Origin of the sequence: Paenibacillus sp. Cedars (assembly GCF_003184205.1) — a bacterium.
Classification (GTDB): Bacteria; Bacillota; Bacilli; order Paenibacillales; family Paenibacillaceae; genus Paenibacillus_AQ; species Paenibacillus_AQ glucanolyticus.
Window position 1 is genome coordinate 3,290,902 of record NZ_CP020866.1, and the last position, 115,343, is coordinate 3,406,244.

The window sequence follows — 115,343 nt, forward strand, 5'->3', positions numbered from 1 at the left end:
CATCATCCCACTCTCACTGCTCTCTTTCATCATATCCCGAAGCTCCTCCTCGGTGTGAACGTTGCGCTCCACCACAGGTTTCATCCGGAATATTCGGAGAACGTTATTAGAAAGACCGTTGGCAAACCAGATAAATGGAAACATGATGGTATAAAATATTCTCAGCGGACCTGCCGACAGCAGCGTGATTTGTTCCGCTTTGCGAACAGCCACCGTCTTAGGTGCCATGGCACCAAATACGATGTGCATGAGTGCAATCAAGATAAATGCAATCACCAAGGAAACGGTATGAACTGCCGTATTGCTCCATCCTATGCCGTTGAACCAAGGCGTGATCATGGCGGATATGGTTCTTTCGCCGATCCATCCAAGTCCAATGGACACGATGGTGATACCAAACTGGCAAGCGGATATAAATCCGTCCAGATTCTTCAGTATGTTCTGTGCAAATTTTGCACGTCTATGTCCTTCTTCAACCAAAGCGTCAATCCGACTGCTTTTTACCTTAACAAAAGCTAATTCAGCTGATACAAAGAATCCATTTAACAGGACGAGAAACAATACCAAGGTTAAGCTTATCCAACTCGGTAAGGGGTCACTCAATCGATCTCCTACCCGCCATACAGCATGCTATGACGAATAGGAACACCTCCTTCGGTTATTAAAAATGTGTGGTGCCATCAAGCATAACAACGTGTTCGGACAACGCATCAACTTCCCAATGGTCTCATCTCCTTATCTTATTCCGTCGTAATCAAGCTATATAAGTAATTATATAGTACTACGATACACAGTCAAACGTTGTCTTATGACATTAATAAGCGTTGTTACAAGCTATAATTTGATTCTCAGCCATTAACCCTCATTTCCGGTGAATTCATATATTCTATGAATAAACATTCAAAATGTTAAAAGATTACTATGAATCCCCGCATCTCCCTAGGACAAAAATCGCATTTCGCTGAATATTAGCCTGGTGAGCCCAAATAAAATAACCCCCGTTTACATGGTGTAAACAAGGGTTATTCGTATTTCCGTTGGCTTATCTTGAAGTTGGCGGCGGGTTGCCTATAACACCCGGATATTGGTAATGAAGCGGCTCATCAAATACGACATAATCCAGGTTCACCATCAGCAGGATGATACGGCGTCCAGTCGAACGTTCGCTAATGACAATATGATCGCGTCCAGCAGCTTCGATTACGCCAGTGAACACTTTTGCATTCCATTGCGAGTTGTTTTCATATGTCATGTAAAAGGTAGCCTGTTTGCCCAAGTTCAAACGGAGAATATTCTCAACGTAAGACTGCTCGAATTGAGGGGCCGGCATTACAGTGCCTCCCGGAGTGATCGGGCTTCCGCTTGGAACCTCCGGTGGTATGTTGGCCGTATAACCTGCTGTTCCGCGACCAGGCACTCCCGGATAACGCACTCCATTCATGAAGTTCACAGGTGGCACACCTTGATTGTAGTACATAAGTAATTTCCTCCTTTAATGTATATCTTCCGCAATATGCGGATGTACAACGTGGATCAATAAACTGCCGGGCAATCGCCATATGTTGGACTGAAGAAGCAGTGTGCTTTAAAGCGGCCTGTGTTCTGCTGGTTGTACCAGGTAGGCGGGCAATCCCCTACCGGACGGAAAAACCATAATGCATTGGTTGCCGGCCAGGTGCGCTCTCCATTGATAACTCTTTGGGCTAGGCGCCGGTCGGCCTCCCTGGCTCTTTGATAAAAATAGCCTTTTTGTGTTGCTTCAAACCCTCCCGGGTTCTGGAACACCATATCATTCATGTTGCGGATGTTCATAAAGTCCAAGCAGTTGGACAGTATCCGGTTCACTCCGACATTCCCAACCATGAGCATGCCTTGCTCGCCTTCACCCTCTGCCTCTGCGCGGAGCAATCTTGCCAGAAGATCCACATCATTCGAATTTGCTTTGATGACTGCCACAGAGTTCCCCTCGCTTCCTTAAGATCACTTTGTATCGTATGTGCATTCGCCCATAAATGTGACAGTAGCAGCAGAAAAATATTCTGATGGTGCATTGGAGGGTGAACAACAGGTTGTCATAGGCTTATGCCTAATTTATTTGCATGCTTTTAAATACTATAATCATCGTATCGATTCTATGCGAAGAACGCCTCGAATGCTGCCTATTGGAGCTTGTTCGAGGCGTTCTTTTGTGAGCTTGCCCTATTTCCGAAGGAGGAGTACCATGACCGATTTTGAAGCGATTTATCAGAAGTATTTGAAAGAACAAAAAAATGAAGCAGGGCCTCGTAGGCTCGAGATGCTGGAACGTGAACTGATTGGAAGTAAACTAGAAAATACAAACCCGATCTTCCTTCTCCGAAAGACCGTCAGCTCATCGTCCTTCATATCGAAGATAGACTTCCCGTCAACGATAACTTGACCGCTAGTCCCCTATCCAGATCCCATCCTTTGTTAATATCATTATGGGTATCATACTTCCTAATCCTCTATCCTATGATTTATTCCTGAACAGAAAAAAGCTCTGTGCCGCAATCCAGCGCGGTACAGAGCTTTAGATTCATACTTTTATTCATCCCTAACTGGAATGACCGGTGAATTTATAACAGAAATGATAATGACCAGATCCTGCTTGAATCACAACGCCGGCTTTGCCATCGCAAGCGGAATGAACGCCCTTGGCTTCAAGCAGTGGCGTCCCATCGCCTTCCGTTACCCTCGTTCCGTCAAAAATACCAGGCAGACGGATTTCCGCTGTTGTATTGGGCGGAATGGTTATCTCCAGCCGGAAGTCCCCAGCATTGCCCAATCTCCAATACGACCGGACCCTTCCATACATCGTATCGATCGTTCCTGCTGCCCACGTCAATCCCTCGCCAGGCACGGGAGCAATCACGATTCGTTTATAACCCGGCGCTTCCTCCACCGTCTGGATTCCGGCAACCGTTCGATACAGCCAATCGCCGATCGCACCGTACGCATAATGATTAAACGAATTCATGTCGCGACTCCAGAAGCTGCCATCTTCCTTAATGCCGTCCCAATGCTCCCATATCGTTGTGGCGCCCTTGGTGACCGGATATAGCCATGAAGGATAGTCCTGCTGGAGCAGCAGCTTATAAGCTGCGTCATGCATGCCCTGCTGACTTAACACATGACTAATGTAAGGAGTGCCCACAAACCCTGTCGTCAAGTGAAACTTGCTCTCTTCCAGCAGAGTGTAAAGACGGGCTGCTGCCCGTTTCTCTGCCGCTTCATCCAGCAATCCGAACATAAGTGCAAGCACATGCGCGGTCTGTGTCGATGCCGCAAGGCGTCCGGATGGGGTCACGAATTCCCTGCGAAACGCGGCTACCACCTGCTCCTTCAGTTTGGAATACAGGGCCGCATCCTCTTTTTGGCCCAATACTACTGCGGTCCTCCGCAACAATTCAACCGAATAGGCATAAAACGCCGATGCGATCAAATCCCGCTCTGTGGCACCTACGTAGTCACCCGATTTCGCATCCAGTCCCAGCCAATCTCCAAAATGGAAGCCGGTATTCCACAGATATTCATTCTCCCCTTGGCCTTGAATGTAGGCAACCCAGCGCTTCATGCTCTCATATTGCCGTTCCAATATTCGCTGATCACCGTAACTCACATAGATCGTCCAGGGACATATAACCGCTGCATCCCCCCAAGCGGCCGAAGCGAAGTCTCCCTTGCCGAGCACATGAGGAACAACGAAGGGAACCGCCCCATCGTCACGCTGTTCTGCAGCCAAGTCGGATAACCATTTGGTAAAAAACGGGGCCACATTGGACAGATAGGATGCTGTCTGAATAAACATCTGTGCATCTCCTGTCCAGCCTAAACGCTCGTCACGCTGCGGGCAATCCGTGGGTACATCGAGGAAATTCCCCTTAAGCCCCCATCTGATGTTGCTCTGCAATTGATTCACCAAGGGTTCGGAGCACTCAAAGGTCCCCGTCTCTTCAAAATCCGAATGAACCACAACGGCTTCAAAAGCTTCATGATCCAACTGCTCCTCCGTGAATCCGGATAATCGAACATACCGAAAGCCCTGGAATGTAAAATGAGGTTCATAGGTTTCTTTGCCATCACCCTTTAATGTGTACCCGATGGTTTGTTTAGCCGTTCGGAGATTCTCGGTATAGAAATTCCCTTCGCTATCCAATATTTCGGCATGTTCCAGTGTCACCACAGCGCCTTCTGTCCCCATAAGACTGAAACGGACCCATCCAACCAGGTTTTGTCCAAAATCAATGACCATCTCGCCTTTAGGCGTAACCAGCCACTCAGCTGGCCGTACCGTTTGGATTGCTCTTACAGGTTCGTTAATCTGAGGCTTCAACATGTCATAACCATGCTCCAGCGATTCCACTCCATGCCAATCGCGAGACATATAATCCGGTGTGCTGAAATCCTCGAATTCCAGGCGGGCGTCATAGGTTTCGCCGTGATAGATCTCTGACATTACAATCGGACCTTTGGCTGACTGCCAGCTTGAATCTGTTGTGATCAGCTCCTCGCTCCCATCCGTGTATGTTATATGCAGTTCTAACAGCAAGGCTAGTCGATCTCCATAGATGGCACCCTTCTCCTGCCAGCCCAATTGCCCTTTGTACCACCCATTTCCGAGCCATGCTCCAATCGCATTCTGTTCCGTTCTTAACATGTCCGTTACATCATAGGTTTGCGTCTGAATCGTATGCTCATAACTGGTCCAGCCAGGCGTGAAATAACGATCTCCCACCCGCTGCCCGTTAAGCTCCAGCTCATATAGCCCTAATGCCGTTGCGTATATTCGTGCCTGCCTGACGGAGGAATTCAGCCGGAAGCTTTTGCGCAGGAGCGGCAGATGCGGGGAGTCGGTGGGCAGCAACGATAAGGGTGCAGATATCCATTTCCCTGCCCACTGCTCCCCTTCCAGCTTACCGGTCTCCCAATACGCGATATCTGACCATTCCGATAATTCCCCGTCTTGATTCCACAGGCGTACGCGATAGTTATAGCGCTTACAAGACTTTTTATCCAGTTCCTTCAATTCAACATGAACCGATTGTGATGAAGCCACTTTTCCCGATGTCCAGTAAGGCTCAGAGAAATTTGGAAGATTCGAAACCTCAATCTCATAAGCGGTTTGGCTGACCGCTCTTTCATCCGAATCCAGCCTCCAGCTTATACGAGGACATCTCTCTCCAATACCAATCGGGTTATGCTGATACTCACACCGCAAATCCGTCACCTTAAACATAATCAAGCCTCCGTTCACTTCATATTTATGGCACACACCTTGGTTATAGGACTTCTGCCGGGATGTAATATTCCACATTCGTGCCTATTTCAACTATTATTATAAGTGAACATCATCTCAATATTATGGGTATAACGGACAAGTGCATGCGGTATTACGGACTTTCTTCCGTTATGGTCCAGGAGGGGCATATATGATGAAAAGACCGATGGAAACCTACTATGGGGATCACTTTTTCCGGGATGACACCATGATGTACGTGAATCGAAATGCGGAGAATTTTTCAGGCTCATACCATAACCATGATTTTTTGGAAATCGCTTATATTGTGGAAGGTGAAGGCTTTCATCATCTGGAGAACACGGTGCAGCGAGTCCGCAAAGGCCATATTTTCTATATACCGCTCGGCGTGTCCCACGTATTCCGGCCTACTTCTACAAACGGGAAGCCGCTCATTGTGAACAACTGCATATTCTCTGTACAGCTGCTGTCCAAGCTGATTGCCTTTGCTTCAGATTCCGATACAGCATCCTTTCTGCAACGAATGCAGGACGGCTCTCTTGGGTATAAATCGATTATGGACCAGCATGACCGTTTCGAGAAGCTGTTCGACTCCCTCTATGAACAAAATGCCATGCCAATCCGTGGGTCAGCTGTTTATTTGCACACTCTGCTTCTACAGCTGATCATTGAATTCAGCCGTGCAATCGAGCATTTGCATTCAAAGCCTTCAGAACTTCAACATCATTCATTTCAAGATGTTCTTCAATACGTGGAGAGACATTACATGCACGAGCTTTCGCTAACGGTTCTTGCCCATATCAGCGGATTCAGCGAACGCCATCTGCAGCGCTTGTTCCGCCGATATACCGCTCAAAGCTGGCATCATTACTTACAGACCGTACGTGTTCGAATGAGCCGGGAGCTGCTGCGAACGACCTCGGATAAAGTCAGTGCAATCGCCGAGAAGGTTGGTTATAAGGACATTCACTCCTTTAACTCGGTATTCAAAAGGAATACCGGACTCACACCGGGTCAGTACCGCAGTGAAACCAGGATCGATTGAACAGAGGTCCATCTCCTAATAACGGAGTCCTCAAACTTTGAACAATTTTACATGCTCTTGCGCCCACTCGGCAAAGGTTCTGGCAGGTCGGCCCGTTACGATTTCAACTGTTGGATTGACGGTGTAGGCTTCGACCGGAGGGTTCATATGCCAGTTGATGACATAATCCATGATGTCCTCCCCTACTCCAAGTTCCGCCATGCGTTTACGCTCCTGCTCCTCTGTTAAGCGGATGAATTGAATGTCTCTGCCGATAAGATCGCTGAGGATTCGAACCTTATCTTGAACGGATAATGCTTCGGGACCGGTTAAGGTATAGATTTTACCGGCATGACCGTCTTCCGTCAGGGCTGCGGCAGCTACCCGTCCAATATCTCCTTCATGTATCAATGCACTGATCGAGTCTCCATAAAGATCACGGACGACCCCCTCCGTTCGTATCGACTCCCTCCAGCTCAGCACATTGGACATGTATTCAACCGGCTGCAGTTGTGTCCATTCCAGATTGCTTGATTCAACTGCATGCTCTACCGTGCCTTTCTTTCCGTCCCATAATACACTCACTCGCTGAACCCCTGCTGCTTCGGCAGCTGCAATGATCTCTTTCCCTGTCGTAAGCGGAACGTAGCCTGTTCCAGTGGTAATTAAATGCAGACCGCTCACCCCCTCTAATGCGGGTACCAGAGTGTCAGGATTACTTAAATCTCCGCCGACAACTTCAACAGCTGCAGGCAATTTAGCTGAAGCCGGATAGCGGCTAAGCGCCCTTACCTTATGACCGGCCTTAAGCAATTCTTCCACCACATGACGTCCTACATTTCCGGTTGCACCTGTGACCAAAATCGTCATTTTCATTCCCTCCCTATGGGTGATTGTTGTATTTCCATTAAACCGCAATTCGAAGTGGGTTACGTCCAGCGCTGGTCTTATGCCAGCATTATAAAAAGGCCTTATCCAAAGATAAGACCTCTCACTACGACCATAGTCTGATATTTACTTGCCGTACCAATGGTTCCTGATCGCATACAGCGCTGCCTGGGTTCGATCCTGCACCTCCATTTTTCCTAAAATATGAGTTATATGCGTCTTTACGGTTTTCTCGGTAATATGCAGCTCCACCGCAATCTCTTTATTGCTCCGCCCCATTGTAATTTGTTCGAGTACATGCTGTTCACGCTTGGTCAGAATATCAATTCCTTTGGCAGCTTCCCCGTCTGTTGCTACATGAGCGATTAACTGGTTTGTCACTTGGGGATGAAGCATTCGATTCCCGTTAACGGCAGCCACGATGGTCTCTACCAACACTTTGGGTTCAATATCCTTCAACTGATATCCAATGGCTCCCGCTTTGATGGCTGGTAGGACGGAATCACGGTCGGCAAAACTGGTAAGTATGATAACCTTGATATGAGGAAATTCGCTTGTGATCCGTTTTGTGGCTTCAACTCCATCCATCTCCGGCATCATCAAATCCATCAATACGACATCAGGCTGCAGCATTTCTGCCTTAGCCAGAGCTTCGCGCCCATTCAGCGCCTGATCCACAATTTCAATCATGGGCTGGGTCTGCAAGAAATAACGCAAGCCCCTTAATACAACGAGATGATCGTCAACGATGAGAACTTTAATCTTCATGCATCTACAACCTCTTTCTCAGTCCATAACGGAACCATGACTGTCAGCATTGTCCCTGTACCTTCTTCACTGCTAATGCTTAAGGTTCCTTGGATCTCGGCTGCCCTCTCCTTCATGCTGGTAAGTCCAAGCGAACGGTGATGCTGCTCTGAAGAACTGGGGGTAAACCCCCGCCCTTGATCCGAAATTTTCATATATAAATGGGGACCGACCTTCTCCATTCTGATCCATGCGCGATTCGTTCCCGCGTGTTTGCTGACATTGTTTAACGCCTCCTGGCCGATTCGATACAGCGTCCCTTCCACCTGCTTTGTAAGCTCCGGAATTTCCTTCATGAGAAACGTGAGCTGTATGCCAAGCTTCTCGGCATAATCCCTCAAAGAACCCAGTATCCCTTTCGCTTCCCCGGAAGGCCTCAGCTGCCAGATTAACGTCCGCATTTCGGTCAGCGTTTCCTGAGCCAACTGTCCAATATCACTCATGGCTTCTGCCGTATCCGAATTCTCATGCAGGGTCTGCTCGCGAACCCCTTGTGCAAGCAGTGATAGAGAGAATAGCTTTTGATTAACCGAATCATGCAAATCCCGCGCCAGGCGGTTCCGTTCTTCGACCAATAGCAGATCTTGCCATTCATAATATAAACAAATCTTTTCAATCGCAAGTGAGATATGCTCTGCCAGCACCTCCAGTATTTGGATCTCCAATTCACTAAAGGACGGGTTCTCCCTACCAATGAAGAGTACGCCCACCATCTCATAGGTTTGAAAAATACGCTCATGATGCTTTAAGGGCAGCGCTGCGGTATACATATAAGGCTGTACGCCCGGAAGTATCCGAACCGGACCTTCATGAACCACCACCTTCTGTTCCTCATACGCACGATGTACGCTTCCTGTTTTTTTGCTCGTTTTCTTAGAGCCCTTACGAACAAGCTCCTTAAGATTGTGTGTCACGCCATTCTGCCGAAAGGTGCGCAGATGCAAGTCATCATTTTCGTCAGACGTAATCATGGCTACACTTGGCCAGTCAAACGACTGAGCAAGCTGCTCCACAATGGCCGTATACATTTTGTTCATGTCATTAATTTTCCAGAGGTATCTTGTCACCTTGCTTGCCTTGGCATAATAATCCACGATAAAACGAGATATGCTATCCACTGCTTGCTTCTCCTTCTGCTCGGAGAGCCTCGTCCGCTCAACGGCAGTCCCAATCTGATAAGCAACAGATTGTAAAAGTGCCAGCTCACCCGCGCTGAAATGCTCTTTGCCCGGTGAGCCTACATTCAGCAGCCCCAACCGTTTTCCTTGAACGGTCAGGGGGATTGTAGCATGATGGGTCAAATTGCCGGTTTCTCCCCAGCTCTGTTCAATTGCGTTATATAAACGTTCGCATTCAATAATCGTAACAGGTTCATTTAAGCTTCCAGCCCAATGCATACGAAGACATAAGCAGTCCCCGCATCGCATCGGTTTTTTATCTTCCCTGGCTAGAGCTGGAGGGAGATTGAAATCCGCCATCTTATCATACTCCGGTTTATCACCAACCAGAAAAATCCAGCCTGTCTCAAGATGGGTTAACTCCAGCAGCCGTTCAAGCGTCGTCTGAAGCATTTGCTTCATGTCGTTGCTCTCATTCAGAGTTTCTGCAATGGTCTTTAGAATCATCAATTCTTCAACATACTGATCTTTATCACACAGTATCAGACTCACCTCCACTCCATTCCTAAAAATGAAATTACCCTAGATTCTTTAAAGCCGTTTCTCGAGCATAACCTCATCTTCCTGGATATAACCCGACTTGGCATAAGCTCCGATCGCCTGATCGTTGTCGTGACCTGTCAGCACCTTAACCGTCTTCACTCCACGCTCAACCAGCTGTTCCTCCAGGTGTGCGATAAGCATTCCTGCCAGCCCCTGTCTTCTCGCCCGCTCCTGAACATACATCTCCGTAATTTCGCCCATAAGCTCAGGGTAACAGAAGGACTGAAAGGACTGCGCACAGGCAAATCCCACAGGAACATCATTCAAATAAGCAATCGCCACAATCTCGTGCGCCTGTTTCAAGCTTCGCTCCACATCCTCCTGCGGCATTAGAGCTTCATTAAATTCCTCATTCAATTGAACTAGAACGGAAGCATCGGAATGAGATGCCATGCGAACCTGTTTGTGAATATCCATTCTATGTATCCTCCATTATCATCCTTTTAAAATATGGAAAAATATGCTATGTTGTTCCTCCAGTATACCACCTTCTCCAGCCTTTTATATACTTTGGGGTATCAAAAAAAGGGTCCTTGCTGCAAACACAGCAAGAACCTTTTTCAATTCCAAATCACTCGGCTTGTTCAGCCTGCATTAACCGAGAACATCAGACCGCAGTATATCAGCACAACAGCGCCTAACCCACTTAAGAGGCCGCCGGCAGCCGCGCGGTTCCTGCGAAATACATTCACGACATTCCACAAGAGGACAAGCCCGATACACAGGCTAAGAATCCCTATCCAGCTCCATGTAAATGCCAGTTCACCGATCGTAAACCCGGGATGGAACCAGACAAAGGTTGAAGCAGGACCGTAGGATGCCAGCGTATCTGTGACATCATGCGGGGCCGGCTGCTGGTTCATATACCCCGTTGCAATATATATCAACCAGATGAGAATGCTCTCGCTTCGCGCCCATGCCGTCGGTTGATAGCTTGCGTCACGGCGAAGCTTGCGCTTAACCAGATGACCGTTAACAAAGGCGAAGACCAGCAGCGGCAGGATCAGAATGTGCTTGACAAGCAAGGCCTGTCCGTAGGATAACGTCCAGCTGTTCACGGGATCCGGCGTCACCGCCGTCATCAGGAACAAACCTGATCCGATCACGATGACAACGCAGACGATTGCTGCTGGATGAAACCATCTCAGAAATGCACCCCAGCGCTCTGGATCCGTACTGAACCACCCTGTAATCAGCAAAGTTCCCGTCCAAATGGCCATCGCTGTAAAATGGCCAAAAAATGCAAGCTGCCCTGCGCTTTCGAATAAGGACGCTGCGTGGTTAAACGAGGACATGGCTGCTGCAATACCCAGCAAGGCAACCGGCATAAGCCAGCGTAATACCGTGCCTGAATTTCGGCGGACGATGATGGTCAAGACCGCCAGCAGTATCGAGAGGACCAGGATCCAGGCATAACGTTCGCCTTCACTGAACTTGAACATAATACTGTTAAAGGACTGCCAGAACCCAATATCATCCTTGAAGAACATCATAATCTGCAGCAGAGGGACGAAGCCGCACACCATAATGGCCACAGCTGAAACCGGACCCAGCCAGGCTGGCAAGGAAATTTCAGGTTTATATGCTTTTGGCACCAGGGACAGCACCGTGATACCTGCCAGAACGGCATAAGCTAAATATAAGAACGGTTCACTTAACCAGTAGTAAGACATTATTTTCTCTTCCGCGATGCTCGAATTCCAAAATATCCTGCGACAAATGCCACGATGACTATAATAGCGATCCAAATAGCAGATCCGCCACCTTCAGATGATTCGGCAGCCGGAGTGTTCTCAGCTTGCTGACCCTCAGTCGCGGTCTGATCGGTGTTGTCAACTGCCGTGTCATCAGCAGGTGTTCCTTCATCCTGCGCATCACCGGCATCCGCAGACGTGTCTTCGGTATCGGCAGGCGGTGTTTCCGGCGCAGTCTCCGCTTCCGGCACTTCTACCTCGAAGGCATACGTCCCGTCAACAGGATGTCCATCACCGCCAACAATCTTCCATTCTACCGTGTAAGAACCGGATGGAAGAGGTGCTGCCAGCGTACCCAGCAGCGTACTCTGGGTTACTTTTACCTCCGACACTTCTACCGACTCGCCTTGCGCATTTTTAATCTTGACCGTACTCAAGTTTTCATCGATATTTTCATTAAAGGTTAGACTGACTTCCTTGACGCTTTCCGTCAGCTTGGCATCCGCGGCAGGCGTACTGGTTTCCAGCTTGGAATGGGCCCATGTTGCTGTCGGGAACACCAGCACAAGCAGCAGACCCAAGGTCAGCAAAACTGAAGTTTTCACATGTTTCAACACGTATATCTCCTCCAAACCATTATCTCAAATTTGAATCTTCCTCATCATAACAAAGTCATTTCGACAATGCCAATGAGTATATTGTGAACAATGATTTTCAAATATTTTACACAAAAAGGGCATGCCGCATATGACGCGACATCCCCTCAATGTTCCATGTAGCTGATCTACCTATTCTCTCTCATACCAATAACCCGGTATCCTCTGGGTCAGCCGCAGCAGTGCTTCAAGATAATAATAGTCGCCCCAGATCATATAATCGTCCGGTCCCATTCCACCTCTGACATAATAGGAACCGTGCTTGATCAAGCCTTCTTCCCCTTCCTCTCCAAGAGTAGAATATCGGCTTGCCAGGGAGGTCATCGACCGTTCGACCGCATCTGTCAATAGCCCTTTATTGCCATCTTCATTCTCCAGATGCTCCAATATTTCCAGCATGCCGCATGCTGCAATCGCAGATGCGGAGCTGTCGCGAGGTGTATCCGCTTCAACCGGAACATCGAAATCCCAATAAGCAACGTTATCCTCCGGCAGATGGCTGATAAAAAAGCGTGCCGCTCGTATAGCCGTATCCAAGTACTTCGCATCACGGGTATAACGGTATGACAGTGCAAACCCGTAGATCGCCCAAGCCTGGCCGCGCGTCCAGGTGGAGCCGTCGTGATACCCCTGATGCGTCCCGCCTCCGATGGGAGTTCCATCCGACGGATTGAAGTAGAACGTATGATACGAGGAGTCGTCCCCTCGCATTAAATACCTGCGGCTCTTATCCGCATGCGCCACAGCCACAATCCGGTATCGCTCATCTCCGGTTTGGTTATAGGCCCAGTACAGCAGCGGAATATTCATCATGCAATCGATGATGATGCGTCCTCCGTTCTTCTCGTCCCCCTTCCGGCCCCATGCCTGAATATACTGTCCTTCCTCCCGCCAGCGCAGCATCAGATGGTCGGCAGCTTTCAGAGCGAGCTGTTTGCCCTCTTCATGCTCGTCCACGATCCACGCCGCTAATGCAGACGGCAGGTAGAGGAACCCGATGTCATGATGATCCAGATGCCGCTTCTCCTGTAAGCGCAGCTTATAATCCTCCAAGTGCGCTAGTGCCGTCTCCTTAAACAACGGTTCCTTTGTATATTCATAACTCAGCCAGATCATTCCGGTGTAGAACCCCTCGATCCAGTCATTGCTCTCTCCCCACTCGTAACGCTTCTCCGCCGTGATATGCGGAAATTTCTTCGGATATCGGCTCATATTGCTCTTGATCTTTTGGATCGCATCCTGAATGGCTTGTTCCCACATGATTTTACATTCCTCCTATTCTTTGATGGCTCCGATCATAACGCCCTTCACGAAATATTTCTGCAAAAAAGGGTACAGGAACAAAATCGGCAGCGTAGCCACCATAATTGTTGCGTATTTGATCGTTTCGCCCACCGGCATCCGGTCTCCTCCGCCTACTGAGGTCATCATGCTGTTGGTGTCGTTCTGAATCAGAATCTCGCGCAGAATCAGCTGCAGCGGGAACAAGTTCCGGTCCCTTAAATAGATGAGTGCATCAAACCATTTATTCCAGTGCCACACTCCGTAAAAGAGTACCATAACCGCAATGACCGGCAGCGACAGCGGAATGATGATCCGGAACAGAATCGTCCAGTCGTTGGCGCCGTCAATCCGCGCGGATTCCTCCAACGCATCGGGGACCCCTTGAAAAGCGGTTCGCATAATAATCAAGTTCCATGTTGTCATGGCGCTTGGAATAATCAGTGCCCAGTACGTATCCAGCAGGCCGATGTTTTTCATTAACAGGTATTTCGGAATAAGCCCTCCGTCGAAAAACATCGTCATGACAATCAGCATCATAATGGTGCTTTTCCACATGACGTTTTTTCTGGATAGACCATAGGCTCCAAGAGCCGTCATCAGAATGTTCAGCGTCGTTCCGACCGCTACATAAAAGATTGTGTTCAGATAACTGCGAATGATGTTCGGATTCTCAAATACCATCCGGTAGGAATCCAGCGAGAACCCCTTGGGCCACAGCAGGATTCCCCGATGCTGAACGAACTCGGCAGGCGTACTGATCGAAGCAAACAATACATATAGAAACGGGTACAGCGTTACGATTGACAGCAAACATAGAAGAATCACATTCGCCGCATCAAATATGACCTCACTGATTGATTTTGAAGTTCGCATAGATGGCCCCCTTTCCTACCACAGCTTCGTATCGGTAAAGCGTTTGCTGAGATAATTGGCTCCAATGAGCAGAATAAAGTTAATGAGGGAATTAAACATGCCGACGGCCGCACTGAAGCTGTAACTCGCCTCCAGAATCCCCTTGCGGTAGACGTAAGTGCCGATAACGTCCGCAGTCTCATAAATAACCGGATTATACATAATCAATATCTTCTCGTCCTGAAGCGCCATAAATGAACCAATCCGCAGGATCAGCAAAATGATAACCGTTGGCAGGATGCCTGGCAGTGTAATCTGCAGCATCTGCTTCCACTGTCCGGCACCGTCTACCTTCGCTGCTTCATACAAGGATGGATCGATGTTCGAGATGGCTGCAAGATAAATTATGGAGCCCCAGCCAATCCCCTGCCAGATGGCAGACGAGGTATAAATCGTTCGGAACCATTCAGGCAAACGCATGAAGGAAATCGGTTTTCCACCGAAATACGTCACTAATTGATTGATCAATCCGTCAACGGACAAAAAATCCACCAGCATGCCGACTACAACTACCACAGAAATAAAATGAGGGATATACGTAATGGACTGCACGGTCCGTTTAAATACCCGATGCCGCACCTCGTTCAGCAGCAACGCCAGCACAATCGAGGCGGGAAACACAAATATCAGGTCGTACGCGCCCAGGATAATCGTATTGGATACGACCCGTTCAAAGAAAAAACCGTTAAAGAAGTCGCTGAAATGCTGAAAGCCGACCCAAGGGCTGTGCCATATTCCAAGTCCTGCCGAGAAGTTTTTGAACGCAATCTGCAGCCCGTACAGCGGACCGTAATGAAACACGGCATAAAATGCCACAACCGGAAGCAGCATCAGGTAGATCATGGAATTCCGGCGAAAATCCTTTGCAACTCTTATTTTGAAGCTATCTGGTTTATTCCGTATAACAACGCGGTTGGTCTCTTCCTTCAGCTGCACCGAATGCCCTCCTCTGATACAAGATCGAACACGCCGGAAGGGAGAAATCTAACTTCTCCCTTGGCATGCTTCGTCAACTTAACGGCTGTTGAACCGGTCGAGCGCAGCTTGCTGAATCTGAAGCGCTTCTTCAATCCCCATTCCCTGAAGCGTCTGGACGAATTGATCAAACCCGCTGATTGGCTCCACGCCCATAATGAATTTATTGACCATCTCTTCGTAATAGGTATTAATATCATTCATGATGGAGGCATAACGAGTGCTCTCTTCAGCCGTTGGCGAAATAATCGGCATCAAGCGCTTATTATCCGCCTTCATCCATGTCTCGATGGCTGCTTTCTGCTGAGGAAGAGCGGAATACTGTTCAATATACCGGCGATCCTGGACAAAAGGTCCCGAGTAGCTGGCGAGGTTATATTTGGACAGCGCTTGGGTGATGGATAAACCATCCGGGTTCTTCATCACTTCGTCCGTATAGGCCGGGTACCCGTCCTTCATGCTGTAGCTGACGCCTTCTACGCCAAAATTAAACAGCATATGTCCTTCTTCGCCGTACTTATAATCAAGCCACTTTACGGTCTCCACCGGGAATTTGTTCGCTTTCGTAATCGCCGCCCCGAATCCATTAAATGGCGAATCCTTCTGCCCCAGGATCGGAGTGTCGCCCTTCTTCAGCACAACGTTAGGAGCACCCAACAGTTTCACATCCGGATTGGATTTCAGCATAAGCTCCGAATATCGGCCCAAGCTGCTTCCCATGTATCCGGAGAATGCGCCCAATTGATTGTTAGTCACCTTGGCATCCTTCAGTGTGGCATCTGTTGCGGCGTAATCCTGATCGATCAGCCCTTCGGCATACCATTTGCTCATCGTCTCCAAATACGATTTAAACTCCGGTTGAATAGGGCCGTAGCTTACCTTGCCATCCACCTGGTAAAACCCTGTCGTAATTCCCCAGGCTCCGATAAACGCATGATTCAATGCCGTCATATCCAAGTCAAGCAGGAGCGGAATTTCATCGGCCTGCCCGTTCCCGTTTGGATCCTTGGTTTTGAATGCGGTTAACACTTCGTGCCACTCATCCATCGTTTCCGGTACGGACAGCTTTAATTTCTCAAGCCAATCCTCGCGGAGAATGATGCCGTTATAGGTCAGCAAATACTCATCCCCGCGGATAAAAGGAAATACGTAAATGTTGCCGTCGTCTGTCGTTATGAGTTTTTTGTATTCCGGATGCTCGTTTAACAGCTTTGATATATTCGGTGCATGCTCTTCAATCAGCTCATTCAGTCGAATGATCGTTCCATCCGAAATGGCTTTGTCCGGTCCGCCGGATACATTAGCCCAGCCGTACTCGATGACATCTGGCAAATTGCCCGAGGATACCATAATATTGAAGGCATCTGCCTCCTGTCCGGCAGGGGGATGCTGAAACTTAAGCCGGGTCCCCGTCAATTTCTCCATTTCCTGATAAGCTGCAATCCCGTTCATATCCTGCATCGTTGCCGATGCGTTGGCGTTAAGAGATACCCAGTACGTCAGCTGTCCCGGATAACCCGGCTCACCCTTTGAAGAAACACCGGCTCCTTCCTGCCCTTTTTCGCCCGCAGGATTCTGAGCTCCCGAGCTTTTCCCGCTGCATCCAGCCAGCATGGCTACGATTAATATGAAAATTGCCAGCCTTGTCGCTCGTTTTTGGTTTGTTTTCAAATCACGACGCCTCCCTTTTTCCTGTTTGAATGATCATCCGATTTAACCAAGGACCGAAGTGAATCAGCCCTGTTTAAATTCTAGGGTCAAAGCGCCTTCATCGTATACCGTACACATTCATGATCTGTTAACAGAGATTAAGAATTGAGATGATCATTTCTTAAGGTGGATGGTAGAGAATGCAGAGTTTCCTTGTATTTTCCCGGGGTTATTCCTTCATATTTTTTGAATACCCGGATAAAACCCACATCGCTGGTATAACCGACGGAACGGGCAATATGTGAAATCGTGTTTTTGGCATCCTTCATCATTTCCTTGGCATGCTCGATCCGAATCTTGGCCAGATAATCCGTCAGGTTGGTGCCGCTGTTCTTCTTGAAGAAAGCCGACAGGTACGGGGGCGTAATGTTGAACTGCTCGGCGATGGAAGCCAGACTGATCATGGTATCGTTGTGATGATCTTCGATGTAGATTTTGATTTTTTCCAGCAGCAGTGAAGAGGAATCTCCTCTCTGCTCTCCCACGTACAAGCAGACCTTGCCGAACATCCACTTCACCTCCTGATATAACTCTTCCACTGTGCTGCCTTCGGTGATATCCTCGATTGTTTTGCCAGCTGTTCCGAAGATGTCCTCATACTTCAAATTTAAAGCATTGAGCAGTTTGAACATTGTGCTGAGCAGGTTCGCGAAGAGGAGTCTCCCCAGATCCGGTGAGATGGACTTGCCCATAAAATTGTTGCTGTACAGGCACTGAATAATGTCTTGAGCTTTATCGACATCCCCGCTCTTCATCGCGTTAATGAGCTTGACCTCCGTCTCAATGGGAAAATCATAATACACCTCCGTTTTTTGTTTCATTTCATCATAGAACAGGATCGGTTTATAGGCTGTAAATATGGAATATTCGAGTGCTTTCAGGCTCTCGGTATAACCGCTGGACAAACATCCGGGGCCTGTATGAATCCCGCTGATTCCGATCGTTGTCACGGTTTTGAAGCGTAGTTCGATGACCTGTTTCACCTGCTCCGCCCATTCAACCAATTCCTCTAGCCCGCACTGCTGAGAGTCGGGCACGTTTAATATGATAGCAACCAGATTTTTCTCCAGTTCCACCGAGTAAGCGGCAAAAGGATGGATTTCCTCCGCTACCTTGCCGGTAACGAACCGGATCAGTGCCCACTCGCTTTCACGCTCGTTATGAATAAATCCACTGGCATCCCTGAGCTCGATCAAGGCAACAGCAAACCCCCGCTCCGGAAACGAGATGCCCATGAACGTCATGGCATGATCGGACATATCACTTGCGTCCACATTACCCTTCAATAAACGCTGCAAAAAGTTGGAGCGGATGACCGGCGTTTGCCTGGACAGCTGCTCCCTCATCTCCGTCTGCCTGCCAAAGGAATCGGCCATCGTCGATTTGATGAAATCATATTCATTGCGAACGGCCCCCTCCCGTGCCGGGTGCGCCTGCCGAATAAAACGGATAATGTCACGCAGCGGATAATACGCCCGGTAAGTCATGAACGCGCAAGCGGCTACCCCGGCGGCCAGACAGATCACAAGAACGCCGGCGGCCATTCTTTTGACCATATTGACCTTCTCCATGAACACTTTCTCGGGCACGATGGATACGTATTCCCACCCGCTTCTCTTCGAGATTGCCGACACAGTCATCATCGGATGATCCTCCGGTGTCTTCCCGACTCGGCTGACCGAGGCTGCTCCGGCACTTAAAATAACTTGTCCGCTGGCATCCTTGATATATATCGTCCCATGATTTGTCTTCACGATCTCTTCCAGGAGCCCTGTAATCTGTCGTTCGTCAATCAGCATGATTAGCGCACCTTTCGGATGGTTCTTCTCTCCAAATGGAAGCGTTTGCATATATGTCAGCATCCGTTTCTGATTCAAACCTTTCCCGACCTCCGTCACGGGCAAGTAACGGTTAAAGTGAACGCCGTGCAGGATATCCGACCGATACTGTTCATAGGTTAGATTTTCATATCCATAAATATCGGAGAACAAAACGCTTGAGGTTGTCTTTAAGGTTGGACTCAGAACCGTGTTGCTCTCCCTTAAATAGACATAAAAATCAGTAATAAAGCTGCTGCTGTTGCGGTAACGCTGCATTTCCTGCATAAAGCTGAAGTAATTGTAATGCTCGATGCCATTCTGAGGCGAGCCTGCCTTGAGCAGCGCGTCCAGCCTTGGATTCGACGTGATATTCCGGGAAATCAAATGCATCTCATCCAATCGGCCGTCCACTACCTGCTTGGCTTGCTCAATCAGCGCCATGTTGCTGTTATTCGCGTTCTCGATCATAATCTTCTCAATACGAGCATACAATCCGCCGAATACAATGACCGGGATCAACAGCACGACAAGATAGGACATGAGCAATGTAACGAACACGGACACGCGATTGGAACGCTCCATTCTTGCACTGGTTGTCGTCGACTTCCCCATACCCTCATTCCTTCCGGTTTCAATGGTTATATATCTTCCGTACTTACATTAATTACATCATACTGTTTTTATTTAACATGAACAGGCCATCTTCAAAAATGTTAATCGATCACGAATTTGTATCATGCTCGAAGGCTTCAGCCTCCACTAAGGCCACAACGAAATTCCTCCACCATGCTGTGCTCATCAGAGGCGATAACGCCAATCCATGAGATGAATTAGCCTTATCGAAGTGTGGTGTGTCCTCTAATTGCTCAGTGGTTCAACATTCTCAGCGGCCGCAAGAACAACGCAAAAAAAAGGAACGCCTCCATAGAGACGCTCCTTTTTGGGGTTCAATCCGATTCAGCTTAAGGCTCATAGATCATTTTGCGGGTCATGCCCCCGTCAACGACAAGATGCGCACCTGTCACAAAGTCATTATCCGGATCGGTGAAATAGAAACAGGCTTTGGCAATATCAGCAGGAACTCCCATCCGCCCCGCTGGATGCTGCTTGTGGTCCTCCGAGCGAAGATTGTCATAGCTGCCGGTCTCAATCCATCCCGGACTAATGCAATTCACCCGAATCCGATCAGGTCCAAGACTAATTGCCATCGCATGACTCAATGCAACAATGGCTCCTTTGGAAGCCGCGTAGGCTTCTGAATTCGGCTCGGACATGATGGAGCGTGTGGAGGATATATTGACAACAGCTCCGCCTGCACCCGACTTTTTCATATATAATGCGGCTTCACGCGTCGCAAGAAAACAGCTTCTGGCATTGGTATTCATGACATCGTCCCAATCCTCAACAGACAGCTCATAGGGAGATTTCCAGCAGGATACTCCTGCATTGTTGATCAGGATGTCGATCGAACCGCCATGTTGAACGGCTTCTGCCATGAGGCGTTTAATATCTTCTTCCTTTCGTACGTCACAAGGGATGAAGACCGCCTTCAGTCCTTGTTCCGTCAAGGAGTGTGCCGCCAGGCTTCCCTGCTCCTCGTTAAAGTCGCTTAATATGACTCGCGCTCCGCTTGCAGCATAGGCTTCCGCCAATCCGCGGCCTATCCCATTGGCAGAGCCCGTAATCACGACTGTTTTATTCTCAAAATTCATTCGCAGCTCCTCCTTTTTCTCCTACATTATATACCACAGGAGGAAGCTGACTAAAATCAAGCCCGACATTTATTTAGGATGCTCATAACCCCTCACCACGCCGAGATGTGCCTTCGGGTGCCGTGCAAATCCGTAATACCGGGTACCTTGGAAACGCAGTAGCCCCTCGTCACCTTCCGCACACATGCCGAATTCTTCACCGTTTACAATAAACTCCATCCGATCTCCGCTCTCAACTTCAAAAGTAAGATAATAGGTGGTACGAGTACGGCTCGACATCGTATCATCTGTCTGCTGCGTGTGTTTCACTTCCGTTCGCTTGCTCACAATTTTGGAATCAACCGATAGCAAAGGCTGTCGGTTATTCTGACTCCACTGCAAGATTCCCTTACCGGCCGACAGCAAAATGATCCCGATGACGACGATGAAAAACACGGGCATTACGCTGCCGAAAAAATCGAACATCCAATCTGATCCCGATCCCATACGGCTCCCCCCTCCACCTTGTCTTGAAATATGTATATGCTTCTTCTTGGACAATTTAACTCATATGTCGTGGAAAGTTTGATTGAAATTTTAAAGAACTTGTCCCTTTCTGAAAACGCCAAAAAAGAAGCTGGTCTCTGCTCTTGGTCAGCTTTCAGCTTCTTCGTGGGACTCAAACACCCTGATCTATTCATTTTCCTTCTCATCGCCATTCACATTCAATCGTAAGCCAATCTCAGCCATTTTGTTGTCTCTTCTTGTCCTGTCATTTCTTGATCCTCAGGTGTCAGCTCCTGTTCATTCCAGCATGCCAGGCATTGTTCCTCCGTATCGCATAAACATGCATCATCACAATGGTAACACAAGCGGAGGAAATTTATCGTCACTTGATCGGTATGCATATGAATCGTTCCCTTCTCTAACATAATGGAGTATCTAATTACATCTTTATAGTAGCATAGATATTCACTTTTTATTGTGATTTATTTCACAATATAATGTCAATAAAAAAAGGCTGTACCGGATCTGACTCTCTCAACAAGGTACAGCCTTTATTCAGTAACTTATAATAGCAAATTCAGACTATAAACCCTGCCAGGTTTCACCACCGTCACTGCTTTTCATGAGTCGGGAGCGCTTCTTGTCGGTGGTTTCAATCAGCATCCAGCCTACATCAGAGGAGGTAAACTGCAATTTCACCACGTTAGGATACTTGGCTAGATTATCTGCTAGTAACTTGCTTCTCGGGAATGGCTTCCAGGTTTTTCCTAAATCATTCGAATGATACACAATGCCGTTAACCATACGCCAGCCGTCATGAAGCCGACGGAAGACAGGCTGGATAGTTCCCTTACCGGCATCTCCCGTCATCGGGAATGACACCAGATTCCACGATTTTCCGGTATCTCCCGTGAAGTATCCCATGTAGCTCGCCTGATTATCCTTTACGCAGGTAACCGGAATATATACTTCGCTACCGCTGCCGCCTCTTCCCAGTAACTTAGGCGCCCCGGCGTAAACCGAACCGCACGGGTCAAGAAGCTTGCTCTTGAACACTTGACCCGAAGATTTCCACTTCTGACCACCATCACGAGTAATATACAGCTTCGAGGACTGCATCTCCCGAATGGTAGCAAATCCGACCAGCGAATCCGTGAACGTTAAACCGATGACTGATCCTGTTCGCGGAATGACGCTACCTGGGACACGCGAAGTAGAATACTCCGTATTCTGCATGACTTCATCCCATAAACCGCCATTGTTGCTAGTGTGGAACAGGGATTTCTCCTCAGAGCCCCGGGATATGTCGCCTTTTGCCATGATCCATCCCTGCTGTGATGAAACGAAGGACAGTGCAGTGACAACGCCTGTCTCGGGCAGCGACGAGAGCTTCCAGCTGTCACCGCCATTGGTTGTATTCAGCAGAATGGTTTCCGCTGATCCCTGCTTATTTCGTATAATCCAGCCATGATCCTTATCCGCAAACACGATGTCTTTGCCATACTCCAGCTTGTCAATGAATTGAACATTGGAGGAGGGTGAAATATCCACCCACGTTTCACCATGATCTTTAGTTTGGTAAAGACGAAGTTCGGTGTTCGTTATTCCCCATGCAATTCCCGTTGACTCACTAAGGAGATGGAAGTCTGTCAACCGTGTATGTATCTGATATTTACTTTTTTCCTCAGGGGCCTTCATGGCCGTATCCGGCGTTACTAATGTGATGGTCTGACCTTCTTCTTCATCTTCAACCGATTCAGGAGGACCTTCCGGTGTAGAAGGTTGCTGTTGCTGCTGTTGTTTTATCGGTTCTGAGGTACAGGCTGCTAACATAACTGCCATCATTGCCAGCATACTGAGCCAGAATATAAAACGACTTGATCTCAAGAATTCTTCCTCCTCATATTTCGATGTGCATGTTGCAAATCCGCTTTTTCGACATTATAACATATTCCATCCAGCTGATAAGTAAAGAACTGACTTGCAAAATTTACAATACTGTAGCTTTTTAATAGATTCACTCTCATATTCGGGTAGGTTAATCCATAGATAGACATCAAAAAAACCCTAACGTGATTCATACGTTAAGGGAGTTTTAATTTACAAATATAATGCTCGCCCATTTCGAGGGTTCTTGATAATCACCAGGTTTATGAACCAAATCGTCCGGTTTGTTATGTATTCGCCTATGTGAAACGACTCGGGCTTTCTAGAGATACCTTCCTTTTTAACCGGAAGACATATTAGAAGAGAGGTGGTCATGAAGCATGACCTTAGAGGTGTCTAGATGCAGGATAGAATGTGGATCTTCTATTATGAATTTTTCACATGATGAAATAAAATAATATTGTTGATTGCTGTTGTTGTTTTCATTCTTTATTTTCACGCATAAAAAAGCAAGCTGATTTCGTATCGAAATCAGCTTGCTCGAGGATTTATATATTAAGATATATCCTGGGCTGATTAAACCTCGGATATGACCGTATAGCGTTCATTGAGATGCTTAGGCAACTCAATTTCATCCAATACCGCAATCGCGTAGTCCTCATAGCTGACATAACTTTGACCGCTGGAATTGACAATGACATGATCCTTACCTTCTTGATAGCTTCCTGTCCGCTGACCATTCGGATTAAAGAACGCTGCCGGACTGAGATATGTCCATTTCACATCTGAAGAATTCTCCAGGTCTTTCAGGTTCTCTCCTGCATGGAATGCTGTCGGATAGTATTCCTTAGGAAAATCAGGTGTTTCCATCAGTCGGGTGGTTTTGGCCTCATCAACAAACAGACTTCCGGCTCCTCCCACCACGATCAGTCGGGTATCGGCTCCTTTCAGAGCATTTATCAGCACGCGTCCAACTTCAATATATTGAGTTTCCTGCCCAGGCGCTGCGCCAAATGTATTCACTACCACGTCGAAGCCTTGAAGATCGGCATCGGTTAAATCCAGCACGTTCTTCTCCACGATGTTAACACTGGAATCGGTAATCCTGGAACCATCACGAACAATTGCCGTTACTTCATGTCCGCGTGCTTGCGCTTCCTTGAGAATCAAATTTCCTGCTTTACCTGTTGCACCGATAATACCAATCTGCATGATGAATCGCTCCTTTATCAATTGTATATACAAATGAGAAGGTGAAAAAGAGCTACAGTTTTCCCTTTTTCAACATTTCACTGGACTCATGGAGAAGTTTAGTTAGTTGTTCGCTATGTTCCTTCCCCAAAATGGAAGCATATTGTCCGTACAGCAGTTCAAAATATTGGTTCAGCTCCTTATATAGAGCTTTACCTTCCTCTGTTAAGAAAATATGCGTTTCCTTCCATTCGGACTTGCGTTCAACTAAATTCTTCTCTTCCAGCTTGTCAATGAATCGGGTGCTTGTGGATGGAGCAATCGATAACTTATCACATAACTCTTTCTGCGTGATTCCTGGGTACTGGTATACCACCACCAACACATAGGAGTACGTTGGCGATAAGTCGGCTTTTGCAAAAGCATCCTCCGCCATCTTTGTCATAGAACGTGCAAACCGATTCGATGTAAAAAACAAGCATGAGGTCAAAATAGAATCATCTATGTTCATCATCATCACCTTTCATTTGTATATACAAATTATCACATTGCTATCTTTATGTCAACATCTTTATTTTAGTAAGTTTATTGGTTCATGTTTACCTCATACACCAACTGAGATGCAAATTGAATGAAGTATGAGCATGCATGAAATATATACTATTTCACTCTTCTTTTATGAATTTTTCATATGTTGAAACAATCACCTGATCTATCGATTTCAAAAGAATCAGCATTAGCGAGTCTGTGGTATCGCTTCTTATCTTGGAGAGGATTACGATCGCGCCGCGGCATATGATATAACGCTGCTCGATATATTCTGGACTGCAATGACTGGTTACATACACGCTCTTGCTATAGCGCGTACCGAGAATATTGCCGCATCGGACCTTGCACGTTACGCTCACAATTTCATTCGCATCATGCCTGATATAATGACCTATAACGCGAGCGACGTGGATCGCGGGATCTATCCTGGCAACAGTTCCAGTCTTCGTTCTGACTCCGCGAGTATGGACCATATTATCCATGCAGCCGAATTTCACGGACTTGACAGCAGCATTCTTCATGAAGCAAATGTTTATTATTCAAAAAGCAGTTAACGCCGGGCATGGCAATGACGGTTTCTCACGCCTGATCGAGCTTCAATAAACCCTCTTCTTAAAGAACGATACGCAGACTAACAACGAATAGGCAAGTCAAACAGGTGACGAAAGGGTCCCCTCTTGACTTGCCTATTCGTTGAATTCGCTGCCTGCTTACCCTTTGACGGCTCCTTCTGTCAAACCTTTTTGAATATATTTAGAGATGAACAGGTACACAATCAATACCGGAATAACTGTCAGTGATACGGCTGTAGCCATAAGTCCAAAGTCGGTACCATATTGTGAACTGATTTCATTCAACAATGCCACGATCGGACGAACATTCTCTTTGTTAACAAAGATTAGCGCAGAGAACAAATCATTGTACGCCCACATAAATACAAATATACTTGCCGATGCAAAGACAGGCTGCGAGATCGGCACAAAGATTTTCACAAACATTTGCCATCGGTTGCATCCGTCCATAAACGCAGCTTCTTCCAGCTCTTTCGGAATGGTTGCCATATAACCGGCAATGACCAATGTCGCAAACGTCAGATTGCCTGCCGTCTGAGGAAAAATCAACCCCCAGTATGTGTTTACCAGGCTCGTTTTAATCAGAAGCTCATAGACCGGAACTACAGTAGCAAATGCTGGTATCAGCAGTGTTGCATACAGAATGGAGAAAATCGTTTTTTTGCCTCTGAAGTTAAATCTGGATAACACGTAGGCTGCTAATCCTCCAAGCAATAGCACCAAAAAAACGGTACTGAAGGACATCACTAAGCTATTAATATAACTTCTTCCAATATTGATGCGGTCAAATGCATTCTGATAGTTAATCAACACCGGATCCCATGCGATACCGAATGAATTGTTCATAACATCGCGAGATACTTTGAACGAGTTGTTCACAATCCAGAATAACGGATAGATTGTTGTTAAGGACCACGCTGTTAAAATCACGTACATCAACGTGGTGCCTAAGCTAAACCGACTCTTCCTAACTCGCTGAGTTTTGTGTTCAACGACGATGGTTGGCTCCATAACAGTACACCCCTATAATGCTTAGTATGTAATCTCGTCTCTTTTCAACAAACGGTTAGCAATTAACGCAAGCACTACGCCAAAGACCACCATGTAAATGGCAACGGCTGATCCGTAGCCAAAGTTCTGATCCACCATGGCTTTTTTGTACATATACGTCCCCAGTACTTCCGTTCCATTCTGGCCGCTTGTAATGACCCAGATGAACTCAAATATCTTCAACGTACCCGTAATAGCAAGGGTGATTACAACCTTGATATCACTCATGATAAGCGGGATGGTTAGCATCGTTGTTTTCTTAATGCCGGTTATCCCTTCCAGCTTTGCTGCTTCGTAATAATCGGCAGGTATTTTGGCCATTGCAGTCAGGAACAGAATGAAATAAAAGCCCACATAATGCCATACCGTTGGAATCGAAACTGCCTTGAGGGCGTTCTTCGCATCCAGCCACAGAATCTTCTCGATATTGAAATTAGCCAGCAAATTGTTCAATAGTCCAAAGTTATAGTTGTAGAACAGCACAAACAACAAGGAAATCGCCGTACCGGAGATGACAACCGGAAAGAAAAAGACGGTACGATAGAAACCTTTGAACTTGGCAATGTTATCGACCAGAACGGCAAGCACAAGGGCTATCCCAACCTGAAATACGATAACATACAGCATAATCTCTAGTGTGTGCAGGGTCGCAGCGCCCAGCAGCTTATCCGTAACGAGTCTCTCATAGTTAGCCCATCCCACAAACTTTTTGTCAAAAAAACCGCTTGTGCGATAAAAACTGAGATACAAACTCTTGAAGAACGGATAATATAGAAAGATTGTCATGATGGCAGCTGCAGGAAATAAAAACAGCACAATATACTTGCGATCACCCTTCATATTCATCACCCTTGATGTTTATTTTTCTTCATCCATGTCTAAATGACTACGCCGCCCTAATGAAAACAGAGGGCGGCGTGCATCACTTTTATTTCTACCGTTTCTGATGAAAACTATTTTTTGTTAGCATCCTCGGTTTTCTTGGCTTCCTCGATGGCTTGAGTTGGCGTTTTCTTGCCTTCAACTACAGGCTGAACGCTTGCACGAAGGTTGCCGAATGTTTCTTGTGAAACCTTACTGTCAACAGGTGCACTAATGGAATCAGCTTTAGCTGCCATTGCAAAACCATCAAGAGCCACCTGTGCCAAACCGGTTACTTCTACATCAGCAGCTGGCGTACCACCATTAGCTGAAGCGATTTTTTGGATGGTTGCCGGGGAAGTCAGGTGTTTCAGCAATTCAACGGCAGTATCTTTTTTGGCTGCATCGTCATAAGTGGATTTGGACAGGTAGAAACCGGAACCGAATCCGCCAACGATATCGTTACCGCTGCCAGCACCGTCAGGAACCGTCGGGAATGGAAGAACCGTGGAATTGTCACGGGTATCATCGCTCCAGCCACCTACTGCCCAAGATCCTTCGATTGTCATAGCAGCCAAGCCTTCGCTGTAATAGTTGCCGGACATGCTCAGATCAATGGTTGCAGCATCTTTAGGGAACGCGCCAAGATCATAGAGCTCTTTCATTGCAACATAAGCTTTTTCCCAGTTTGGATCGATGCCGTCGATCAGGCCTTTGCTTTGGCTTTCAGGACCCGCAGCAGACAGAATGGTATGCTCGATCAAATAGTGGGATTGGTCAAATGGTACGGACAAAGGAATGATACCTTTGGCAGACAGCGTTTTCACAGCTGTGGTCAGCTTCGCCCAGTCTGTTGGAAGCTCAAGGCCATTTTCTTCGAAGATTTTCTTGTTTACGAACAAACCTTCATAGAAACCAGTCAATGGTGCAGCATAAATGTTTCCGTCTTTTTGCTTGGCAAGCTCAAGCGCATCCGGAATAAATCCGTTCTTCCAGTCAGCGTTAGCATCAAGAATTTCGTTCAGCGGTACAACTTTGCCCGCATTTACAAATCCTTCTGCATCAGCACCAATGAAGTAGAACAACAGGTCAGGCTCGTTGCCGCTGTTCATGTCCGTGTTGACTTTGGTTCTGAAGCCATCGTCGTTTGCAGACATCGTGTCATTCTCAATCTTCACGTTCGGATGAGCTGCAGTAAATTCATCCAGTGCTGCTTGGAAAGCTTCGCGAGCAGCATCAGTTCCGCCGAAAGTCGAGAACACGCGGAGTGAAACCGGAGCGTTCTCTTCTGCTGGTGGAGTTTCCGTTTTCGGAGTCTCCCCTTCTGCTGCAGGAGTGTTCGTGCTGCCGCTGTTACCACATGCCGCAAGGAACATGGAGAGCAACAACATAACACTCATGAGTAACATGGAAGTCCTTTTCATTTGTAATCCCCCTAAGTATTTTTTTTTCAAAACCTTATGTAAATACTTGCTGTCTACCAGAATTTTATTCCAAGCCCCGAACGTTTCAAAGGGGGATATTCATCTTCTATAGGGGGAAATTTTTCCATGTCATATATATAGAAGCTCTATGAGCGTGTTTTGTTGGACCTTTATATGACCGTAAATCTTATAGATACAGGGAAAAGATAGCGCTCCTTGTTATTGCTGCTAGATTCAGGAGATCCGAATGTGTTTTTCTATTATGAAATTTTCATATGATGATATTGTATAATGATGTCTTCATCTGCTTATGCTATCTTCTTTCATTTGAATTTCACGCCAAAAAAAGAACCTGCTGAAATTCATCAACAGATTCTTTGAGATAAGCTTATCTCTTCTAATTTTAGCTCGTAACTGCTATTGCGACAGGTTTCAAACAATCCCCGGATGCTACACCTTGCCTACCCAATCGGCGCCCGCAACCTCTTTCCATCCGAGCCGAAAGCGCATTCTGCCATCATTCTAAAACCATTCGCATGATCCTAAGAATTAAAATATTGTGACGGATTGTCGCGCAGTGGATCTATAAATTCATCGTATCTGCCGCCAGTATACGACTCAATCACCCTCCGCCAAAAGGCTTGTGCGGGCAGATTGCTGCTTACCTGTGTTACCTTCCACCGCCCGGGGAATTCATCAAACAGCCATGTCGCTGCCCACGTTCCCAAACCGTGACGGCGATATTTTTGCATCACGAAAAATTCTGTCATATAGTAGTCGGCCTCCGTGGCATCATCCATTCGTTCAATTAGCGCAAATCCGGCGGGCCGCTGGTCAAACGTAATGAGGAACGGATACTTCCGATCGCGCTTTTTCCAGAATTCATCCAAATCGGGATAAGGTAAAAACAATCCTTGATCATTGACCGAGATATCCAGATACTTCGTAAAATCATATAGATACAACTGCATCAAGTTTACGATTACGGCTTGTTTTCTCTTCGGAACCAGCTCAATTCCCATACGCTCCGTTAGATCTGACCTCATGGTGCTGCCTCCCCGGGTATCTCATATAAATCTTTACTATGTAACATACATTCATCATATAATTTCAGCTAAACGAAACACAAGTACAGATCCTATGTGCAGGCAACGGCCTTACCGGACAACCACCCCTGATCGCAGGATTATTCGGTTTCCATATGTTACACTAATAGCTAGCAATACCGTGTCTTCTCCATATAGATAAACATAGATAAACATTGAGGTGGAACATGAATATACAAAAAGATATCGACCGTGCAAAGCTTGATGAGAAAACACCGGCCATGCCTTGGTTTGTACAGCAATTTATCGACTACAAACTTCCAGACCTCTCCCCCTCGACCCTGCTCGAATATGTGAGGGACTATCAAACGTTTTTCAACTGGCTCCGATCAGAAGGGCTGTCACAAGCATCCTCCAATCAAGAGATTACCTTGATGGAGCTTGAGAAGCTCCGCATGGAGAGCATCACCAGCTACCGCTTATATCTGACAACCCGCAGGGACGGGACCAACTCGAGAATTACGGTTTCCCGCAAGCTGTCATCTCTGCGCTCCCTGTTCCATTACCTGAGCCAGATTGCCGAGGACGAGGAATTTTACCCGCTGCTCAAACGCAATATCATGGCCAAAGTAGAAATTAAGCGAATTCATAAACCAAAGGATACAGCGGCCAAGCTAAAAGGAAAAATACTGGAAGAAGAAGAACTTCAGGATTTCATCACTTACATTCATGAAGGATACGGACAGGATGTCGAGAACAACAAACAGGCGCTCTACGCGCACGAGTTGAACAAGGTAAGGGACGCGTGCATAGCCAGCCTTATCTTAAACTCCGGCCTGCGCGTATCCGAGGTGGTAAATTTGAATCTCGCCGATATCGACCTGAACAATAAAATGCTGCATGTATTCCGTAAGGGTAATAACGACGAGACCTTCAAGACACCGGTCTACTTCCGCGCGCAAGCCAAGGATGATCTGGAATTTTATCTCCAGCTTAGACAGACACGCTATAAAGTGCCCAAGAAGGAAAAGGCACTGTTTGTCGCACTGCGCAACGGGCAACATGAAGGACAGCGCATGACCAAACGAGCGATTCAAGCGATGATCATCAAATATGCCAAGCGCTTTGGCAAGCCATCCCTGACCGTTCATAAGCTGCGGCACTCGTTTGCAACCGACTACTACCTTCAGAACGATATATATAAAACAAAGGAACAGCTTGGCCACGCTTCCACAGAAACTACAGAAGTATACGCACATTTAACGGATAAAACGATGTCTCAAGCGATTGAGCGCCGTGCCGATGAATAGCAGCATCTAAATTGACAAAAGCATCGATGTGATCTCCTCAATATCATTCCATGTAACCAAGGGAACCGCTAGCCGCTGCTGAATCTCATGCAACGCTGACGGTTCCTTTAACATTTCAGGACGTACCACGATCCCTCTAATCTCCTCAACCTGATCCAGCAGCATCATGTCTTCCGGCTCCCGCAGCAGCACCAGCTTGGGATAAGCCATCTTTTTATAGCCTTCTACAAGCACCATATCAAAATCCATATACAAGGGTATCAACGATTCCAGACCCAGCTCCGTTTCCCTCATGACAGCCGTTCGTCCAGGAGAAGCAATGGCAATTCCTTCTGCTCCCGCTTCACGGAATTTGTACGTATCCGTCCCTTCATGATCCATATCAAACCCGTGAGCGTCGTGCTTGATCACGGCAGTCCGAATGCCATGCTGCTTCAGCTGAGGTATCAAAGCCGTGATCAACGTTGTTTTGCCGCTATTTTTATATCCGCACAGCTGAACAATCTTCATCCGAAGGCTCCTGGAAGGACAAGAACCTGTACTGACTGCCCTTTGACCGCTCCTCTAAGCTCCGGTGGTATCACGATCAAACAGTCGCTGTCTTTGATTGTAATCATGACACTCGATTCATCGAGCGCTGCAGGTGTCGCCACAAGCCTGCCGTTAATCACGGCCAGTCTTCCCCTGACAAAACGGGTGAAGTTGTTCACTTTGGAATAGTCGGCCCCCAGTTCGGCCGTCCATTCAGTCAGATATAACTGCTCCATACCGAGCATTTTGCGAATCGAAGGTCTGACAAACAACAGAAATCCTACATAACAGGCACCAGGATTGCCAGATAGCGCAAATAACAGCTTCCCGTCCTTAACCGCAACCGTTGTTACGCTTCCCGGGCGCATCGTGACTTTATTAAACAGCATGTCCAGGCCACCGGAGGTCACAAGCTCCCCCATGATATCGTAATCGCCCACAGAGACACCGCCCGTTGTCACCACGATATCGTACTCGCCAAGTGCCTCTTCTACCTTCTGCCGGGCAAGCTCGATATCATCCGGAATCGCCTCCATAATCACCGGCACGCCTCCGGCTTCCCGAATTTGCGAAGCGAGCATGTAGGTGTTGCTGTTGCGTATCTTGCCTGGCTCAAGCGGCTCGGTGATGTCTAGCAACTCGGTTCCCGTCGAGAAAATTCCTACCACCGGCTGCCGGTACACCTTGACCTGATGAATACCGAACGTAGCCAGAACCGAAATCTCGCCCGGCCCAATGCAGGTTCCTTTACGCAGGAGCAAATCCCCTTCTTTCAATTCGAATCCCCGCGGAGTAATATTTTTCCCGGTATCAATCGAACGTTTTAACCCTACATAGGTTACACCTTCCTTCACTCGAAGCTCTGTCGCTTCAAGCATAACAACAGCATCAGCGCCTTCGGGCACCTGTGCGCCTGTCATGATACGGGAAGCCAGTCCCTGTTCGATCGGAATAGAAGATACATATCCGCATGGGATCTGATCAACAACCTTCAGCCAGACCATTTCCCCTTGATCACATGCCGCTAAATCGCTTGAACGAACAGCGTAGCCGTCCATACCCGAGCGTGCAAATGCCGGAAAAGGGTGCGGCGCAACCATGTCAGAAGCAAGCACGCGCCCATCGCTGTCCTGCAGCCGAATTTGTTCCTCCCCGCCAACATGGACATAAGACGTGGCAAGCGCTTGCGCTTCTGGCACCTGCATGGCGCGTCGATCGAATTTATCGTGTTTCTTAGTTAAATCAGCATAGGTATGATCCAAAATGATGTCCTCTCTTTCTGACTAAATGCTAACCCTTATTCTAACTGTACTACATTCTGTTCCAACTTCAAACCAGCTCTAATAGCAATGTCTGAGTTGACAATAACCAGAGACACATGCTCCCTCCCGTCTACAAAAACAAAAAAGGAACCGCAGTCCTGCGATTCCGTAAGCCATCCTCAATTCCTGCTACTCCTCTTCTTCCGTGACCTCGTAAAATACGATGTTTGAATCTACTTCAACCGTTACATTTGAGCCTTCGGGCTCGTAAGTGACACGTCCCTGATTCTCGGCCCTTTCATTAGCGGGGACCGCGTACTGCAAGACTTGAAATGAAACTCTGACCGTTTCACCCGGTGTCAATGATCCGATCCGAATTCCCTGAGCTGGATTGACATCAGCTGCCAGTTGGTTGTTAATGATCACACTATTTCCTTCAAACCTCGAGCCTGCGGGCAGATCATCAAACAGAGTCACGTTATTCAACATCGTGGGACCTACGTTGGTTATAAGCACAGTTCCGGTCATATTCGTTATCATGAATGAAAAGGTAAGGGTATTGCCGGTTTCCGTAACAAGCGGGAATACCGTCTTCTCTACATTCAACAGCGGTTGACTCGTCACGATGACCGAAGCCTGTGCACTTACAGGTCCTGTCTGTGCAGATACTGCCTGGGCCGTGTTGATAATGACAGTACCAATGCCGGTATCCGCCATCACGCCATATCGAGCTTGAATGGTAACCGATTCGTTCGGATTGAGCCGATCGAGGGTACGATCAATTCCCAGCAAAACATCCGTGATGCGTACCGACGTTAGGGCTGCCTCCCCGGTATTCGTTACCGTGATTCGGTAATGGATGGTATCACCGGCTCGAGTCTCCGCGCGATCTGCGATTTTGGTAATCGCAAGGTTGAATACCGGCGTTATCACAGGTGGAGGTGGCACCACAAGCGGAGGCGGCTCCACAGGTGGAGGTGGCACCACAGGTGACGGAAGTACGACCACCGATGTTTCATCATGAATTGGATCGGTTTGGTCAGAAACGGCTGTCGCTGAATTGACCAACACGGTACCCGCTGCACTACCGGCTGGAATTGTGAAGTCTCTGATAATGACCGTGCTCCCTCCAACCGGCAAACTGGATAGGACCTCATCCAATCCGAGAAGCGCATCGGTAATGTGAATGTTGGTTAGTTCAACTTCCCCTGTGTTTGTTAATTCCAGCCGATATTCCACAAGCTGTCCGGGAATTGCTTCCATTGGCGATACGCTTTTTTGCAAAACGAGTCCAGGGTTTAGAACAGGTGTCACCACTTCATTGGAAGGGATATCTCCTGTAAATATAGGCCCCCCGGTAACGCTCTGATAGTCAAAATTCACAACGGCTTCATTCACGATAAACCCATCCGGTGGAACAGACACTACCCTGACCTGATAGGTTACGTTGACCAAGCCTCCGGGAGGGACTGTACCCAGCGAGATCCCTGTTGTCGGGTTGGCATTCACATCGCTCACTGAATTAATCGTGACACTCCCCGGCACAAACTCCGTATTATTAGGCAAACCATCAAACAGCAGGGAAGCATCCGCCGGAACGGTACCCGTGTTTTCAATCACTACGGTATAAGTCAATAATTGACCGACCGTTGCGGAGGTAGCGTTAACACTCTTCTGCACCGTTATCCGCGGTGAGTTAATATCAATGTAAATTCCGACAGCAATGACGCTGTATCCATCGCCGCCCGTGCGCAGCTGAAAGACCGCCGTGGTCTGGTTATTTGTGAGCGTCTCGGAAATATCTACATTAGTGATATCCCAAGATTGTCTGCCGCCCACGATTTGACTGCCAGGCTGCCCGTTTATTTGGTTTCGATCCCCAAACGTCCCCGTGGTATCCAGATTGCCGCTATCATCGTTAATTTGGGACGCAAAGAAGTTATTCGGATAATTGTTAGGGCCTTCCAGTACGGTCAAACTGTCTTCGGCAGGTCCGAACAACACCTGGTCCCCTGTTTTATTGGCATCTCCATCCTGGGCGCATAGAGCCATTCTACCCGATATCGGTCCAGAGGTCGGTGTCGCAAAACCGGATAAAACCGTTGTCAGTTCAGGTATGCCGGCTGCAATCTCGACAATGCCGACGTTTAGACTCAGATTGCGAAACGGCATCGAGGGATCCTCATACACAACACAAAGCGTCCACCCGCAGCTGTTCGCTGTGCTGTTGCCCAGATCAATATTACCCACCACACCGCCGACAGTGTAAGTACCAGCACCCCCGGCTTGCACCAATGAGGTCACATTGGCGGAACGAAAGTAATTGTAAGTTGCATTGCGGTATGAGGTCTGTGCTGTCACAGGGTCAGGCGAAATGCTGGATGTCGTACCTTCCGGCGTCATTAAAGAAACGGTCTTATCTATGAATGCTATATAATTATTAGTCCCTCCCGAAACCCGGTAAGTCCCAGCCCAGACCAGTTCGGCATATAACACGTTACTATCGGGCGGGAGCCTCAGAATAGCACTCGCGCTATCCAGATTAAAATCCGATGTGGTCCCGGGCGGGTAGCTTCCGAACTGCATGGAAGTGTCCACCGTTACAAATGCGCCAATAAAATCCCGGGTGCCCGGCACTCCTGTTTGATTGGAGCGGCTTAACCCGAGTGTATTTCCGGTAAACGTAATCGCTCCAGTATCGTTGTTACTGTAGCGGAGAACAAACGGCACGTTGTATTCCTCCTTCAGTGGAAAGCCAATCCATTGTTTGGCTATGCGTATGCGAAGACACAGCTTTCTTGTGTATAGGCTTATATTCCAATATATGAAGGAGAGCATGCAGTGTATGCTGTCTGATGCAACAAAAAAAAGCGCATGGTTCTTAGACCATACGCTTATCACTTGCGGATTACCTTCGCCCTCTTCGGGATATTCCTCCTGAGCCTATTCGAGTCTTCGGTTTGGTGTAGGATTTCTTCGGCGAATCGAATAATCCCCCGCCGCTTTCGCCGCGCTTGATCGATCCGCGGTCTCCGCTTGAAGTCGGGTTCCGTTTAAAGAGGCTTCCTCCCGTACCGACGGCATCCTGACCCCGGCGTGTAATCTTTCCGCTTCGGTCAACCGTCAGGGGAGGAGCTATTTTCTTATCCTGACTTGTCGGCTTCTTATAGTTGCCCTGCTTCGGTTTATACACATCTTTGCTTGTATACCCGCGGTAACCGCCGCCTCCACCCATCGAATCGAATAAATTTCCGATCAGCACAGCGGTTAAATACCCCTGCAGGAAACTTGAGTCATAATTGCGCTGAACATATTCCTTGGAATCAATCTCAATCAACGTATCGGTTGGCTTCTGTGGATCCTGCTGCAAATGGTAATACTCATCACCGTATACCAGAAACATCCGCTCGGTATCCTCCGGAGACGATTGGTCCGGCGTATTGGCGGCCATCAGCTCACCGGCTACCTCGGGTACGCTTTTATCGGCTGCCCGGTATACGTAAGACGTTGCGTTCCCGTCCCGGTTGACGGATTCCAGCGGATAGGTATCTTTAATATTCGGTGCTCCGCATCCGGCTAATAAGGATACAAACAGACTCAGCACCAATATCATTTTTATGGATAAAAAAGAGCGTTCCTTCATGCCACCACTCCTAAGTCGCCCGGATAACTCGAACGTCCCCCGGTATCACTTTCTCGCCTTCATACAACATAAACCGCCCATTCTGCCATTCGATTCGCAGCAGCTTGTAATCATCCGATTGATATTGCCACACATGCTGCTCACCGCTCTGCGTAAATGCGGTACGGCCAGTTATCGAAACATGTCCGCCATATTCTTCCTCCAGATGAAACACATGATCGTCCAGATCGAGGATTGATGGCACCTCGTCCGGCGAGTCCAGTCGTCCATCGATAGGCGAATATAACGCATACTGAACCGTCTCACGTTCTTCAATATGAAGATAAGCTATGGTGCTGCCATCCTGAAGTGTCAAGACTACCGCATTGCGTCCGCGATTATGCACACGCCCCGTAACCTCATAGGTAACCAAGGACACTTCGCATATATCGCCCGGCGCCAACTGCAGCATGCTTTTCTCTGCTTTGGGTGGTTCTGGCTTCGCAAATAAATTGCCGATTCTTTTCCACATACTCATCTTTCCTGTCCCCTATCTTCTTTATGCGTTCTACAAGCAAGCGGTAATAATTAACGCACCAACCACATGCAGCGAGCCTGCAAACAGTCCGTAACCTGTCTTGCCCTCGCGTGTGCCTTTGTCCAGGTTCAGCTTGCCGAAATTCCGCAGCATAAGCTCTGTCAATGCTTCAAGTACAAACAGAATGATAAACGAAATGATGGATACCACAACGGCTTCCAACAGATGATATGACGTTCCGATCGACACGGATAAAATATACCCTTGTGCAATCAGTTTCAGAATCAGTCTTGTGGTTACTGCCATATTGCCCGCTTTCACTTCTTCAAGATCGTTATACTTGGTGAACAGAGAATCCACAAACATCAAAACAAACAGCAGCAGCCCGCCGACAGCTGTCCAGAGTAAAACACGCAAGATCATATCGAAATCCATCTCTAATCCTCCACATTCAACATACAAAAACTCTAATCGACCCTTCAGTGAGTCAAGCCGTCTTTAGAGGTTGTTTCCTTATATATCCTGTCAAACAAAAGCGAAGGAGAAGCACGGCTGTATTCAGCCCTGCTGTTTCTCCCTCGCCCCCTACACTATTTACATGTCTTACAGGATCCCATTACTTGTTCTCGTATTGTTTCATCAAAGCTGCAAGCTCATCCTCAACGACTTTGTCTTTGCCGAGGTTCTCAAACTCTTCGTCCAGAGATTTCTCACGGGTCGACATTTCATTGCTTGCTTCCGCACGGGCTTCCATGGCCAGCATCTTCTCTTCCATCCGTTTCAATCCGGCGGAAGCTGTGTCCGAGCCAAATCCGTTCATCGCTTTGTTAATCTCGGTTTGAGCTTTGGCAGCGTTATAACGGGCTACCAGCGTCTCACGTTTGTTCTTCATCGCGGTAAGCTGCTTACGCATCTCTTCCAGCTTGGCACGCAGATTGTCTGCCGCCAATTTGTTCTGATCATAACTTGCTTTGTACTCGTCACGTTTGGCTTCAGCAGCCTTCTTCTCTTCCAGCGCACGACGGGCAAGCTCAACGTTTTGAGCTTGTGCTGCCGTATGAGCCTGCTGCGTGCGTTTTTCCACGAGTGCAGCCTGTTCTTCATAAAGTGCTTTAAAGCGTTTCTCGATGGCAATTTGCGAAGCTACCGCTTTCTCGGCATCCTCAAGATCTTCCGTCATATCCCGAATGTACTGATCGGTCATCTTAATCGGATCTTCCGCCTTGTCGATAATGGCGTTAATATTGGACATGGTCAAATCGCGTAATCTCTTAAATATGGACATCGTTCTCTTCCTCTCGCTTTCACTTTAAAATGACTGGTATATGATTAATACTTACGTTGCATGATCCAAAACGTTTCAAAATATTTTTTAGTATCCGCGTTCATATGGTTTTGGCACCTTCTGTCCCCCATCAAGCGCCTTGGCTGCATGAACAGCCCAATATGGATCCCGAAGCATGCCTCTGCCGATCGCCACCAGATCCGCCTTGCCCGACAAAATCACTTCCTGCGCAGCATTGTAATCGTCAAGTAATCCTACGGCAATTACAGGCACTTTCAGCAGCTGCTTAAATTCAGCAGCCAAATCCACTTGATATCCAGGCTTCGCTTCCGGACCGCCATTTGAGCCGATAGGCCCTTCGCCCCCCGAAGAGATATGGAAGATGTCAACACCGGCATCCCGATAACGCTTGCAGATTTCGGCACAGTGCTGAACGTCGTAACCGCCGTCCACATACTCTTTGGCTGACACCCGCATGATAATGGGCATGCCTTCAGGAAGAACCTCCTTGACGGCTTCGACAACCCGCTCCCCAAACAGAGGAAGATCCTGGCCATACTCATCACTGCGCTGATTGGTGAGCGGCGAATGGAACTGATGAATCAAGTAACCGTGGGCGCCATGGATTTCAACGGTATCGAAACCTGCCTCGATAGCACGCCGAGCCCCTTCTCTAAAGGCTTGAATGAGCTCCTCCACTTCGGCGCCGGACAATGCCCTCGGCATTTTATAATGAGAACTGAACGGAATGGCGGATGGTGCCACGGATGGCTCAGCATCCTGTGCTTTTCTTCCGGCATGGCCCAGTTGAATTCCGATCTTGGTTCCATAGGAGTGCACCGTCTCCACAATCTTGCGATATGCTGGAATCTGATCATCACTCCATATCCCCGTGTCCTGATTGGTAATGCGGCCGTCAGGATGAACCCCTGTCATTTCCACGATAATTAAACCGGTACCGCCTACGGCACGGCTGACATAATGGACAAAATGCCAATCATTCGGAATCCCGTCCTCTGCTTTCACGGAATATTGACACATCGGTGGCATAACGATTCGGTTCTTGAGAGTCAGGTTCTTAAAATTGTAGGGTGTAAACAAGTCTGCCAAGCGATTATCTCCTTCCATATCCAAATGATCATGATGTAATTAAATCCGTTACGGGTTATTATACACCTTTTCGCAGGGAAAACTAAAAAACAGCGGTTTCCCATATTGAGGATAATTGTCTGTTCAGATGGGTATACCATACAAAAAAGCTAAAGGGGCCGATCGTGATGTTCAAACGAAACCGAGCAGGAAGCTTCCTGCTGTGGATGATGTTAATCTTTTTAATCCTGCCGATAAACCCGGCAAATGGGTCCGATTTACATAATCCTTCGCTTCACCACCAAGAGACTTCCGTCATGTCGGAGTCGGGTCAAACTGTGGATCACTCCAAGCGAACGAAGAACAAGAATGCCGGAGAACCCCTGACGCTGAGTCAATTGCTCAGGAAGTACCCGGATACCTTTCGCTCCAGCGGCCCCCGGATCAAACAGATCGCTCTGACCTTCGATGATGTGCCGGATCCGCGATTTACCGGGAAGGTACTCGATGTGCTGAAGGAATATGATGTGAAAGCCACCTTCTTTGCCGTGGGGGATCGAGCCAAGAAGCACCCCGACCTTGTAAAACGAATCCATGATGAAGGCCATTCCATTGGTAATCACTCCTACAATCATGCCCAGTTGAACAAACTGAGCCTGGATAAATTCAAGAGCCAAATTGAACGGACCAATACCATTTTGAAATCGTTGACCGGAGTAAATCCCCGGCTCATCCGTCCACCTTATGGTGATATTAATGAGGAACAGCTTCAATGGGCGCGCAAGAACGGATATAAAGTCGTGAACTGGAATGTCGATTCCCTCGACTGGAAGGGGCTTAACAAGGAAGAAGTCAAGAAAAACGTTCTGTCAGCAGTCGGGCCCGGTGCCATTGTGCTTCAGCATGCCGGCGGAGGCGTGGGGTCAGATCTGAACGGTACCGTAGAGGCCCTGCCGGATATCATTACAGAGCTGCGAAATCGAGGATACAGCTTCGTCACCTTACCCCAGATGTTGAGTGTATCTGAGTCCAAATAAAGATTACGTAGAAGCAAAAAGACGGCTGCCCGGGATAATTCCAGGAAAGCCGTCTTGTATATGCTATAAAGTCAAATACCATTATTCGATGATGAACAATTTGATGTCTTGAATTCCGAATTGCTTAACGGAGGATTGTGAGCCAGGGATGAAAATGTCGATTTTGTTCCCTTTAATGGCACCGCCGATATCACGGGCTTCTGCTACAAATGCTTTCTTCGGAAGGCCGGGATGTTCGTGTCCTGTTACAAGTACTTTGGTTCCCAGCGGGATGACCTTAGGGTCAACCGCGATGGTTCCCAGCTCGAGGGAATTCCCGAAATAATCGACCGCACCCCATTTGCCATTCTCGCTTGCAGCAGCAGAATACGCTGTAGCTTTCACGGACAACGTCTTGCTGTAATTAAACGTTTTACCCCATGCTTCAACTACTTTGCTCTCAGGCGAAACGTTCAAGCTGGGCGTAAACCCGGTTGTTCCGGGAGCGATGGGTGCAGCAGAAGCCGTCGAGTTCATCGATACCGAACCGGGGATGGTGATTTTGAGACCCGGATATATATTCTTCGCTTCAATTTTTGGATTGGCATTCATCAGCTTGTCCATATTCACGCCGTACTGTTTGGACAAGAAGTAGAAGGTATCACCGCTCTTCGCAACGTGCACGGAGCTGGCATGTGCCTGCATTCCGCCTCCGCCAAAAGTCAGGCCAAGTGCAACGGCTGTAATAGTAAACCATTTTGCTGTTTTTCCAGCGATCTTGTTATGGTTGAGTCCTCGATTGATTTTCCATGATTTCATTTGTTGTAACATCTAAGATGCCTCCCTTTATGTAGCTTGTTCATTCGGATGAAGTATGTCAACGAACATGAATATATCACAAATTTGTAACCTATACTGCAAGAAATTGTTACCAATAAACAAACAAAAACAGCGTCAATGCCTGAAAAAATCAGGTTTGACGCTGTTTTCGTCTGTTACGATTCAGATATAAAAGTTACAAAACCTTGCTTAAAAACTCTTTTGTACGCGGATGTGTCGGGCTGCCGAACAGCTGGTCCGGCGTACCTTCCTCAACAATTTTGCCGCCATCCATGAACAGGATTCGGTCACCCACTTCGCGTGCAAAGCCCATCTCATGCGTAACGATGATCATTGTCATGCCACCCAGTGCGAGTTTCTTCATAACCTCCAGCACCTCACCGACCATCTCGGGATCGAGAGCCGAGGTAGGCTCGTCAAACAGCATCACATGCGGCTGCATCGCAAGCGCTCGCGCAATCGCGATTCTCTGCTTCTGTCCGCCGGACAGCTGTGAAGGATAAGCGTCTTTCTTATCCTGCAGACCAACAGACTTTAGCAGCTCGTCTGCAGTAGCTTCCGCCTCCTTGGCAGAGACTCCTCTTACTTGAACAGGAGCCAATGTGATGTTATCGATCACTTTTTTGTGGGGAAACAGATTAAACTGCTGGAATACCATCCCCATTTTCTCACGGGTAGCGTTAATATTGTGATTCTTGGCAGTGATGAGTTCGCCCTCGAACGAAATTTCTCCGCTAGTCGGCACCTCAAGCAGATTAAGACAGCGCAAGAACGTACTTTTGCCGGAGCCGCTGGGTCCGATGACAACCACGACTTCTCCCTTTGCAATTTCGATGTCGATGCCCTTCAATATCTCCAGCTTGCCAAACGATTTATGAAGTTCCTTAACGGTTATCACTTGCACTCAACTTCCTTTCCCAGACACCCAGAAGCTTCGAAAGAACGAATGTCAATATAAAGTAGATCATGGCGGCCACAAGCAGCGGATTCAGCGGGGCAAAGGTTGAACCGCGCAAAATCTGAGCTTGGTACATAATATCGTATACCCCGATGAACGATACGATGGAAGATTCCTTAATAATAACAACAAATTCATTACCGATCGCAGGCAGGACACCCTTCAGTGCCTGAGGCAAAATAATGTGACGCATCGCTTTGCCCCTCGTCATCCCGAGCGAGCGTGCAGCCTCCAATTGACCGCGGTCCACGCCTTGAATGCCGGCACGAAATATTTCAGCCAAATACGCGGCGCTATTGATAGACAGCGTGAGAATACCGGACTGAATCGGAGAGAACTTAATATCGAATGCAGCCAAGCTGTAATGTATGATAAACAATTGAACCAGCATCGGCGTACCGCGGATTATCTCAATATAAGCGGTCGCCAGGAACTTCAGGATTTTCACGCCCGACATACGCATGAGGGCAATAATCAAACCGAGAATGAATCCGAAAAATACCCCTAAGGCAGAAATCAATAATGTAAACTGGATTCCCTTCGCATAATAATCGCGATATTTCCAGAAAAATTCGAATGTATTCAGATTCTCGGTCGTACGTCCTGCCGCCAAATCACTAGCCTCGTCGACAAACTTCTGAATCTGGTTGTTCTCCTTCAAACGCTCCAGTGTAGCGTTGATGCTGCTGAGCAGCTCTTCATTCCCTTTGCGGACCCCGATGGCATAAGAGTCGTTCTCAGCCGTTGGCTTGGCATCCGTGATGGCCATAGTCGCTTCATCCATATTCGTCTTGGCAATCGGATATTCAGCTAGGACAACATCCACGCGTTCAGATTCCAATTGAAGCAGCAAATCCGGTATTTTATCCAGTGAGACCACATTCGCTTTAGGAATGGTTTTGGCGATGGATTCCTGAATGGAGCTCTTCTGAACCCCGATCCGGGCTCCCTCGAGGCTTTCAAGTGTGTTAAACTTCAGCGCATCTTCCTTGCGCACCACCACGGACTGCTCCGCCGCATAATAAGGCTCCGAGAAATCGATGCTTTTTCTGCGTTCTTCCGTCGGATTCATGCCGGAAATAACAAAATCCACACGACCGCTTGTCAGTTCAGGCAGGAGTGCATCAAAGGAAGTATCCTTGATGATTAACTCAGCGCCCAGATCTTTGGCGATTTCCTTCGCAATGTCGATATCAAATCCGACGATGGTATCCACACCGTCTATCGTTTTATGGAACTCATAAGGTGCATAATCGGCACTCGTACCGAGAATCACCGTTTTCTTCTCACCCTCTGCATGGACGATACTGCCAAAAGACAGCATGACCACCATGAACAGAGTCATCCACGCTGTAAATTTACGTTTCATATGTTTCGTTTCTCCCCTAACTGTTACGGATAAATACATCAAATAAATAAATGCAACTGAGTCATTATAAAACATGGTGCATGAATATGCAATGAAAATTCATGGATTTTCATACAAGCTTACGCTGACCCTATTTTTCTTCATTGCATGCTTGCCCTATTTTATTACAACGGTTAATTAATCATTCACAAGAGCCGCTTATGTATCCTCGTATTCGTTGTATGTGTGAATAACTTTAATTATATGAAAGGTCCACTCATGAAATGTGATGAACTTCCATAACTACCCAGAGAACATCCATGTGCATACCCTCTGATCCATATTTTATCTCGCTGCACCTATATATAGAAATAGGTCTTCGGATTCACTCCTTATGCAACTGGCACTCAAATGAATATTGCATAATCCAACCGTTCACATCCCATCTTATAATACGTATAGATCCTGTGCCCGATTATCATCTCCTGCCGTCAACTCTCTGTCTGTCTCTGCTTCCATGATTCATGCAAGCTTGCGGCTGGTTATTAATTAGCTATAGCTATACTCATATAGGAGGTGTACCCATGCTGTTAGAAGCACTGTATCATGTTCCAAGAGATAAATGGGCTTATGCATATGATACCTATACCATTCATCTCAGGATTCGAACCAAGAAGAATGACATTGATTCCGTTGTTGCTATGACCGGCGACAAATATGACTGGGACCGTACGTACTTCGAGATCACCATGGAAAAGGCTGCCTCTGATGAGATGTTTGATTACTGGGAGTGCGGAGTCAGGCCAAAATACAAAAGATTATCTTACGGATTCCGGATCCATGCCGGAGATGAGACGGTTTATATGGTGGATAGCGGGATCGGATGGGATTACCCTTACCCGCCTGCGGGTTACTTCGAATTCCCGTACATACATGAGGTTGATGTGTTCAAAGTCCCGGAGTGGGCTAAAGAAGCTGTGTTTTATCAAATTATGACAGAGCGCTTTGCCAACGGGAACCCGGCCATCAACCCTGTCGGAACAGAAGTATGGGGCGGCAAGCCGGAAGTGGATAATTTCTTCGGCGGCGACCTGCAAGGTGTGCTGGATCATCTGGATGATCTGGTTGAGCTGGGCATTAATGCGATTTATTTTACCCCCCTCTTCCTCTCCCCCTCCAATCATAAATACGACACGGTCGATTATAAACAGGTGGATCCGCAATTCGGCGATAATGAACTGCTGAAGAAGGTTGTGGATACTTGCCACAGCAAAGGAATTCGAGTCAATCTTGATGCGGTATTCAATCATTGCAGTGAAGAGTTCCCGCCTTTTCAGGATGTGCTGAAGCATGGCAAGGACTCTCCATATGCCGAATGGTTTCATGTCAATCAATTTCCCTGCGAGGTAAAAGATGGCATCCCGACCTATGATACCTTCGGCTTCTATGGAAATATGCCTAAATTCAATACCGCCCATCCAGAGGTTAAGGAATACTTGCTGGGCGTAGCCGAATACTGGATCAAGGAGATCAAGCTGGACGGTTGGCGCCTTGATGTCGCCAACGAAATTGACCATCATTTCTGGAGAGACTTCAGACAAGTCGTCAAGAAGGCCAATCCTGAAGCTTATATCGTGGGAGAGGTATGGTCAGACTCCTTAATCTGGCTGGCCGGTGACCAGTTCGATTCGGTGATGAATTATCCTTTTGCTGATAAAGTGCTCGAATTCTTCAATGGCAATATGGATGGGCTCACTTTTGCTAACCGTATCGGATCCATTCTGATGCGTTACCCCCAGCAGACCAATGAAGTGGTCTTCAATCTGCTGTGCAGCCATGATACTCCTAGGCTGCTCACGCGCGTGGGAGGAGATACCCGGCGCATGAAACTCACCGTTGTATTCCTGTTCACTTTCATGGGAACTCCCTGTATTTTTTATGGCGATGAAGTCGGATTAACCGGAGATGGAGATCCCGATTGCCGCAAATGCATGGAATGGAATCCCGAAAAACAAAACCTTGAGCTGTATGAATTTTATCGCAGCATGATTGCACTACGAAAAAAGCACAAAGCTCTCAGGCAGGGTCGTTTTCGCTTCCTCCAAGCCAATCTTCATGACCCATGCATCGTATACGAACGTGCAGATGATCAATTGCATTTTATCGTCTGGATGAACAACAGTGACTCCTATCGTACCTTGTCCCACCCCATCGTCACTACCGATTGGTTTGATGCGCAAACCGAAGAATCCGTAAAGCCGGTAAACGGAATCATGCATGTTGACTTGGAGCCTTACGGGTACCGTATACTGTGCCGTCGCCTCAAACCATAATCTGTTGTTGTAAATGGCGATCAACCTCGCTGAGCTGTAGAATGTGCCACCTCACAAAACGTATACCCAGTTGTCACAAAGGGGTACCTGGATAGCGGAAATCTCAAGCTATCCAGGTACCCCTTTATCAATGCCTTGTCCTATCGGCTGAAAATTTGATGGTATATCTCTTGATACTCCTTCGCCGATACGCTCCAGCTGTAATCCCCGCTTAATGCGTTCTTGCTCACTTTGCGCCAGTGTTCCGGCATGCGGTATATCGATGTCGCCCTGCGAATCGTGTTCATCATGTCATGCGCATTGTAATCCTTGAAAGAGAACCCGTTTCCTTCACCGGTGTATTCGTTATAGGCATGCACAGTATCATTCAAGCCACCCGTTTCACGCACGATCGGCACGCTGCCGTAACGCATGGCAATCAGTTGGCTGATCCCGCATGGTTCAAATTTCGATGGCATCAGAAACAGGTCGCTGCCTGCGTAAAATCGCCTGGATAATGGTTCATTGAACCTGATTTGGGCTGACATTTTGTTCGAATACCGATTCGCCGCTTCCCGGAACCAATGCTCATAGGAAGGATCTCCCGTTCCCAGGACAACAAATTGAATCTCATCGTAATACAGCAGCTCATCCAGAATGCGGATTACGAGATCGAGTCCCTTGGAATCAACCAGACGGGTTACCATCGACATTAACGGGATGTGTGGTGCCACCGGCAGATTCAATTCTTCCTGCAGTGCTATTTTGTTCTGTGTTTTCTTGTTCAGTCCACTCCGGTACTTCACGGCCAGATGCGGATCGGTTGCCGGATTGTAGCTCTTGGTATCAATCCCGTTTACAATGCCGCTCAGCCTTGAACCTTGTACTGACAAGAGCCCGTCGAGTCCATATCCATAATAACCGGTTTGAATCTCGGAAGCATAAGTCGGACTCACCGTCGTGACATGATCTGCGTAGACAATGCCAGCTTTCATGAAATTCACGTTGCCGTAATACTCTACGCCATCCGCCTTGAAATAACGGCTGTGGATTCCCAGCAGATCAACCAATACCTCATACGGGTAAACGCCCTGATACAGGAGATTATGGATCGTGAATACCGTTCGAATCCCTGCGTAGAAAGGATTATGACGATAGACATCCTCAAGGAGCAGTGGAACCATCGCGGTATGCCAATCGTGGCAATGAAGCACGTCCGGCTGGAAATCGATGATCGGCAGTATCTCGAGCACCGCACGGTTAAAGAAGGAGAAACGCTCGCCATCATCCATATAACCGTAAATACCGTCACGGCCAAAATAATACTCGTTATCAACAAAATAAATCGTTACACCGTCCTCAACCAAGGACTCGATACCGCAATATTGCTCACGCCAGCCTACCCGGACCCGGGTTTCTCCAACAAACAGCATGCGTTCCCGATACTCCGCAGGGATGCCGCGATATTTCGGCAGCACAACCCGAATATCCTCGCCCATGCCACGAAGTGATTTGGGTAATGCAGCGATGACGTCCGCCAATCCGCCTGTCTTGATGTATGGTCCACATTCTGATGCCGCAAATAACAATTTCAATCCTGCTTCCCCCTTTGGCTCCGTTTGGTTTTGCGAACGGTCTTCTCTTTTGCTGCTGCCGCCTTCAGCTGTTCTTGCTCCGAATCTTTCGTTTTCCTCGAACGCGGCGGTTTTTTCTTTAAAACGACCATGCTTAATGGAGGCAGCTTGATCTCCAAGCTATGGTTTTGCTCGTGCCAGGCTTGCTTCTCCGCTTTCATATCGCCGTCGTTCAGCAGTCCGGCGCCTCCGTAATCGGTATGATCTGAATTCAGTATTTCCACGTATTGCCCGGCTCTTGGCAAACCGATCCGATATTTGTCATATGCTCGGGGCTGAAAGTTAATGACGATGATCAGCGTATCTCCGGGCTTGGTCCCTTTCCTCATGTACGCTATAACACTCTGGTTGTTATCATTGGCACAAAGCCACTGGAAGCCATCCATGACATGATCCTGTTCCCACAGCGCCCTTTCGTCCACATACATAGCGTTTAGCGCTGCCGTAAAAGCCTGCTGTTGGCGGTGGCTTTCATAATCCAGCAGCAGCCAATCGAGCTGCTCCTCATCCTTCCATTCGATGAACTGACCGAATTCCCCGCCCATGAACAACAATTTCTTGCCAGGCTGCGTCATCTGATAACCAAGTAAAATGCGTAATCCGGCAAACTTCTGTTCATAACTGCCAGGCATTTTATTGAGCAGCGATTTTTTGCCATGGACAACCTCGTCGTGAGAAAGCGGCAATGTAAAATTTTCCGAATAGGCATAACAAATGGGAAATGTTAGTAAATTATGTTGGGTAGGCCGCAACACATACTCCTGCTCCACGTAGGACAGTGTGTCATTCATCCAGCCCATATTCCATTTGTAATTGAACCCCAGTCCGCCTTCGTGCACAGGGGCGGTTACCCCTGGCCATGCGCTGGATTCCTCTGCCATCATCAAGGCATGGGGATAATAGCTAAACACCGCTTTATTCAATTTCTGCAGAAAGGATATCGCTTCAAGATTTTCCAAGCCCCCCCGTTCATTAGGGCTGAACTGACCCTCGGACTTCTCAAAATCAAGGCGGATCATGCTTGTAACCGCATCAACACGAAGTCCATCAATATGATACATATCCATCCAAAATAAAGCATTGGAGATGAGGAATGAAATCACCTCAGGCTTGGCATAATCGAAAGACAGCGTTCCCCAGCCCGGTTTCTCCGCTTTTTGCGCATCGCCGTATTCATATAGCGGTGACCCGTCAAACTGGCGAAGTCCGTGGGCATCCTTGGCAAAATGCGCGGGCACCCAGTCCAGCAGCACGCCGATACCGGCTTGATGCAGCTGGTCTACCAGGTACATGAAATCATGGGGACTGCCGTATCTGCTAGTCAGAGCATAAAACCCGGTTCCCTGATACCCCCATGAGAGGTCGTAGGGATGTTCGGCCAGCGGCATAAATTCCACGTGGGTATAACGCATATCCAGCAAATAAGGAATAAGCAGATCCGCCATTTCACGGTATGTAAAGAAGGAGCCGTCCTCCTTTTGCCGCCAGGTTCCAAAATGCATTTCATATATGTTCATCGGCTTGCTGTAAGGTGATGTATTCTTCTTTTTCCACAGGGCATCGTTCCACTGATATCCAGACAGATCCGTAACTACCGATGCAGTAGCAGGCCGTAGCTCCGCATGAAACGCATAGGGATCCGCCTTTAGGAACGTTTCACCGAATGATCCAGTAATCTGGTATTTGTAAAAAGTTCCAGTCTGCATACCGGGGAAAAACCGACTCCAAATTCCTGAATCGGGTATCCTATATAACGTGTCATGGGTGCCATCCCAGCCGTTCCACGCTCCCGCAAGACCAACCTGCCTTGCGTGGGGAGCCCATACCGTAAAACGCACGCCCTCTTGCCCATCTTCTACGGCAACGTGTGCGCCCATACATTGATAACTGTGAAACCAGGTTCCTTCATGAAATAAATACACTTGTTCCGGAGTCATGTTTCCTTCCCTAACTGCTTGATTCAATTGTCGTCACCTGCTTTTTCTTAAAAATCCATTATTATTAATGTTATTACCCCATTCTTACCATGTTGAAAATAAAAAATGTAACCCATCAATAAATTTGTAATTTTCAAAATACTTTTTCAATATAATCGTTTCAAACCCCGGGAATGTCGTTTATGTAATGTACAACGTGAAAATACATTGGGAGGGAAACGTGATGAAGAGAAAAGACTGTATTGCTATGCTTCTGGCCGGAGGAGAGGGTAAAAGATTAGCCCCCCTTACGTCCAAGCTGGCAAAACCCGCTGTTCCATTCGGCGGACACTACCGTATAATCGATTTTCCTCTCAGCAATTGTGTGAACTCTGGAATCGATACCGTTGGAGTACTTACACAATACGAGGCAGAATCATTACACGAACATATCGGCGAAGGTGAACCCTGGGGACTAACACATACAGAACACGAAGGTATTGCGCTGCTTCCGTCAAACAACATAGATCAAGAAGGCTACTTAGGAACAGCAGATGCCATTTATAAAAACATTCCTTACATCGATGAACAAAATCCGGAGCATGTGCTCATACTGTCTGGTGACCACATTTATCAGATGGATTATCGGGAAATGCTCGATGCTCATATGAAACAAGGTGCACCTGCGACAATTTCTGTCATGGAAGTTCCTTGGGAAGACGCCAGCCGTTTTGGTGTTATGAGTGTTGACGATAACCTGAATATCATTGAATTTGCTGAAAAACCGGCAAAACCGGAAAGCAATCTTGCATCCATGGGCATTTATTTGTTCCGATGGGACTACCTGAAGCAGCATCTAATGGAGGACGCAGCCGACCCGAACTCCAGCCATGACTTCGGGAAGGATGTGATCCCTAAAATGCTGTCCGGAGAGGAGCCATTGCTGGCGTTCCGTTTCCAAGGCTACTGGCGTGACGTTGGCACCGTAGAGAGCTTATGGGAGGCACATATGGATGTGCTCAGCCAAAATGAGCTTGTGCTTGAGAGAGCCGATTGGCCGATGTACACCCGTGCTTGGAAAACCAAACTTACCGCAGCTCGTACCCGTAATGCGGAGCATACGGATTGCCTCATTCACGACCAATGCACCTTTGAAGGAAAAGCCAAGAGCTCTGTTGTATTCTGCGGTGCAGAGATCGGTAAATATTCCATCGTGAAGGACAGCGTGGTGATGCCCAATGCCAAGATTGGCAAAGGAGTCCATGTTGAGCATGCCATCATCGGCGAAGGAGCCATCATCAAGGATGGAGCCGTTGTAAAAGGCGCTCCCGGCAACGTGGTTGTGGTGGGACCGTATGAGACGGTGCTACCGAAACCAACCGTACGTACCCAGCCGTCCCGTCTGCTTCAGGATGTGTATGAAAAAGGTCGTATGCGTGCCAACGTTTCTTCATCCTAGCCTTCCCTCATACCATGGAAATGGGGTCAGCAGTGATAATCTCCCCCTTCCTCCTTTATAAAAAAAGCGATCCCGTAAGACGGATCGCTTTTTCTCATGTATGTTGCCCTGCTGACTTTTTCTTAAGCGCGTGCGACTTACAGATTTTATATAGTTAGCTGGTTGAGATTAACCAAAAGTCTTCTCATATAAATTCACGAACCGACCGCCCATATCCTGCTCGGCCACGAATTGAAATCCCTGACGCTGATAAAATTGATTCAGTGTAGGCAGATGCGAAACGCAATCCAGTCGGAAGCCCCGTCTGCCCTTTGATAACAAATACGCCTCCGCAAACGAGATCATCTTCGCTCCGAGCTCAAGTCCCCGGTAGGAGGAGCGTACGGTTAGCCGATGCAGATACCCGAAACCCGGATCGTCCCGATCACCCCAATACGCAGCATCTCCGTACTGAAGGGTGAACATGCCAGCAGCTTCCCCTTCATGCCACAGAATAAACACCTCTCGCTCTGCCAAGTACTGCTGCATCAATTCCAGGGAAAAGAGCGATGGGCTCCACTGCCTCCGTCCTTCCTGCTCCATCACTTCGGCTGCCTCCTTGAGCAGAAGCAGCATCTCCCCTGCATTCTCTTCCTCTGCGAGTCCCAGCTCAAAGCGACCCCTCCCGGTTGAAAACGTTGCTAACGCCTTATATCCCACTCTCCTGCACGCTCCCTTCTAAAAAAAGCTTTGCCGGTCACCCGGCAAAGCTTAAGCGCTCGGTCCGGCCAGATCGTCCTCGCCGTTCTCCAAACCACCAGCCATGGGAATTTTCCCTTCCGGCAGCGGAAGTTTGACGATCACGGAGGTTCCTTGTCCAAGCTCACTCTCCATCTCCATCGCTCCCCCATGAAGCTCTATGAGCTGCTGGGTTATGGCGAGTCCAAGTCCTGTTCCGCCATTCAATGGGTTTACCTGGAAGAATCGGTCTTTGACCCGTCTAAGATGCTCATCCGATATGCCAATACCATGATCCTTGACGGTGACAATTACGAATTTTTCCTCTATGGTGAAGGATAAATTGATCGCACCGTTCTCATGCGAGAACTTGACCGCATTGTCCACGATATTGAGAAACACCTGTTTTAAGCGGTTGGCATCCCCGTAGATGATCGGTTTTTCGTCGGACACCAATTTGATCTGGATGCCCTTCTTCTCGGCTTTGGTCCACAGATTGAGCATGATCTCCTGCAGAAGCTCGCGTAAGTTCACGATCCCCTTCACAAGTTTCATCTCATTTTGCTGCAGCTTCGAGAAGTCGAGCAACTCCTCTACGAGGCCAATCAACCGATCGGTTTCCTTGGTGATAATCTGCATTCCGATTTTTGTTTCTTCAGGATCGTAACCGCCGGAGTCAAGCGTTTCGCTCCAGCCCTTGATGCTGGTGAGCGGTGTGCGCAGCTCATGCGATATCGATGAGATAAAGTCATCCTTTACCTGATTGCTTCGCACAATCTCCTGAGCCATATAGTTCAAGGTGGAGGATAACTCGCCAAGCTCATATTTATAATCGCCCTTGATCCGCACGTTAAACTTGCCCTTGGCCATCTGGGCGGATACCGTTGTGATATTGTTGAGCGGCTTCACAATGGAGTTAGCCAGCCCAATGCTGAATGCCAGGACAATGGCAAGCACGGCCGCTCCGATGCTGATCGCAAACAGCGTCATTTTCATCAGTTTATCGTTAATGTACTCAAGCGATGTCACGTAACGAAGCACATAGGTGTTCTCAAAACCGTTCGAAACCGTTTGGGATACGGCCATGACGATCTGACCGGTACCCTGCTGCTTGCCGATCCAGCGGCTCGTATTGCCGGCAAGCGCTTGAGTGACATCACTGGTTTTGATCGTCTGCTCCAAATCGAAACCGGTCGAGGTGGTGAGGACTTGCCCCGCAGGATTCAATATTTGAAGCTCCGTATTATACAATTCAAAATGACGGAGCATCTCGCTCAATTGATTAACATTATCCGCCGAGGTCAATCGAAAGGGCTGATAAAATTCGTTGGCGGTGTGAATATGGTTTGTCATATGGTTGTATACCGTATCGTAATAATACGTTCGTACTGCGATAAGAAAAATAACCTCAATCAGCAGCAACGCAATGAACACTACGAGAAAGTAGTGAAGCACGATTTGCCGCCGAATGCCTTTTTTGATGATCATTGTCCCTGACCCTTCCATTTATAGCCATGACCCCATACCGTCTGGAGGTATTCCGGCTCGGAAGGATTGCCTTCGATTTTTTGGCGCAGTCTCCGAATGTTCACGTCCACGATTTTGGGATCACCCATATATTCTTTGCCCCATACATGATCCAGCAGTACATCACGGCTAAGCGGCGTGTTTTCTTTCTCCAGGAAGAACTGCACCAGCGAGAATTCGGTCGGCGTCAGCTCCACTGGCTGCCCGTTCTTCTTAAACTGCTTGGAGATCAGATCCAGCGTGAATGGACCTGATTGAAAGGATACCTTAGCGGTTCCCGCACGCTGAACATTCACCCGTCGGAGGAGAGATTGCAGCCGCGCAATTAACTCTGTCGGACTAAACGGTTTGCTGACATGATCATCGGCTCCGACTGAAAGAGCATATACCTTATCCTGCTCCTGGACTTTCGCTGTCAGGAAAATAATGCCGATTCGCTCGTTCGTTTCCCGAATTCTGCGGCACACTTCAAAACCGTCAATTCCCGGAACCATCACATCGAGCAAGGCGATATCGATATCTGGCGTCGTTTGCAGCATACGAAGGGCTTCATTGCCGTCTCCTGTCTCCAGAACGTCAAAGCCGTTTCGTTTGAGATTGATTACAATAAAACTGCGGATTGATTCTTCATCCTCTAATATAAGCACTTTACTCAAGGTCTAGTTCCCCTTTCTTTCGATAGGAGCCACATTATTGCTGCTTGGCTTTTTATCTTTTTTACTCAGCTTCAAATCTCCGTGACTCCGGTAAGCGATCACGCGGTTCTTCTCTTTCACCAAAATCTCCCAATCAGATTCTGCTTTGCCCCACTGGGCCATCGTGAAGAATTTAATCTCAGCGACCGATTCGCCCGTGTCCGTCAAGACAAAATTCAAATAAGCATTTTTGTTGGATTCCGGTGTGATGGTAATCTTCTGGTACATGTCCGGCGGAAAGTCCAGATAAAAGCGATTATCCATGTCATAGTATCTTTGAAGTACAAATTGCAGGCCTTCCCGTTCGCCGCTCTCTCGAATTTCCCCGTCCCACTGGAAGTAGGTGGTAAAGAACGGGATCTCATCCACGATAAGCCGATCCTCCCAGCCGCTTGGTCTCGTAAGAACACCAAACTCCAAAATCCCGTCATCATTCACGTCTTCGCTCTCTACAGGCAGTTCCTTGTAGGTAAGCAGTTCGTCCTGAAGCACGTCAATAAACTTGCTATCTTCCATAATGATGATTTTGGAATACGAGGAGTTGGATACAACGGAAGCGTCCAGGATGATACCTTCTTTGTTTTTGGCCACTTTACCTGCGACAACATTGTAATAACTTTCAATATTTGGCCCAAGATCCAGCTTGTTAAGCTCTACAAAGGCATCTTCAAACTTATCATACTGATAGGTGCTGATATACGATAACTCCTTCTGCTGGAGATAGACAACCGTGATATCCTTGACCTTGTCACCATTCATATCACCAATATTAAAGTGCGTGTACGGCAAGGCAGGCACTTTTTCCAGCGAATCCCCGGAGAATGAATACACGGTCAGCAAGTTTTGGAGATTCTCTTCGCCGCGGGAGAAACCAGCTACGATATCAACCTTGCCGTCATTCGTGAAATCAACGAAATCAAACGATTCCAGAACCGTCCCTTCCCCGTCAAAATCCAGCTTCTTCACCCATGTATCACCCTGCTGCTGCATGATCATGCCATGGATCTTCACTTCTTCATCCGGCGTCTGATAGAAGACAACCGCTTCCAGAATGCCATCATTGTCCAGGTCATGGATTCGGATCGAACTGCTGTCCACGTCACTTCGCGGCCGAATAATGGCTCCGTTGTCCAGCTTAAGCTTCTGAAGTGCAGACTGGATGGCACCATTCAGTGTCGCTTTATCCGTCGGCAAATCCGGTTTCTTCATTAAGGAGACTGGGTCCTGAATGAACGTGCAGCCGCTTATGATCAATAGTAACAAGCCCGATAAGAGGGCTTGCATCACTCTATATTTCAATAAGTATCAACTCATTTCTATACATTCACCTAGATATATGGCGAACGATAATTACAGTCTTGACTTCTCACCATGCGTTAAACGTCTCCCGGTTACATCCACTGCAAGCTGCCCGCCCGCAAGACCCATGATGCGGGTGCAATATTTCTCGGCAAGCTCCAGGGGGATAACGGTAAATACCGTTAAACGTTCTTCTTCACACAATGTTTTAAGGGTCTTCAACACGTGTTCGGCCGAGGCCGGATCGAGCCCCGTCACCGGTTCGTCGGCCAATATAACCTTGGCCCCGTGGACCAGTGCCCGTGCAATGGCAATTCGCTGCTTCTCGCCGCCGCTGAGCTCGCCTGCCTTGCGCTTAGCCTTGTCCAATAAACCAAGATGCTCGATTGTATCCATGGCCCCCATATAATCATCAGATCGAACCATCCCCGTAACCATTCGCCACATCGGCGTTTGGCTGGATTGCCCGATCAATACGTTCTTAAGTGCGGTACGATTTACATTTAAGGCCGGGTTCTGCTCAAGATAAGCCCATTCCCGGCGAATCCTCCGTTTTCCAGCAGGATTCATCATATCTTCGCCATCGATGGTTAACTTGCCGCCATCCCATTTTTGCTGCATGGAGAGGCAGCTCATCATCAGACTTTTTCCGCTTCCGCTTGCACCGATCAGACCGATCATTTCCCCGTGTTCCATCTGAAAAGTAATATCCTTTAACACCGGTGTGCGTTCAGGGCCCATCGTTTTCTTCAGGCGATCCACTTTAATCATGTTATCGTCTCTCCCGTCAAGTGCATATTCCTACTCTCTAGTTTAGAAGAAAGCGAAAGCAATTGCCATGAGAACACACGTTTCTATTTCTGTGGAGATACAGATTTGACTTTAAACCATAAACCCGTACACGCAAACAAAATATACAAGCCTCCGAGCAGAACAAATATGCCTCCGTTCCATCCGGTTTCCATAATCGCCCCGCCGGCATTAGGACCTGCTATGCTGCCCGCATTAAAGTGAAAGGAAGCCACCACGTTTGCTGCCGGCAGCAGCACTCGGGGAAGTATATCGGCAGCATAAGCCAGCCCAAGCGAGAAGAACGATCCGACCAATCCTCCCGCCAGAGTTAACAATACTAATATTGCCCAGAAATTCGTTCCTGCCACCGGTATGAGCAAGAAACAGCACCCGCCCACGATCCCGGCGATGGTCAGCACCCGTTTCCGTCCGAATTTGTCGCTCCATATTCCGAGCGGAAGCTGCAGCAGGAGTCCGCCGATCCCGACAAAAGGCAGCAGAGCCGAGATCTCGCCTAAAGTGAATCCGCTTCTTAATCCATATACAGGGAAGTTGCTGTTAATCCCCGCTTCCATGTACCCGTACAGAAAAGCAGGGATTAATGCAAACCAGGCCAAGCGGTAGCTTTTGAGATACCGGCCTCCAGGCTGCTGTTCCCCGTTTTCGCTTTTTTCCGGCTTCAGATTCGGGAGCTTAAAGAGCACAACCAACAGAATGAACAAGAACAGTACCGCCAGGATCAGAAACGGTACCGCTTCGCCATATTTTAATAGAGGAATGCCCAGCGGCCCAATACTAAATCCCAGTCCGTACGACATGCCGTAGAAGGATATGCTCCGCCCCCGGTTTTTGGCCGTTGACATCATGAGCACCCAGAGCTGTGCGGCATAATGAAGGGCACTGTCGCCAATACCGACAAGCACCCGGAGCACAAACCAGACGGCCACACTCGGTATTAATGGAAATGCGACAAGCGACAGCATGACCAGAACGAGCCCGGACACAATCAGCTTTTTGAAGCCGACCCACCCGAGAACCCTCTCGGCCACCAGCGTCATCGCAAAGGATCCAACGTATAGTGCGGCTGCATTCAATCCGTTCATGGATGAGGAGATGCCCATCCGTTCCAAAAATATAGCCAGTACCGGCAGTAACAGTCCCTGGCTTAAGCCCGCCGCAACCACGACGGCAATTAATATAAAATAATGAGTTCTCCCTTGACGGGGGTTTACAACTTCTGCCACTGCAATATAGTCCTCCTCTAATGTGAAAAAACGATGAATTTAAACAGTCAGATGAACATTATAGTGGACAAGCCCAATCGATACAAGCCATAATAAGAACAATGCCATCAATTGGGAGGGTATCTGTGTAATGAAGTACAAAGTTAGTATTGATGTATCCATGGTGTACGAGCTGCTGGGCAGCTTCATGATATATGCAACAAGAAAATGGACCGATAACCTGGATATCGGAAAGCAGCTTATTACCGAGATGGACGAACGTTTGCCTCAGCAGGTGCGCGTCCAGTTCAGTGGAGCCCGTTTATGGCCGCTGGCCGATTATGACGTATTATATGCCCTGATCATGCTTAGGGGAGAACATGAGGAGATTCCGGATTTTCTTGAATGGATTGAATCATCCCCTGTGGAGGAACTCCATGGTCTGCTGCAGCCGCATTTGCCGTCCCTGTCACTGGATGAAATCTCTAGAATCCGAGCAGACTACACACCACTCATGAAACTCTGGTATGAGCATTATTTTTCCAATGTGGAACGGGATTTGTATCATTTGCTGGAGGAAGATGCCGAGGAAAAACGGATGCTTCTTCCCAAAATGGACGACGAGAACCTGATCGAATACGCCTCAAGCGGCGTTATCCTGGACGATGTGCGGCAGGAACATGTGGTCTTGTTCCCTGGAACTCATTTTCGCCCGATCAATACCTATTGCTTCTATGAAAATGTACTCCTGCTCCAATATCCGATCGATATCCCGGAGGAAGAGGAAGATGAACCCCCCGTTGTGCTCCTGCGCATGACAGAGGCGCTTGCGGATCCGGAACGTCTCCGTCTCCTGCGATATATTGCGGACGAGCCGAAGGCCGTATCCGAAATGGCAACTGAACTGGGGCAGCCTTATGAAGATCTGATGCATCATTTAATGATATTGAGGGCGGCAGGTTTGCTGCGCTCCCATCTGAAATCCGAAAATAACGAAAGATTCAGCCTGCGACCGGATGGAGCATCCGAACTGCAGATGTTCCTGGAGACCTACATTCGACTTTCATAGCAAGAAGGAGCGTACCATGAGCCAAACATCACAGCATATTATTTTCGACATGGATGACACCTTGATTCACTGCAACAAATATTTCGATCTGATCCTGGGTGATTATTTCGAGTGGATGACCGAATGGTTCCAGCAGTATGGTGTAACTACTCAGGATATCCGTACCAAACAGATGGAAATCGACGTAGCCGGCGTGGATAAGATGGGATTCGCAAGCGTTAACTTCCCCAAATCCCTGATCGCTACGTATCATTATTTTAGCAAGGTTCACGGAAGAGGAAGATCTCCAAAAGAAGAGGAGCTGCTCTTCAAATTAGGTCTAAGTGTGTATGATCAGGAAATTGAGGCTTATCCCGGCATGATTGAGACATTGGAGGAGCTTCGAGATGAAGGACATCAATTGTACCTGTACACCGGTGGAGAATCCAAAATTCAGACACGTAAAATCGAACAAATGAAACTAGCGGAGTATTTTAATGATCGTATCTATATCCGTCAGCATAAAAATATTACGGCCCTGGAAGAAATCCTGAGCCTGGGAACATTCGACCGCTCCGACACGTGGATGATCGGCAACTCGCTTCGCACGGATGTGGTGCCGGCTCTAACGGCTGGTATTAATAGCATTTATATCAAGCAGCAGCGAGAGTGGCAGTATAATCTGGTGGAGCTGAAACAAGAACCCCATAATGTGCTGTACACCGTTTCCGCCTTAACCGAGGTGCCTGAAGTCATTCAGGAGCATTTAAATTAAACCAAATAAAACCGAGCCGCTCAGGACAGCATCCTGAATTGGCCCGGTTTTTTGCTTTACTCTACATGACAACCCTTACTTCACGGACGCGCTTGTATCCTCTGCCTGTACGGATAGCTTTCCATTACCGTCGGCAGCCAGCACAATCCTGCCCTTATACGTGCTGCCATCATCATTTTTAAAAGATAATACCTGGGTTTTGCCTTGAAGCAGCAAGGATTTCAGCATCGCATGCGTAACATTCTTGCCCGCAAATTCCTTCCAGATCACATAACTGCAGCCGGTCTTGAAGTTCGCGCAGCCATAACCCTTGCGTCCTTCAATAATCTGCCCGTCACACCCGGGTCTAGGACAGCGCCCTAACGGTGATCGCACGGACGACGCATCGGTTGCTGTCTTAGATTTGGGAGCACTCTTCGCGGGACGCTCTTCGCGGGCGCGAGCCGCGGCATCCGCTTTCCCCGTGCTCCGCTTCCCTCTGCCCTTCGCCTTGTCCTCATCTCCACCGAATAAGGACGAAGGTGCAGGACGCTGCGAGGATACCTTGTTTATGATGGAAATGGTAAACTTCTGCACATTTTGCATGAACACGTCTGCCGAAGCCTCACCCTTGGATATTTGGTTTAGACGCCGCTCCCATTGGCCTGTCATCTCGGGTGAAGCCAGCAATTCTACACCTGCATGCCGGATCAGCTCAACCGCCGTTCTTCCTTTTTGGGTTACGGTGATTTTCTTGCCCTGCATCGTAATATATCCAACCTTTTTCAAACGCTCGATCGTTGCTGCCCGGGTTGCCGGCGTTCCAAGCCCGCTGTCCTTCATGGCATCCCGAAGTGCTTCATCCTCAATGGACTTTCCGGCGCTTTCCATCGCCTTCAGCAAAGTCCCTTCCGTGTAACTCTTCGGCGGCTGGGTCGCCTTTTCTTTCACTTCGGACTTTTTACAGTGAACGGGATGATCGGGAACCAGGTCGAATGAGCGATCGTTCCACTCCTGGGTCTCCTCTTCCTCGTCCTCTTTTCCCTTCTTAGAGGAAGGCTTGGCCTTCTTCTGCTCTTTATCCCGGGTTATCAGCACCTTCCAGCCGAGGGACAGCAGCTCCTTAATTCCGGTCTTAAACGTCTCTCCCTCAACCTCGGTAAGCACCGTATGCTGCTTGTACTTCGCCGGTGGGTAAAAATGCGACAGAAAACGGATGATGACCAGATCATAAATATGCTGCTCCTCCTTGCTCAGCGTGCCCGGACGCTTCAATGTCGGGAGGATGGCATGGTGATCCTCTACCCGCTGCGGATTGCATACGGCTTTGTTGTTGATATTAACACGGCTCGGCTCGGCCCCTTCCGCCATGGAGGCATAGGGGGTCGATTTTAACATATGAAGCGCCTTGTGCATCCCTTCAATGTTCTGTTCATTGACATAGTTGGAGTTGGTACGCGGGTACGAGATCACCTTATGGCGTTCATATAGCGCTTGTGCAAGATCCAGCGTTTTTTTGGCAGAGTATCCGTACTTGGCATTGGCATCGCGCTGGAGAAGTGTCAAATCATACATTTTGAATGGATATTCCTTGGTTTCCTTCACTTCATATTTCGCAATGACACCGTTCTTACCGTTCACCTTGGCAGCGATCGTGTCCGCTTTCTCCTGGGAGGTCAACCGTTCTCCCTGCCATGTCCCGGTATACTCCAGCTTCTCTTGCTTAAACACCGCCAACACATCGTAAAAGGTTTGCGATTCGAAGGCTTCAATCTCCTTCTGCCGATCATAGATAAGAGCAAGAACCGGCGTCTGCACCCGCCCTACGGACAGTAATGTCTGATGACGCGTTGTAAAGGCGCGTGACGCATTCATGCCGATCAGCCAATCCGCTTCACTGCGTGCGCGTGCGGCTTGGGTCAAATACTCGAATTCCACCCCGTCCTTCAGCTCCGCAAAACCTTTGGCAATGCTCTCCGCTGTTAAATCCGATATCCATAATCTTTTTACGGGTTGTCTGAGCTTTAATTGCTGCTGGATCAAGGCGAAAATATACTGTCCTTCCCGTCCCGCATCACAAGCATTTACGATATGGCTGCAGCGCTTGGCTACCTCGCCAATGACCTTCAATTGGTCCTTGGTTTTCGGATTCGGGATGATTTTGAACTGCTCCGGAATGATCGGCAGATCCCGTAAATTCCAGCGTTTATACTTCGGATCATATGCATCCGGCTCAGCAAGCCCTACCAGATGTCCGATAGCCCAAGTTATGATATACTGCTCTCCTTCAAGATATGTACGGTTATTCTTCGCTCGCGGCTCGATTACCGCAGCAATGTTCCGTCCCATATCCGGCTTTTCGGCAATGACCAACGTTTTCAAATGACATTCTCCTCCCCGACCGAGTTGCCCCGTGCGCAGTGGCTAACTCCAAAAAGGACTTCGCTCTCGCGAAGTCCCTTTAACTACTATTTATGATAGCATATTTAGGAGAGGGTTTAAACCAGAACCGTAGCACCCATCAAATATTTGTCTACCTCGCGTGCGACTTCACGGCCTTCATTGATCGCCCATACGACCAGGCTTTGTCCGCGGCGCATATCGCCGGCAGCAAATACTTTGTCCACATTGGTTGTATATTTGCCATAAGGGGCTTTCACGTTGGAACGGCGATCCGTTTCAAGTCCCAGCTGTTCTACAAGCGTCTGCTCCGGTCCGTCGAACCCGATAGCAATGAACGCCATTTGTGCCGGGAAAGCCTTTTCCGTGCCCGGAATCGGTTGATATACTTTTCGTCCGGTTTCATCCACGATACGCTCGATCTGCACAGTGTGAAGTTCTTTCAGATTGCCTTCTTCATCACCAACAAATTTCGTGGTCATAATGGAAAATTCGCGTGGATCGCTGCCAAACAACGCTTTGGCTTCCTCATGAGCATAATCGAGTGTATACACATTCGGAAATTGCGGCCACGGGTTCGCAATCGGATCGCGCTGAAGCGGAGCTTTTTTATGCGTACCGAACTGGGTTACACTGCTGCAGCCATGACGCAAAGCAGTTGCGACGCAGTCAGAACCCGTGTCACCGCCGCCAATCACGATGACATCCTTGTCTTTGGCCGACAAGTAGTTACCGTCTTCAAGGCCTGAATCGAGCAGGCTCTTGATGGTCCCATTCAGATAATCCATCGCGTAATGGATGCCCTTAAGGTCGCTGCCCTCAATGTTGAATTCACGCGGCTTTGTTGCACCGCCACACAGTACGACAGCATCATAATCCTCCATAAGCTGCTTGGCCGCAATGTCCTTGCCAATCTCGGTATTGACCACGAACTCCACACCTTCAGCCGCAAGCAGATCCACGCGGCGCTGAACAACGCCCTTATCCAGCTTCATGGATGGAATTCCGTAAGTTAACAAACCGCCGATGCGGTCTGCACGCTCATACACAGTCACTGAGTGGCCCGCTTTGTTCAGTTGGGCAGCTGCTGCCAGCCCCGCTGGACCAGAACCAACAACGGCAACGCGGCGTCCCGTGCGCTTCTCAGGCGGCTCAGGGACAACCCAGCCTTCTTCAAAGCCCTTGTCGATAATCTCTTGCTCAATGGATTTAATCGTTACCGGCTCCCCGATCAAGCCTACTGTACACGAACCTTCGCAAGGTGCAGGACATACGCGTCCTGTAAATTCAGGAAAGTTATTTGTTTTGTGAAGACGCTCGAGAGCCTCTCTCCACAAGCCTCGATAAACAAGATTGTTCCATTCCGGAATCAGATTGTGGATCGGGCAGCCGGATGTGCCGCCGATCATATCGATCCCTGTATGACAGTATGGTGTACCGCAGTCCATGCAGCGTGCTCCCTGGGTCTGGAGCTCTTCTTCTTCTAAATGTTTATGAAACTCTTCCCAGTCTTTTACTCGTTCTGCCGGGCTCCGGTCTACCGGTAGCTGGCGCTGAAACTCCATAAATCCTGTTGGTGTAGACATACTGCTTTACCCCCATCCGTTCTATCCATGCTGATTACCATGTACAATTTATCATATCATAAATCATCCGACATCTATCGTCAGATAACCACAGAAACAGCATTCAGCCTGATTTATTTTTTCTTATTTAAACTAAAAAAATTTTTATCAGTGCCAAAACCCTACTATTTGCGGCTATTTAAGCAGCAATGTGTATAAACATTAGAAATATAGTAGCATTTCGCTTTTCGCCTGTTAAATGGACTATATGCATGATCATTTGTATTATCCTACTATCCCAGGGTTCACAACATAGATAGATAGCTGCAGTCTATCCCTTCAATTGGTGCTCATTACTACTTGTGTTTTCGCTCATAAATAACAAACCGGTAAGTGTATGGATTTTTCTCATCTGTAATACCCGGGATTTCTTCAATAATCTGCCATTGATCCCAGTCCACCTCCGGGAAGTATGTATCCCCTTCAAAAGACTCGTCAATGAACGTGCAATACAGACGATCTGCCTTGGGCAGCATCTTCTCGTAGATTTGTGCTCCGCCAATCACCATTAATTCTCCGTTGTTCGAATAAGCCGTAGCATCCTCGATATCGTGAAGAACGATCCCTTGATCCTCCGACAGCGTAAAATTCTCGTCCCTGGTAAGCACAATGTTCGTTCTGTGCGGCAGCGGTTTACTGCCAAAAGATTCCCAGGTTTTACGCCCCATCAGAATCGTTTTGTTCAAGGTTTTCTCCCTGAAAAAAGCCATGTCCCGCGGCAAACGCCACGGCATTGTTCCGTTTAAGCCAATCACCTGATCCTTGCCCATTGCCCATATCATGGATATCATGATAGATCATCTCCTTCCTTGCTCTGATAGATTGTCATGCAACAGATTCAAAGGAATTACACGGCTACAGTTGCCTTGATGGTCGGATGATATTGATAGCCCTCAAATTCAAAATCGTCAAATGTATAGTCAAAAATACTCTCCGGTTTGCGCTTAATAATCAGCTTCGGCAGCTCGTACGGTTCACGCTCAAGTTGGGTTTTCACCTGTTCCATATGGTTGGAGTAGATATGCACGTCCCCTCCGGACCAAATGAATTCACCAGGCTCTAACCCGCATTGCTGTGCAACCATATGGGTCAGCAGCGCGTAACTGGCAATGTTGAACGGGAGGCCCAGGAAACTGTCCACAGACCGCATGGTCAGCATACAGGAGAGTTTCCCGCCCGCAACGTAGAATTGGAACACAAAATGGCATGGAGGCAGCTTCATGTTCTCAATCTCCGCCACATTCCAGGCGCTGACGATATGCCGCCTGGAGTCGGGGTTATTCTTAATTGACTCGATCACGTTTGCAATCTGGTCGATATGTTGTCCATCCGGCGTTTCCCAAGCCCGCCATTGCGAACCGTAGACCGGACCCAGATCGCCATTCTCATCCGCCCATTCGTCCCATATCCGCACGCCGTTCTCTTTGAGATATCGAATGTTTGTTTCCCCGCTCAGGAACCATAAAAGCTCGTGTACAACCGATTTAAGGTGAATCCGCTTCGTTGTCATTAGCGGGAACCCTTGTGAAAGATCAAAACGCAGCTGTCTTCCAAATACGGATAGCGTCCCGGTCCCCGTGCGGTCTCCCTTCTCTACACCATGATCCAGTATGTCCTGCAGCAGCTCCAAGTATTGTTTCATCTTTAGTCACCTCACTAGAATCTCATATCAACAGTCTACCATGATCGTGGAATGTATGACACGCAGAAAATAACTCTGCATTTTACGATAATCCATACATTCGATCATCCGCAAAAAAACAAAAACAGGAGGCAGAAACCGCCTGCGCGTTCTCTGCCTCCTGGCCAAATATATAATGACTAAGGTAGTGTCCTAGAATTAACGGGAAATGATGTGGATCGGATGACCCATAACCAGTTCCGCAGCTTCCATTACGATTTCGCCCAAAGTCGGATGCGCATGGATAGTCAAAGCTACATCTTCAAGTGTAGCACCCATCTCAATGGCAAGACCAAGCTCAGCGATCAGGTTTGAAGCTTCCAAACCTACGATTTGTGCACCGAGGATAAGTCCTGTTCCTTCTTCGGCTACGATCTTCACAAAGCCTTCAGGATGGTTCAGGGATACAGAACGTCCGTTGCCTGCGTAAGGGAATTTGCCTGCTTTTACTTTGTGGCCTTTTTCCTTCGCTTGAGCTTCGGTGTAACCTACGCTGGAACATTCCGGATCTGTGAACACCACAGCTGGAATACATTTGTAGTCAACAACAGATGGCATTCCGGAGATCACCTCAGCAGCAACCTTACCTTCGTAAGATGCTTTATGAGCAAGTGCCAGACCGGATACGATATCACCGATAGCAAAGATATGAGGAATGCTGGTGCGACCTTGATGGTCGACTTTTACAAAGCCGCGCTCGTCAAGATCCATACCGATCAGATCCAGACCAAGCTCACCATCCGTATTCGGACGACGGCCGACAGTAACCAACAGGTAGTCTGCCGTTACTTCCTTCGTTTCACCGTTCACGGAGTATTTCACGGTAACTTCTTTATCATTCTGCTCAGCACTTTCAGCTTTTGCACCTGTAATAATCTCGATACCGGTTTTCTTCATGTTTTTCGTAACAAGGCTGGTCATGTCTTTGTCGAAGCCAGCCAGTACGCTGTCCAGACCTTCGATGATGGTAACCTTCGAACCAAATTTGGAGTACATTTGACCAAGCTCGGCACCGATGTATCCACCACCGATAACGATCAAACTCTTCGGTACTTCTGGCAGGTTCAGCGCTTCGGTCGAAGACAGGATGCGTCCGCCGAATGGGAAAGGCTTCAGTTCGATTGGACGGGAACCTGTAGCAATGATGCAGTTCTTGAAACGGTAACGCGGAGATTCATGATCGTTGAATACACGCGCTTCGTTTTCGTTGATGAACATGCACTCACCGTTGAAAACTTCAACTTTGTTGCCTTTCAGCAAGCCGGATACGCCGCTGGTCATTTTCTTAACAACGCCGTTTTTGAATTCCTGTGTTTTTGCAAAATCAACTTTTACATTCTCTACAGAAATACCGAATGCATCCGCATGCTTAGCTGATTCAAACTGATGAGCAGCAGCGATCAGCGCTTTTGAAGGAATACAACCACGGTTCAAACAAACACCGCCGAGCTCCGATTTATCAACGATCAGAACTTTTTGACCCAGTTGGGCGGCACGAATCGCCGCCACATAACCACCAGGACCAGCACCAATGACTAGGGTATCAATATCCAAAGAAGCATCTCCAACTACCATTAGTTACACCTCCATAACAAGCAGCTCAGGGTTAGCGAGCAGTTGTTTAATATAGTTCATAAAGTGTTGAGCTGTAGCACCATCGATGATACGGTGGTCAAAGCTCAGGGACAATGCCATTACAGGTGCCGCAACAATTTCACTGTTCTTCACAACCGCTTTTTCGCTGATGCGGCCGGTACCAAGAATAGCAACCTCTGGGAAGTTGATGATCGGCGTAAAGAACATACCGCCTGCAGATCCGATGTTCGTGATGGAAATTGTGCTGCCCTTCATTTCGTTAGGAGACAGTTTGCCTTCACGGCCGCGAGCAGCCAGATCACGGATGCTGTCAGCGATCATCCAGATGCTCTTACGATCTGCATCTTTGATCACCGGTACAATCAGACCGTTGTCTGTATCTGTAGCGATACCGATGTTGTAGTACTTCTTGTACACGATTTCGTTCGCTTCTTCATCGATCATTGCGTTCAAAGCAGGGAATTGACGGCTAGCCGCAACGAGTGCTTTCACGATGAATGGCAGATACGTAACTTTTGTGCCTTTTTTCTCTGCGATTGGTTTCATGCGGGTACGGAAAGCTACCAGCTCGGTTACGTCAACTTCGTCCATGATCGTAACGTGCGGAGCTGTGTATGCCGATTTAACCATCGCATTCGAGATCGCTTTACGGATTCCTTTGAATGGTACGCGTTCTTCTTCTGCACGAGTATCCACCGCTGCGGATGCTGCAGGAGCTGCTTTAGCTTCGGAAGACGCTTCTTGTGCAGGAGCCGCTGCTGCCTGGCCGCCGCCGTTCTTGAAGCCTTCAACGTCTTCGCGTGTTACTTTGCCGTTATTGCCGGAGCCTTGTACTTGTGTGATGTCTACGCCTTGCTCACGAGCGAATTTACGCACGCTAGGTGTAGCCAAAACTTCACGGTTAGGTGCTGCTGGCGCTGCCGCTTCACCGTTTCCGCCTTGCTTAGCGTCAGCCGGAGCATCTTGAGCCGGGGAAGAAGTTGTATCCGCGCTGCCCTTAGCTGCGTCGGCTTCTTGAGCGGCTTGCTCTTCAGCTGGAGCTTCTTGCTCAGGAATGTCGCCTTCAGCATCGATGATAGCAACCACTTCACCGACACGGCATACTTGACCGTCCTTGGCAAAAACTTCTTGAACCGTACCGTTCACGGGACAAGGAACTTCCACGACCGCTTTGTCGTTCTGTACTTCCATGATGATGTCGTCGTCTGTTACTTTGTCGCCTGGCTTGATATGCATTTTGATGATTTCACCTTCATGCAAACCTTCACCCAGCTCTGGAAAACGATATTCAAATTTTGCCAACTGAAAAACCTCCCTAGAAATTGCTGCTATTAGAAATTCAATACTTTATTTACGGTTTCAACGATACGCGCTGGAGTAGGCAGCCAAGTGTCCTCGATTTGTGCAAAAGGATACACGGTGTCTGGCGGTGCTACGCGCAGTACTGGAGCTTCCAGATGCAGGATCGCTCTCTCGTTGATTTGAGCGATAACTTCTGCGGCAACGCCGGCGGATTTTTGCGCTTCTTGAACCACGATGGCACGGTTGGTTTTCTTCACCGAAGCAAGCACGGTATCGATATCGATTGGAGCGATGGTTCGCAAATCGATGATTTCGGCCTTGATTCCGTTCTTCTCAAGCTCATCAGCAGCTTTTGTTGCTGTGTGAACCATCAGACCGTAAGCGATAATCGTCACGTCGGTTCCTTCACGAACCACATTAGCTTTTCCAAGTTCTACGGTGTATTCACCTTCAGGAACTTCAGCGCGGAACGCATGATACAGGTTCAAGTGCTCCATGAAGAATACAGGGTCATTGTCGCGGATTGCCGCGATCATGAGTCCTTTTGCATCATAAGGATTGGAAGGCACTACAACTTTAATACCCGGGGTTTGCGTGATGAAACCTTCCAGTGCGTCGGTATGCAGTTCTGCCGCTTTAACCCCGCCGCCAAACGGCGTACGGAATACGATCGGAGAATGGTAACGTCCGCCGGAACGGTAACGCATGCGCGCTGCTTGAACTACGATTTGGTCAAGAGCTTCAAAGATAAATCCAACGAATTGGATTTCAGCGATCGGGCGGAAGCCCTGGATACCGAGACCTACTGCCAAACCACCGATAGCGGACTCGGCCAGCGGCGTATCGAATACGCGCTCTTCTCCGAATTCTTTTTGAAGGCCTTCCGTTACACGGAAAACACCGCCGACATTACCCACGTCTTCACCGAAGATGACAACGTTAGGGTCACGGCTCAATTCAACGCGCATGGCGTCGCGAATCGCTTCTTTCATGTTCATTTGTGCCATTGCTTCATTTCCTCCTTAAGAAATACAGTTGACTAAACTTCCATTGTTAAGCCTTAAAGCGGCTAAATATATATCGAAACGTTATATAAAGACCTGCTGCACCCATGACAAAACCGGATGATTATCCCAGGATCAACCTATGACAATCATCGGTCCGTCATTTTTATTGAAAATCAGCTTTTTGCTCTTCAAGATGCTTAGGTGTTTGTTCGAACATGCTGTCGATCAAACCAGGTACTGTCATTTTTTCCGTTTGTTCTGCTTTTTTGATTTGCTCGTTGACTTTCGCTTTCGCTTCGTCTTTTACGCGAGCTGTATCTTCTTCAGTCCACAGACCTTTTTGCTCAAGGTATTTCGCAAGGCGTGCGATTGGATCCTTCTCGTTCCACTCGCCTTCCTCTTCCTTCGTACGATATTTGGAAGCATCATCAGACAGGGAATGCGGACGGAAACGGTAAGTTACCGCTTCGATCAGAGTTGCACCTTCGCCGTTGCGACCACGCTCTGCAGCATCGCGAACCGCCTTGATGACTGCCAGAACGTCCATACCGTCGACCTTCACGCCTTTGATACCAGCTGCAACTGCTTTATGAGCGATAGACAATGCTGCCGTCTGCTTGGAGAACGGAGTTGTAATCGCGTAGCCGTTGTTTTGCACAAAGAAGATAACAGGCAATTTATACACGCCTGCATAGTTCAATCCTTCGTAGAAGTCGCCTTCCGAAGATCCGCCGTCACCGGTGTACGTGATAACGACTTGCTTCTGCTTTTTCAATTTATAACCCATAGCAATACCCATTGCGTGCAGAATTTGAGCACCAATGATAATCTGAGGCATTAATACGTTAACGCCCTCTGGAATTTGTCCGCCATGCTGATGTCCACGGGAATACAAGAAAGCTTGATAAAGCGGAAGTCCATGCCATACGATTTGCGGCATATCGCGGTAGCCTGGGCATACGAAGTCGTCTTTCTCAAGCGCGAACTCACTACCAACCATTGTTGCTTCTTGACCGGATACAGGTGCATAGAAACCGAGACGTCCTTGACGGCCGAGATTCACGGCGCGGTCGTCCCAAGTACGGGTAAATACCATACGGTACATAATTTCTTTCAGCTGATCGTCTGACAATTCAGGCAGAAGATCTTTGTTTACGATTTTGCCATCCGGGGAAAGTACAGATAGAGTATCTACTTCCTCGGTATATACTTCATAAGGAACCTTGGTCATTTTTTTCACCTCAATAAATATTTGAATATCAAGTTCCGCTGTTATAGAATTATTATACACCTGTTTCACTCCATTCGTCAAAGAAATGCGGGATAAAATTTCAGATTTCTTGACTTTTGTATGTATAACAGTTAATTGATAATACTATAACAGTATGACAAACATCATAGAACAGCAGACAACATAGACATATCAGGGTAATTTTAACTTATTGTTTACTGCATTTCAAAAACTAACCCGAAAAAGGTGACGAATGATGACGAATGAACGTTTATTGAAGCGAACCATCGTTAAAGAAGTAATACAAAGCAAGTTTCTGCAGGAAAATCGGACACTGCGCATCTATCTTCCTCCCGGTTACAATGAAATTCTCAGCTATCCCGTTGTTTATTGTCAGGATGGAGAGGAATTTTTCAATTTCGGCCGCATCGCGACATGGGCGAACCAGCTCATTCTCGAAGAGGGCGTCGAGCCGTTCATCATTGTAGGCGTGGAAGTGAACACGAAAGTTCGCACAGAAGAGTATGCACCGTTCGGAAATCGATTCGACGCTTACCTTTCCTGCTTCGCCGAAGAGATTATTCCCTTCATTGAACAAAATTATCCTGTTCGCAGAGAGCCTTCCGAGCGTGTGCTCGCTGGCGATTCCCTGGGCGGAAGTGTCTCCGTGCATCTGGCCCTGCGTTACCCTCAGCTTTTTACAAGAATCATCAGCTTGTCCGGTGCCTTCTATGAGAAGTCCCAGGATATGATTCGGGAGGAAGCGGATTTGTCCTGGCTCGACATCTATATGATTGTAGGCTTGCAAGAGGACAACTATACAACCGATACAGGTGTCTATAATTTTGTTGAATTGAACCGTTCAACCAAGGCTCTGCTGGAGGAACGGGGTGCCCGGATATCTTATCTCGAGAAAGACGGGCGTCACCTTTGGGGCTTCTGGCAAAAAGAGCTTCCTGCTGCGCTTATGTACTTCCTGGGTTAATTCGAGTCGAGCACGACTGGCAAAAAAAGATGAACAATCGCGCATTTTTTATGGAATGTGCATTGTTCATCTTTTATTTTCAGCAGTCCGTTCTCTTGGTATCGCTTTCAATTGCTTTCGTCAAAAAAGCGGCTGACTCACCGCTTGTTCGAATAAGATTATAGCTTTTCTTCAATGATTTTGTCCAGTAAGATGTCACACCCGGCATCAATGAGCCGATACACTTCCTCAAAATTTCCGGTGAAATACGGATCAGGCACCTCGCGCAGCTTTTCATTCGGAAGCAAATCCATAAACTTCAGAATCGCAGCGTCGTTGCCCCCGGATAGTTTGCGCATATTCGACACGTTGGAATCATCCATGCCGATTACATAATCGAAGTTCGCGAGATCCTGGCTGACCACTTTACGCGCAACCATTCCTTCATAGCTGATACGCCAGCTGTCCAGCAGCTTTCTGGTTCCTTCGTGAGGAACGCTGCCGATATGCCAGTCACCTGTTCCTGCTGAATCCACGCTTACCTGATCCTGCAGCCCCCGCTGCACAATCTTATGACGCAGCACCGCTTCAGCCATAGGCGAGCGGCAGATATTGCCCAAACATACAAACAAGACGGATACCATAGTTCCCCTCTCCTTTACGATATAAAAATCGTCCTTCGCGTGTCTTCTCTACCCACGAATAACGTTTGTTTGCATCTCCATTAACCCGAGCTTACTTCTTTTCCGCTGGGTGCCTGACCTATTCCACGGTGAAGCGACCTTCTCGGCAATCTCCATTTATAAAGCACCGATAGCATCCGGAACAGGATGACAACTGCAAATAGTGTGAGCAGCTGCCAAGTCTTGGTTGCGATGCCGAGACCGATGGCAACACCTGCAGCCATGGCCCAGACAGCATAGATCTCATCGCGCAGCACTAGCGGTTTGCGGCCTGCCAGAAGATCGCGGACCATCCCGCCGCCACTGCCTGTCAGGACGGCTGCCACGATTACTGCACTAAGAGGGTGATTCATCTCTGTGGCATATAAGGCCCCCTGAATCGCAAAGGCAGATAAACCGATCGCATCGAACAAGGCCTCCGTTTTCTTCCAGTGCTGAATCAAACCAAGCGGCAGCACAAACGCTACGAATACCGATATCATTGCCAGTACGATTAAATCCCCCTGACCCCACAGGGTGGTTACCGGCACGCCAATCAGTACATTCCTTATTATACCCCCGCCGAAGGCTGTGACTAAACCAAGCACCACAACCCCCAGAATATCGTATTCTTCTTCCATTGCTACAAAAGCTCCGGACATGGCAAACGCAATGGTGCCAATGATGCTGAATACGTCAAACACATGCATGTCCAAAATTCAGTTCCCCCGCTCCCCCGTCAATTTTACATATTACATTGTAGCCGTGCCTATGAAAATTGTGCAAGCATGAAAACTGCTCTATACTAGAGTTCAATGGCAATTCTCTCAAAAAAGGAGGAATTTACTATGAAGCATACCCGCGTCCTGATCTTTACAGGTGGGGAGTTGTCACCACGGTTTCTGGAAGAGATCCAGAACGGAGACTTCATTATAGGGGCAGACCGGGGAGCCCTTTACCTGATTGAGCATGGCATTCGACCCAACCTGTCTGTGGGGGATTTCGACTCCATTCCGCCAGAGCAGATGGAACGCGTAAGGTCCATGAGCGAGAAAGTGGTTGACTGTGACCCGATTGATAAAAATCTGACCGATACCGAGCTTGCCTTTGACCTGGCACTGGATAAATCCCCCGAATCCATATTGATTCTTGGGGCAACAGGCTCGCGCCTGGATCATACGCTCGCTAACATCCACATGCTGATTCGAGGACTGCAGCATCACATCTCATGTTCTATATTAGATGAGAACAATTTCATCACACTGACAGGCACGAGCTGCATTGTCGAGAACAAGGGGTTTACATATGTCTCCCTGCTGCCGCTCACAACGGAAGTGACAGGCATCCATCTTGAGGGGTTTGAGTATCCTCTCCATGATGCCACATTACGATTGGGACAATCCTTAGGGGTCAGCAATAAGCTGGCCGAAGATAAGGGAACGGTCCGGATTGAGGGCGGTTTGCTGCTCATCATTCAGAGTAAGGATGGCTAATCGTTACTTTTTTGTAATCTTTAATCGATAATTGTTAACAACTTAAATCGACGTTAGAAACCCTTGTGTATCAAGGGTTTTTATTCGTTTCGGAACTATTACATGGAACTATTTCTTAATATTTTGTAACTTTTAATGATATTTTAATAATTCGCTTTCATTTCATGTGTCCCAACGCTTTGCGCCAAATATCCAAAATATAGACGGTTTCAAATCTGATATACTCGGTTCATCGCAAAAACAAAACTGCTTGGAGGTATACAACATGAATCGACAGAATTGGATTAAGAAGGCCGTAGTAATCAGCTTGAGCGCTACATTGGGAGCAGGGGCAGTCCTTACGGTTGCACCGCCAGCTCCTGTAGAAGCCGCATCAGTAAGCAAAGGAACTCAAGTCGTTAACTTTGGTAAACAATATATGGGGACACCTTATAAATTCGGAGCATCCACGTCCACTACAAGTGTCTTTGACTGCTCATCCTTCATGAAACATATTTTCAAGAAATACGGAGTAAACCTTCCACGTACATCAGCTGCCCAATCCAAAGTTGGCATAGCGGTATCAAAATCTAACCTGAAAGCAGGCGATTTGGTATTTTTCTCAAGCGGAAGCCGTGCCAATGGTAGCAACGTAACTCACGTTGCTGTCTACATGGGTAATAACAAAATTCTGCACACCTACGGCAAACCGGGTGTAACAATCTCCAGCCTGACAGGCAACTGGAGCAAAACGTACCTGAAAGCTCGTCGCGTACTGTAGTTTAATACTATCTATCAGAATAATGAAGACCGTCTTCCACTCAAGGAAGACGGTCTTTTGTGTTTGCATCGATCTCATCCTGGGATAAGAGTTTATATCCGATTCCCCGAATGGTGCGCAGCAGTTTAGGCCTGCGTCCTTTATCGATTTTTTCTCTTAAATGAAGAATATAGACATCGACCACATTGGTCCCCGTATGAAAATCATAATCCCACACTTCTCTTAATATGTCCTCTCGCGTACAAACCTGACCCTGCCTTCTCGCCAAGAACAGCAGCAGATCATATTCACGATGAGTAAGTGCAAGCGTTTCATTCTCCCGGGTGACATTTCGGCATAAAGGGTCAATGGCTAGATCTCCGATGCGAATGATCTCATCCTGCTCCTTGCGACCTGTCTGAAAGAGTCTCAACAGATTGGAAATCCGCGCCAACAATTCCCTGGTGTCCCATTCATTCGGAATATAGTCGTGGGCACCAGACTCCAGCGCTTGAATAGCTTCATCAGAACCATCATTCCCAATGACGATAATAGGAATCTGCTCCCCTCTGCCTGTCAGCCGTTGCACAAGGTTAAAATGACTCATTCCCGGCAGCTTGCTATCCATGATCAGCAAGTCAGCGTTTGTGCGCTGTAACGCTGCGATCACCTCGGAGTAATTTAAAGCATGTGTCACCTTATAACCTGCTTGTCCGAGTTTCTCCATGAGCTGTTGAACCCGCTCTTGATTATCCGCCGCAATCAAAATAACTTTCCCCACGGGTTCTCCCCCGCTTTCAACACTTAATATTGTAAGTATGTCTATTTGTTCCTGCTTTCAGTCCTGTTTCAAATTTTTAACAGCTGTAACCAAAATCGTCTCTCAATCACCCTTATTTATCCAATTCATGCTGGGATCACCTACAATTTCCGTAGAATTACATCTTATCTTCTCATTGGATCTATTTTTATAATGGGATATATGAACACGAAAGGGGGGGGCTTCTAACGAATCGCGCATATTGTTCGGAGGTGTAAGTCTCATCCGGTAATCAAGTCTGAAAAAGGGCATTTTCTTGAAATCGTTTTCATTCTTTTCAGCGAACCGCACGCCTTCGTCGGGTATCAATCATTTATGAAGGAGGAAAAATAACATGCGCAACAAACACGTCGCATGGCCCCTTGTTGTAACCATGCTAATATCCATTTTGTTTACGACTGCCGGGCCTGCCGTTCCCGTTTCGGCCGCAGGTGAAACCAACCTGTCACTGGGCAAACCTGTAACAGCAAGCGGTCAGTCCCAAACCTACAGCCCAAGTAACGTCAACGACGGCAATCAGGGCACATACTGGGAAAGCACGAATCAAGCGTTCCCGCAATGGATTCAAGTCGATCTCGGCGCCAATACGAGTATTGACCGGATCGTGCTAAAACTCCCCTCCAATTGGGAATCACGGAGCCAAACCCTGTCTGTGCAAGGGAGCGTGAACGGTTCAACGTTCACGAGTATTGTAGATTCGGCGGACTATGAGTTCAGCCCATCCGGGACAGGAAACGCGGTCACCCTCCATTTTGACGAGACAAACACCCGCTATGTCCGACTGAACGTTACAGGGAACACGACTTGGCCGGCTGCGCAGCTGTCCGAATTCGAAATTTACGGATCTGCCGACTCTCCGTCAACTCCTCCAACGGGAGACAATATCTCGATTGGCAAACCTGTAACCGCCTCTTCAAGCACATTCACGTATGTAGCATCCAATGCAAACGACAACGACATCCATACATACTGGGAAGGCGGAAGCAATCCAAGTTCTTTAACACTCGATCTGGGATCGGACCACGAGATTACCTCGATCGTATTAAAGCTAAACCCGTCGGCGGAGTGGGGAACTCGCACCCAAACCATTCAAGTGTTAGGGCATAACCAAGGTTCAACTAACTTCAGTAATCTGGTCTCGGCACAAGCTTATACGTTTAATCCGGCTTCCGGCAACTTGGTAACCATACCGGTCACAGCAACTGCGAAACGTCTGCAGTTAAACATTACGTCCAATTCCGGGGCACCGGCCGGACAGATTGCAGAATTCGAAGTATACGGCAAGCCCGGACAGAATCCGGATCTAACCATAACCGGTTTGTCCTGGACTCCTTCCTCACCGCTTGAGAATGATCAAATTACGTTACAGGCCATCGTGAAAAACATCGGCGGCGTTGAAGCTCCGCCTACAACCGTCAATTTCTACCTGAACAGCACGTTGGCTGGCACTTCTCCGGTAGGAGCGCTTGCAGCAGGAGCTTCCACCACGGTTTCGCTGCAGGCCGGTACCTATGCCGCTGCCTCCTATTCGCTCCGAGCAAAGGTCGATGAAAATAATCAAATCATCGAACAAAATAAAGAGAATAACAGCTATTTGCATTCCTCCCCACTGGTCATCGCACCTGTGGAAAGTTCCGATTTGGTAGGTACGGTACAATGGACTCCAACTACACCCGCTGCAGGTAATGCTGTAGCTTTTACCGTTAACCTTAAAAACCAAGGGAACAAAGCTTCTGCAAGCGGCTCCCATGCCATCTCAGTCGCGCTGAAGAATCCTGCAGGATCAACGATCCAAACCTTAAATGGAGCCTATAATGGCACACTTGCTGCCGGTGCATCCACTAGCGTCACTATTCCAGGGACCTGGACAGCGGCAAATGGCAGCTACACAGTAACCACAACTGTCGCAGCAGATGCGAATGAAGCACCGGTCAAACGAGAGAATAACGTCAGTCAGGCCAATCTGTCCGTTTATTCATCCCGCGGCGCAAGCATGCCGTATACCCGTTACGATACGGATGATGCCGCCCAAGGTGGCGGTGCCATTCTAAAGACAGCTCCGACATTCGATCAAGCACTGACAGCCTCGGAAGCTTCTGGCCAAAGCTACGTAGCTCTTCCCTCTAACGGCTCCAGCCTGGAGTGGACCGTCAGACAAGGCGAAGGTGGCGCTGGCGTAACCATGAGATATACGATGCCGGACTCGTCGAACGGCATGGGATTGAACGGCTCGCTTGACGTTTATGTAAATGGAGCCAAGAAAAAAACCATTCCGTTGTCTTCCTATTATAGCTGGCAGTATTTCTCCAGTGATCATCCTGAGGATGCACCGGGTGGCGGGCGTCCCCTCTTCCGATTTGATGAAGTACACTGGAAAATGGATACTCCGCTCCAGCCAGGGGACAAGATCCGTATTCAGAAATCCAATGCCGATAACCTGGAATATGGTGTCGACTTCATCGAAATTGAGCCGGTTCCTGCAGCTATCGCCCGACCAGCCAATTCGGTATCGGTAACAGACCTCGGCGCTGTAGCGAACGACGGCAACGATGACCTTCAAGCGTTTGAAGCCGCGGTTCAAGCTGCTGCTTCATCGGGCAAAACCTTATACATTCCGGAAGGAACATTCCATTTGGGCAACATGTGGAAGGTAGGATCCGTTGGCAACATGATCAATGATATCAAGATTATGGGCGCTGGCATCTGGCATACAAACATCCAATTCACCAATCCGAATGCAGCGTCAGGCGGAATATCGCTTCGTGTCACAGGACAGCTGGATTTCAGCCATATTTACCTGAATTCAAATCTGAGGTCGCGTTATAATCAAAATGCCGTCTACAAAGGATTTATGGATAACTTCGGCACGAATTCCAAAATTCATAATGTGTGGGTAGAGCATTTTGAATGCGGCTTCTGGGTAGGGGATTATGCGCATACTCCGGCGATAATCGCGGATGGACTGATCATTGAGAACAGCCGTGTCCGTAATAATCTCGCGGATGGCGTCAATTTTGCTCAAGGAACAAGCAACTCAACCGTACGTAACAGCAGTATTCGAAATAACGGGGACGACGGACTTGCCGTGTGGACGAGTAACGTGAACGGCGCGCCTGCCGGCGTCAACAATACGTTCTCCTACAACACCATCGAAAACAACTGGCGTGCGGCAGCCATCGCATTTTTTGGAGGAAGCGGCCATAAGGCTACTCACAACCTGATTGTTGACACGGTTGGCGGCTCCGGCATTCGAATGAACACCGTGTTCCCTGGATACCATTTTCAGAACAATACGGGCATTCTGTTCTCCGACACCACCATTATAGGCAGTGGAACCAGTAAAGATCTGTATAACGGGGAGCGTGGTGCAATCGATCTGGAAGCATCGAATAATCCGATCCGAAATGTCACGTTTACCAACATCGATATACGGAACACCCAACGCAGCGCTGTGCAGTTTGGTTATGGTGGAGGCTTCCAGAACATCGTATTTAACCATATCAATATCGACGGCACAGGACTTGATGGAATCACAACTTCACGGTTCTCCACCCCGCATCCGGGTGCGGCGATCTACACTTATACAGGGAATGGATCTGCGACGTTCAACAATCTCACCACACGAAACATCGCTCATCCTAATCTGTACTTCATTCAGAACGGTTTTAATCTGATCCTGCAATAAAATGCAGCAAGAGGAGGTGCCGTGAATAAGGCGCCTCCTCTTGTTTAGTTTCTACACCCATACTGTATTTTACATTTCTACACCCATGCAATTTTCGTCATTATCCACCGACGTATTTATGATAAAGCGTTCTGGCTCTGGCTAAATCCGATGTCCCATGGACCAGCGTTCTGCCGTCCCCGAATATAACGAGACGATGGGGATCTACCTGATAGATGATCATGTACGGAGTTACGGTGGCTTTTCCTTGCTGAAGCCGGTTCAATCGATCGGCTACTTCGTGAAGGTCCAGCTGTAATGGTCTGGCAGGTCGGATCTGTACCGTATCTCTCCCGCATAACACTTCGCTTTTGTCCACATTCGCTGAGGTCAGGTATGGATAATCAGGATGCTCTCCACACGTTGGACAATCTGATTTCTTGGCACGGTCCAAGCCAAATTCCACCCGCTCATTGCGCCACAGGTCAAATGACAGCATCTTTTTTCTAAGGGCATTCCTTTGCCCTGACAACAGTTTCATCGCTTCCATCGTTTGATGGGCAGCTACGATCTGTACCGCTTGGGGGAGTATGCCGTTTATATCGCAGGTGTCCCCGCCTAAAGGAATGGTTCCGAGCAGACAGTTCAGGCAAGGGGTTTCTCCCGGCAGAAAAGTGTAACTCATTCCTGAACTTCCCACGCACCCTCCATAAATCCACGGGATCCCTAACTTAAATCCGATATCATTCACGATCAGCCGGGTTTCAAAATTGTCCGTGGCGTCCATTATCAAATCTGCGCCTTGGCAGAGGATCGACAATTCTTGGGCACGAACATCCATCACGATGCCATCAATGATACCATCCGAATTAATCTCAGTTAGCCGCTTAGCCGCTGCTATTGCCTTCGGGAGCCGGTCGATTGCATCCTGTTCAGTGAACAGCTGCTGACGCTGCAGATTACTCCACTCCACGTAATCTCGGTCGACGATGGTTACGTGCCCAACTCCTGCGCGAACCAGAGTCTCCGCCACGGCACTCCCCAGCGCACCCGCCCCAAGGACAAGCACATGACTGCTTGCAAGCCGCTGCTGTCCTTCGCTTCCAAAGGGTGCAAATCGCTCTTGACGGGAATAACGGTGCTCACGTTCTATCGAAGATGCATCGCTTCGGCCCGAGACCTGCGCAGCTGTTGCATCAGAATTCTGTTTGTTATTTATCGGTCCCTCACGCTTATCACTGAATCCAGACATGACCTTTCCTCCTGATGATCTATTTCTGCATACAAATACCCGTCCCCCATGAGGATGGGCAGCCTCATCGTATCTTAATATAACTTGGTATTCAGCGCCTTCTCCAGCATACTAGCGATGACGCAGAATCCAGGCAGCACTCCGTGCTCTCCAAGCCATTCCCCATAAAAGACCTTGCGCCTCCCGCGTTATCTGCTGCTCTATCGCTTCTTCGGCTGTTTCCCTGACAACGACGTCAATTATCCTATCCAACAAAGCCGGTCTACGGGATCGTTCTACACCTTATACGTCAACCAATAGACGGAGCTGACGGGCACGGATTTGGGCACTTGGTAAACCTACCCTCTCGGCTACGTCATCATTTTAGCATATCACAAATGTACATGGATTAAGAACACTTTAGAACCCTGAAAAGGCACAGAGGTTGCCACCGATACCAAGAAGGACGAGCTGCAGTCAGCTCGTCCTTCTATAGGTAACCCCTTATTCAGTGCAATTCGATGAATGATACATCCCGCTGCTCTTAAGAATTCTGAGTAGACCAATCCTCTACGTTCCAGATCTTGGTCACCCAGTCCTCATAAAATTCAGGCTCGTGAGAAACCAGCAGGATAGTGCCTTTGTATTCCTTCAATGCACGCTTCAGTTCCTCTTTAGCTACAACATCAAGATGGTTTGTCGGTTCATCAAACAAAATCCAGTTGCTCTCACGCATCAGGAGTTTGCACAGGCGAACCTTCGCTTGTTCACCACCGCTAAGTGCCTTCAATGGTCGGGTAATGTGCTCATTCTTAAGCCCGCACCGGGCGAGCGCAGCACGAACCTCATGCTGGTTCAAGTGTGAGAATTCGTTCCATACATCATCAATCGGCGTAATATTGCCCGCACGAACTTCCTGCTCGAAATAAGCAGGCACCAGGAAATCGCCTTGATACGTCTTGCCGGAGAGTGCTGGGATTTTTCCTAATATCGTCTTGAGCAGCGTCGATTTACCTACACCATTACAGCCGACGATCGCAATTTTCTCTCCGCGTTCAATGGTTATGCTCATTTTGGGAAGCAAAGGTCTGTCGTATCCAATTTCAAAGTCCACGCCCTCAAACACCGTTTTGCCGCTGGCACGGGATTCCTTAAAATTAAACACAGGTTTAGCCGCTTCCTCTGGGCGGTCGATCCGCTCTATGCGATCCAACTGCTTCTCCCGACTCTTTGCACGACCGGAAGTGGAATAGCGGGCTTTATTCCGCTGAATGAAATCTTCCTGCTTCTTGATAAACTCCTGCTGTTTCTCGTAGGCATCGATATGCTGGTTCTTATTGATATCGGCCATTTCCAGAAACTTCTCATAGTTAGCTGTATAGCGAGTTAATTTCGCAAATTCCAGATGATAGATCACATCGACCACCTGGTTCATAAATTCGGTATCATGGGAAATCAACATGAACGCATAAGGGTACTGCTTCAGATATTGGGTGAGCCAGTCGATATGCTCTACATCCAAATAGTTGGTAGGCTCGTCCAATAACAATACGTTGGGCTTTTCCAATAGAAGCTTGGCAAGCAATACCTTCGTACGCTGCCCCCCACTCAGTGTAGCAACATCCCGGTCGAGGCCAATCACGGATAACCCAAGTCCGTTCGCCATCTCTTCAACCTTAACATCCAGCATATAAAAATCACCGATGTCCAGCTGCTCCTGAATCTCACCCATTTGCTCAAGCAAAAGCTCAAGCTCCTCTGGAGAGGCATCACTCATTTTATTGGTGATTTCCATCATTTCTGTTTCCAGCTGCAGCAGGGGCAAGAAAGCATCCTTCAGCACATCGCGAACGGTTTTCCCAGGTGTCAGCTTGGTGTGCTGATCCAGATATCCATAACGCACTTTCGGTGTCCACTCTACCTTGCCGCTATCTTTTAACAGCTGGCCAGTCAAAATATTCATTAGTGTTGATTTGCCTACACCATTTGCTCCAACCAGACCAACATGTTCTCCGGCGAGCAAACGAAAGGATACATTTTTAAATAGAGTACGATCCCCGAAATTGTGTGATACGTTCTCTACAGTCAATAAACTCATGGCTATAGTAACTCCTGTCTGTATAAAATGAACTTATTTCATGTTAATTTAGTGGATTGTACACAGTCAAGAGTTTATTGTATCACATCCATGAGTCCAGCCGAAACTACAACTTTCAGGGATTACATAACACCGGGATTATAGCAGCTTTTCTCTTGATATCCAGCAGCGGCTGCTTCCTTGGCATTGGGAAACACTTCTTCTACACGATAATTGTATTGACAGGCATCTCGATAATAGTATTTCAGCCCTCTGCTATCTATACCCCCGAAATAGACAGGGGCTTTAACCAGTCTCCCACCCCCAAGCGCATAATTATTGTAGTACTGATCGCCTACGGGAATGCCTTGGATAAACGCCATAATACCGATATCGTCAATCGTGTTCACCCAATCCTCCCGGGATATCAAAGGAAGCGTGAATGTATACGATATACCATTCCGCAGAGCGATCTGATTATGTCTTTGGATGTAATAAGCAAGTTGATCTTGAATCGTGTTCATAATGGTAATCCGACGAACTTGCTCAAACATATCCTCATCATCCAGCAACGCTACACCGGTTTCACCGATCAAGTCCTTCCGAAACCCAGACTGCCAGCGATTAGGCCCGGACTCAAATACATGAACAAAAGAATCCAAGGTAAATCGGATGCTGTTTCCGGTATCATCGGTCCAAGCGTAAGGGATTTTCGGTGTCCATCTATGCTGCATGATCTCTTCGCCATGTTCACTCGAATAGGTCTGCGAAACATACAGATAATACCCGTCATAATCGAGGACAACCATCGCTGGAATGTACCACCAGAGTGCAGCCTGTGCAGCTGTATCTTCCGCAATCCCCATATTGACATATAATGTCCGGGCGAAGGAATCCAGCGCCTTCTCTTTATCGGCCCGCATAAATTTTAAGGAATCATAGGCCGACTCCTTCGCCTGTGTTTCGTTATCATTCAGCATCATTCCGCCATCTTGTACAGCTGTGCGCAGAGCTGCCGTGTATTTCATTTCCACATACCGGACATCCTCCAGGCTTTCAGACCGCATACCCACAATAAGAAACAATGGGAAAAAGATCGCAGTAAATAGGATGGCAAGATCAGTAATCTTCATTAAGAACCAAACCTCCGTAAGGAAAAGCGATAGCTGCCTTCCCGCCTGAATTTGATCCTGTCAATGCATCGAATATCAACAATCCGGGTGTACGATTCAAGCTCCGAACGCTTACCTGGAAGTGATCGCCGGCCGTTAGGCGGTATCTACGGCTGTCATCTTCCTTGGCAACATGCGAATCCGGAAACAGATATCGCATTACATCGTCCTGATAATAGGCATCGTATACAACGGAGTAGCGGTTCAGGAATGTGTCCGGATCTGAAGGATCGCCATATTCGGGATGGTATTTCTTATGATGATGCTCCATCTCCACGCTGTACATGTTCCCGGTGGCTGCCAGCTCTTGCAGGAAATCATTGTACATGATAGGGGTAATATATCCCTTCGTACGAACGCTGTCTACGAACTTGGTAACGGATTGATAGACAACGAGCCGTGACAGGTCATCCTGCCTTCTGGCCATCTCGCCCGCGGGAACTAAATAGAGCAGAAGAAGTGCCAGAAAAGCCGCAAACCATTTCGAAACCGAGTTTGACATTGTTGCTACCTCACTTTAACAAACTGGATGCTATCCACTTCTCCATTGGTTCCGCGAAGATACTGCACGCCATAACGAGCGCTCATATCGATAATCGACAGATCCAGCTCTTCTGGATTACTGCCTGAGCTGAATCGTATTCCGTCCACGGACATATCGTAAACATTCGTCTGAACCTCACGAAGAGTAAACAATACTTCGCTTCCCTTATAGGTCAGATTTCTATCCTCGTTCATCATCTCCACTGTTGTCACTCCGGCATGCTGCTCCTGCGTCATCCTGCCCGCGGCGCTTATGCCTTGGTCGAGGAAGGTCTGCATATTAACGGCATACATACAGGCACCTATAAACAATGCCACCCCAGCTGCCAATTCAAGCATATTTATCGTTTGTTCACGCACGACGCGTCACCTTCCAAAAATAACTATTGATCAAACTTGATTCCCCTGATCACATTGGAATTATCCTTAACAATGGTCGCCCTGAATTTTCCGCTTGGGTTGACATACTCCGTACTCTTCTCATCCATTACGAGATTGATATTCCCTTGCCTCGAATCCGGATTCAGGATAGATCCGTCCGTCTCCAAAACATTACCGTACCATTGCCCTGCTTTGTTTTTTCCGGTTGCTATGAAAACCCCGAACTGATCCTTATCCTTGTACTTGCGAAGTGCATTCGTAACCTGAGATCCACTGATCGTTGTACCGTCATAAACGGTGAAAGCTGCCTGGGACAGCTCTGTTTGAATATCCGAGAAATTGTTCTGTGCGGTTTTGGTAGCTTCCTGTGCCGAAATAAACAAAATAACAACAATGGTGATCAGAGCAATTGTCAAAAATATTCCCGCGGCCACCTTCAGAGCTGATGATGCATTATTCATTGAAATCTCCCTCTTTTTCTCATTTATTATTTGAGTCTACGAATCATGACGACACTACACTACACTCGCGGCAGCATCTACAAACGCTGGATTTGCTCATAATACGTTTCCATCTGGGAAAAACTCATACCAATTAAGGGAATGACCAGATACATAAAGATCAGAGCATACATAGGGGTAAAACCGATCAATCGCGCCCATGCCGCCTTCGTATCAATCATCGCCTCATATTCCTGTTTGCGCTGCTCGAAGCTGAAGATCATCTCGCCATCCAGATCATCGAATACGTCCTTGATCGGTACTTTATCTACCGCAAGCAGCAATTTGTCTACCAATCGTTGAAAGTCAGGGAACCAAACATCTTCCTTCAGCTCCAGCAAAGCCAATTGGGCTCCATGCTCATAATGCAGCAGGCTTTTTTGGATCGGGATCTTAAATAAGACGGCGAATCGATTAAGCCATTCCAATATGCCCTCAACCGAGATTCGTTCCATCCCCCGCAATATAGATATGACCGTCTGGAACTGATATACTTCATGCCGCATTTCCATATTGCGCACTTTCCGGTGAAAATACAGCAGCCATAGAGGAGCTCCGTATGCTGCCATCCCTGTCAAAAAGGACAACAGCAGCTCCCACCATTTTAGATATTCGCCATCATATCGCTGCAGCTTTATCATGATTCGATCAGTTATGATATCAAGCTGCTCCATAGTCAGTCCCATCTGATCCGTTTCGCTTACCATGTGCTTAACCTGATCGTGGGTGACATTCGGAGACATTTGCAATTGCTCCATCAACAGCCGATCCTGTTCCACAGTCTCTTCTGCCTGCCGTCGTTCGATCTCACTCATCTGACCGAACAGTGAATTGTTCAACGCTGCGGGAACATACAACAATTGATGTTTAGCCTGGACATGCAGACCCATTGCCAGCGATAACGAAAGGAAAAAAGCCAAGAAAAAGAACGTTAACCTTCTGACATATAACCATTCGAATTTGATTCTTGCATTGCTTTCCTTTAATAGTCGGAGTTGTCTTTCATAGTTCAACGTACCAGGCCTCGGTGCCATCATATCCACAAGCCTACGAACGAAAGAAATACGATACAGTCTCTCTTCCCAAGTGACTTTTTTCTCTACCCCTGCACGGTAATCCGTTTCTCGATTCTGCTGAAGCTTCTGCAGCAGGACGTACGAGATTAGAATAATGACATAAATCGAAATCTTGGTAATAAAACCAAGCTTGCTCATATAAAACTCATCCATTGAAGGAAAACTGCTTCTTGCCCAGCGTTCGATCGGTTTCGTAAAGAAAACAGGTGCCAATGCGATAACATTCAAGCCCTTCATCAAATAATCGAGCTTGTCTCTTCTCAATATTTCCAATTGGATTTCCTTTGTCAATCCGCTTAATCCATGCAGGTAGATGGAGCCTTGCTTTCTGGCGTGATCGCCAAACTCCATAACAAGGTGGGAAATGCCCGCAAAAGCCTTAAGATAACGATTAGGTGCCACCTCATAATAACGTTCCAACTCTTCGTCGGGATCATTGGATACCAAGGCATTGTAAATTCGATGTGCATGAATTGATATTTCGTGTCCGGAGGTTTCAGCACCCTCGTACAGCGCTTCCTCCACCATGCCATGCTGCTGATAGTGATGACGGACTAGAGAGAATAATTCAACCGATTGAACGAGCACTCTTCGCTCCAGGCGATTGATGAACATCTCAACAAGCATATTGTTAATAACCGCAGCCGCAAGAATGACAATGACCATAAATCCGAAGTCCGGTTGGCTCCATATAAGCAGTAACGCTGTTAGCGTGAGGGTGCCTGTTATAGCGAAGGCAAGTTTCATCGTCTCAAACCGAAGCGCGATTTCATCGTAAGGATGAATGATCGCGATTCTCTGCCTGATCCGTTTGAGATAAGATCGGACCAAGGGGATTTTCACCCCGTACATATAGGCCAATTGAAACCACTGTCGGTACATCTCACGCAGTGGCTTGTTTTCTCCCATCTCTGCCCTTCCGACGCTTCCTCTATGAAAAACTCGTCTTCTGGATAGCCATAACACGATACCCATGGTGATCGCAAATAGCAGCAGAGATATAATGAAAACCAGGATCAGCACATCTTTAGAGGTCACCTTCTCCCCCCCAACCTGCAGTCAGAAATGCTTTGAATTCTTCCGCATCTTCCGGCTGCATCTGCTCCGTCATTTCGAGGATACTGCGCTCGGATAGCTTGGCAGCAGCTATATAAACTCCATCCCGGTACTCAATCACATTGCGGGATATGAAATGACCTTCTTCATTCAATCTCCGTATATGCTCTGCACTCAGCTTGAAATATTCCTCCAAACGTTTCTTCAAGCTGCCACTATCCGAGTTTATATTGATGTCTGGGAATGTCCCCTTCTCTATCGGGATACATTCTGTAATGCGCTCTATGTAACGGTTGCCATTCGCATCTCTTCTAAGATGAACATCAAAGTTGATGACACTGATTACCTGCTGCTCGGCAATGTGTTCCTGTCTGAATACTCCACTCTTGAACAGGGAATTGCGCAGCGATTGAACCAGATCCTTGAATGTCTTGGCATGATGGGTAAATACCGTGAACAAACTGGCCACTTGGGACATCTGAATCATCCATGAAGCTACCTCGTCACTAGCTACCTCGCCAAGAATATTGACCGTACCGTCCGTTTTCTTCTGAAGATCCAGGCCTGCCTGCCCGCTTATGTGTTCCGTTTCCCTGAAGCTGAGGATGTTCCTTCGGCTGTAGATCTTCCTCAAATGCAGCTCAAAGGCCATTTCCTGAACCCGAAGCGTATAGGACGCATATATGTGGCCCACCATCGCCATAAGCAGCGTTGTTTTTCCCGACCCTTGTGCACCGGTGATAGCCGTAATCCGACTGCCCCTCATCAAATATTTCAACAATCCAATCGGCAGTTCCGCACCGCTGCCCGTAATCAACTGATCAAGCGAAACCTTAGGCAGATCGAATTTGCGAACAAAAAATGCCCAGGATTCTGCAAACGGAGGTCTAACCACGACGACCCGTGAACCATCCTTCATCTCATTTACCTTGTAACCGCTGGCTTCGGAAAGCTGTCCGGGATGATTGTATTTGTATATGTTCTGACATACCCTCTTCAGTTCCAGCATCGACCCAAACGAAAGGAAGGCCAGATGCATCGATATCCCCCGGTAAAAAATCCACACACTTTCACAGCCCGTTGAAGGTAATCCGGCGTGCTGTGCCCCAATTCCCAAAAAATCATCGTGAGAACGAAAGATCTCCTGTCCGCTGTCACGGTCGACAGTTATCCCGCTAACTCCACCGCTAACCCCGTCAATACGCTGATCTCTGATTTCATCCACAACAGAAAAGCCTTTGTACTGCTGATAAATGCGTTGAACCACGATATCCAGCTTCTCCTGAAACAAGAGCGGGCGCTGCTCGGACTCATAAATATAAGCCATGTCATCCGCCGTAACCGCATATACGCCGCCCTCTCCATAACCGGGGATCACCCGCGGTCTGGCAAGATCATATGTTTCGACCAGTACAGACAAGGCATCCTCACCATGTCTCTGTTTATATAGGTATAAGACGATTTCGAATTGATCCTGGGCTGTCAGGTCCAACTGATTCTCGAACGAAATTGCAGCATTAATATTGGACTCATTCAAACCCAAATGGCTGACAAGCAGCTGTTTCAAGAAATCCTTTACATAAGCCTTGTCCAGTACATCACCTGATACGCAGCCTTTGAGAGCGCGTCTCAATTCACTTCGCTTGTTCAATCTTCTTCGATACTCTACTTCATGGAGTCCTAAATCGGACAGTTGACTATGCGTCAGTTGATGCAGGGTATCCTTAACAAACTCTGTCATGGACCCGAGTGAATACGGGTCCGTTCCCCTTGTCATGTCAGCGGCTGTTTTCTTTGTGTCCAAATAGCGAAGGTATACAAACAACAGCGCAAACAAAATCAAGATTACGATCCAAACCATATTCAAAGAGCTACCCGAAAGCATGCAAGCCCCCCGCTTTCGAAGCACCGGCAGGCAGACCCAACTGCTCGGCAGCAGCGTCGGCTACATGATGCACGGCGTTATAAAGAGGATTCATCCGTCTAAGGTCAGCACCTCCCCGGCTGCGCTGCATATAGGGCAAAATCGAACGCATATTCCATGCATCCGTCATGCCGGAACAATACGGAACACCGAGCACCACGTTTTTAATGCCAAAGCGACGCTTGATATTTTGCAGAGTGCAATTGCTCTCCCGATCATATTTGCCGATTACATACAGCCGGTGCTTGTCCGTAAGCTCAGAGGGCAATCGTTCCTGTACAAGTTCTCGCTCAAGCGCATGCAAATTTTGGTTCAAAGCCACTACGATCAGGTCAGCACCTAGTAATATTGCTCGGTCTGAGGCCCCAGGTGCTCCATTCCCTGCATCGGCTATCGTGACATCATTAACTTCGCTTGGAGGATTCCATGACTCTGTTCATTAGGGTGGCCTGATTCCCATCCTCCGCATGCTTGGCCGATTCGAATTCATGCTCAGGCATATGCCGCGGCCCACACAGCAGATCCAGTCGGTCTGACAAAAGCGGCAGGGTATAATTGCGTACATTCTCTGGACTCAATCTCCCACTTGCATCAAGCCTTTCCAAGGCATCCATGCCGCTGTCCTGGAAAGCCGTAATATAATCCAGCGTTTCCTTTCGATGTGTAAATGCTTGTTCCACTCGTTCTCCATGGTATCCGCCATGTGCCAGCAGCACTTTGACCTGATACTCGAACGCCAGCACGATGGGCAGGCTTGTGGCCAGCATGGTACTGCCACTGCCGCCCCTCAACGGACTCCACACAGCAATCAGACTCATGCATGCCTCCTTCCTGCTTGCCTTAACGCCCGGCGGATATGCCGCTGTTCCATCTCCGACAATCTGCGGATAAGTTCAGTAAGGGATCGCTTATACTGCCTGGACAATGGCTTAATGCCCAGTCTACCCGCATGCTCATTCTTAATTTTCAGGGCGAAAAACAGTTCGTCCCACGGCATTTTCACGGGTGGACCCAGCCACTCGATCCGACTTTCTTCCAGATAACCTTCGATGTAAGCTTCATCTGTTAAATCTTCGATCACCTGAACGTATACCCGATGGAACGGTGGTAATGGATCATCTATTCTTGCAGCTCTTAGCTCATCCAGCAAAGCTGAGCTCTTTCTCAGTCCTGTTACCTCGAATCCGCTGACCCAAACATAGGCATCGGCTTCATCCCATTGATTCTTATCCAAAAATTGCGATTTCTCTACATCCATAATGACGTAGTCATACGTCTTCTCATCTCCTCCTTCCAAATATTTCCTCAGTGAAGAGTAATTCTGAAATCCGGTTGCCACATCAAACCCGGCAAACTCAATGATCGGCAGTTTAGGATGCATCACGCCTATACAATGTTTGTACTTCGCATCAAGCGCACCATCCACTAGCAACACCCTGTTATCTCCGAACGCTAATATTTTGCACATATACAAAAGCAAGTCGCTCTTATCACAGATGCCCGTAAATATCCAAGTCTTCAATTGCTAACACTCCTTCATTCGCCTATCTGTTATTCAAGATCAATATGTTCCCGCTCAGGGACTTGAGAATATCAAATCCGCATCAGGTGTTCCCACTTCTGTTGTGGGCTTTGGATCCGCTGTTCCCTGTGTTCCCAGAATCTGCTCAGCTTCAAGATCCATCTCACCGCGTAGCGGGGTATCCCCCTGTTCGTCAGATTGGTTATCAGCCGAACTGCTATTAGCAGGAGGTGTCGCTGGAGTGCTGTTAGTGGATGCCGGGCTCCAAGAGTCCGGACTTCTGGCACTGCCTCCAAACGTGGAACTATAGTGCACATCAGAAGCCTGAACCTGCTGATTCGAATTAAGTTTGCTTAAATCCTCTTCCAGCGTGCTCCGAAGCGAAATCTCCAGATGCTTTTCCGCTTTCTTCACTATGTTCGGATTGCTTGCAATCAGGCTGGATACTTCCTCATTCGGCGGATAGTTGGGAATCGCCTTATCCTGCAGCTCCGGTTCAACATAAGTAAGTGCATACAGCGTTGCATCATGAAGGTAAGCGTCAACCAAAGCACTGGAGAGCAGAAGAATCTCCTGTTCACTTAACGTCGTCCAGAATGCCGGATTTTGAAACCTGTCAATCTTCTTCTTGGACAAAATAATGTAATCCTGTCCTGTTGGGAATTGAACCCGGACATCCACAACGTCCCCCTGTCTCAAATTACTTGGCAAATATACGGATTTCATCTCCCGATGACGCAGATCTGACGGCGTAGGCTCCTCTTCAAAAAGCATCGTGCGCGTGATAGGTGTTCCTTGCAGCAGTTCGATCTTTACCCCCTTCCCGGCGATCTCCTCCTTGACCGAAAGAAGATTGTTAGAAGCCCCGTCATACGGCAGCCGAACTTCCTTAATATCCTTTGCCTCAATGAAATGTCCAGGAGGGATATCTCTTACCGGAACCCATGCAACCTGCATCGAGTTCAACTGCTGAAGCTGCGTCTCTTCCAGCTCCGTGATCCGCAGCTCGTATTTCATTCGCTCTTCGCCCTGCTGTTCCTTATAGCCGTGCAGATAGTAAATCATGGTGCCGGCACACAGGGCACCTGTCACGGCTGCGCCGGCAAGTCCGGCAAATATCAGCTTGCGGCTCCGCCGCCTGATAATCGGCATTGCTTCATCTCCTTCATATCAAATGCGGTTAATTCTTTCGAAACCTGAATCTTCGCTTCCGTTCTGTCGAAGGCAGATAATCCTGAAATACTTGGGCAAATGTCTGTTGGCTGCTATCCGGTATCTCAAATGGATCCGATTGCAGAGGCAATGCATGAACTTTGCTCGTTCCAAGCGCTTTCCTCATCTCCTGAATCGTTTCTTCCCCCGCGAGCGGCAGTGCATAAATCCGTCCAGGCTGAGGATGTCTGGACAGCATCCGGGCTAGCGTCACCACATCATGCTGCCGCCACTCCGCTCCTGAACCGATCACGATCGGCAGATCGGCCCGAAGGAATTCCTCCAACCGTTCGCTGTCACGATAGGACCCCAAATCGAGGACAACCGCATCATAACTGCCACCCAGCAGCGAGATGACCTCCGTTCTGGCCGTTTGGCGCCAAAAGTGAATTCCATTGATTTCAAACTTTCGAATGGACCCAAGCTTTCCGCCTTCCGCGATTTCCTGAATCCGGCTGAATGCGGTGGATTTCGCGCTCATTTCCACAATCGCCACTTTTCCATATCGCGAAGCCAGGAAATGTCCAAACGCAATACAGCTATGTGTAGTTCCTACACCTGACGATGCACCTAGCACAGCAGCCACCAGCGTCCCGGCAACCGTACCGGACTGAACCCCCGAACTATTCACGGGAATCGACTGCTGCCTGCTGAGTGCAGAACGCACTTCCATCGTGGATTGATATCGATGCTCGGGTGCATATTGCAGCAGTTTACGGATAACAGGCACCAGTTCTCTTGGCAAGTCACCACGAATATGACGCTCCACGCCTGTGATCCATTCACTGAACTTGCCACTGGTTGAGAGATATAGCAGCAGCGCGCCTAACCCGTACAGATCCGATCGCGCATCGCTTTGCCTTCCCCCATACTGCTCCGGTGCTGCAAATCCGACCGTTCCAAGCTTGACCGTATCCTCGCCGCTCTCCTGCTTGTAACTTCTCGCGATGCCAAAATCGATGAGTCGAACCTCCAGCTGATCGGTCAGCATGATGTTCGATGGCTTTAAGTCCCGGAATATGACCTGAGGCTCATGACCATGGAGATACTCCAGCACGTCCAGCAATTGCTCTGTCAGTTCCATGATAAATTCCGGGTTCACGTTTCCGCGGTATCCCCGAAAGTACTTCTCCAATGTCATGCCCTGAATGTAATCCATCACCAAATAGGTGTAGCCGGTATCCTGAACATGGAAAAAATCAACGATTCGCGGCAAGCGCGGATGACTGAGTTTAATCAGCAGCTGCGCCTCATCCTGAACAGCGCGCTGCATACCGGGCTCAGACATACTCTCCTTCACCGCCCATTTCTTGCCGGGCAGCTTCAAATCCTCCGTCAGATATACGCAGCTCATACCGCCTTCGCCGATAATACGATCTATAACATAACGTTCGCCTAGCACTTCCCCATGCAGCAATCTGCAAGGCTGCTGTTTCATGATTACGCCCTCTCCCCTGTCTTATAAGCACAACAAAAAGGGAAAGCACTCCGCCACATCACTAAATCGTGATGAATAGCGGGATGCTTTCCCTGTAGTTGTTGTTGGTTAATTTTGGAATCATTATAAAACATGATTCATTCACTTGTAAAGACTTTTTTAATACTTAATCATATATAGCGTAATCTCGTCCCGATTATGAAACAGCTGCTTCGCTCCCTGAACCTGCATTCTCGCCTCTTCAAAAACCGCCATGATCTCTTTCACAAGCGCCATCGGTTTCTTGGTCAACAGCTTGACTGTAATGACTGCCGTGCCGCCCGCCTGAAGACTGTACAGGAGCCCTGTCACCATCTTCGCCGTTTGTTTCGGACTCCAGCTCATATCGCAGACCAGCAGATCGAATTCATGCTCCTTAAACGACACATCGGCCGCGTTCTTGTGGATGACCCTCAGGTTCTTGTGTCCGTGAAGCGATGGATGCATTTTGGCGGGATCCACCGCTGTAACCTGCAGGCCGCGCTCCAGCAAAAAGGAAGTCCATCCTCCAGGCGCAGCACCGATATCAAGGGCCTTGCGGAACGAATCAAATGGGATTCCGAACTGCTTCTCAGCCTCAAGCAGCTTGAACTTCGCCCTTGAGATTTGACCCTCTTCACGTTGAAAACGGACTGCGCCTCCGTTCCAATCCGACAGGTTCTCCTCTGGCCGCGATACGCCGACATACCATAAGCCGTCCGCTGCGAACAATGATATGATCCACTCTGGTGCCTGCACCGTGTATTCGAGTTGGAGCGGAATCAAACGATGCTGAAGTTCATCCCGGAGCGCTGCCGGGTTTTCCGTCCACAAGCTGTTCTCCGTCTTTCGGATCTGGATGGATACTCGGCTGCCGCTGATCTCTTCCCGCTTCAGTATATACGCTTCGACCGCATGTAAAGCTTCATCAACGGTTTCCGCCGTTATTTCGAGATGTACGGGAAACAGATGCCGTAGAAAAATAGGGGGCTTGGACATTATCAGTCCCTTGGCCTCCTCTTCCGACCTGCCGAGTGTTGTTACAAACACCTCACCCGGTATCAACATCGTGCTCTTCAGGCTGCCAAACATCCGGCGCAGCTCTTCCTGGGCATAGGGTGCAAATCCATGATTTGCTGTGCACACCCATTTACAGTGCAAATCCTGACTTTTCCGATCCTCTTCTTCAAGACCCTGCATAACATTTAATTCATCCAAACGGATTAACCTCCAGAAATAACTTTGATCCAGGGACGTCCGCCATTCCATTCCAGCTGAGCGTCAATATCATAAGTTTGTTTGATAAGTTCAGGTTTTAATACTTCTTCTTTCCTACCCGAGGCCGTTAAGCGTCCGTCCTTGATAAGCGCCACATGAGTAAACAAAGGGACAATCTCCTCGATATGATGCGTAACGTACACAACCGCTATCTTACGCTGCTTCAGAGAATCAATCTCCAGCAGCATCTTCTCCCTTTCGTATAAATCAAGGCCGGCACACGGTTCATCCATAATCAGAATCCTCGGATCAGCCATAAGGGAACGCGCCAGCATTACTTTTTTTCGTTCGCCCTGGGATAAGGTTCCGAGAGGCTGCTCTGCCAAATGACCAACATTCATCTCATTCAGCAGAGTGTAGGCTCTACTCCGTGCTTCCTCCGGAATGTCCTGATAGAACCGCAAAAAGGCATAAGCGCCTGTGGCGACTACTTCCCACACCGGGTCGCTCAGAGAAAGCTTTTCCAGCAGCGATTGACTAATATAGCCTATGGATTTGCGGACATCCCGAACGTCACATTGTCCATATACATGGCCGAGAACTTCAACTCGTCCACTGGAAGGGAACATATACCCCATCATCATTTCCAGCAGCGTGGTCTTGCCTGAACCATTCCGGCCCAAAATAACCCAGTTTTCTCCCGGTCTCATCTCCATGCTGACATTATCCAGAATATGACGGTCCCCTCGGACAAGCGATATATGCTGCAACGAGATCATGGCTTCACACTCCTGACAAAACTTGCAATATCCTGCACGGAGCCCATCCGGTACAGCACAGCCGGTACGGCGCCAGCACTTGATTGGACAGCCAAGAGAGCAGGAACACTGCGAATTTGATACCGTTCCACAATGCCCGGAAGAAAATTCACGTCTGCTTCAAGGAGCTTCATATCCGGAACCACATGCTCCACAATTTCGATCATTTTACGCGCAGCGGCACATGTACCGCATAATGGCGTATGCAAAAATACGATGACAGGATCAGCTTCCATATCCCGTTTCGCCATACGCTCTTGCCATTCGAGCCTCTCCACCAGTTCCCGCTGAGTAACCTCGATCATCTTGTACCCTGCGCGACTTCCCGCATTACGGATTCCGGCATCGGTCCATTATGAACCTGCACGCCTTCGGGCATATGTGCATAGAGCAGTTCATACATTTTTCTTCTGCCTGATGGACTTGAGGTGTGAAGATATATTTCCTTGGCCTGCAGCTTCTCGGCAATCATAGCAGCAACTACATCGCCGCCGTTCATTTGATCATGCCCCAACTCAAAATCAAGTGACAGCACATCCACTTCGCATTCGCGGAGCATCAACAGACATTCTTCCCCGTTTCGAGCCAGCGCAAATCCTTTCGGATTAGGACGCCAGTCGTCTAAATACAGATGAATCATACTACTCTCTCCCTTAATCAGGACCAGGACAGCACCTTGGCGATGTCTTCCCGATGTGTGCCGTCAGCCCCTTTTTCACTTTCCAGGACAAATGCCTTGCCCGTGAGCTCCTGTGCCAGAGCCAAATGCTTCAGCGCTTCTGTACCTATCATACCTTGCCCGACACGTGCATGACGATCTTTTCTCGAACCGGCTCCATATTTCGAGTCGTTTAAGTGGACTGCTACCAGGGAATCCCAGTAACCAAGCGACTTGCCTCTGGCAAGGAGCTCGCCTGTGTTGGATATATCCCATCCTCCTGCCGCAAACAAGTGGCAGGTATCGAGACAAAAACCTATTTTTTCCGGATAATCAGCCAGCTGTCTAACCTTTACACTCTCCTCAAGGGTCATGCCCATCGATCCATGGTCGCCCGCCTGATTCTCGATCAGCAGCTTGGCCTTGCCCTTCCAAGATGATAACACATCGTTCAAACAACGAATAATATTCTGATAGCCTTCCAGCACATCCTGACTCTTGTGATGCCCAAAATGAACAACGATGCCAAGCGAGCCGCAAGCCTCTGCAATTATAAGGTCATTCTTGAGTGATTCCACGGTCAACCCGTAGAATTCTTCGCCGCGGGTCAACCCTACCGCCATATTCGTCGGATAAGGCGTGTGCGCAATCGAAACAATCCCTTGCTCCTGGCAGAACCTGGCGCATGCGGCAGCATTCCGAATGTCCGGCGTCTTCAAATGGAGACTGCGCGGATTTTTCGGGAAATATTGATAGGCCAGTGAACCGATCCCGGCTGCATGCTGGGCTGCTGCAAGAAATCCGCCCCGGGTGCTGACGTGGCTTCCGATCCTGATCTTAGGCTTCATGCTGGCAATGGGGACAAAAGAAAACTTTGCGCGAGGTATGCTCCGCCTTCGCAATAGCGGTACCGCAGCGAACGCAAGGCTCTCCTTCGCGATCATACACCTTGCATTCATCGTTATAGGCTCCTGTCAGCTGGTCCCCTTCCTGAAACGGCATCTCCATGTAACCTCCGCCATCAGTCGCTTCATTCATTACCTTAACGGTGCTGTCATACAGCTGCTCCAAAGACTGCTCCGACAAATCCTGGATTTTGGTCAATGGATGAATTCTGGCATCAAATGCGATCTCATCTGCGTAACAGTTACCGATTCCAGCGACAACCTGTTGATTGACCAGCGTAGTTTTTAATGCGCCACGCCGCTTTCCGATCAATTGGACAAAGCGCGCTTTGGTCATACGTCGGTCCAGCAGCTCAGGTCCAAGCTCTTTTAGCGCATCATCGGCTTCTTTTGCCGTAAGAAAATGCAAATAACCCAGGCGCAGACCGATAAAATACAACACCTGATCACCAAACGTGATCTCGACTTGAGTAGAACGGGGAGGACGCTCTTCATCGATACGCCCTAAATACAGAATGCCTCCCAGCATCAAGTGAAGCAGCAGCCGGCCTCCGTTGTGGAGATGAAATACGAGGTGCTTCCCTCTCCGTTCCACAAAAATGACCTTGCTTCCTTTTAATACGGAAGTAAACTCATCAACAGGCACGTTTAGTGATTTCTCACGGTTCACGACAACATTTGTGATGGGTACATTGACAATGCTCTGAGATAACAGTCTTCGGTAGTTCTCCATTTCCGGCAGTTCCGGCATGATTCATCTTCCCTTCGTCGATCACAAAAGTTTATGTACGCTTCGCTTTTTACGAACACAGCAGTTTGACCACTTCACTCAAATCGCGGCATATATAGTCTGGCGTAACACCCGTTGCCTCGATATGTGCCTCCATGTTGAGATCTGTCGTTATACCCGTCATAACGAGCACCGTCTTGCATCCGGCATGTGCACCCGCTGCGATATCCGTACGGATATTATCCCCGATCACATAAGTTTCTTCCGGTGCCAGTCCAAGACGGTCCGAGGCAAACTTCATCAGAATCGAGGAAGGCTTGCCAATCACGGTCGGCTTAACTCCGGAAGCAGCTTCAATGGCGGCCCCAAGCGAACCTGCACCAGGCATTAAGCCGGTATCCGACGGGAGAAGCAGATCGGGATTGGTCAATACAGACACCGCCCCCTCCTGAATCCAGCGGACAGCACGGGTCAGTTTATCGTAATGAAACGCACGGTCAATTCCTTGAATGACATATTCAGGGGAGTCCTCCACGATCGTGAGGCCTGCAGACAACAGCGCTTCCCTCAGTCCCTCTTCCCCGAGCATCGCAACTCTGGCTCCCGGCGATTCCTCGGCAATATATCGGGCCGCTGCAAGGGAAGAGGTGCACACTTCGTTTGGCGAAGCAGGTATCCCCATTTCCATCAAATGCGCTGCCACCTGCTCCGGTGTTCTCGAGGAGTTGTTGGTTACGTACAGGTACGGAATCTGCAGCTCCTTCAATCGCTCAATGAGAAGATCCGCTCCCTCAATTCGGTTGCGGCCGTGATACAGTGTTCCATCGAGGTCTATCAGCAATCCTTTGGATTTTTCCACCATGTTATAGCACCTTCTTTATTTCTTTCCTTCATACCCTAAATGATTCATCGGCTGAAGTAAAAGTGTATTCTCGCCAATCCGTTATCGGCATCCATCATCATGAATATGTATCAAACATAAATACCCCAGTAGTATTATTGTAAAGAAGCCCACATCCGGTTGCAAGGTTCATGCCGGGCGCCTCATCCTGGTGCTGCCGAGTCGAAAGAAATCGAAGGCTGTCCAACCATCAGCGAATATATATCGGTTTGTCATTTCCTGCGCTTTCCCGGAAAATAATTCACTTCACATTTCCCTGTAAGCCGGGCAGCTGCTCCATTTTTACGATCTTCTCTGGATGGGGTACAATCCGAAATCTTCAGCCAGCCGTGTATTCTCAAAAATCTGCTGCGCTTCCTTAAGCAGTGGCTGCAGATGCTCGATATCTTTATAGCGGGAACTAAAGTGGGTCAGGAACAGCGTCTTTACTCCGGCTCGTTCTGCTGCCTCTGCTGCCTGCTTAGCTGTACTGTGATAATATTCGTGAGCGAGCTCCGTCAAGTCATCCATAAAGGTAGCTTCATGAACGAGAAGATCGGCTCCCTTCGACAGGCTCTCCACCCCCGGGCATGGGCGCGTATCCCCGAGAATCGTAACCACTCTGCCCTTTTTCGGAGTTAGAAGCACGTCCGAAGCATGTATCCACCTGCCGCCGCCGAGATCCACGCTCTCTCCTCTTTTCAGCTTCCCGTATAACGGTCCCGGCTTGAGCCCGTAAGCCTCCAGCCGCTTCAGATCCAGACTGCCGGGAAGGTCTTTCTCCTCTATGCGGTAACCGTAGCTCTCCGCTCGATGATCCAGCTTTGCCGCTTCCACCCGGAAGCTATCGTCCTCAAACAACACACCGCCCGTATGCTCCATGATCTCCATCGTGTAAGGAACACGGGATTGGCTGATGTTTAATGTGGTCTCAATGAACGATTTAATCCCCGGGGGACCGTAAATCGCAAGCGGTAAAGTCACGCCTTGGGCACCGCGGCTCGAAAGCAGTCCCGGCAGGCCGAAGATGTGATCACCATGCATATGGGTAATGAATACCTTCTCAAGCTTGGACAGCTTGAGCGGGGATTTCAATATTTGATGCTGTGTGCCTTCTCCACAATCAAAAAGCCACAAACTTCTGCGCTCCTCCAGCAAACGCAGTGCAATCGAGGTCACGTTACGCTGCAGCGTCGGAACCCCCGCGTTCGTTCCTAAAAAATAGAGTTCCATCCCTCTTCTCCCCTTTCGGTTGTAAACCGGAGAAATCCCCCGAAACATTCGGAGGATTTCAACCCGGCTATGCCGGTATTCAACAGGTTAAGCTTTATCCACGTTAAAATAATGTGCCTCAGGATGGCTGAACACCATCGCCGATACCGACGCCTCAGGCTCCATCATGAATCCTTCGGTGAGTTGAACGCCGATATCCTCTGGCTGCAGCAGCTTAAACAACGGCTCCTGATCTTCCAGGTCCGGGCAAGCCGGATAACCAAAGGAGACGCGAATGCCTTGATACCTGGCACCCAAGCGCTGCTTCATGGTCATGTCTGCCGGATCCGGATATCCCCAAGTATCCCGCATCATGTGATGAATCCGCTCCGCCAGTCCTTCTGCCGTTTCCAGGGCAACGGATTGAAGTGCATGGGAGCGGAGATAATCTCCCTTGTCCTTCCATTCCCCGGACAGTTTTCCTACGCCGTGTCCTGCTGTAACAACGAGAAATCCGACGTAATCCATCACGCCGCTATCTACGGATTTCAAGAAATCCGCCAGACATAGGTATGGCTCAACCTGCTGTCTCGGAAACGTAAACGTATGCAGTTCTTTGGTTGTGTCATTCGGATCATATATGATGATATCGTTGCCTCTCGACTGCGCCGGGAAGAAACGGTACATAGCATGCGCCTGAATGATGCCCGATTGAACGGCCTCCTCCAGGATACCGTCAACGGTTTCCTTAAGGGATACTGCCTTCGGATCATTTGCTTTTAACAGCTGTTCAACGGATCCTTTAAGTCCCAGATGATGTCCTAACAGCATCTGCATGTTGATATAAGGCAGGATATGCGAGATCGGATAATTCCGGAGCACATGCCGCTCCATATCCGGCGGTATATACACCGGGACATCTGTCGATATTTTGGATCGCAAGCCCTCTGACAGCTTAGGCATCACTTTCACCACTTGAGGAGCCGCAGCTTCCGCTTCTTGCTCTGCCTTGATATCTTCAACCATTCTTGTCCGCTGCACCGGATCGCTAAGCTGGTTTGCCAAAGCAAGTCCATCCATCGCATCCTTGGCATAGAGCACCATCCCATCGTACTCCGGACGAATGCGCGTTTTGGTGAATTTTCGTGTCAGGGCAGCTCCGCCTACCATAATCGGAACGCTGATCCCGGCATTCTTCAAATCCTGGGCCGTTGATACCATCTGCTGGGCTGATTTGACCAGCAAACCGGACAAACCGATTGCATCAGGCTGTTCACGCCGGTAGGCCTCAATAATTTGCTCCGGTGGTACTTTTATACCCAAATTAATGATTCGATAACCATTGTTGGACAGAATGATCTCCACCAGGTTTTTGCCGATATCATGCACATCTCCCTTGACGGTGGCGAGCATGATTTTACCTTTGACCGATGACTCGTTTTTCTCCATAAAAGATTCCAAATACGCCACGGAGGCTTTCATTACTTCTGCGCTCTGGAGCACTTCTGCCACGATTAACTCATTGTTGTTGAACAAGCGGCCAACCTCGCTCATTCCATTCATCAATGGGCCGTTAATAATCTCAAGGGCTCCGTATTTGGTTAATGCTTCATCCAAGTCCGGAATAAGTCCTTCCTTAGACCCTTCCACTACATAGGAGGCAAGGCGTTCCTCAAGTGTCAAATTCGAGACTTGAACCTTCTTCTCGACCTTCTTGTTGCGGAATGCCGCCACAAAGGCTGCCAATGTCTCATCATTGGTGCGGTAGATCAGCTCCTCCGCCAACCGGCGCTCCTCTTCCGGAATGGAGGCATACCGTTCCAGCTTCTCTGTGTTCACAATCGCATAATCCAGGCCCGCCTTGGTGCATTCGTACAGATACACGGAATTCAGCACTTCGCGTCCTGCTTCCGGCAATCCGAAGGAAACGTTGCTGATTCCAAGAATCGTATGCACTTTCGGCATCGCTTCTTTTATAATACGAATGCCTTCAATGGTTTCCTTGGCGGATCCGATGTACTGCTCGTCTCCAGTACCTACAGGGAATACCAGTGTGTCAAAAATAATATCTTCCGGTGAAACACCATACTTGTTCACGAGCAGATCATAAGAGCGCTGAGCTACCTTCAGCTTGTCGTCACGATGGATCGCCTGGCCGCTCTCATCAATGGTGCCCACTACGACCGCAGCACCGTATTTGTGTACCAAGGGAATCACTTGCTCAAATTTCTCCTCGCCATCTTCAAGGTTAATGGAGTTAATTATCGCTTTGCCTTGCGAGTATTGTAGGGCTAAGTCAATGACAGCCGGATCGGTTGTATCCACCATCAGTGGTACCTTAACCTTTTTCACCACGAGCTCCAGGAATTTGACCATGTCTTCACTTTCTTCACGATCAGGGTCCTGCACACAAACGTCAATAATATGAGCACCGTTCTTCACTTGTGCACGGGCAATCTCGGATGCCTCTTCGTATTTGCCTTCAACAATTAGACGCTTAAACTTGCGCGAACCCAGTACATTCGTACGTTCACCCACCATATATGGGCGGTTTTCTTGCTCAATATAGACAGGCTCGATGCCGGACAATGCCGGTAAATGCGTACCATCCAGCGGACGTGGCAGGAAGGTGTCCATCGTATTCTTTAGCGCACGAATATGATCAGGAGTTGTCCCGCAGCAACCGCCGGCAATATTGAGCCATCCCTTTTCTGCAAAAGCACCCATCTTCTGGGCCAACGACTCAGGGGATTCATGATACTGACCGTTCTCGTCAGGCAGACCAGCGTTAGGATAACAACTGATCGCACTTCTTGACATTTCAGACAAAGACCGGATATGGTCGCGCATGAATTCCGGGCCTGTAGCGCAGTTAAGCCCGATGGATACCGGATTTAAATGTTCCAATGAAATGTAGAACGCTTCAATATTCTGACCGGCAAGCGTGGTTCCCATCGGTTCGATGGTACCGGAAATCATAATAGGAAGGGTAACACCCGTCTTCTCAAACGCCTGGCGAATGCCAATGCTCCCCGCTTTAACGTTCAACGTATCCTGTGAAGTTTCGAGCAGCAGCGCATCAACCCCTCCTTCAATCAAAGCCACGGCCTGCTCCTCGTAACTCTCAATCAACTCGGCAAAAGTCACACCGCCGGTGACGGAGAGCGTCTTGGTTGTCGGCCCCATTGCCCCCACCACATAGCGAGGACTGTCCGGGGTAGAATATTTTTCAACCGCAGCACGCGCCAAATGCGCTGCTTTCAGGTTGAGTTCCCTGGCAAGCTCCGGAACATCATATTCAGCAAGGACAACGGAGGTTGAGCCAAATGTATTCGTTTCAATCAGGTCTGCACCTGCTTCAAGGTATTGTTCATGTATTTTCTGAATGACATCCGGCCGATGAATGACCAGCATTTCATTACAACCGTCCAGCTCCGGGCCGCCAAAATCTTCTGCCGAGAGGTCCTCTTGCTGTATCATGGTGCCCATGGCACCATCAAGAATTAATATTCGTTCCTTAAGTACTTCTTGTAAGCTAGGCTTGTTCAACTCATAAACCTCCCCGGAAAACGTTAAATCTTAGTGTATCAGAATATTTTTCAATAGAAAAGCTGAAATATGCGTTGTTACTCGGGCAAATCAACATTTGCAGATGACAAACGCGGTGAGGGGGGCTATAATACATATTAATCCAACGGGAGAAAGAGGGTTAGAGCTATGGCAGAGATTGTAATTCGCAATACGAACGAACGTATTACCGGGGAAGAAAATGTTCGGGAATTCCTGAATAACCAAGAGGTTGTTTACGAGCACTGGAATATGGAAAAACTCCCGGCAGCGCTTCAAGAAAATTTCAAGCTTAGTGATGACGATAAGAAGCGCATTTTGGACATCTTTGATGTAGAGATTCGCGACCTGGCTGCAAGACGCGGCTACAAAATTTGGGATGTCATCACACTTTCCGAGTCAACGCCCAATATAGAGGACCTGTTGAAGAAATTCGAAGAGGTTCACACGCACTCGGAAGACGAAATCCGTGCGATTGTCGGCGGTAAAGGGATCTTCATTATTAAAGGTTCTGACGATGTAGGATACTTTAATGTTGAGCTTGAGCCCGGCGATGTCATTTCCGTTCCGGAAAACACGCCTCACTTCTTCACATTGATGGAGAACAAACAGATCATCGCAGTTCGTCTCTTCATTGAAGAGAACGGATGGGTAGCTACACCGGTAGCGGATCCCCAGTTCCAATAAAACTGCAATGGTTGATTGAATAGGAAAATAAAATAAGGCAGCGCAACCATCCGATTCACGGATCCTGCACTGCCTTATTTTATTGTGTTGCATTACTCCATTACTCCGTTACCGTGAGTTCCTTCAACGGCATCGAGTGCTGTCCTCTTGCAGTGACGTGCGAAACGATACGATACGTTCCGGCATCGGGGAAGGTTTTTTCCATTTGGTATACCCCATCCTGATCGTGCTTAACCGGCACCTTCGCCTGTACGCCTCCACCTTCGAGTGTTACTTCAAATTCCACATCATTCGCATCTTCCACCGGATTGCCTGCTTGTGTCACCTTTGCTTGAATTAATACCTTCTCACCAGCCTGAATGCTCTCCGGCGTCAACGTCAGTTCTACAATGATAGGCTCTGCCATCACATCATCGCTGTATTCCGCTTGGCTGTCACTGCATGCAGCAAGCGCAACAGCCATAAGTACCATCGCTGCAAACAAAGCCACCTTTTTCGTTGTCATGCCTAACACCTCTTTACGATATAATGCTATATATGGTTCATCCACGTAATGGTCAAATGCCAATCTGCGTAAGCTTACTATCCATTATATCGTATTAACCTTTTTTTTCTATCTCATACAGCTTACAATTGTGTGACGTTTGTCACAGGCGGTAATCCACAACAAACCTCAGGCGACAGAACCAACAAAAAACAGCCCCGGATCGCATAATCTGCTTCAGGACTGTTTCTATGTACGATAACGTATCGATGGATATTTATATACTTGTAATTTACAAATTCCTCAAAATGCCGTGCAGTTCGGATAAATGCTTGATTTCAAACTTCGGCTGTATACCCGGATCATGGGGACGATCGACCCGATTGATCCATACGGTATGGAGCCCAGCCGCATTGCCGCCCTTAATATCCGTTGTCAGTTTATCCCCGACCATAACAGCTTGATCGGCCTCCACACCTAACAGATCAAGTGCATGCTTGAATATGGAGACATCTGGCTTACCCTTGCCGAAATCGCCGGAAATGATAATATGATCGAAATATGGGACCAGCTCCGGGACGCCATCCAGCTTCTCCTGTTGCAGATCAGGACTTCCGTTTGTAAGAAGCAGTAATTTCACGTTGCCCTGCAATTCCTTCAGAATTTCAAAGGTCTCTTCATATACATAGGGTCTTGTTCGACGTTCTGAAGCAAATCGTTCAGCCAGCTTCTCAGCCAACGACTCATTATCCACACCCACGCGAATAAGTCCCCGGCGCCACGACTCTTTGCGGTAAACGGGTGCAAGTTCCTGAAGTTTCCTGAATTCCGGCTGTGCTCCAGCCGTAAAATTCGCCCACAAGCCTTCAAACGGATTAATTCCGATCATTTTAGTAAAAGCAAACGTATCATACGATTTATATAACGCTCTTGCTTCCTCCCTGACCGCAGACAGCAGTTCAGCTGCATTGACGCCGGTTTCCGCTGCCCCCGCTTGGCTTGTCACTTCGAAAGCCTCTTCCACACTTCGTTCGTCCCACAATAACGTATCATCCAAATCAAATAACACTGCAGCTATCGGCATTTCTCTCCCACTCCCCATATTGACTGTTATCTGCTCTGTCGATTAGTCATGCTCCACTGGAATTTGATGAGTTTTGGCAAACTCCTCCAGCCTCTCGCCCATCGCTTTGGTATCATAAAGATTCATCATGCGTGAGAACACCCAATTGCCCGCTTTCCCTTTGCCCTGGATAACCACGGAACCCGAAGCAATTTTGATCTTCTCGATGTCAGATACAGCCAAACGGCGTTCCCGGTTGAATTTCATCGTGGATACAGAGGCACGCTCTATCTTCAAATAAGGCTTACGCAAGAAAATCATAAGCGCCAATAGAATATACAAACTAACACCCACCCAGTTCAACACATCATTGCTTCCTCCTGTTGCCCCAGACGTTGCAGTGCCCAGAAGGGCGTACAGCCCGGCAAGCGCAACGAGCACTAACGGCAGAACGTATTTACGTCCTTTAAACACATCACTCTTATCGGAGATGGTGGAGCCTTGGTACGAGGACAGCCCTTGCTTCTTACGCTGCTTGTTGAGTTGTGACATATTCTTGTTGACTTTTCTTTCCCATGATCGTGACATATGGTTCCCCCTGGACTCAATTTCAATATGATTTAAACCATATAAATTTGGGAAACCGTGTTCAATTCTCTACAAATGAACCGGCATCCCAAATGTTATAATTCTATCCTTCTATCTGCCCATTAATCCTCTGATCAGATCATGAGACAGTTTTCATAGACTACTGCTTTAATCGCGGGCCGCCTTTTTCTTCATTTTCATCTACCCATTCAATCGATTCAAGCTGTTGTCTAAAGTTACTACGAATATTGTTAAGGTATATTTCCCGAAGCTCAGCCCGTTCCTTCTGCTCTTCTTCGGTCAACCCTTCACTCTTCTGTTTTCTTGCTAATACATTAATGCGTTCCACCAAAGTATCAATATCCATGCCTTCTCCTCCAATTCCAATATCATTTATAACTTAAACATGTGAAAAAGAGCTTGTCAAGGAAACCGCACCCTTGCAAACTCTCATTAAGAATAAATATGAATGTATGATCAGTATGAATGGGTTCTCCCCATCATTAACAATAGAGTATTAGTAATTAGAAATACACAATATGCGTTAGAATGGATTGCTCATTACATTACCACACCGGTAATGATAACACCTCTCCTGCCTGTATGTCAGGACCTTTCAAACCGTTCGTTCTTCTAATACTATCAATATATACGCGCGTATCCATATCAGCTGGTTTATGAAGGGAAGCGATACGCCATAAACTATCGCCGGATTGAACAATGACCAACTTCTCACCTGTCGGCTTCTCCATTCCCCCGGCAAAAACGGAATAGGCCCCCGTCCAAAAGGATGCAACAATCAGCAGAATAAATAGAAGTTTAATTAAGGGGATGGAAGTCATTCTGGTTTTCAATTGATAGACCCAAGTCACCGAAGACTTCTCCGTTCGCACAGGAACGTTCTCATAAATACTACGGTATGTACTGTATTTCAACATGGAATCATCATCTCCCAAACAAGTGTTCTCTTATGAATTCATAATAACACGAACACTTGTTTGATACAATACCCAAAAGAACATTTGTTCTATCTTTTTTTAGAACTTATGTTTGTACGAACGGAAGTTCTATGTTATAATTTTCCCAAACGTTACTAAATGGGGTTGATACGGCATGTCGAAAATATCCAGCCGCCAGCTGGCGATCTTAGAGTTTATCCGCAACGAAGTTCGTAGCAAGGGTTACCCGCCTTCTGTCCGGGAAATCGGCGAGGCTGTAGGACTAGCTTCCAGTTCAACGGTCCATGGGCATCTAGACCGATTGGAGAAGAAAGGCCTGATCCGCCGTGACCCTACGAAGCCAAGAGCGATCGAACTGCTTGGCCAAGAAGAATCCGATAGCGCTAATCTGTTTACCCACACCATTGCCAGAGTGCCTGTTGTCGGTAAAGTCACTGCAGGCGTACCTATTACCGCCATGGAGAACATCGAGGATTACTTCCCTCTCCCTCAGCATTATGTAGGCGACGATAAGGTATTCATGTTATCTGTTGTTGGTGACAGCATGATTGAAGCTGGCATACATAGCGGTGACTATGTCATTGTTCGCCAGCAGCAAACTGCAGACAATGGGGACATTGTAGTAGCGATGACAGAGGAAGACGAAGCAACCGTAAAGACCTTCTACAAAGAGAAGGACCACGTTCGCTTGCAGCCGGAGAATCCTACTTACGAGCCCCTGCGCCTGAATCATGTAACCATTCTCGGCAAAGTCATCGGTCTCTTTAGGGATGTACACTAACTTCATATATCAATGAACAAGAGGTTACCTTCCTTAGTTGGATGGTAACCTCTTGTGCTACGTTATTTAATCCTTAAGATTTCCGGTCCTTGCGCAAGACCATCACCATGGCATTTTGCCTAAGATCTAATTGATACATTCTCTCAGCCATATTATCTTCAGGCGAACCTTCCCCGCCTGGACCCTCCGTGGACTTCAGAACAAGCTTATTATCTTTCACCGTAGGTGTAGTGCCCGGTCTGTAATAGGACGTGCTGGCTCTAGAAAACTCCTCCTCAAATTGCAGCTGCACCGCCTTACCACTCCCATGCTCCACCGCAAATGCATAGATTTGTATTCCGTGACAGTCCTTATATTGCGGGGCGAGTATGAACACATCCGCTTCCTGAAAAGGCAATCGAATCATCTGAAGAGCAGCGGAAGTTGGTTGTATGAAGGTGAGATCCTCAAGGACAACCACATCCTCCGAAGTCCCCTCTGCCGCGTACTTCACTTTGTAATCCCCTTTAAACGACAGATCCGTTTCGAGTCCGAAACAGCTGGGAGCTCCTAATTCCGTTATCTCTTCCTTATCGATGGCAACTACCTGTAACGTTCCTTCATCCGTTGTACCTTCTGCGCGAATCGTCTCCGTCACAGATGGGGATGGTCCCCCCCCTGCCGTATGCTGTTGTACCGTACGTTCCCCCCAAGGAAACTGAATCAATAGCAGTAGAGTGACAAACAATAGCACGCCAGTCATACCAACACGTAAATATGGACGACGCTTTGATCTATGGCTACCTTGGGTCAATGACACCTGTACCTTATTTTTCATCTCGGCGGTAAATGGTTCATTTTGAAAAGGACCTTGTTGCGCTCGCTCGTACCAATCAGGCTTTTCCTCATTCATAACCAGAATTCTCCTTTAACATGTTCTGCACTTTTTTTCTCGCCCGATACAGCCTGGATTTAACCGTACCAGTCGCTACGTTTAGAAGCTCCGCTATCTGAGTGATCGGCATTTCGTAGTAAAGATCTAGAACCAGCACCTCCCTGAACTTTCTTGGCAGACTCATAATCATCCTCCATATCTCATCCGTATACTGACTTTCCATATATTCCGCTTCAGCTGACCGGCTCTGGTCATCCAGACGCGGCTTGTCCTGCAAGGTCACTTTCCGCAAGAAAAAAGCCTGTTTGTGCCGGAACGCCGTATGTCTTGTAATTGTAAGCAGCCATGTCTTTAACGTCGACTGCCCACGAAACGTATGTATTCCATAATAGGCCTTAATAAAAACCTCTTGGGCAATGTCATCAGCAAGAGCATGTTGCTTGGTCAAAAAATAGGCGTAATTCCATATATCATTTCCATACTGGTTCATCATTTCATTCAAGGTTTGTGTATCCATCTTCGACATTTGTGTTACGTATTCAAGCTCCAACCGATTCACCTCATCTAATTAGAGTCATTGAAGCGAGTAAAAGTTCCCTAATTTTGATAAATAAAAAAGGCATCTTCCCCCACATGGAGTAGATCCCCTTCATTCCCGGTTAATGTTATCTGGTTTCTAAAGATTATGTTACTCAGTCGTTAAAGGAGCCTGGTCCCAATCCAATTTAAATTCAGAACCAAATCTTCTTACGGATTCTATATCAGCAGTAAGATTAAAATCCTGCTCAGATCCGTAAAAACCCAATTGATAACTTCCTGCCGTATCTGTTTCTTTCCAATCCAATTGATATAAATGTTTTTCAAAAGACATAAATAAACCATTAAGACTAAATGAATTAAGCCTATCAAGAGGAAATTCTGTCTTAACTCTAATATAATTTCGAATCGTCAGGTTGGTCCAACCAAAATTCAAATCATAAATTAAATGATCCGCTTTAAAAAACTTGAAATGGATCTGGCATCCTTCATTCTCACCAGGTATTCGTGATATAAAACGGTATTCAACCCGAGTTCCCTCTTCATGGAGGTCCCTAAGTACGGCCATTTATAATCTCCTCTACGGTTATTCCTTTGATTTCGGGTAATGTTATTGTAATCAAGCGTAGTTGGAATGACAAGTCGGCGCTGCCACACCTACACCGACTTAAACAAAAAAATCCCCACTGCGATATAGCAGCGGGGATTCCTCTATTAATACATCGTAATGTACTGATCGCGTTCCCATTGGTGAACTTGTGTTCTATACATGTCCCATTCGATTTCCTTCAGCTCATAGAAATGCGCCAGCGCATGATCGCCGAGTGCGTCGGAAATAACTTCGCTGCGAATCAATTCGTTGAGCGCTTCCTTCAGGTTTGCCGGCAAGCTTGGGATACCTTCCTCGATGCGCTCTTCTTCCGTCATCACATAGATGTTACGGTCGATTGGAGCCGGGAGGGACAATTCGCGTTTAACGCCATCCAAACCTGCTTTTAGCATTACAGCAAGAGCGAGGTATGGGTTAGCTGCTGGATCCGGGTTACGCACTTCGATACGTGTGCTGAGGCCACGGGATGCAGGAATGCGGATCATCGGGCTGCGGTTGCTTGCAGACCACGCTACGTAGCAGGGTGCTTCGTAACCAGGCACGAGACGCTTGTACGAGTTAACCGTAGGGTTCGTAATCGCAGCAAATGCGCGTGCATGCTTAAGAATACCCGCCATGTAGTTACGAGCAGTTACGCTCAGGCCAAGCTCATCACTCTCATCAACAAACGCGTTCTCGTTGCCTTTGAAGAGCGATTGGTTGCAGTGCATACCAGAGCCGTTCACGCCAAAGAGTGGTTTCGGCATAAAGGTAGCAATCAGACCATGCTGACGAGCAATCGTCTTAACTACCAATTTGAAGGTTTGGATCTGATCGGCTGCTTTGATAGCACTCGCATATTTAAAGTCAATTTCGTGTTGGCCAGGAGCCACCTCATGGTGAGATGCTTCGATCTCAAAACCCATCTCTTCAAGCGTCAACACGATATCGCGGCGGCAATTCTCGCCAAGGTCCGTTGGTGCCAGGTCAAAGTATCCACCTTGGTCATTAAGCTCCATGGTTGGGTTGCCTTTTTCATCAGTCTTGAACAGGAAGAATTCCGGTTCTGGACCTACATTCATGGAAGTGAAACCCATCTCTTCGGCTTCTTCCAAAGCTCTCTTCAGAATACCGCGCGGATCTCCGGCAAATGGAGTGCCGTCAGGCATATAGATATCGCAGATCAAACGCGCAACACGATCCTCGGATACCCATGGGAAAATCATAAAAGTATCGAGGTCCGGATACAGATACATGTCGGATTCTTCAATACGTACATAACCTTCGATGGAAGAACCATCAAACATCATTTTATTATCAAGTGCTTTTGGCAGCTGGCTTACAGGAATTTCAACGTTTTTGATCGTTCCAAGCAAATCTGTAAATTGCAAGCGGATAAATCGAACATTTTCTTCTTGTGCAATGCGTAGAATGTCCTCTCTGGTATAACTCACTTTATCCTCTCCTTTTTAAATAAAAACTAGTAATGTGAATGAAGAATTACAGCATGGCAATCCTTATTTATTAAAAAACCGGGATAATTCCCCTTGAATCAATGAAACCTGACCCGGTCTTTTAGCGGTAATCAATTCCTGCTTCAGCAAACGACGCAGCTGCGACTCTGACATCTCACGGCGTCTGTTCTCCGTATCAGGAGTAATGACGGTAGCCTCTTCAGACTCTTTTGTGACAGGGTTCATAACTTGCTTAATGCCAGCGATGTTAACACCTTTCTCAATCAAAGCCTTAATCTCTAGCAGTCGCTCCACATCATTGAAGGAAAACAGGCGTTGGTTGCCCGATGTGCGGGCAGGGACAATTAAATTATGCTGCTCATAATAGCGTATCTGTCTGGCAGACAGATCCGTAAGCTTCATAACGATGCCTATCGGAAATAACGCCATATTCCTCCGAATCTCATCACCCATATCTCATCAACCTTCCAAGTGGTCTATTCTGATCCTATTGTACATTTCCTGATCAGCTACGTCAACCGCATGTAAGGATAACTCACAATAGTTTACGATCTTCCATACTTTGAAGGGCCATAAGTACCCCATATTTAACATGAGAGTACGTCAGACCCCCTTGCATATAACCAATGTATGGAGATCGGATAGGTGCATCTGCCGATAATTCAAGGCTTCCTCCCTGAATGAACGTGCCTGCAGCCATGATTACCGGGTGCTCATATCCAGGCATATCCCAAGGCTCAGGCACCACATGACTGTCTACTGCCGCTGCCCGCTGAATCCCTTGAACAAAAGCGATCAAGTGATCCGGTCCGGTAAAAGAAACGGCCTGGATCAAATCCGTCCGTTCGTCCTGCCAGCCCGGCTTGGTTGTAAATCCTACGGCCTCAAACATCGCAGCAGCATATACACTGCCCTTGACCGCTTGTCCCACCGTAGAAGGCGCGAGGAATAACCCCTGGTAAATCCCCCTCGTCGTGCCTAGCATAGCTCCCACCTCACGCCCGATTCCCGGAGCGGTAAGCCGATAGGCTGCCATATCCACATAGGCTTCCTTGCCACAGATGTAACCACCGGTTTCGGCAATGCCGCCGCCCGGGTTTTTGATGAGAGAACCTGCCATCAGGTCAACACCAACTTCGGTAGGCTCCAATTGCTCCGTAAACTCGCCATAGCAGTTATCTACGAAAATAATCAAATCCTCGCGAATGGAACGGATACGGGCAACCATTTCACCGATCTGAGAGACCGTAAAGGAAGAGCGCCAATCATATCCGCGGGAACGCTGGATACCGATGACTTTCGTTGTTGGCGTGATCATCATCTCCACCTGATTCCAATCAATCTCACCTTGTTCTGTTAGCGCAATCTCATGATAACCGATGCCAAAATCCCGAAGGGAACCCGTGTCGTCTCCAGGCTCGCCGATGACTTTATGAAGAGTGTCATACGGACGTCCGGAAATGTACAGCAGCTCATCTCCTGGTCTTAAAACGCCAAACAGCGCCGTCGAAATCGTATGCGTCCCGGAAGCAAAATGAGGACGCACCAGGGCCGATTCGGCCCCGAATACGTCTGCATATACTTCATCCAGCACTTCCCGCCCGCGATCATTGTATGCATAGCCGGTGGAAGCCGCGAAGTGAAAATCACTTACGTGATGCTTCTGGAAGGCATCGATCACCTTCCACTGATTGAAGTCCACGATCGCGTCAATCTCGCGCAAGCGCTGTCCTATTTTTGCTTCCATCTCATTGCTTAATTCAAGTATATCCTGCGAAAATCTTGCCATGACAAACCGCTCTCTCCTCTATTACACATGATGTCTCACATCTTAACACTTCATCTTTAATTCACGCTGTTGTATCTCCATTACTGCTGCTGAACGTAATCATGAAGCACATAACCCATCTTCTCGTAATCAGCTTTATTAATTCGAACCTCGTAGAGGATATCATTCTCATCAAAAGACTGCTCCAGCACGTCTCCGATACGGTATACAGCCGAGTTCAGATCGCCCCGGTCAGCGGGAATACGAAACGTCACATTCCCACCCGACAGCTGGTTCTGGATCGCTTCACGGACCGTGTCCAGGTCCTGATCATTATAAGCACTAATCTTTAATTGCCCCTCCCCGGTCGGCAGCATCTCCAACTGCTCCGGCTCACACGCATCCTTCTTGTTAAAAAGAACGATCTGCGGTTTATCCGCTGCTCCCAGGTCCTGCAGAATAGAATGAACCACAGCCATCTGCTCATCTCGCATAGGTGAGGAGGAATCCACAACATGAAGGATCAGATCCGCTTCATTGGCTTCTTCCAGCGTCGCACGGAATGCCGCAACGAGATCATGTGGAAGATTCTGAATGAATCCTACGGTATCCGTAAGGACCACTTCTTTGCCGCTTGGCAGTTCGAGTGCACGCGAGGTCGGATCCAGCGTAGCAAACAGCTGATCTTCGATATACACGTCTGCGGCCGTTAAACGATTCAGCAGTGTCGATTTGCCGGCATTCGTATAGCCGACCAAGGCTACCTGTACGGCGCCACTCTTCTTGCGGCGCTCCCGGTGCAGACTCCGGTGCCTTGTCATCTCATCCAGCTGCCGCTTCAGGTCACTGATTCTGTCGCGAATATGCCTGCGGTCGGTTTCGAGTTTGCTCTCGCCCGGTCCGCGTGTCCCGATCCCCGCTCCGAGCCTTGACAGATTCTTGCCATGTCCCGACAACCGCGGGAGCAGATACGTAAGCTGAGCCAGCTCCACCTGAACAATCCCCTCACGCGTCTTGGCGCGCTGGGCGAAAATATCCAGAATCAATTGAGTCCGATCGATAATCTTCACATCGAGGGATTCTTCCAAATTCCGTACTTGCGCACCGGATAACTCTTGATCGAATATCGCGGTGGTTGCGCCCAATCCATCAATCGCCATGCGAAGTTCTTCAACTTTTCCCTTACCGATAAACCATTTGGAGTCCGGGACTTCGCGATTCTGGGTGATCACATCCAGCACCTCAACTCCAGCCGTTTCAGCGAGCTGAACCAGCTCCTGCAAAGAATATTCGGGATTGATTCCCGAACGTTTAACCTTATCCGTCACCAAGCTGACCAGTATAGCCCTATCTTCGATCTCTGTCCGGGTATCATGCGTTGTATTAGTCATATATCCAACTCCTTCTAACGATTACGTCTCTTATGTTAACTAACCACGGCTGCCTGCAATAAACATGATGATGATCAGGAAGCGGTGTTACCCCTTCATTATGTTCGAAGACAGGTTTAAAATCATTGTAATTTTCCGTTTAACTTAAAGTCCTCCGGCCTTAGTGTCATAAGCTCCAGCTTGCCGGGATTCCCGGTCACATATTGGTTCAGCAGCCGAACCGATTGATTGCGAATGGACTTCTCGATCACATTCCTCACATAACGGGCATTACTGAAGGCATGGAGTCCATGATCCTTCTCAGATTGCAGATGATCCTTCAGCTTGCTGAGCGACTGCGGCATCAAAATATAATCCCGCTCCTTTGCCATCAGCTCTGAAATCTGAATCAACTGATCCATGTTGTAATCCGGAAAGTCCATCTGTATCGGAAACCGGGAATGCAGTCCAGGATTCGTATCCATAAAAAAATCGATCTCATCACTGTATCCTGCCAATATCAGAATAAATTGATTCTTGTGATCCTCCATTGACTTTACAAGGGTATCGATCGCTTCCTTGCCAAAATCCTTCTCGCCGCCTCGTGCCAAGCTGTATGCCTCGTCAATAAACAGGATTCCTCCCAGTGCTTTCTTGACCAGTTCTCTGGTCTTTTGAGCAGTATGGCCGATATATTCGCCGACAAGATCCGCTCTTTCTACTTCAACCAGATGTCCTTTGCTCAGCACGCCCATCTTCTGGAACAGCTTCGCAACGATGCGCGCGACAGTCGTTTTGCCGGTACCGGGATTTCCTTTAAAAATCATATGGTATACATGACCGCCACTTAATAAGCCTGCTTCTGAACGCATCTGAGACACTTGAAGCAAAGCGTAAATTTCGAACACCAGGTCTTTGATTTGATCCAGACCTACTAGCTGATCCAGCTCTTTCTGTATTTCCTGGAATAGACTGTGCTGGGAAACAGGGTTTGGCGAAGGGGCCGGTTCGCGTTCCGGAACCACGCTGCTGACAAGCGGAGGTTCCGCGCTGCGGAGCACGACATTAATCTGCCTGGATGGCCGTCCTTCAGATCGGCCGTTAGCGGCCGTTACACGCCCGTTCATTGCTCCTCACCTCTTTATCCAAAGGGCTGACTATCTATTCCAATGTATTCTATTTACAGCCTGCTTATTAGAAGTTTCGTCCTCATAGGACACCAACTGCGATCAGCAGCCGATCAGCCGTCCATTTCGTGTAAGCAAGCACTTCTCTCGACTTGTGTTTGACCATGGGGAGAACGGTAGATTCCGTCAGCGACATAGAAGGATGATCATAACCAAGAGTGGTTGCTACCTCCATCGACCTCGTGCCATGATAATCATGCGTAATTATTATGGCCGTCTTCCACCCGTTGTTCTCCATGATATCTTGACTGTAGAGCAAATTCTCATAGGTGCTCGTGGCTTCGTTTTCCAAGTAGATGCGCTCTTCAGGTACGCCGGCCTCCACCAGGAAGTTTCTCATCCCTTCGGCTTCGGTATACGTATACCCTGGCTTGTCGAGACCGCCTGACACGATAAAAGTATCAAATCGTCCTGCGTTGTATTCAACCAATGCTTGCTCCAGCCGTTCCCGCAGTCCCGGGCTTGGCTGATCGCCCCACATGGATGCACCCAGAATGATGCCGACGTCCGCTTTCTCTGCCGGGCTGCTCTCTGCGCTTTCAATTTTCCAATACGCATAACCCGACCACAATACCCCAAGAACAACGAGAGAGAGCAGGGCATACATCCCTCTTCTAAGCCATGCTCTCTTCTTCGTGCCCGCTCTCGGCAAATTCTTATGTATTTCCTGACGCATTATTTCTTCCTCCTAAATTCTCCGTTATGAAATAACTGGTCACGATGCTTCAGAGACATCATAAAGTAAGGAAATTCATGTGCGTCGATGGCCCGAAGAAGGTTCCTTGCAGTCACCTTAGCAAGCCTGTAATCATCCCGGGTAATATCATTCCGGCGCAGGGCATCCTCAAGCTCATCTTCATCCAGCAAAAACACTTCACCGTTCTTGACGACCACAACGTCCAGATACAGATCGTCAAACCAAGGGACACCCTGATCG

At 48.1% G+C, this 115,343-nt stretch carries 106 protein-coding genes and 2 pseudogenes (2 of these 108 only partly in view); 15 read left to right on the forward strand and 93 right to left on the reverse strand.

All coding sequences use genetic code 11. The annotated features are described in order from the left end of the window. The 5 genes and pseudogenes from B9D94_RS16685 to B9D94_RS16705 form a co-directional block, all read right to left on the reverse strand. Nucleotides 1–603, reverse strand: the start of a protein-coding gene (locus tag B9D94_RS16685; RefSeq protein WP_148247544.1) for a hemolysin family protein. Its footprint begins 717 nt before the window's first position; the window shows 603 of its 1,320 coding nt (coding positions 1–603); it begins with the start codon at nucleotides 601–603; its stop codon lies off the left edge, out of view. A 439-nt stretch (nucleotides 604–1,042) separates the two neighbouring features. Further along, nucleotides 1,043–1,477, reverse strand: a complete 435-nt coding sequence (gene gerQ, locus B9D94_RS16690) for a spore coat protein GerQ (protein ID WP_006209774.1) — start codon at nucleotides 1,475–1,477, stop codon at nucleotides 1,043–1,045. A 56-nt stretch (nucleotides 1,478–1,533) separates the two neighbouring features. Continuing rightward, nucleotides 1,534–1,956: a cell wall hydrolase gene (locus tag B9D94_RS16695; protein ID WP_006209773.1), complete on the reverse strand. Its 423-nt coding sequence runs from the start codon at nucleotides 1,954–1,956 to the stop codon at nucleotides 1,534–1,536. Between the two features lie 369 nt (nucleotides 1,957–2,325). Beyond that, nucleotides 2,326–2,427 (reverse strand): annotated as a pseudogene (locus tag B9D94_RS31535) (ABC transporter ATP-binding protein); the annotation flags it as partial. 148 nt (nucleotides 2,428–2,575) lie between these two features. Continuing rightward, nucleotides 2,576–5,257 carry a glycoside hydrolase family 78 protein gene (locus B9D94_RS16705; protein WP_148247545.1) on the reverse strand — a complete coding sequence of 894 codons (2,682 nt, stop codon included), beginning with the start codon at nucleotides 5,255–5,257 and terminating at the stop codon, nucleotides 2,576–2,578. Nucleotides 5,258–5,450: 193 nt separating this feature from the next. Between B9D94_RS16705 and B9D94_RS16710 the strand changes: the two genes are divergently transcribed. Then, the gene (locus tag B9D94_RS16710) at nucleotides 5,451–6,323 is read left to right on the forward strand and encodes an AraC family transcriptional regulator (protein WP_253805993.1); all 873 of its coding nucleotides are present in this window, start codon (nucleotides 5,451–5,453) and stop codon (nucleotides 6,321–6,323) included. Between the two features lie 30 nt (nucleotides 6,324–6,353). Here B9D94_RS16710 and B9D94_RS16715 read toward each other — a convergent pair whose 3' ends face one another. The 17 genes from B9D94_RS16715 to B9D94_RS16795 form a co-directional block, all read right to left on the reverse strand. Then, nucleotides 6,354–7,172 carry an NmrA family NAD(P)-binding protein gene (locus B9D94_RS16715; protein ID WP_006209769.1) on the reverse strand — a complete coding sequence of 273 codons (819 nt, stop codon included), beginning with the start codon at nucleotides 7,170–7,172 and terminating at the stop codon, nucleotides 6,354–6,356. A 144-nt stretch (nucleotides 7,173–7,316) separates the two neighbouring features. After that, complete coding sequence (locus B9D94_RS16720; protein ID WP_006209768.1) at nucleotides 7,317–7,958, reverse strand: response regulator; 642 nt, start codon at nucleotides 7,956–7,958, stop codon at nucleotides 7,317–7,319. Beyond that, complete coding sequence (locus tag B9D94_RS16725; protein ID WP_082834335.1) at nucleotides 7,955–9,667, reverse strand: GAF domain-containing sensor histidine kinase; 1,713 nt, start codon at nucleotides 9,665–9,667, stop codon at nucleotides 7,955–7,957. Before B9D94_RS16725 ends, B9D94_RS16720 begins: the two co-directional genes overlap by 4 nt. A 39-nt stretch (nucleotides 9,668–9,706) precedes the next feature. Then, on the reverse strand, nucleotides 9,707–10,135 hold the full coding sequence (locus tag B9D94_RS16730; RefSeq protein WP_063479285.1) for a GNAT family N-acetyltransferase: 429 nt from the start codon (nucleotides 10,133–10,135) through the stop codon (nucleotides 9,707–9,709). 167 nt (nucleotides 10,136–10,302) lie between these two features. Beyond that, a complete protein-coding gene (locus B9D94_RS16735; protein WP_148247546.1) occupies nucleotides 10,303–11,391 on the reverse strand; it encodes a copper resistance D family protein in 1,089 nt (362 codons plus the stop codon). Beyond that, on the reverse strand, nucleotides 11,391–12,029 hold the full coding sequence (locus B9D94_RS16740; protein WP_148247547.1) for a copper resistance CopC family protein: 639 nt from the start codon (nucleotides 12,027–12,029) through the stop codon (nucleotides 11,391–11,393). The genes B9D94_RS16735 and B9D94_RS16740 overlap by 1 nt, the downstream gene beginning before the upstream one ends. Nucleotides 12,030–12,200: 171 nt before the next feature. Next, nucleotides 12,201–13,328: a glycoside hydrolase family 88 protein gene (locus B9D94_RS16745; RefSeq protein WP_063479282.1), complete on the reverse strand. Its 1,128-nt coding sequence runs from the start codon at nucleotides 13,326–13,328 to the stop codon at nucleotides 12,201–12,203. Nucleotides 13,329–13,343: 15 nt separating this feature from the next. Further along, nucleotides 13,344–14,225 carry a carbohydrate ABC transporter permease gene (locus tag B9D94_RS16750; protein WP_006209762.1) on the reverse strand — a complete coding sequence of 294 codons (882 nt, stop codon included), beginning with the start codon at nucleotides 14,223–14,225 and terminating at the stop codon, nucleotides 13,344–13,346. A 15-nt stretch (nucleotides 14,226–14,240) separates the two neighbouring features. After that, entirely contained in the window at nucleotides 14,241–15,200 is a 960-nt protein-coding gene (locus B9D94_RS16755) for an ABC transporter permease (RefSeq protein WP_148247548.1), read from the reverse strand. Nucleotides 15,201–15,278: 78 nt separating this feature from the next. Then, entirely contained in the window at nucleotides 15,279–16,910 is a 1,632-nt protein-coding gene (locus tag B9D94_RS16760; RefSeq protein ID WP_148247549.1) for a type 2 periplasmic-binding domain-containing protein, read from the reverse strand. 137 nt (nucleotides 16,911–17,047) lie between these two features. Further along, entirely contained in the window at nucleotides 17,048–19,381 is a 2,334-nt protein-coding gene (locus B9D94_RS16765; RefSeq protein ID WP_148247550.1) for an AraC family transcriptional regulator, read from the reverse strand. Nucleotides 19,382–19,731: 350 nt separating this feature from the next. Continuing rightward, entirely contained in the window at nucleotides 19,732–20,481 is a 750-nt protein-coding gene (locus B9D94_RS16770) for an SDR family NAD(P)-dependent oxidoreductase (protein WP_148247551.1), read from the reverse strand. Between the two features lie 69 nt (nucleotides 20,482–20,550). After that, complete coding sequence (locus B9D94_RS16775) at nucleotides 20,551–20,967, reverse strand: DUF2500 domain-containing protein (RefSeq protein WP_006209756.1); 417 nt, start codon at nucleotides 20,965–20,967, stop codon at nucleotides 20,551–20,553. A gap of 218 nt (nucleotides 20,968–21,185) precedes the next feature. Continuing rightward, a complete protein-coding gene (locus B9D94_RS16780) occupies nucleotides 21,186–21,368 on the reverse strand; it encodes a hypothetical protein (protein WP_006209755.1) in 183 nt (60 codons plus the stop codon). 181 nt (nucleotides 21,369–21,549) lie between these two features. Continuing rightward, on the reverse strand, nucleotides 21,550–22,854 hold the full coding sequence (locus tag B9D94_RS16785; protein ID WP_148247552.1) for a YCF48-related protein: 1,305 nt from the start codon (nucleotides 22,852–22,854) through the stop codon (nucleotides 21,550–21,552). A 576-nt stretch (nucleotides 22,855–23,430) separates the two neighbouring features. Next, complete coding sequence (locus B9D94_RS16790) at nucleotides 23,431–24,066, reverse strand: NAD(P)-dependent oxidoreductase (RefSeq protein WP_006209748.1); 636 nt, start codon at nucleotides 24,064–24,066, stop codon at nucleotides 23,431–23,433. A 52-nt stretch (nucleotides 24,067–24,118) separates the two neighbouring features. Next, nucleotides 24,119–24,556: a MarR family winged helix-turn-helix transcriptional regulator gene (locus B9D94_RS16795; protein WP_148248809.1), complete on the reverse strand. Its 438-nt coding sequence runs from the start codon at nucleotides 24,554–24,556 to the stop codon at nucleotides 24,119–24,121. Nucleotides 24,557–24,875: 319 nt separating this feature from the next. On the opposite strand from B9D94_RS16795, the pseudogene B9D94_RS31930 reads away from it, so the two are divergent. Together B9D94_RS31930 and B9D94_RS31785 are read left to right on the forward strand one after the other, a co-directional pair. Beyond that, nucleotides 24,876–25,064: pseudogene (locus B9D94_RS31930) on the forward strand (NAD(P)-dependent oxidoreductase); the annotation flags it as partial. A 10-nt stretch (nucleotides 25,065–25,074) separates the two neighbouring features. Continuing rightward, nucleotides 25,075–25,197, forward strand: coding sequence for a hypothetical protein (locus tag B9D94_RS31785; protein ID WP_301337234.1), 123 nt, complete (start codon nucleotides 25,075–25,077; stop codon nucleotides 25,195–25,197). A 107-nt stretch (nucleotides 25,198–25,304) separates the two neighbouring features. Here the strand turns inward: B9D94_RS31785 and B9D94_RS16805 are convergent, their stop codons facing one another. The 4 genes from B9D94_RS16805 to B9D94_RS16820 all read right to left on the reverse strand — a co-directional run bounded on the left by B9D94_RS16805 (nucleotide 25,305) and on the right by B9D94_RS16820 (nucleotide 29,547). Then, a complete protein-coding gene (locus tag B9D94_RS16805; protein ID WP_006209743.1) occupies nucleotides 25,305–26,177 on the reverse strand; it encodes a carbohydrate ABC transporter permease in 873 nt (290 codons plus the stop codon). Nucleotides 26,178–26,198: 21 nt separating this feature from the next. Further along, nucleotides 26,199–27,056, reverse strand: a complete 858-nt coding sequence (locus B9D94_RS16810; RefSeq protein ID WP_006209742.1) for a carbohydrate ABC transporter permease — start codon at nucleotides 27,054–27,056, stop codon at nucleotides 26,199–26,201. Between the two features lie 113 nt (nucleotides 27,057–27,169). Next, complete coding sequence (locus B9D94_RS16815; RefSeq protein WP_006209741.1) at nucleotides 27,170–28,501, reverse strand: ABC transporter substrate-binding protein; 1,332 nt, start codon at nucleotides 28,499–28,501, stop codon at nucleotides 27,170–27,172. A 542-nt stretch (nucleotides 28,502–29,043) separates the two neighbouring features. Next, complete coding sequence (locus B9D94_RS16820) at nucleotides 29,044–29,547, reverse strand: GNAT family N-acetyltransferase (protein WP_148247554.1); 504 nt, start codon at nucleotides 29,545–29,547, stop codon at nucleotides 29,044–29,046. A 227-nt stretch (nucleotides 29,548–29,774) separates the two neighbouring features. Between B9D94_RS16820 and xerS the strand changes: the two genes are divergently transcribed. Beyond that, nucleotides 29,775–30,857: a tyrosine recombinase XerS gene (gene xerS, locus B9D94_RS16825; protein WP_006209739.1), complete on the forward strand. Its 1,083-nt coding sequence runs from the start codon at nucleotides 29,775–29,777 to the stop codon at nucleotides 30,855–30,857. Between the two features lie 6 nt (nucleotides 30,858–30,863). On the opposite strand, the gene mobB is transcribed toward xerS, so the two are convergent. The 8 genes from mobB to B9D94_RS16865 form a co-directional block, all read right to left on the reverse strand. Beyond that, entirely contained in the window at nucleotides 30,864–31,367 is a 504-nt protein-coding gene (gene mobB / locus B9D94_RS16830; RefSeq protein WP_148247555.1) for a molybdopterin-guanine dinucleotide biosynthesis protein B, read from the reverse strand. Next, a complete protein-coding gene (gene glp / locus B9D94_RS16835) occupies nucleotides 31,364–32,593 on the reverse strand; it encodes a molybdopterin molybdotransferase MoeA (protein ID WP_148248810.1) in 1,230 nt (409 codons plus the stop codon). The genes mobB and glp overlap by 4 nt, the downstream gene beginning before the upstream one ends. 246 nt (nucleotides 32,594–32,839) lie before the next feature. Further along, nucleotides 32,840–35,380 (reverse strand): DUF7507 domain-containing protein, encoded by a 2,541-nt coding sequence (locus tag B9D94_RS16840; protein ID WP_148247556.1) that lies wholly within the window; start codon nucleotides 35,378–35,380, stop codon nucleotides 32,840–32,842. Between the two features lie 178 nt (nucleotides 35,381–35,558). After that, on the reverse strand, nucleotides 35,559–36,293 hold the full coding sequence (locus B9D94_RS16845) for a DUF4247 domain-containing protein (protein ID WP_036638088.1): 735 nt from the start codon (nucleotides 36,291–36,293) through the stop codon (nucleotides 35,559–35,561). 10 nt (nucleotides 36,294–36,303) lie between these two features. Then, nucleotides 36,304–36,810 carry a DUF4178 domain-containing protein gene (locus tag B9D94_RS16850; protein ID WP_006209734.1) on the reverse strand — a complete coding sequence of 169 codons (507 nt, stop codon included), beginning with the start codon at nucleotides 36,808–36,810 and terminating at the stop codon, nucleotides 36,304–36,306. 30 nt (nucleotides 36,811–36,840) lie between these two features. Then, nucleotides 36,841–37,245, reverse strand: a complete 405-nt coding sequence (locus B9D94_RS16855) for a DUF350 domain-containing protein (protein WP_006209733.1) — start codon at nucleotides 37,243–37,245, stop codon at nucleotides 36,841–36,843. 181 nt (nucleotides 37,246–37,426) lie between these two features. Continuing rightward, complete coding sequence (locus B9D94_RS16860; protein ID WP_006209731.1) at nucleotides 37,427–38,095, reverse strand: PspA/IM30 family protein; 669 nt, start codon at nucleotides 38,093–38,095, stop codon at nucleotides 37,427–37,429. An 87-nt stretch (nucleotides 38,096–38,182) separates the two neighbouring features. Further along, a complete protein-coding gene (locus B9D94_RS16865) occupies nucleotides 38,183–39,205 on the reverse strand; it encodes an NADH:flavin oxidoreductase/NADH oxidase (protein WP_148247557.1) in 1,023 nt (340 codons plus the stop codon). Between the two features lie 167 nt (nucleotides 39,206–39,372). On the opposite strand from B9D94_RS16865, the gene B9D94_RS16870 reads away from it, so the two are divergent. After that, nucleotides 39,373–40,221 (forward strand): polysaccharide deacetylase family protein, encoded by an 849-nt coding sequence (locus B9D94_RS16870; protein WP_148247558.1) that lies wholly within the window; start codon nucleotides 39,373–39,375, stop codon nucleotides 40,219–40,221. Between the two features lie 81 nt (nucleotides 40,222–40,302). Here the strand turns inward: B9D94_RS16870 and B9D94_RS16875 are convergent, their stop codons facing one another. The 3 genes from B9D94_RS16875 to B9D94_RS16885 form a co-directional block, all read right to left on the reverse strand. Next, nucleotides 40,303–41,031 (reverse strand): 3D domain-containing protein, encoded by a 729-nt coding sequence (locus tag B9D94_RS16875; protein WP_148247559.1) that lies wholly within the window; start codon nucleotides 41,029–41,031, stop codon nucleotides 40,303–40,305. A 184-nt stretch (nucleotides 41,032–41,215) separates the two neighbouring features. Continuing rightward, nucleotides 41,216–41,938, reverse strand: coding sequence for an amino acid ABC transporter ATP-binding protein (locus B9D94_RS16880; protein ID WP_063479272.1), 723 nt, complete (start codon nucleotides 41,936–41,938; stop codon nucleotides 41,216–41,218). Further along, nucleotides 41,925–43,367, reverse strand: a complete 1,443-nt coding sequence (locus B9D94_RS16885; protein ID WP_076152469.1) for an ABC transporter substrate-binding protein/permease — start codon at nucleotides 43,365–43,367, stop codon at nucleotides 41,925–41,927. Before B9D94_RS16885 ends, B9D94_RS16880 begins: the two co-directional genes overlap by 14 nt. Before the next feature lie 563 nt (nucleotides 43,368–43,930). Here B9D94_RS16885 and B9D94_RS16890 point away from each other — a divergent pair. Continuing rightward, nucleotides 43,931–45,679 (forward strand): alpha-glycosidase, encoded by a 1,749-nt coding sequence (locus B9D94_RS16890; RefSeq protein ID WP_148247560.1) that lies wholly within the window; start codon nucleotides 43,931–43,933, stop codon nucleotides 45,677–45,679. Nucleotides 45,680–45,819: 140 nt separating this feature from the next. On the opposite strand, the gene glgA is transcribed toward B9D94_RS16890, so the two are convergent. Both glgA and glgB read right to left on the reverse strand, forming a co-directional pair. Then, nucleotides 45,820–47,253: a glycogen synthase GlgA gene (gene glgA / locus B9D94_RS16895; RefSeq protein ID WP_148247561.1), complete on the reverse strand. Its 1,434-nt coding sequence runs from the start codon at nucleotides 47,251–47,253 to the stop codon at nucleotides 45,820–45,822. Then, on the reverse strand, nucleotides 47,250–49,229 hold the full coding sequence (gene glgB, locus B9D94_RS16900; protein WP_148248811.1) for a 1,4-alpha-glucan branching protein GlgB: 1,980 nt from the start codon (nucleotides 49,227–49,229) through the stop codon (nucleotides 47,250–47,252). Before glgB ends, glgA begins: the two co-directional genes overlap by 4 nt. Before the next feature lie 223 nt (nucleotides 49,230–49,452). Here glgB and B9D94_RS16905 point away from each other — a divergent pair, with 223 nt between their 5' ends. After that, entirely contained in the window at nucleotides 49,453–50,667 is a 1,215-nt protein-coding gene (locus tag B9D94_RS16905; RefSeq protein WP_148247562.1) for a glucose-1-phosphate adenylyltransferase, read from the forward strand. A gap of 168 nt (nucleotides 50,668–50,835) precedes the next feature. Here the strand turns inward: B9D94_RS16905 and B9D94_RS16910 are convergent, their stop codons facing one another. The 6 genes from B9D94_RS16910 to B9D94_RS16935 all read right to left on the reverse strand — a co-directional run bounded on the left by B9D94_RS16910 (nucleotide 50,836) and on the right by B9D94_RS16935 (nucleotide 56,941). Further along, a complete protein-coding gene (locus B9D94_RS16910) occupies nucleotides 50,836–51,366 on the reverse strand; it encodes a GNAT family N-acetyltransferase (RefSeq protein ID WP_006209719.1) in 531 nt (176 codons plus the stop codon). A gap of 51 nt (nucleotides 51,367–51,417) precedes the next feature. Next, the gene (locus B9D94_RS16915) at nucleotides 51,418–52,872 is read right to left on the reverse strand and encodes a sensor histidine kinase (RefSeq protein ID WP_006209718.1); all 1,455 of its coding nucleotides are present in this window, start codon (nucleotides 52,870–52,872) and stop codon (nucleotides 51,418–51,420) included. After that, nucleotides 52,869–53,567: a response regulator transcription factor gene (locus B9D94_RS16920; RefSeq protein ID WP_036638069.1), complete on the reverse strand. Its 699-nt coding sequence runs from the start codon at nucleotides 53,565–53,567 to the stop codon at nucleotides 52,869–52,871. The genes B9D94_RS16915 and B9D94_RS16920 overlap by 4 nt, the downstream gene beginning before the upstream one ends. 3 nt (nucleotides 53,568–53,570) lie before the next feature. Next, a complete protein-coding gene (locus B9D94_RS16925) occupies nucleotides 53,571–54,815 on the reverse strand; it encodes a VCBS repeat-containing protein (protein WP_006209716.1) in 1,245 nt (414 codons plus the stop codon). Between the two features lie 141 nt (nucleotides 54,816–54,956). Next, nucleotides 54,957–55,676: a phosphonate ABC transporter ATP-binding protein gene (locus B9D94_RS16930; protein ID WP_036638066.1), complete on the reverse strand. Its 720-nt coding sequence runs from the start codon at nucleotides 55,674–55,676 to the stop codon at nucleotides 54,957–54,959. 83 nt (nucleotides 55,677–55,759) lie between these two features. Beyond that, nucleotides 55,760–56,941, reverse strand: a complete 1,182-nt coding sequence (locus tag B9D94_RS16935; protein WP_148247563.1) for an MFS transporter — start codon at nucleotides 56,939–56,941, stop codon at nucleotides 55,760–55,762. 130 nt (nucleotides 56,942–57,071) lie between these two features. Here B9D94_RS16935 and B9D94_RS16940 point away from each other — a divergent pair, with 130 nt between their 5' ends. Beyond that, nucleotides 57,072–57,989, forward strand: a complete 918-nt coding sequence (locus tag B9D94_RS16940; protein WP_006209712.1) for an ArsR/SmtB family transcription factor — start codon at nucleotides 57,072–57,074, stop codon at nucleotides 57,987–57,989. A gap of 16 nt (nucleotides 57,990–58,005) precedes the next feature. Next, the gene (locus B9D94_RS16945; RefSeq protein ID WP_006209709.1) at nucleotides 58,006–58,743 is read left to right on the forward strand and encodes an HAD family hydrolase; all 738 of its coding nucleotides are present in this window, start codon (nucleotides 58,006–58,008) and stop codon (nucleotides 58,741–58,743) included. Between the two features lie 75 nt (nucleotides 58,744–58,818). Here B9D94_RS16945 and B9D94_RS16950 read toward each other — a convergent pair whose 3' ends face one another. The 8 genes from B9D94_RS16950 to pdhA all read right to left on the reverse strand — a co-directional run bounded on the left by B9D94_RS16950 (nucleotide 58,819) and on the right by pdhA (nucleotide 69,564). After that, nucleotides 58,819–61,104, reverse strand: coding sequence for a type IA DNA topoisomerase (locus B9D94_RS16950; RefSeq protein WP_148247564.1), 2,286 nt, complete (start codon nucleotides 61,102–61,104; stop codon nucleotides 58,819–58,821). Between the two features lie 116 nt (nucleotides 61,105–61,220). After that, complete coding sequence (locus B9D94_RS16955) at nucleotides 61,221–62,708, reverse strand: glutamate synthase subunit beta (protein ID WP_006209707.1); 1,488 nt, start codon at nucleotides 62,706–62,708, stop codon at nucleotides 61,221–61,223. A gap of 335 nt (nucleotides 62,709–63,043) precedes the next feature. Beyond that, nucleotides 63,044–63,538, reverse strand: a complete 495-nt coding sequence (locus B9D94_RS16960; RefSeq protein WP_006209706.1) for a dihydrofolate reductase — start codon at nucleotides 63,536–63,538, stop codon at nucleotides 63,044–63,046. A 56-nt stretch (nucleotides 63,539–63,594) separates the two neighbouring features. Next, nucleotides 63,595–64,389 (reverse strand): thymidylate synthase, encoded by a 795-nt coding sequence (gene thyA / locus B9D94_RS16965; RefSeq protein ID WP_006209705.1) that lies wholly within the window; start codon nucleotides 64,387–64,389, stop codon nucleotides 63,595–63,597. Nucleotides 64,390–64,587: 198 nt separating this feature from the next. Further along, the gene (gene lpdA, locus B9D94_RS16970; RefSeq protein WP_006209704.1) at nucleotides 64,588–66,003 is read right to left on the reverse strand and encodes a dihydrolipoyl dehydrogenase; all 1,416 of its coding nucleotides are present in this window, start codon (nucleotides 66,001–66,003) and stop codon (nucleotides 64,588–64,590) included. Between the two features lie 3 nt (nucleotides 66,004–66,006). Further along, a complete protein-coding gene (locus B9D94_RS16975; protein WP_148247565.1) occupies nucleotides 66,007–67,326 on the reverse strand; it encodes a dihydrolipoamide acetyltransferase family protein in 1,320 nt (439 codons plus the stop codon). A gap of 29 nt (nucleotides 67,327–67,355) precedes the next feature. Then, nucleotides 67,356–68,333, reverse strand: a complete 978-nt coding sequence (locus tag B9D94_RS16980; RefSeq protein ID WP_006209702.1) for an alpha-ketoacid dehydrogenase subunit beta — start codon at nucleotides 68,331–68,333, stop codon at nucleotides 67,356–67,358. A gap of 163 nt (nucleotides 68,334–68,496) precedes the next feature. Continuing rightward, nucleotides 68,497–69,564 (reverse strand): pyruvate dehydrogenase (acetyl-transferring) E1 component subunit alpha, encoded by a 1,068-nt coding sequence (gene pdhA, locus B9D94_RS16985; protein WP_036638211.1) that lies wholly within the window; start codon nucleotides 69,562–69,564, stop codon nucleotides 68,497–68,499. Nucleotides 69,565–69,820: 256 nt separating this feature from the next. Between pdhA and B9D94_RS16990 the strand changes: the two genes are divergently transcribed. Beyond that, on the forward strand, nucleotides 69,821–70,549 hold the full coding sequence (locus B9D94_RS16990) for an alpha/beta hydrolase (protein ID WP_006209700.1): 729 nt from the start codon (nucleotides 69,821–69,823) through the stop codon (nucleotides 70,547–70,549). A 158-nt stretch (nucleotides 70,550–70,707) separates the two neighbouring features. On the opposite strand, the gene B9D94_RS16995 is transcribed toward B9D94_RS16990, so the two are convergent. Both B9D94_RS16995 and B9D94_RS17000 read right to left on the reverse strand, forming a co-directional pair. Then, a complete protein-coding gene (locus tag B9D94_RS16995) occupies nucleotides 70,708–71,172 on the reverse strand; it encodes a low molecular weight protein-tyrosine-phosphatase (protein WP_036638049.1) in 465 nt (154 codons plus the stop codon). 80 nt (nucleotides 71,173–71,252) lie between these two features. Further along, nucleotides 71,253–71,900, reverse strand: a complete 648-nt coding sequence (locus tag B9D94_RS17000) for a trimeric intracellular cation channel family protein (RefSeq protein ID WP_036638209.1) — start codon at nucleotides 71,898–71,900, stop codon at nucleotides 71,253–71,255. Between the two features lie 138 nt (nucleotides 71,901–72,038). Between B9D94_RS17000 and B9D94_RS17005 the strand changes: the two genes are divergently transcribed. Together B9D94_RS17005 and B9D94_RS17010 are read left to right on the forward strand one after the other, a co-directional pair. Then, a complete protein-coding gene (locus tag B9D94_RS17005) occupies nucleotides 72,039–72,683 on the forward strand; it encodes a thiamine diphosphokinase (RefSeq protein ID WP_036638046.1) in 645 nt (214 codons plus the stop codon). Between the two features lie 265 nt (nucleotides 72,684–72,948). Beyond that, nucleotides 72,949–73,443: a C40 family peptidase gene (locus B9D94_RS17010; protein ID WP_148247566.1), complete on the forward strand. Its 495-nt coding sequence runs from the start codon at nucleotides 72,949–72,951 to the stop codon at nucleotides 73,441–73,443. A gap of 40 nt (nucleotides 73,444–73,483) precedes the next feature. On the opposite strand, the gene B9D94_RS17015 is transcribed toward B9D94_RS17010, so the two are convergent. Beyond that, nucleotides 73,484–74,203, reverse strand: a complete 720-nt coding sequence (locus tag B9D94_RS17015) for a response regulator transcription factor (RefSeq protein ID WP_148247567.1) — start codon at nucleotides 74,201–74,203, stop codon at nucleotides 73,484–73,486. Nucleotides 74,204–74,576: 373 nt separating this feature from the next. On the opposite strand from B9D94_RS17015, the gene B9D94_RS17020 reads away from it, so the two are divergent. Further along, nucleotides 74,577–77,927, forward strand: coding sequence for a discoidin domain-containing protein (locus B9D94_RS17020; RefSeq protein WP_148247568.1), 3,351 nt, complete (start codon nucleotides 74,577–74,579; stop codon nucleotides 77,925–77,927). A 100-nt stretch (nucleotides 77,928–78,027) separates the two neighbouring features. Here the strand turns inward: B9D94_RS17020 and B9D94_RS17025 are convergent, their stop codons facing one another. From B9D94_RS17025 to metH, 22 genes are all read right to left on the reverse strand, one after another. After that, nucleotides 78,028–79,158, reverse strand: coding sequence for a ThiF family adenylyltransferase (locus tag B9D94_RS17025; RefSeq protein ID WP_148247569.1), 1,131 nt, complete (start codon nucleotides 79,156–79,158; stop codon nucleotides 78,028–78,030). 523 nt (nucleotides 79,159–79,681) lie between these two features. Next, the gene (locus tag B9D94_RS17035; RefSeq protein WP_006209691.1) at nucleotides 79,682–81,235 is read right to left on the reverse strand and encodes an ABC-F family ATP-binding cassette domain-containing protein; all 1,554 of its coding nucleotides are present in this window, start codon (nucleotides 81,233–81,235) and stop codon (nucleotides 79,682–79,684) included. A 122-nt stretch (nucleotides 81,236–81,357) separates the two neighbouring features. After that, on the reverse strand, nucleotides 81,358–82,347 hold the full coding sequence (locus B9D94_RS17040; protein ID WP_148247570.1) for a hypothetical protein: 990 nt from the start codon (nucleotides 82,345–82,347) through the stop codon (nucleotides 81,358–81,360). Continuing rightward, nucleotides 82,334–82,888 (reverse strand): hypothetical protein, encoded by a 555-nt coding sequence (locus B9D94_RS17045; protein ID WP_148247571.1) that lies wholly within the window; start codon nucleotides 82,886–82,888, stop codon nucleotides 82,334–82,336. Before B9D94_RS17045 ends, B9D94_RS17040 begins: the two co-directional genes overlap by 14 nt. Nucleotides 82,889–82,893: 5 nt before the next feature. Beyond that, a complete protein-coding gene (locus B9D94_RS17050) occupies nucleotides 82,894–83,289 on the reverse strand; it encodes a hypothetical protein (protein WP_006209687.1) in 396 nt (131 codons plus the stop codon). Nucleotides 83,290–83,312: 23 nt separating this feature from the next. Then, a complete protein-coding gene (locus B9D94_RS17055) occupies nucleotides 83,313–83,771 on the reverse strand; it encodes a hypothetical protein (RefSeq protein WP_006209686.1) in 459 nt (152 codons plus the stop codon). Between the two features lie 77 nt (nucleotides 83,772–83,848). After that, nucleotides 83,849–85,924 (reverse strand): hypothetical protein, encoded by a 2,076-nt coding sequence (locus B9D94_RS17060; RefSeq protein WP_148247572.1) that lies wholly within the window; start codon nucleotides 85,922–85,924, stop codon nucleotides 83,849–83,851. Beyond that, a complete protein-coding gene (locus tag B9D94_RS17065) occupies nucleotides 85,914–87,827 on the reverse strand; it encodes an ATPase, T2SS/T4P/T4SS family (RefSeq protein ID WP_148247573.1) in 1,914 nt (637 codons plus the stop codon). Before B9D94_RS17065 ends, B9D94_RS17060 begins: the two co-directional genes overlap by 11 nt. Then, entirely contained in the window at nucleotides 87,814–88,188 is a 375-nt protein-coding gene (locus B9D94_RS31545) for a hypothetical protein (protein WP_253805994.1), read from the reverse strand. Before B9D94_RS31545 ends, B9D94_RS17065 begins: the two co-directional genes overlap by 14 nt. A gap of 82 nt (nucleotides 88,189–88,270) precedes the next feature. Beyond that, nucleotides 88,271–88,684: a CpaE/TadZ family protein gene (locus B9D94_RS31550; RefSeq protein ID WP_253805995.1), complete on the reverse strand. Its 414-nt coding sequence runs from the start codon at nucleotides 88,682–88,684 to the stop codon at nucleotides 88,271–88,273. Continuing rightward, on the reverse strand, nucleotides 88,681–89,388 hold the full coding sequence (locus B9D94_RS17075; protein WP_148247574.1) for a hypothetical protein: 708 nt from the start codon (nucleotides 89,386–89,388) through the stop codon (nucleotides 88,681–88,683). Before B9D94_RS17075 ends, B9D94_RS31550 begins: the two co-directional genes overlap by 4 nt. A 54-nt stretch (nucleotides 89,389–89,442) precedes the next feature. Next, nucleotides 89,443–90,540 (reverse strand): SAF domain-containing protein, encoded by a 1,098-nt coding sequence (locus tag B9D94_RS17080; protein ID WP_148247575.1) that lies wholly within the window; start codon nucleotides 90,538–90,540, stop codon nucleotides 89,443–89,445. 28 nt (nucleotides 90,541–90,568) lie between these two features. Next, on the reverse strand, nucleotides 90,569–92,038 hold the full coding sequence (locus B9D94_RS17085) for a serine/threonine protein kinase (RefSeq protein WP_076153140.1): 1,470 nt from the start codon (nucleotides 92,036–92,038) through the stop codon (nucleotides 90,569–90,571). A 159-nt stretch (nucleotides 92,039–92,197) separates the two neighbouring features. Then, complete coding sequence (locus tag B9D94_RS17090) at nucleotides 92,198–93,274, reverse strand: SAM-dependent methyltransferase (RefSeq protein ID WP_148247576.1); 1,077 nt, start codon at nucleotides 93,272–93,274, stop codon at nucleotides 92,198–92,200. Nucleotides 93,275–93,279: 5 nt separating this feature from the next. After that, the gene (locus B9D94_RS17095; protein WP_036637555.1) at nucleotides 93,280–94,053 is read right to left on the reverse strand and encodes an ABC transporter ATP-binding protein; all 774 of its coding nucleotides are present in this window, start codon (nucleotides 94,051–94,053) and stop codon (nucleotides 93,280–93,282) included. Further along, a complete protein-coding gene (locus B9D94_RS17100; protein ID WP_051449105.1) occupies nucleotides 94,050–94,397 on the reverse strand; it encodes a thioredoxin family protein in 348 nt (115 codons plus the stop codon). The genes B9D94_RS17095 and B9D94_RS17100 overlap by 4 nt, the downstream gene beginning before the upstream one ends. Beyond that, a complete protein-coding gene (locus B9D94_RS17105; protein WP_006209670.1) occupies nucleotides 94,394–94,732 on the reverse strand; it encodes a cyclic-phosphate processing receiver domain-containing protein in 339 nt (112 codons plus the stop codon). The genes B9D94_RS17100 and B9D94_RS17105 overlap by 4 nt, the downstream gene beginning before the upstream one ends. A 17-nt stretch (nucleotides 94,733–94,749) precedes the next feature. Next, nucleotides 94,750–95,598, reverse strand: a complete 849-nt coding sequence (locus B9D94_RS17110) for a deoxyribonuclease IV (protein WP_076153142.1) — start codon at nucleotides 95,596–95,598, stop codon at nucleotides 94,750–94,752. Next, nucleotides 95,588–96,406, reverse strand: coding sequence for an Fpg/Nei family DNA glycosylase (locus tag B9D94_RS17115; protein WP_006209668.1), 819 nt, complete (start codon nucleotides 96,404–96,406; stop codon nucleotides 95,588–95,590). The genes B9D94_RS17110 and B9D94_RS17115 overlap by 11 nt, the downstream gene beginning before the upstream one ends. A gap of 49 nt (nucleotides 96,407–96,455) precedes the next feature. Further along, a complete protein-coding gene (locus B9D94_RS17120; protein ID WP_040680555.1) occupies nucleotides 96,456–97,244 on the reverse strand; it encodes a TIGR01457 family HAD-type hydrolase in 789 nt (262 codons plus the stop codon). A gap of 324 nt (nucleotides 97,245–97,568) precedes the next feature. Beyond that, the gene (gene rnz, locus B9D94_RS17125; protein ID WP_006209666.1) at nucleotides 97,569–98,498 is read right to left on the reverse strand and encodes a ribonuclease Z; all 930 of its coding nucleotides are present in this window, start codon (nucleotides 98,496–98,498) and stop codon (nucleotides 97,569–97,571) included. 87 nt (nucleotides 98,499–98,585) lie between these two features. After that, nucleotides 98,586–102,026, reverse strand: coding sequence for a methionine synthase (gene metH / locus B9D94_RS17130; protein WP_063479254.1), 3,441 nt, complete (start codon nucleotides 102,024–102,026; stop codon nucleotides 98,586–98,588). A gap of 168 nt (nucleotides 102,027–102,194) precedes the next feature. Between metH and B9D94_RS17135 the strand changes: the two genes are divergently transcribed. Beyond that, nucleotides 102,195–102,731, forward strand: a complete 537-nt coding sequence (locus tag B9D94_RS17135) for a cupin domain-containing protein (RefSeq protein ID WP_006209664.1) — start codon at nucleotides 102,195–102,197, stop codon at nucleotides 102,729–102,731. A 100-nt stretch (nucleotides 102,732–102,831) separates the two neighbouring features. Here B9D94_RS17135 and B9D94_RS17140 read toward each other — a convergent pair whose 3' ends face one another. The 5 genes from B9D94_RS17140 to B9D94_RS17160 form a co-directional block, all read right to left on the reverse strand. After that, a complete protein-coding gene (locus B9D94_RS17140) occupies nucleotides 102,832–103,236 on the reverse strand; it encodes a FixH family protein (protein ID WP_063479793.1) in 405 nt (134 codons plus the stop codon). A gap of 271 nt (nucleotides 103,237–103,507) precedes the next feature. After that, nucleotides 103,508–104,299: an HAD family hydrolase gene (locus B9D94_RS17145; RefSeq protein WP_148247577.1), complete on the reverse strand. Its 792-nt coding sequence runs from the start codon at nucleotides 104,297–104,299 to the stop codon at nucleotides 103,508–103,510. A 42-nt stretch (nucleotides 104,300–104,341) separates the two neighbouring features. Further along, complete coding sequence (locus B9D94_RS17150) at nucleotides 104,342–104,866, reverse strand: hypothetical protein (RefSeq protein WP_006209661.1); 525 nt, start codon at nucleotides 104,864–104,866, stop codon at nucleotides 104,342–104,344. 160 nt (nucleotides 104,867–105,026) lie between these two features. Then, nucleotides 105,027–105,233 (reverse strand): DUF896 domain-containing protein, encoded by a 207-nt coding sequence (locus B9D94_RS17155; RefSeq protein ID WP_006209660.1) that lies wholly within the window; start codon nucleotides 105,231–105,233, stop codon nucleotides 105,027–105,029. Nucleotides 105,234–105,432: 199 nt separating this feature from the next. Then, nucleotides 105,433–105,804: a LysM peptidoglycan-binding domain-containing protein gene (locus B9D94_RS17160; protein ID WP_006209659.1), complete on the reverse strand. Its 372-nt coding sequence runs from the start codon at nucleotides 105,802–105,804 to the stop codon at nucleotides 105,433–105,435. A gap of 175 nt (nucleotides 105,805–105,979) precedes the next feature. Between B9D94_RS17160 and lexA the strand changes: the two genes are divergently transcribed. Continuing rightward, the gene (gene lexA / locus B9D94_RS17165) at nucleotides 105,980–106,606 is read left to right on the forward strand and encodes a transcriptional repressor LexA (protein ID WP_006209658.1); all 627 of its coding nucleotides are present in this window, start codon (nucleotides 105,980–105,982) and stop codon (nucleotides 106,604–106,606) included. 73 nt (nucleotides 106,607–106,679) lie between these two features. Here lexA and B9D94_RS17170 read toward each other — a convergent pair whose 3' ends face one another. The 10 genes from B9D94_RS17170 to B9D94_RS17215 all read right to left on the reverse strand — a co-directional run. Beyond that, nucleotides 106,680–107,498, reverse strand: coding sequence for a hypothetical protein (locus B9D94_RS17170; protein ID WP_148247578.1), 819 nt, complete (start codon nucleotides 107,496–107,498; stop codon nucleotides 106,680–106,682). Continuing rightward, nucleotides 107,491–108,030 (reverse strand): RNA polymerase sigma factor, encoded by a 540-nt coding sequence (locus B9D94_RS17175; RefSeq protein WP_063479252.1) that lies wholly within the window; start codon nucleotides 108,028–108,030, stop codon nucleotides 107,491–107,493. The genes B9D94_RS17170 and B9D94_RS17175 overlap by 8 nt, the downstream gene beginning before the upstream one ends. Before the next feature lie 138 nt (nucleotides 108,031–108,168). Then, on the reverse strand, nucleotides 108,169–108,585 hold the full coding sequence (locus tag B9D94_RS17180) for a hypothetical protein (protein WP_148247579.1): 417 nt from the start codon (nucleotides 108,583–108,585) through the stop codon (nucleotides 108,169–108,171). A gap of 146 nt (nucleotides 108,586–108,731) precedes the next feature. After that, entirely contained in the window at nucleotides 108,732–110,060 is a 1,329-nt protein-coding gene (glnA, locus tag B9D94_RS17185; RefSeq protein WP_006209653.1) for a type I glutamate--ammonia ligase, read from the reverse strand. A gap of 63 nt (nucleotides 110,061–110,123) precedes the next feature. Further along, on the reverse strand, nucleotides 110,124–110,534 hold the full coding sequence (locus tag B9D94_RS17190; RefSeq protein ID WP_006209652.1) for a MerR family transcriptional regulator: 411 nt from the start codon (nucleotides 110,532–110,534) through the stop codon (nucleotides 110,124–110,126). Between the two features lie 82 nt (nucleotides 110,535–110,616). Next, the gene (locus B9D94_RS17195; protein ID WP_148247580.1) at nucleotides 110,617–111,870 is read right to left on the reverse strand and encodes a methionine gamma-lyase family protein; all 1,254 of its coding nucleotides are present in this window, start codon (nucleotides 111,868–111,870) and stop codon (nucleotides 110,617–110,619) included. Nucleotides 111,871–111,950: 80 nt separating this feature from the next. Next, the gene (gene hflX, locus B9D94_RS17200; RefSeq protein ID WP_148247581.1) at nucleotides 111,951–113,240 is read right to left on the reverse strand and encodes a GTPase HflX; all 1,290 of its coding nucleotides are present in this window, start codon (nucleotides 113,238–113,240) and stop codon (nucleotides 111,951–111,953) included. A gap of 122 nt (nucleotides 113,241–113,362) precedes the next feature. After that, entirely contained in the window at nucleotides 113,363–114,346 is a 984-nt protein-coding gene (locus B9D94_RS17205) for an AAA family ATPase (RefSeq protein ID WP_006209647.1), read from the reverse strand. Nucleotides 114,347–114,428: 82 nt separating this feature from the next. After that, nucleotides 114,429–115,082, reverse strand: coding sequence for a YdcF family protein (locus B9D94_RS17210; RefSeq protein ID WP_148247582.1), 654 nt, complete (start codon nucleotides 115,080–115,082; stop codon nucleotides 114,429–114,431). Further along, nucleotides 115,082–115,343, reverse strand: partial view of a ribonuclease FAU-1 family protein gene (locus B9D94_RS17215; RefSeq protein WP_006209645.1) — the 3' portion only. Its footprint extends 296 nt past the window's final position; only the last 262 of its 558 coding nucleotides appear in the window; the start codon falls outside the window, past its right edge — the gene reads right to left on this strand; its stop codon occupies nucleotides 115,082–115,084. The genes B9D94_RS17210 and B9D94_RS17215 overlap by 1 nt, the downstream gene beginning before the upstream one ends.

What these genes read in the sequence shown, in the direction of transcription:
- gerQ (WP_006209774.1), bottom strand. Translation starts at nt 1,477, where the DNA reads ATGTACTACAATCAAGGTGTGCCACCTGTGAACTTCATGAATGGAGTG.
- B9D94_RS16705 (WP_148247545.1), bottom strand. Translation starts at nt 5,257, where the DNA reads ATGTTTAAGGTGACGGATTTGCGGTGTGAGTATCAGCATAACCCGATT.
- B9D94_RS16710 (WP_253805993.1), top strand. Translation starts at nt 5,451, where the DNA reads ATGATGAAAAGACCGATGGAAACCTACTATGGGGATCACTTTTTCCGG.
- B9D94_RS16715 (WP_006209769.1), bottom strand. Translation starts at nt 7,172, where the DNA reads ATGACGATTTTGGTCACAGGTGCAACCGGAAATGTAGGACGTCATGTG.
- B9D94_RS16720 (WP_006209768.1), bottom strand. Translation starts at nt 7,958, where the DNA reads ATGAAGATTAAAGTTCTCATCGTTGACGATCATCTCGTTGTATTAAGG.
- B9D94_RS16730 (WP_063479285.1), bottom strand. Translation starts at nt 10,135, where the DNA reads ATGGATATTCACAAACAGGTTCGCATGGCATCTCATTCCGATGCTTCC.
- B9D94_RS16735 (WP_148247546.1), bottom strand. Translation starts at nt 11,391, where the DNA reads ATGTCTTACTACTGGTTAAGTGAACCGTTCTTATATTTAGCTTATGCC.
- B9D94_RS16745 (WP_063479282.1), bottom strand. Translation starts at nt 13,328, where the DNA reads ATGTGGGAACAAGCCATTCAGGATGCGATCCAAAAGATCAAGAGCAAT.
- B9D94_RS16750 (WP_006209762.1), bottom strand. Translation starts at nt 14,225, where the DNA reads ATGCGAACTTCAAAATCAATCAGTGAGGTCATATTTGATGCGGCGAAT.
- B9D94_RS16765 (WP_148247550.1), bottom strand. Translation starts at nt 19,381, where the DNA reads ATGGGGAAGTCGACGACAACCAGTGCAAGAATGGAGCGTTCCAATCGC.
- B9D94_RS16770 (WP_148247551.1), bottom strand. Translation starts at nt 20,481, where the DNA reads ATGAATTTTGAGAATAAAACAGTCGTGATTACGGGCTCTGCCAATGGG.
- B9D94_RS16775 (WP_006209756.1), bottom strand. Translation starts at nt 20,967, where the DNA reads ATGGGATCGGGATCAGATTGGATGTTCGATTTTTTCGGCAGCGTAATG.
- B9D94_RS16780 (WP_006209755.1), bottom strand. Translation starts at nt 21,368, where the DNA reads ATGCATACCGATCAAGTGACGATAAATTTCCTCCGCTTGTGTTACCAT.
- B9D94_RS16790 (WP_006209748.1), bottom strand. Translation starts at nt 24,066, where the DNA reads ATGCAGATTGGTATTATCGGTGCAACAGGTAAAGCAGGAAATTTGATT.
- B9D94_RS16795 (WP_148248809.1), bottom strand. Translation starts at nt 24,556, where the DNA reads ATGAACATAGATGATTCTATTTTGACCTCATGCTTGTTTTTTACATCG.
- B9D94_RS31785 (WP_301337234.1), top strand. Translation starts at nt 25,075, where the DNA reads ATGCAGCCGAATTTCACGGACTTGACAGCAGCATTCTTCATGAAGCAA.
- B9D94_RS16805 (WP_006209743.1), bottom strand. Translation starts at nt 26,177, where the DNA reads ATGGAGCCAACCATCGTCGTTGAACACAAAACTCAGCGAGTTAGGAAG.
- B9D94_RS16810 (WP_006209742.1), bottom strand. Translation starts at nt 27,056, where the DNA reads ATGAAGGGTGATCGCAAGTATATTGTGCTGTTTTTATTTCCTGCAGCT.
- B9D94_RS16815 (WP_006209741.1), bottom strand. Translation starts at nt 28,501, where the DNA reads ATGAAAAGGACTTCCATGTTACTCATGAGTGTTATGTTGTTGCTCTCC.
- B9D94_RS16820 (WP_148247554.1), bottom strand. Translation starts at nt 29,547, where the DNA reads ATGAGGTCAGATCTAACGGAGCGTATGGGAATTGAGCTGGTTCCGAAG.
- xerS (WP_006209739.1), top strand. Translation starts at nt 29,775, where the DNA reads ATGAATATACAAAAAGATATCGACCGTGCAAAGCTTGATGAGAAAACA.
- mobB (WP_148247555.1), bottom strand. Translation starts at nt 31,367, where the DNA reads ATGAAGATTGTTCAGCTGTGCGGATATAAAAATAGCGGCAAAACAACG.
- glp (WP_148248810.1), bottom strand. Translation starts at nt 32,593, where the DNA reads ATGCAGGTGCCAGAAGCGCAAGCGCTTGCCACGTCTTATGTCCATGTT.
- B9D94_RS16845 (WP_036638088.1), bottom strand. Translation starts at nt 36,293, where the DNA reads ATGAAGGAACGCTCTTTTTTATCCATAAAAATGATATTGGTGCTGAGT.
- B9D94_RS16850 (WP_006209734.1), bottom strand. Translation starts at nt 36,810, where the DNA reads ATGAGTATGTGGAAAAGAATCGGCAATTTATTTGCGAAGCCAGAACCA.
- B9D94_RS16855 (WP_006209733.1), bottom strand. Translation starts at nt 37,245, where the DNA reads ATGGATTTCGATATGATCTTGCGTGTTTTACTCTGGACAGCTGTCGGC.
- B9D94_RS16860 (WP_006209731.1), bottom strand. Translation starts at nt 38,095, where the DNA reads ATGTCCATATTTAAGAGATTACGCGATTTGACCATGTCCAATATTAAC.
- B9D94_RS16870 (WP_148247558.1), top strand. Translation starts at nt 39,373, where the DNA reads ATGTTCAAACGAAACCGAGCAGGAAGCTTCCTGCTGTGGATGATGTTA.
- B9D94_RS16875 (WP_148247559.1), bottom strand. Translation starts at nt 41,031, where the DNA reads ATGTTACAACAAATGAAATCATGGAAAATCAATCGAGGACTCAACCAT.
- B9D94_RS16885 (WP_076152469.1), bottom strand. Translation starts at nt 43,367, where the DNA reads ATGAAACGTAAATTTACAGCGTGGATGACTCTGTTCATGGTGGTCATG.
- B9D94_RS16890 (WP_148247560.1), top strand. Translation starts at nt 43,931, where the DNA reads ATGCTGTTAGAAGCACTGTATCATGTTCCAAGAGATAAATGGGCTTAT.
- glgB (WP_148248811.1), bottom strand. Translation starts at nt 49,229, where the DNA reads ATGACTCCGGAACAAGTGTATTTATTTCATGAAGGAACCTGGTTTCAC.
- B9D94_RS16905 (WP_148247562.1), top strand. Translation starts at nt 49,453, where the DNA reads ATGAAGAGAAAAGACTGTATTGCTATGCTTCTGGCCGGAGGAGAGGGT.
- B9D94_RS16915 (WP_006209718.1), bottom strand. Translation starts at nt 52,872, where the DNA reads ATGATCATCAAAAAAGGCATTCGGCGGCAAATCGTGCTTCACTACTTT.
- B9D94_RS16925 (WP_006209716.1), bottom strand. Translation starts at nt 54,815, where the DNA reads ATGAAGAAACCGGATTTGCCGACGGATAAAGCGACACTGAATGGTGCC.
- B9D94_RS16930 (WP_036638066.1), bottom strand. Translation starts at nt 55,676, where the DNA reads ATGATTAAAGTGGATCGCCTGAAGAAAACGATGGGCCCTGAACGCACA.
- B9D94_RS16940 (WP_006209712.1), top strand. Translation starts at nt 57,072, where the DNA reads ATGAAGTACAAAGTTAGTATTGATGTATCCATGGTGTACGAGCTGCTG.
- B9D94_RS16945 (WP_006209709.1), top strand. Translation starts at nt 58,006, where the DNA reads ATGAGCCAAACATCACAGCATATTATTTTCGACATGGATGACACCTTG.
- B9D94_RS16955 (WP_006209707.1), bottom strand. Translation starts at nt 62,708, where the DNA reads ATGTCTACACCAACAGGATTTATGGAGTTTCAGCGCCAGCTACCGGTA.
- B9D94_RS16960 (WP_006209706.1), bottom strand. Translation starts at nt 63,538, where the DNA reads ATGATATCCATGATATGGGCAATGGGCAAGGATCAGGTGATTGGCTTA.
- thyA (WP_006209705.1), bottom strand. Translation starts at nt 64,389, where the DNA reads ATGAAACAATACTTGGAGCTGCTGCAGGACATACTGGATCATGGTGTA.
- lpdA (WP_006209704.1), bottom strand. Translation starts at nt 66,003, where the DNA reads ATGGTAGTTGGAGATGCTTCTTTGGATATTGATACCCTAGTCATTGGT.
- B9D94_RS16980 (WP_006209702.1), bottom strand. Translation starts at nt 68,333, where the DNA reads ATGGCACAAATGAACATGAAAGAAGCGATTCGCGACGCCATGCGCGTT.
- pdhA (WP_036638211.1), bottom strand. Translation starts at nt 69,564, where the DNA reads ATGACCAAGGTTCCTTATGAAGTATATACCGAGGAAGTAGATACTCTA.
- B9D94_RS16990 (WP_006209700.1), top strand. Translation starts at nt 69,821, where the DNA reads ATGACGAATGAACGTTTATTGAAGCGAACCATCGTTAAAGAAGTAATA.
- B9D94_RS16995 (WP_036638049.1), bottom strand. Translation starts at nt 71,172, where the DNA reads ATGGTATCCGTCTTGTTTGTATGTTTGGGCAATATCTGCCGCTCGCCT.
- B9D94_RS17000 (WP_036638209.1), bottom strand. Translation starts at nt 71,900, where the DNA reads ATGCATGTGTTTGACGTATTCAGCATCATTGGCACCATTGCGTTTGCC.
- B9D94_RS17005 (WP_036638046.1), top strand. Translation starts at nt 72,039, where the DNA reads ATGAAGCATACCCGCGTCCTGATCTTTACAGGTGGGGAGTTGTCACCA.
- B9D94_RS17010 (WP_148247566.1), top strand. Translation starts at nt 72,949, where the DNA reads ATGAATCGACAGAATTGGATTAAGAAGGCCGTAGTAATCAGCTTGAGC.
- B9D94_RS17020 (WP_148247568.1), top strand. Translation starts at nt 74,577, where the DNA reads ATGCGCAACAAACACGTCGCATGGCCCCTTGTTGTAACCATGCTAATA.
- B9D94_RS17025 (WP_148247569.1), bottom strand. Translation starts at nt 79,158, where the DNA reads ATGTCTGGATTCAGTGATAAGCGTGAGGGACCGATAAATAACAAACAG.
- B9D94_RS17035 (WP_006209691.1), bottom strand. Translation starts at nt 81,235, where the DNA reads ATGAGTTTATTGACTGTAGAGAACGTATCACACAATTTCGGGGATCGT.
- B9D94_RS17040 (WP_148247570.1), bottom strand. Translation starts at nt 82,347, where the DNA reads ATGAAGATTACTGATCTTGCCATCCTATTTACTGCGATCTTTTTCCCA.
- B9D94_RS17045 (WP_148247571.1), bottom strand. Translation starts at nt 82,888, where the DNA reads ATGTCAAACTCGGTTTCGAAATGGTTTGCGGCTTTTCTGGCACTTCTT.
- B9D94_RS17055 (WP_006209686.1), bottom strand. Translation starts at nt 83,771, where the DNA reads ATGAATAATGCATCATCAGCTCTGAAGGTGGCCGCGGGAATATTTTTG.
- B9D94_RS17065 (WP_148247573.1), bottom strand. Translation starts at nt 87,827, where the DNA reads ATGCTTTCGGGTAGCTCTTTGAATATGGTTTGGATCGTAATCTTGATT.
- B9D94_RS31550 (WP_253805995.1), bottom strand. Translation starts at nt 88,684, where the DNA reads ATGAGTCTGATTGCTGTGTGGAGTCCGTTGAGGGGCGGCAGTGGCAGT.
- B9D94_RS17080 (WP_148247575.1), bottom strand. Translation starts at nt 90,540, where the DNA reads ATGCCGATTATCAGGCGGCGGAGCCGCAAGCTGATATTTGCCGGACTT.
- B9D94_RS17085 (WP_076153140.1), bottom strand. Translation starts at nt 92,038, where the DNA reads ATGAAACAGCAGCCTTGCAGATTGCTGCATGGGGAAGTGCTAGGCGAA.
- B9D94_RS17095 (WP_036637555.1), bottom strand. Translation starts at nt 94,053, where the DNA reads ATGATCTCGTTGCAGCATATATCGCTTGTCCGAGGGGACCGTCATATT.
- B9D94_RS17100 (WP_051449105.1), bottom strand. Translation starts at nt 94,397, where the DNA reads ATGATCGAGGTTACTCAGCGGGAACTGGTGGAGAGGCTCGAATGGCAA.
- B9D94_RS17105 (WP_006209670.1), bottom strand. Translation starts at nt 94,732, where the DNA reads ATGATTCATCTGTATTTAGACGACTGGCGTCCTAATCCGAAAGGATTT.
- B9D94_RS17110 (WP_076153142.1), bottom strand. Translation starts at nt 95,598, where the DNA reads ATGAAGCCTAAGATCAGGATCGGAAGCCACGTCAGCACCCGGGGCGGA.
- B9D94_RS17115 (WP_006209668.1), bottom strand. Translation starts at nt 96,406, where the DNA reads ATGCCGGAACTGCCGGAAATGGAGAACTACCGAAGACTGTTATCTCAG.
- rnz (WP_006209666.1), bottom strand. Translation starts at nt 98,498, where the DNA reads ATGGAACTCTATTTTTTAGGAACGAACGCGGGGGTTCCGACGCTGCAG.
- B9D94_RS17135 (WP_006209664.1), top strand. Translation starts at nt 102,195, where the DNA reads ATGGCAGAGATTGTAATTCGCAATACGAACGAACGTATTACCGGGGAA.
- B9D94_RS17140 (WP_063479793.1), bottom strand. Translation starts at nt 103,236, where the DNA reads ATGACAACGAAAAAGGTGGCTTTGTTTGCAGCGATGGTACTTATGGCT.
- B9D94_RS17145 (WP_148247577.1), bottom strand. Translation starts at nt 104,299, where the DNA reads ATGCCGATAGCTGCAGTGTTATTTGATTTGGATGATACGTTATTGTGG.
- B9D94_RS17150 (WP_006209661.1), bottom strand. Translation starts at nt 104,866, where the DNA reads ATGTCACGATCATGGGAAAGAAAAGTCAACAAGAATATGTCACAACTC.
- B9D94_RS17155 (WP_006209660.1), bottom strand. Translation starts at nt 105,233, where the DNA reads ATGGATATTGATACTTTGGTGGAACGCATTAATGTATTAGCAAGAAAA.
- B9D94_RS17160 (WP_006209659.1), bottom strand. Translation starts at nt 105,804, where the DNA reads ATGTTGAAATACAGTACATACCGTAGTATTTATGAGAACGTTCCTGTG.
- lexA (WP_006209658.1), top strand. Translation starts at nt 105,980, where the DNA reads ATGTCGAAAATATCCAGCCGCCAGCTGGCGATCTTAGAGTTTATCCGC.
- B9D94_RS17170 (WP_148247578.1), bottom strand. Translation starts at nt 107,498, where the DNA reads ATGAATGAGGAAAAGCCTGATTGGTACGAGCGAGCGCAACAAGGTCCT.
- B9D94_RS17180 (WP_148247579.1), bottom strand. Translation starts at nt 108,585, where the DNA reads ATGGCCGTACTTAGGGACCTCCATGAAGAGGGAACTCGGGTTGAATAC.
- B9D94_RS17190 (WP_006209652.1), bottom strand. Translation starts at nt 110,534, where the DNA reads ATGGGTGATGAGATTCGGAGGAATATGGCGTTATTTCCGATAGGCATC.
- B9D94_RS17195 (WP_148247580.1), bottom strand. Translation starts at nt 111,870, where the DNA reads ATGGCAAGATTTTCGCAGGATATACTTGAATTAAGCAATGAGATGGAA.
- hflX (WP_148247581.1), bottom strand. Translation starts at nt 113,240, where the DNA reads ATGACTAATACAACGCATGATACCCGGACAGAGATCGAAGATAGGGCT.
- B9D94_RS17205 (WP_006209647.1), bottom strand. Translation starts at nt 114,346, where the DNA reads ATGAACGGGCGTGTAACGGCCGCTAACGGCCGATCTGAAGGACGGCCA.
- B9D94_RS17210 (WP_148247582.1), bottom strand. Translation starts at nt 115,082, where the DNA reads ATGCGTCAGGAAATACATAAGAATTTGCCGAGAGCGGGCACGAAGAAG.